General features: G+C 59.7%; 96 protein-coding genes and 1 pseudogene (1 of these 97 running past the window's edge). 47 read left to right on the plus strand and 50 right to left on the minus strand.

Annotation, left to right across the window (positions count from 1 at the left end; translation table 11 throughout):
- The 6 genes and pseudogenes from KVG87_RS19570 to KVG87_RS19595 form a co-directional block, all read left to right on the plus strand.
- Positions 1-397 (plus strand): annotated as a pseudogene (locus KVG87_RS19570) (DUF2345 domain-containing protein); the annotation flags it as partial.
- On the plus strand, positions 387-1,124 hold the full coding sequence (locus KVG87_RS19575; RefSeq protein ID WP_217852176.1) for a DUF4123 domain-containing protein: 738 nt from the start codon (positions 387-389) through the stop codon (positions 1,122-1,124). The pseudogene KVG87_RS19570 and the gene KVG87_RS19575, both read left to right, overlap by 11 nt.
- Positions 1,124-5,899: an RHS repeat-associated core domain-containing protein gene (locus KVG87_RS19580; RefSeq protein ID WP_217852178.1), complete on the plus strand. Its 4,776-nt coding sequence runs from the start codon at positions 1,124-1,126 to the stop codon at positions 5,897-5,899. The genes KVG87_RS19575 and KVG87_RS19580 overlap by 1 nt, the downstream gene beginning before the upstream one ends.
- Positions 5,896-6,327 (plus strand): HEAT repeat domain-containing protein, encoded by a 432-nt coding sequence (locus KVG87_RS19585; RefSeq protein WP_217852180.1) that lies wholly within the window; start codon positions 5,896-5,898, stop codon positions 6,325-6,327. The genes KVG87_RS19580 and KVG87_RS19585 overlap by 4 nt, the downstream gene beginning before the upstream one ends.
- Positions 6,328-6,673: 346 nt before the next feature.
- On the plus strand, positions 6,674-7,090 hold the full coding sequence (locus KVG87_RS19590; RefSeq protein WP_217852182.1) for a hypothetical protein: 417 nt from the start codon (positions 6,674-6,676) through the stop codon (positions 7,088-7,090).
- A 669-nt stretch (positions 7,091-7,759) separates the two neighbouring features.
- The gene (locus KVG87_RS19595) at positions 7,760-8,191 is read left to right on the plus strand and encodes a hypothetical protein (protein ID WP_217852184.1); all 432 of its coding nucleotides are present in this window, start codon (positions 7,760-7,762) and stop codon (positions 8,189-8,191) included.
- 294 nt (positions 8,192-8,485) lie between these two features.
- On the opposite strand, the gene KVG87_RS19600 is transcribed toward KVG87_RS19595, so the two are convergent.
- Both KVG87_RS19600 and KVG87_RS19605 read right to left on the minus strand, forming a co-directional pair.
- The gene (locus KVG87_RS19600) at positions 8,486-9,217 is read right to left on the minus strand and encodes a tellurite resistance TerB family protein (RefSeq protein WP_130899438.1); all 732 of its coding nucleotides are present in this window, start codon (positions 9,215-9,217) and stop codon (positions 8,486-8,488) included.
- A gap of 177 nt (positions 9,218-9,394) precedes the next feature.
- A complete protein-coding gene (locus tag KVG87_RS19605) occupies positions 9,395-9,580 on the minus strand; it encodes a hypothetical protein (protein ID WP_016771524.1) in 186 nt (61 codons plus the stop codon).
- 403 nt (positions 9,581-9,983) lie between these two features.
- On the opposite strand from KVG87_RS19605, the gene KVG87_RS19610 reads away from it, so the two are divergent.
- The gene (locus KVG87_RS19610) at positions 9,984-11,612 is read left to right on the plus strand and encodes a glucan biosynthesis protein D (protein WP_071174494.1); all 1,629 of its coding nucleotides are present in this window, start codon (positions 9,984-9,986) and stop codon (positions 11,610-11,612) included.
- 177 nt (positions 11,613-11,789) lie between these two features.
- On the opposite strand, the gene KVG87_RS19615 is transcribed toward KVG87_RS19610, so the two are convergent.
- The 3 genes from KVG87_RS19615 to KVG87_RS19625 form a co-directional block, all read right to left on the minus strand.
- The gene (locus KVG87_RS19615; RefSeq protein WP_076566039.1) at positions 11,790-12,896 is read right to left on the minus strand and encodes an NADH:flavin oxidoreductase/NADH oxidase; all 1,107 of its coding nucleotides are present in this window, start codon (positions 12,894-12,896) and stop codon (positions 11,790-11,792) included.
- 266 nt (positions 12,897-13,162) lie between these two features.
- Positions 13,163-14,872 (minus strand): single-stranded-DNA-specific exonuclease RecJ, encoded by a 1,710-nt coding sequence (recJ, locus tag KVG87_RS19620; protein WP_016771527.1) that lies wholly within the window; start codon positions 14,870-14,872, stop codon positions 13,163-13,165.
- A 54-nt stretch (positions 14,873-14,926) separates the two neighbouring features.
- A complete protein-coding gene (locus tag KVG87_RS19625; protein ID WP_007908961.1) occupies positions 14,927-15,469 on the minus strand; it encodes a YaeQ family protein in 543 nt (180 codons plus the stop codon).
- Between the two features lie 146 nt (positions 15,470-15,615).
- Between KVG87_RS19625 and KVG87_RS19630 the strand changes: the two genes are divergently transcribed.
- Complete coding sequence (locus KVG87_RS19630) at positions 15,616-16,815, plus strand: CaiB/BaiF CoA transferase family protein (RefSeq protein ID WP_076566037.1); 1,200 nt, start codon at positions 15,616-15,618, stop codon at positions 16,813-16,815.
- A gap of 220 nt (positions 16,816-17,035) precedes the next feature.
- Here the strand turns inward: KVG87_RS19630 and KVG87_RS19635 are convergent, their stop codons facing one another.
- The 12 genes from KVG87_RS19635 to ffh all read right to left on the minus strand — a co-directional run bounded on the left by KVG87_RS19635 (position 17,036) and on the right by ffh (position 28,203).
- On the minus strand, positions 17,036-17,317 hold the full coding sequence (locus tag KVG87_RS19635; RefSeq protein WP_016771530.1) for a DUF3509 domain-containing protein: 282 nt from the start codon (positions 17,315-17,317) through the stop codon (positions 17,036-17,038).
- 162 nt (positions 17,318-17,479) lie between these two features.
- The gene (locus KVG87_RS19640; RefSeq protein ID WP_041478191.1) at positions 17,480-17,887 is read right to left on the minus strand and encodes a response regulator; all 408 of its coding nucleotides are present in this window, start codon (positions 17,885-17,887) and stop codon (positions 17,480-17,482) included.
- A 117-nt stretch (positions 17,888-18,004) separates the two neighbouring features.
- Positions 18,005-19,378: a transporter substrate-binding domain-containing protein gene (locus KVG87_RS19645; protein ID WP_217852185.1), complete on the minus strand. Its 1,374-nt coding sequence runs from the start codon at positions 19,376-19,378 to the stop codon at positions 18,005-18,007.
- 120 nt (positions 19,379-19,498) lie between these two features.
- On the minus strand, positions 19,499-20,908 hold the full coding sequence (thrC, locus tag KVG87_RS19650; RefSeq protein WP_024011723.1) for a threonine synthase: 1,410 nt from the start codon (positions 20,906-20,908) through the stop codon (positions 19,499-19,501).
- Positions 20,909-21,014: 106 nt separating this feature from the next.
- Positions 21,015-22,319, minus strand: coding sequence for a homoserine dehydrogenase (locus KVG87_RS19655; RefSeq protein WP_024011722.1), 1,305 nt, complete (start codon positions 22,317-22,319; stop codon positions 21,015-21,017).
- A gap of 131 nt (positions 22,320-22,450) precedes the next feature.
- Positions 22,451-23,182 carry a bifunctional protein-disulfide isomerase/oxidoreductase DsbC gene (gene dsbC, locus KVG87_RS19660; protein ID WP_016771534.1) on the minus strand — a complete coding sequence of 244 codons (732 nt, stop codon included), beginning with the start codon at positions 23,180-23,182 and terminating at the stop codon, positions 22,451-22,453.
- A gap of 366 nt (positions 23,183-23,548) precedes the next feature.
- The gene (xerD, locus tag KVG87_RS19665) at positions 23,549-24,445 is read right to left on the minus strand and encodes a site-specific tyrosine recombinase XerD (RefSeq protein WP_016771535.1); all 897 of its coding nucleotides are present in this window, start codon (positions 24,443-24,445) and stop codon (positions 23,549-23,551) included.
- Between the two features lie 187 nt (positions 24,446-24,632).
- Positions 24,633-24,983: a 50S ribosomal protein L19 gene (gene rplS, locus KVG87_RS19670; protein ID WP_003175895.1), complete on the minus strand. Its 351-nt coding sequence runs from the start codon at positions 24,981-24,983 to the stop codon at positions 24,633-24,635.
- Positions 24,984-25,028: 45 nt separating this feature from the next.
- Complete coding sequence (trmD, locus tag KVG87_RS19675; RefSeq protein ID WP_038860625.1) at positions 25,029-25,781, minus strand: tRNA (guanosine(37)-N1)-methyltransferase TrmD; 753 nt, start codon at positions 25,779-25,781, stop codon at positions 25,029-25,031.
- 2 nt (positions 25,782-25,783) lie between these two features.
- On the minus strand, positions 25,784-26,320 hold the full coding sequence (gene rimM / locus KVG87_RS19680) for a ribosome maturation factor RimM (RefSeq protein WP_016771538.1): 537 nt from the start codon (positions 26,318-26,320) through the stop codon (positions 25,784-25,786).
- A gap of 5 nt (positions 26,321-26,325) precedes the next feature.
- Entirely contained in the window at positions 26,326-26,577 is a 252-nt protein-coding gene (gene rpsP / locus KVG87_RS19685; RefSeq protein WP_003185073.1) for a 30S ribosomal protein S16, read from the minus strand.
- 249 nt (positions 26,578-26,826) lie between these two features.
- Positions 26,827-28,203, minus strand: coding sequence for a signal recognition particle protein (gene ffh / locus KVG87_RS19690; RefSeq protein WP_007967791.1), 1,377 nt, complete (start codon positions 28,201-28,203; stop codon positions 26,827-26,829).
- Between the two features lie 210 nt (positions 28,204-28,413).
- On the opposite strand from ffh, the gene KVG87_RS19695 reads away from it, so the two are divergent.
- The 3 genes from KVG87_RS19695 to KVG87_RS19705 all read left to right on the plus strand — a co-directional run bounded on the left by KVG87_RS19695 (position 28,414) and on the right by KVG87_RS19705 (position 32,029).
- A complete protein-coding gene (locus KVG87_RS19695; protein ID WP_016771539.1) occupies positions 28,414-29,226 on the plus strand; it encodes a cytochrome C assembly family protein in 813 nt (270 codons plus the stop codon).
- Positions 29,227-29,238: 12 nt separating this feature from the next.
- Entirely contained in the window at positions 29,239-30,480 is a 1,242-nt protein-coding gene (locus KVG87_RS19700) for a CNNM domain-containing protein (RefSeq protein ID WP_217852187.1), read from the plus strand.
- A gap of 232 nt (positions 30,481-30,712) precedes the next feature.
- Positions 30,713-32,029, plus strand: coding sequence for an MFS transporter (locus KVG87_RS19705; protein WP_076566027.1), 1,317 nt, complete (start codon positions 30,713-30,715; stop codon positions 32,027-32,029).
- Positions 32,030-32,127: 98 nt separating this feature from the next.
- Here the strand turns inward: KVG87_RS19705 and purT are convergent, their stop codons facing one another.
- From purT to KVG87_RS19730, 5 genes are all read right to left on the minus strand, one after another.
- On the minus strand, positions 32,128-33,309 hold the full coding sequence (gene purT, locus KVG87_RS19710; protein ID WP_217852189.1) for a formate-dependent phosphoribosylglycinamide formyltransferase: 1,182 nt from the start codon (positions 33,307-33,309) through the stop codon (positions 32,128-32,130).
- 100 nt (positions 33,310-33,409) lie between these two features.
- Positions 33,410-33,877 carry a VUT family protein gene (locus KVG87_RS19715; protein ID WP_016771544.1) on the minus strand — a complete coding sequence of 156 codons (468 nt, stop codon included), beginning with the start codon at positions 33,875-33,877 and terminating at the stop codon, positions 33,410-33,412.
- 154 nt (positions 33,878-34,031) lie between these two features.
- The gene (locus KVG87_RS19720; protein WP_039759143.1) at positions 34,032-34,247 is read right to left on the minus strand and encodes a DUF1289 domain-containing protein; all 216 of its coding nucleotides are present in this window, start codon (positions 34,245-34,247) and stop codon (positions 34,032-34,034) included.
- Complete coding sequence (locus KVG87_RS19725; protein ID WP_016771546.1) at positions 34,244-34,768, minus strand: gamma carbonic anhydrase family protein; 525 nt, start codon at positions 34,766-34,768, stop codon at positions 34,244-34,246. The genes KVG87_RS19720 and KVG87_RS19725 overlap by 4 nt, the downstream gene beginning before the upstream one ends.
- 39 nt (positions 34,769-34,807) lie before the next feature.
- The gene (locus KVG87_RS19730) at positions 34,808-35,407 is read right to left on the minus strand and encodes a CoA pyrophosphatase (RefSeq protein ID WP_016771547.1); all 600 of its coding nucleotides are present in this window, start codon (positions 35,405-35,407) and stop codon (positions 34,808-34,810) included.
- A 147-nt stretch (positions 35,408-35,554) separates the two neighbouring features.
- On the opposite strand from KVG87_RS19730, the gene KVG87_RS19735 reads away from it, so the two are divergent.
- The 8 genes from KVG87_RS19735 to KVG87_RS19770 all read left to right on the plus strand — a co-directional run bounded on the left by KVG87_RS19735 (position 35,555) and on the right by KVG87_RS19770 (position 50,005).
- Complete coding sequence (locus tag KVG87_RS19735) at positions 35,555-36,109, plus strand: NUDIX hydrolase (protein WP_217852191.1); 555 nt, start codon at positions 35,555-35,557, stop codon at positions 36,107-36,109.
- A gap of 74 nt (positions 36,110-36,183) precedes the next feature.
- On the plus strand, positions 36,184-36,699 hold the full coding sequence (locus tag KVG87_RS19740; protein ID WP_217852193.1) for a L,D-transpeptidase family protein: 516 nt from the start codon (positions 36,184-36,186) through the stop codon (positions 36,697-36,699).
- 284 nt (positions 36,700-36,983) lie between these two features.
- Positions 36,984-37,715, plus strand: a complete 732-nt coding sequence (locus KVG87_RS19745; protein ID WP_056783114.1) for a GntR family transcriptional regulator — start codon at positions 36,984-36,986, stop codon at positions 37,713-37,715.
- Positions 37,716-37,755: 40 nt separating this feature from the next.
- A complete protein-coding gene (gene nagA, locus KVG87_RS19750) occupies positions 37,756-38,862 on the plus strand; it encodes an N-acetylglucosamine-6-phosphate deacetylase (protein WP_217852195.1) in 1,107 nt (368 codons plus the stop codon).
- Entirely contained in the window at positions 38,843-39,865 is a 1,023-nt protein-coding gene (locus KVG87_RS19755; protein WP_217852198.1) for an SIS domain-containing protein, read from the plus strand. Before nagA ends, KVG87_RS19755 begins: the two co-directional genes overlap by 20 nt.
- A 34-nt stretch (positions 39,866-39,899) precedes the next feature.
- Entirely contained in the window at positions 39,900-42,413 is a 2,514-nt protein-coding gene (gene ptsP / locus KVG87_RS19760; protein WP_217852200.1) for a phosphoenolpyruvate--protein phosphotransferase, read from the plus strand.
- A gap of 23 nt (positions 42,414-42,436) precedes the next feature.
- Entirely contained in the window at positions 42,437-44,152 is a 1,716-nt protein-coding gene (gene nagE / locus KVG87_RS19765) for an N-acetylglucosamine-specific PTS transporter subunit IIBC (RefSeq protein ID WP_217852202.1), read from the plus strand.
- A 129-nt stretch (positions 44,153-44,281) separates the two neighbouring features.
- Entirely contained in the window at positions 44,282-50,005 is a 5,724-nt protein-coding gene (locus KVG87_RS19770; protein ID WP_217852204.1) for a membrane-targeted effector domain-containing toxin, read from the plus strand.
- Positions 50,006-50,062: 57 nt separating this feature from the next.
- Here KVG87_RS19770 and KVG87_RS19775 read toward each other — a convergent pair whose 3' ends face one another.
- The 3 genes from KVG87_RS19775 to purL all read right to left on the minus strand — a co-directional run bounded on the left by KVG87_RS19775 (position 50,063) and on the right by purL (position 55,592).
- Positions 50,063-50,422: a DUF6124 family protein gene (locus KVG87_RS19775; RefSeq protein WP_076566012.1), complete on the minus strand. Its 360-nt coding sequence runs from the start codon at positions 50,420-50,422 to the stop codon at positions 50,063-50,065.
- Positions 50,423-51,378: 956 nt separating this feature from the next.
- Positions 51,379-51,690 (minus strand): YqfO family protein, encoded by a 312-nt coding sequence (locus tag KVG87_RS19780; RefSeq protein ID WP_016771558.1) that lies wholly within the window; start codon positions 51,688-51,690, stop codon positions 51,379-51,381.
- A 5-nt stretch (positions 51,691-51,695) separates the two neighbouring features.
- The gene (gene purL, locus KVG87_RS19785) at positions 51,696-55,592 is read right to left on the minus strand and encodes a phosphoribosylformylglycinamidine synthase (RefSeq protein ID WP_217852206.1); all 3,897 of its coding nucleotides are present in this window, start codon (positions 55,590-55,592) and stop codon (positions 51,696-51,698) included.
- A 285-nt stretch (positions 55,593-55,877) separates the two neighbouring features.
- Between purL and mltF the strand changes: the two genes are divergently transcribed.
- Positions 55,878-57,338 (plus strand): membrane-bound lytic murein transglycosylase MltF, encoded by a 1,461-nt coding sequence (mltF, locus tag KVG87_RS19790; RefSeq protein ID WP_081932530.1) that lies wholly within the window; start codon positions 55,878-55,880, stop codon positions 57,336-57,338.
- Between the two features lie 37 nt (positions 57,339-57,375).
- Here mltF and pdxJ read toward each other — a convergent pair whose 3' ends face one another.
- The 8 genes from pdxJ to lptF all read right to left on the minus strand — a co-directional run bounded on the left by pdxJ (position 57,376) and on the right by lptF (position 65,778).
- Positions 57,376-58,119 (minus strand): pyridoxine 5'-phosphate synthase, encoded by a 744-nt coding sequence (gene pdxJ, locus KVG87_RS19795; protein WP_073473628.1) that lies wholly within the window; start codon positions 58,117-58,119, stop codon positions 57,376-57,378.
- A 39-nt stretch (positions 58,120-58,158) separates the two neighbouring features.
- A complete protein-coding gene (gene recO, locus KVG87_RS19800; RefSeq protein ID WP_016771561.1) occupies positions 58,159-58,848 on the minus strand; it encodes a DNA repair protein RecO in 690 nt (229 codons plus the stop codon).
- A gap of 166 nt (positions 58,849-59,014) precedes the next feature.
- The gene (gene era / locus KVG87_RS19805) at positions 59,015-59,917 is read right to left on the minus strand and encodes a GTPase Era (protein WP_016771562.1); all 903 of its coding nucleotides are present in this window, start codon (positions 59,915-59,917) and stop codon (positions 59,015-59,017) included.
- Positions 59,910-60,599: a ribonuclease III gene (rnc, locus tag KVG87_RS19810; protein WP_024011703.1), complete on the minus strand. Its 690-nt coding sequence runs from the start codon at positions 60,597-60,599 to the stop codon at positions 59,910-59,912. The genes era and rnc overlap by 8 nt, the downstream gene beginning before the upstream one ends.
- Positions 60,600-60,768: 169 nt before the next feature.
- A complete protein-coding gene (gene lepB / locus KVG87_RS19815) occupies positions 60,769-61,623 on the minus strand; it encodes a signal peptidase I (RefSeq protein WP_217852208.1) in 855 nt (284 codons plus the stop codon).
- Positions 61,624-61,632: 9 nt separating this feature from the next.
- Positions 61,633-63,429, minus strand: coding sequence for a translation elongation factor 4 (gene lepA / locus KVG87_RS19820; protein WP_016771564.1), 1,797 nt, complete (start codon positions 63,427-63,429; stop codon positions 61,633-61,635).
- Between the two features lie 173 nt (positions 63,430-63,602).
- Positions 63,603-64,664: an LPS export ABC transporter permease LptG gene (gene lptG / locus KVG87_RS19825; RefSeq protein ID WP_122601897.1), complete on the minus strand. Its 1,062-nt coding sequence runs from the start codon at positions 64,662-64,664 to the stop codon at positions 63,603-63,605.
- A complete protein-coding gene (lptF, locus tag KVG87_RS19830) occupies positions 64,657-65,778 on the minus strand; it encodes an LPS export ABC transporter permease LptF (RefSeq protein ID WP_016771566.1) in 1,122 nt (373 codons plus the stop codon). Before lptF ends, lptG begins: the two co-directional genes overlap by 8 nt.
- 296 nt (positions 65,779-66,074) lie before the next feature.
- On the opposite strand from lptF, the gene KVG87_RS19835 reads away from it, so the two are divergent.
- From KVG87_RS19835 to rlmF, 5 genes are all read left to right on the plus strand, one after another.
- A complete protein-coding gene (locus tag KVG87_RS19835) occupies positions 66,075-67,565 on the plus strand; it encodes a leucyl aminopeptidase (protein ID WP_039759172.1) in 1,491 nt (496 codons plus the stop codon).
- A gap of 60 nt (positions 67,566-67,625) precedes the next feature.
- Complete coding sequence (locus KVG87_RS19840) at positions 67,626-68,054, plus strand: DNA polymerase III subunit chi (protein WP_056783088.1); 429 nt, start codon at positions 67,626-67,628, stop codon at positions 68,052-68,054.
- Positions 68,055-68,062: 8 nt separating this feature from the next.
- Positions 68,063-68,461 carry a DNA polymerase III subunit chi gene (locus KVG87_RS19845; RefSeq protein WP_217852211.1) on the plus strand — a complete coding sequence of 133 codons (399 nt, stop codon included), beginning with the start codon at positions 68,063-68,065 and terminating at the stop codon, positions 68,459-68,461.
- Between the two features lie 128 nt (positions 68,462-68,589).
- Positions 68,590-71,436, plus strand: coding sequence for a valine--tRNA ligase (locus tag KVG87_RS19850; protein ID WP_071174470.1), 2,847 nt, complete (start codon positions 68,590-68,592; stop codon positions 71,434-71,436).
- Positions 71,437-71,669: 233 nt separating this feature from the next.
- On the plus strand, positions 71,670-72,689 hold the full coding sequence (gene rlmF / locus KVG87_RS19855) for a 23S rRNA (adenine(1618)-N(6))-methyltransferase RlmF (protein ID WP_016771571.1): 1,020 nt from the start codon (positions 71,670-71,672) through the stop codon (positions 72,687-72,689).
- A gap of 194 nt (positions 72,690-72,883) precedes the next feature.
- Here rlmF and KVG87_RS19860 read toward each other — a convergent pair whose 3' ends face one another.
- Positions 72,884-73,165, minus strand: a complete 282-nt coding sequence (locus KVG87_RS19860) for an HU family DNA-binding protein (RefSeq protein WP_003221909.1) — start codon at positions 73,163-73,165, stop codon at positions 72,884-72,886.
- 395 nt (positions 73,166-73,560) lie between these two features.
- Here KVG87_RS19860 and yejK point away from each other — a divergent pair, with 395 nt between their 5' ends.
- A complete protein-coding gene (gene yejK / locus KVG87_RS19865) occupies positions 73,561-74,565 on the plus strand; it encodes a nucleoid-associated protein YejK (protein ID WP_016771572.1) in 1,005 nt (334 codons plus the stop codon).
- Entirely contained in the window at positions 74,565-74,915 is a 351-nt protein-coding gene (locus KVG87_RS19870; RefSeq protein WP_217852213.1) for a glutaredoxin family protein, read from the plus strand. Before yejK ends, KVG87_RS19870 begins: the two co-directional genes overlap by 1 nt.
- Positions 74,916-75,033: 118 nt before the next feature.
- Here the strand turns inward: KVG87_RS19870 and KVG87_RS19875 are convergent, their stop codons facing one another.
- From KVG87_RS19875 to KVG87_RS19895, 5 genes are all read right to left on the minus strand, one after another.
- Positions 75,034-75,969, minus strand: coding sequence for a glutathione S-transferase family protein (locus KVG87_RS19875; RefSeq protein ID WP_217852215.1), 936 nt, complete (start codon positions 75,967-75,969; stop codon positions 75,034-75,036).
- 84 nt (positions 75,970-76,053) lie between these two features.
- Positions 76,054-76,356, minus strand: coding sequence for a GIY-YIG nuclease family protein (locus KVG87_RS19880; RefSeq protein ID WP_217852217.1), 303 nt, complete (start codon positions 76,354-76,356; stop codon positions 76,054-76,056).
- Positions 76,357-76,396: 40 nt separating this feature from the next.
- Positions 76,397-76,867 (minus strand): nuclear transport factor 2 family protein, encoded by a 471-nt coding sequence (locus KVG87_RS19885; RefSeq protein ID WP_076565988.1) that lies wholly within the window; start codon positions 76,865-76,867, stop codon positions 76,397-76,399.
- A 190-nt stretch (positions 76,868-77,057) separates the two neighbouring features.
- Positions 77,058-78,362: a CynX/NimT family MFS transporter gene (locus KVG87_RS19890; RefSeq protein WP_217852219.1), complete on the minus strand. Its 1,305-nt coding sequence runs from the start codon at positions 78,360-78,362 to the stop codon at positions 77,058-77,060.
- Positions 78,352-79,011: a FadR/GntR family transcriptional regulator gene (locus tag KVG87_RS19895; protein WP_076565984.1), complete on the minus strand. Its 660-nt coding sequence runs from the start codon at positions 79,009-79,011 to the stop codon at positions 78,352-78,354. Before KVG87_RS19895 ends, KVG87_RS19890 begins: the two co-directional genes overlap by 11 nt.
- Positions 79,012-79,177: 166 nt before the next feature.
- Here KVG87_RS19895 and KVG87_RS19900 point away from each other — a divergent pair, with 166 nt between their 5' ends.
- Both KVG87_RS19900 and KVG87_RS19905 read left to right on the plus strand, forming a co-directional pair.
- A complete protein-coding gene (locus KVG87_RS19900; protein ID WP_076565982.1) occupies positions 79,178-79,489 on the plus strand; it encodes a type II toxin-antitoxin system MqsR family toxin in 312 nt (103 codons plus the stop codon).
- A complete protein-coding gene (locus tag KVG87_RS19905; RefSeq protein WP_076565980.1) occupies positions 79,486-79,971 on the plus strand; it encodes a type II TA system antitoxin MqsA family protein in 486 nt (161 codons plus the stop codon). Before KVG87_RS19900 ends, KVG87_RS19905 begins: the two co-directional genes overlap by 4 nt.
- 56 nt (positions 79,972-80,027) lie before the next feature.
- Here KVG87_RS19905 and KVG87_RS19910 read toward each other — a convergent pair whose 3' ends face one another.
- From KVG87_RS19910 to KVG87_RS19925, 4 genes are all read right to left on the minus strand, one after another.
- The gene (locus tag KVG87_RS19910) at positions 80,028-80,792 is read right to left on the minus strand and encodes an amino acid ABC transporter ATP-binding protein (protein ID WP_016771581.1); all 765 of its coding nucleotides are present in this window, start codon (positions 80,790-80,792) and stop codon (positions 80,028-80,030) included.
- Positions 80,793-80,805: 13 nt separating this feature from the next.
- Complete coding sequence (locus KVG87_RS19915) at positions 80,806-81,900, minus strand: amino acid ABC transporter permease (protein ID WP_016771582.1); 1,095 nt, start codon at positions 81,898-81,900, stop codon at positions 80,806-80,808.
- Between the two features lie 10 nt (positions 81,901-81,910).
- Entirely contained in the window at positions 81,911-83,092 is a 1,182-nt protein-coding gene (locus KVG87_RS19920; protein WP_217852221.1) for an amino acid ABC transporter permease, read from the minus strand.
- Positions 83,093-83,158: 66 nt separating this feature from the next.
- Complete coding sequence (locus KVG87_RS19925) at positions 83,159-84,190, minus strand: amino acid ABC transporter substrate-binding protein (RefSeq protein ID WP_016771583.1); 1,032 nt, start codon at positions 84,188-84,190, stop codon at positions 83,159-83,161.
- 468 nt (positions 84,191-84,658) lie between these two features.
- On the opposite strand from KVG87_RS19925, the gene KVG87_RS19930 reads away from it, so the two are divergent.
- The 5 genes from KVG87_RS19930 to KVG87_RS19950 all read left to right on the plus strand — a co-directional run bounded on the left by KVG87_RS19930 (position 84,659) and on the right by KVG87_RS19950 (position 89,940).
- Entirely contained in the window at positions 84,659-85,315 is a 657-nt protein-coding gene (locus tag KVG87_RS19930; protein WP_217852223.1) for an alpha/beta hydrolase, read from the plus strand.
- Positions 85,316-85,411: 96 nt separating this feature from the next.
- Positions 85,412-86,890 carry an ATP-dependent RNA helicase RhlB gene (gene rhlB / locus KVG87_RS19935; protein WP_217852225.1) on the plus strand — a complete coding sequence of 493 codons (1,479 nt, stop codon included), beginning with the start codon at positions 85,412-85,414 and terminating at the stop codon, positions 86,888-86,890.
- A 117-nt stretch (positions 86,891-87,007) separates the two neighbouring features.
- On the plus strand, positions 87,008-87,952 hold the full coding sequence (locus KVG87_RS19940; protein WP_217852228.1) for an ornithine cyclodeaminase family protein: 945 nt from the start codon (positions 87,008-87,010) through the stop codon (positions 87,950-87,952).
- A 149-nt stretch (positions 87,953-88,101) separates the two neighbouring features.
- Positions 88,102-89,229 carry an NAD(P)/FAD-dependent oxidoreductase gene (locus KVG87_RS19945; RefSeq protein WP_217852230.1) on the plus strand — a complete coding sequence of 376 codons (1,128 nt, stop codon included), beginning with the start codon at positions 88,102-88,104 and terminating at the stop codon, positions 89,227-89,229.
- Positions 89,230-89,313: 84 nt separating this feature from the next.
- Positions 89,314-89,940, plus strand: a complete 627-nt coding sequence (locus tag KVG87_RS19950) for a helix-turn-helix transcriptional regulator (RefSeq protein ID WP_016771588.1) — start codon at positions 89,314-89,316, stop codon at positions 89,938-89,940.
- A gap of 123 nt (positions 89,941-90,063) precedes the next feature.
- Here the strand turns inward: KVG87_RS19950 and KVG87_RS19955 are convergent, their stop codons facing one another.
- The 6 genes from KVG87_RS19955 to KVG87_RS19980 all read right to left on the minus strand — a co-directional run bounded on the left by KVG87_RS19955 (position 90,064) and on the right by KVG87_RS19980 (position 95,333).
- Complete coding sequence (locus tag KVG87_RS19955) at positions 90,064-90,840, minus strand: ABC transporter substrate-binding protein (protein ID WP_217852232.1); 777 nt, start codon at positions 90,838-90,840, stop codon at positions 90,064-90,066.
- Positions 90,841-91,103: 263 nt separating this feature from the next.
- A complete protein-coding gene (moaE, locus tag KVG87_RS19960) occupies positions 91,104-91,556 on the minus strand; it encodes a molybdopterin synthase catalytic subunit MoaE (RefSeq protein ID WP_016771590.1) in 453 nt (150 codons plus the stop codon).
- 2 nt (positions 91,557-91,558) lie between these two features.
- Positions 91,559-91,813, minus strand: a complete 255-nt coding sequence (locus KVG87_RS19965; protein WP_041479493.1) for a MoaD/ThiS family protein — start codon at positions 91,811-91,813, stop codon at positions 91,559-91,561.
- Positions 91,810-92,283, minus strand: coding sequence for a cyclic pyranopterin monophosphate synthase MoaC (gene moaC / locus KVG87_RS19970; RefSeq protein WP_217852234.1), 474 nt, complete (start codon positions 92,281-92,283; stop codon positions 91,810-91,812). The genes KVG87_RS19965 and moaC overlap by 4 nt, the downstream gene beginning before the upstream one ends.
- A gap of 240 nt (positions 92,284-92,523) precedes the next feature.
- Entirely contained in the window at positions 92,524-93,918 is a 1,395-nt protein-coding gene (locus KVG87_RS19975) for a PhoH family protein (protein WP_024011685.1), read from the minus strand.
- A 338-nt stretch (positions 93,919-94,256) separates the two neighbouring features.
- Positions 94,257-95,333, minus strand: coding sequence for a polysaccharide deacetylase family protein (locus tag KVG87_RS19980; RefSeq protein ID WP_437180904.1), 1,077 nt, complete (start codon positions 95,331-95,333; stop codon positions 94,257-94,259).
- A 287-nt stretch (positions 95,334-95,620) separates the two neighbouring features.
- Here KVG87_RS19980 and yaaA point away from each other — a divergent pair, with 287 nt between their 5' ends.
- The 13 genes from yaaA to KVG87_RS20045 all read left to right on the plus strand — a co-directional run bounded on the left by yaaA (position 95,621) and on the right by KVG87_RS20045 (position 113,706).
- Positions 95,621-96,400, plus strand: a complete 780-nt coding sequence (yaaA, locus tag KVG87_RS19985) for a peroxide stress protein YaaA (protein ID WP_217852238.1) — start codon at positions 95,621-95,623, stop codon at positions 96,398-96,400.
- Positions 96,401-97,209: 809 nt separating this feature from the next.
- Positions 97,210-98,526, plus strand: a complete 1,317-nt coding sequence (locus KVG87_RS19990; protein ID WP_217852241.1) for a nucleotide sugar dehydrogenase — start codon at positions 97,210-97,212, stop codon at positions 98,524-98,526.
- Between the two features lie 99 nt (positions 98,527-98,625).
- Positions 98,626-100,107, plus strand: coding sequence for a mannuronan synthase (alg8, locus tag KVG87_RS19995; protein WP_162098720.1), 1,482 nt, complete (start codon positions 98,626-98,628; stop codon positions 100,105-100,107).
- Positions 100,108-100,142: 35 nt separating this feature from the next.
- Positions 100,143-101,312: an alginate biosynthesis protein Alg44 gene (locus tag KVG87_RS20000; RefSeq protein ID WP_217852243.1), complete on the plus strand. Its 1,170-nt coding sequence runs from the start codon at positions 100,143-100,145 to the stop codon at positions 101,310-101,312.
- Between the two features lie 9 nt (positions 101,313-101,321).
- Positions 101,322-102,830, plus strand: a complete 1,509-nt coding sequence (algK, locus tag KVG87_RS20005) for an alginate biosynthesis TPR repeat lipoprotein AlgK (RefSeq protein ID WP_177318473.1) — start codon at positions 101,322-101,324, stop codon at positions 102,828-102,830.
- Positions 102,827-104,308, plus strand: coding sequence for an alginate export family protein (locus KVG87_RS20010; RefSeq protein ID WP_076565962.1), 1,482 nt, complete (start codon positions 102,827-102,829; stop codon positions 104,306-104,308). The genes algK and KVG87_RS20010 overlap by 4 nt, the downstream gene beginning before the upstream one ends.
- 26 nt (positions 104,309-104,334) lie before the next feature.
- Entirely contained in the window at positions 104,335-105,906 is a 1,572-nt protein-coding gene (gene algG, locus KVG87_RS20015) for a mannuronan 5-epimerase AlgG (RefSeq protein ID WP_073473915.1), read from the plus strand.
- A gap of 11 nt (positions 105,907-105,917) precedes the next feature.
- A complete protein-coding gene (locus tag KVG87_RS20020) occupies positions 105,918-107,384 on the plus strand; it encodes an alginate O-acetyltransferase (protein ID WP_217852245.1) in 1,467 nt (488 codons plus the stop codon).
- A gap of 8 nt (positions 107,385-107,392) precedes the next feature.
- The gene (locus tag KVG87_RS20025) at positions 107,393-108,517 is read left to right on the plus strand and encodes a mannuronate-specific alginate lyase (RefSeq protein ID WP_016771602.1); all 1,125 of its coding nucleotides are present in this window, start codon (positions 107,393-107,395) and stop codon (positions 108,515-108,517) included.
- A 215-nt stretch (positions 108,518-108,732) separates the two neighbouring features.
- A complete protein-coding gene (locus KVG87_RS20030; protein ID WP_024011674.1) occupies positions 108,733-110,298 on the plus strand; it encodes an MBOAT family O-acyltransferase in 1,566 nt (521 codons plus the stop codon).
- A 10-nt stretch (positions 110,299-110,308) separates the two neighbouring features.
- Positions 110,309-111,481 carry an alginate O-acetyltransferase gene (locus KVG87_RS20035; protein WP_130900382.1) on the plus strand — a complete coding sequence of 391 codons (1,173 nt, stop codon included), beginning with the start codon at positions 110,309-110,311 and terminating at the stop codon, positions 111,479-111,481.
- Positions 111,482-111,495: 14 nt separating this feature from the next.
- The gene (locus KVG87_RS20040; protein ID WP_016771605.1) at positions 111,496-112,152 is read left to right on the plus strand and encodes an alginate O-acetyltransferase AlgF; all 657 of its coding nucleotides are present in this window, start codon (positions 111,496-111,498) and stop codon (positions 112,150-112,152) included.
- 102 nt (positions 112,153-112,254) lie between these two features.
- Positions 112,255-113,706, plus strand: coding sequence for a mannose-1-phosphate guanylyltransferase/mannose-6-phosphate isomerase (locus KVG87_RS20045; protein ID WP_024011673.1), 1,452 nt, complete (start codon positions 112,255-112,257; stop codon positions 113,704-113,706).
- A gap of 78 nt (positions 113,707-113,784) precedes the next feature.
- Here KVG87_RS20045 and KVG87_RS20050 read toward each other — a convergent pair whose 3' ends face one another.
- Positions 113,785-115,343, minus strand: partial view of an RHS repeat domain-containing protein gene (locus KVG87_RS20050; protein ID WP_217852247.1) — the 3' portion only. 1,186 nt of this gene lie beyond the right edge of the window; only the last 1,559 of its 2,745 coding nucleotides appear in the window; the start codon falls outside the window, past its right edge — the gene reads right to left on this strand; the stop codon is at positions 113,785-113,787.

A 115,343-nucleotide genomic window follows, 5' to 3' on the forward strand; every position in this document is an offset into this window, starting at 1 on the left:
TGAAACCCGCGCCAACGACCACCTCACCGTCGGCGTCAACCAGCACATCAAGATCGGCACCGGCCAATTCATCGACGCCGGACAGGAAATCCACCTGAGCAGCGGCATGAAAGTGGTGATGGAAGCCGGCGCCGAACTCACGCTGATCGGCGGCGGCAGCTTCATCAAGATTGACGCTGGTGGCGTGACCATGAGCGGCCCTGTGATCAACATGAACTCTGGCGGCAGCCCCGGCGTTGGTACGGGCGCCGCGCCGTTGATGCCCGGCGTGCTGAAACAGGCGGATGCCGACAAGGCCGGCCAAGTCCTGACCCCGGCGCAAATCAACACCCTCAAACGTAACGCGCCGTTCTGTGAAGAATGCGAAAAATGCAAGGCAGGTGCCTGTGCCATCTGAACGAACCACCCCCAAGGACTGGCTGGCGCGCCAGCCGCTGCAAAGTGGCGAGCGCCTGTACCTGATCATCAGCGCCGCCAGCGATGCAGACGCCCTGAAAACCCTGTACCTCACCGAACCCACCGCCCAACTCATCCCGATCTGGGGCGGCACGCCCTACTCCACCTGGCAACCGGTGATGCCCTACCTCACCGAACTCAAAGGCAACTCCGCCTTCCTGCCATGGATCGCCGAAACCGACGCCCTCGACTGGGGTTGGCTGGCGGTATCGCGTTCAGAACCGAACGAAGTGTTCGAACACCTGCGCAGCCTGACGCAGGTGAAAATGCCGGATGGCACCGAGGTGTTTTTCCGGTTTTGGGATGGCCGGCATATTTATCCGATTCTGCGGGGGCTTGGGGAGAAGGCTGGAGAAGTGCTGCCGGTGTTTGAGCGGTATTTGATTAATGGACAGGCGCTGGAAGTCGGCACGCGGGTGGTGCCGAAGGTGCGGGACTGGCCGTGGTGGGAGGTGCCGAAGGGGTTGTTGGAAGGGTTGAGCAAGGACAATCCGGCGACGCTGGTCAGCAACCTGATGCAGTGGCTGGAAGAAGACCGCCCGGACCTCTACACCGCATGGCCCGAGAACAATCTGAAGCTGAAAATCACCCGCTTCGTGCGCCGCCCGGATGCGCCGCAAAATCTTAAAGAAGCATTGATAAACCACCTGATTCTGGAGCAAGGCTGATGGATCGCGTTGCCTTTGTTGACAACCAACTGAACACCTTCAAGGACAGTCTGAAGCTGTATCAGGAACAAACAAAAACCTGGTACGCACAGGCTCTCGACAAGGGTAGCCGTGCCGCGGACATGCCGTCCTTGTTGGGCATGGAGCGTGTCATCAAGGCGGGCAACACCAGTAAAACGGTGAGCATGACCGACGGTAACTTCACCTCGAACGTAGCTCAATGTCCGCTCAAGGGTCCGTTGCTGATCGAGAGCAAATTCGAATCGGTTTACGACATTCCCGTCGGCGATATCGAAGTCGAAATCGTGGCCGTGGACGGTGGTGCTGTCAGCAAGGTCAAACTCGACGCCCAAGGCAAAGCCGCATGGACCGGCGGTGTGCCCGGCAAGTTCTACACAATTCGCGTCCATAACGAAGTGACCCCGGCGCAGATCGACGCCCTCTTCAGTTCTTACAGCGGCGTGACTGCGGACCTTGAAGGTTTCCTGCGCAAGGAATGGGCCGGCTTCAAACCGCAATGGTCGAATCTTTCGACCTCCGGCACAGCCATGGCCATCGGCAACGGCATTCTTGAAGGTGGCTGGGAGGCCATCAAGGGTGTGTGGGACGGCATCAGCCTTGTGCTCGATATCCTCCAGGATCCGAAGAAATTCGCCAAGGATCTCGGCGCTGGCGCAGACGAGCTGATCAAAGTCGCCAAAAGCTCGCCGGACATCATGAAAAAGGCCATGTTGCTGGCCAGTGACGAAGCGGCTTTGTTTTTGCTGGTGCGCAGTGCGGTGATCTGGCTGGCGGGCTTGCCGCCGATGAAGATGGCGGGCGATGTAGCGAAGATGACCACGGCAATTGTCGTTGGCATTGCGATCGACATCGTGATCGGCGTGGTATTGACCATCGCGGCAGAAGGTACCGGCGTCATCTACCTTGCGGCCCGACTCAAGAAGTACGGAGAGCTTGTCATCAAGGCTGTGATCGGCTTCGTGAAGTCGGTGTTCAAGATCATCAACGGCTTTATGGAGTATGTCGCAAAGTACACCGCTGTGGCGGCCCGAGGGGTAACGGCGAAGGTCAGAAACGGGATTTCCGAGTTGCGTTTTGATGGGAAGCGTGTGACCACCGTCGAAACCCCGAAAACCCGGCACGATGCCCCTGCACAATCCAAGACCCCAGATGAAAAAAGCGCAACTTGCGCAAAGAACACTTGCACTAACGGCTGCCCGGTCTCCATGGTCACTGGCGAAGAGCTACTGACGCTGACCGATGGAGAGCTCGGAGGGGCTGTACCATTTAGCTGGACTCGTCTCTATAGAACCAGCGCAGCGGAAATCGATTGTGGGCTGGGTTTTGGCTGGAGCCACGCGTTAGCACAGCGGTTAGAAATCAACGTCGATGAAGTGGTATGGACCGATCATGAAAACCGGGTGATCACCTTCCCACTTCCAAGCATTCAACGCCCGGCGATAACCAATAGCCTCTCGGAAGCAGCCATCTTCATCGGGGACGATCCATCAGAACTTATTCTCACTCAGGCTGGTGAGCATGCTCAGTTCTATCACTTCCGCTACGATCGCAAAGGCGCAACACTGATAGCCATCAGTGACAAATACGACAACCGCCTTCATGTCACGCGCGATATTCACAGTCGGATCAAACGTATCGACAATGGTGCCGGTCGTGCCTTGCTGTTGCGCTACGATCGCACGCATATTGTGGCGGTCGACTATCAACAGTTCACACCAGCAGACAATCTGGAAGACGGATGGACCACTGTCCAGACGATAATCAGTTATGCCTACGACTCGCAACACCGCTTGATTGAAGCGAAAAACGCCGCTGGAGAAGCCGAGCGTTACGCCTATAACGATCAAAACGTCATTCTCGAGCGCCGTCTAGCCGGAGGTGCCAGCTTCTACTGGGAATGGGAAAGAGAGGGCAAATCTGCACGCTGTATTCATCACTGGGCGAACTTCTCGCAGATGGATACTCGCTACGTTTGGGATGATAAGGGAAGTGTCACTGTCACGAACGCAGACGGTAGCGAAGAGATATACACCCACGACGACCAAGCCCGACTGGTTGCTCAAATTGATCCGGACGGAGCCGAAAATCTCAAGGCATATGACGAAAAGGGACGCCTGATCGCAGAGCAAAATCCGCTCGGAGCTATCACCGAATACCGATACAGCGAATCAGGGCACCTGGTCGCAGTCATACCTCCAGAAGACGAACCGACCGGCTACGAGTACAGCCGTGGGTTCGTAAGTAAGGTTGTTCGCGGTAAAGCAGTCTGGAAATATCAGCGCAACAATCAAGGCGATATCACCCAACAGACAGATCCAGAAGGCAACACCACCTACTACAGCTATGACCGTCGGGGCCGCTTGCAGGAAATCGGCTTGCCCGATGGCAGCCGGCACCAGTTGGGCTGGAATAGTCTCGGCCAGCTTCTGGAAGAGCGCCTGCCCGATGGTAGTCAGCGCAAATACCGTTACGACGCACTCGGCCGGCAGATCACACGTCAGGACGAAAACGGTGCAATCACGCACTTCCAATGGGATGCCGCGAATCGCCTGGCACAAATTACTTTGCCCGGTGGAGCAACACGGGCATTTACATACAACGCATACGGTCGAGTCACCGCCGAACGCGACGAGCTCGGCCGTATCACCCGCTACGAATACGCCGACAATCTGCACCTCGTCAGCCGCCGCATCAATCCCGACGGTAGCCAACTTCGCTACCGCTACGACAACTCGCGCCTGCTGCTCACTGAAATCGAAAACGAGCGCGGCGAGCATTACCATCTCGATTACTACGCCAACGGTCTGATCCAGCAGGAAACCGGCTTCGACGGTCGTCGCACCGCGTACGAGTACGACCTGAACGGCCAACTGCTGAAGAAAACCGAGTTCGGTGACGACGGTAGTGAACTGGTTACCGAATACCAGCGCGATGCCGCAGGCCGTTTGCTGGTCAAGACGCTGCCCGATGGCGAAGAGATTCATTACAGCTACGACGCACTCGGTCGCCTGGTAAACGTCGACGACGGCCATTGGCCGCTCGCTTATGAATACGACGTGCAAGATCGCTTGATCACCGAACATCAGGGCTGGGGCACCACCCGTTACGCCTACGACAACGTCGGCCAACTCAGCCACTGCCGTCTGCCGGATGGCTGCACGCTCGATTACCGTCATTTGTCCGGTGGACGCCTGAGCAACATCGACCTGAACGGTTCACGCCTGACCAGCCACCAATTCAATGCAGGCCGCGAGCAACAGCGCCAACAAGGCTCGCTGCTTAGCCAATACCAATACGATGAACAGGGCCGACTACAGGCACACAGCGTCAGCCAACGGGACAAACACCTGTTCCAGCGTCGCTACAACTACGATGCCAACGGCAACCTCGCCGGTATTAACGACAGCCGCAAAGGCAACCGCAGCTATCACTACGATCCACTCGACCGACTGATCAGCGTACGCGGCGCCATGCCAGAGAGCTTCGCTCACGACCCGGCAGGCAACCTCCTCGGACAAAATGACCTGCCCGTTGCGAACCTCGCAAACGTCAAAGGCAACCGCCTACTGATGCAAGGCGACCGCCATTACGATTACGACGCGTACGGCAACCTGATCCGCGAGCGTCGCGGCACCGGCCAGAAGCTCGTCACCGAATACCGCTACGACTGCCAGCACCGCCTGATCGGCGTCAGCCTGCCGGGAGGCAGCACCGCATCTTACAAATACGACGCCTTCGGCCGCCGCATCGAGAAAACCGTCGACGGCCACACCACTGAATTCCTCTGGCAAGGCGAACGCCTCATCGCCGAAAGCGCAGAAAATCGTTATCGCAGCTACATCTACGAACCGGGCAGTTTCCGCCCGTTGGCAATGCTCGACGACGAAGGCCCGCTAAAAGCGGCCCCGTTCTACTATCAACTCGACCACCTCGGCACTCCGCAAGAGCTCACCGACTACAGTGGCGAAATCATGTGGTCCGCGAAGTACCGCGCCTATGGCAACCTCGCAGCGCTGGATGTCAGCGAAATCGATAATCCGCTGCGTTTTCAAGGGCAGTATTTCGACGCCGAGACAGGGTTACATTACAACCGCCACCGCTACTACAATCCGAGCACTGGGCGGTTCTTGACGCCGGACCCGATCAAGCTTGCGGGTGGGTTGAACAGCTACCAGTACGTGACCAATCCTACGGGGTGGGTGGATCCGCTAGGATTGAATACATGTCCCGGAGCCGGAGATAAAGATTCATCAGGTAACCGAACTGACCAAGAAGAAAAAAAATCGAAAGTTGATGACGGCAGCCCCGAAGCGCCCTATACCGGACCGATCCCCAAGGCAATGCAGAACAAAATACTGTATGGCACACGGAGCCCCGGCCATAACAAACCAGTAGGCGGTCATTCGGCGCAGGTTATGAACTCTCCAAAATATCAGTACGATATTGTCAGCACTAACAAGGACGGAACTACCAGCGTTAAAAATTTTAAAATGATTTTAGAGCGTAAGGATGGAACCATCGGCTGGTCTGCAGCAAAGTCTCCAAATAGACATACATTTGCGCCGAAATCTTGGAGTGACGCGAAAATCTTGAGAGTTACTGATGAGGTAGCAGCAGAGCCAGGCAGAGTGTTACGGAACGATCCAGGCGCGGTAGTGACCGAACACACCAAAATCGTGGACGGAGTTCAATGGCAGGTTATTAAAGAAAACGATGTCATCACTTCTTCATACCCTACGGGAGCAACACCATGACGACTGGCAATGAAGAAAATCTATATAAAAAGCTCTGCTCATGGATAGGTGAATCTGAAGATTCACCATGGACTGAATACAGCACCGAGCTAGTTGCTAAAACGGTACTCATAGACTTCAGTGATAAGGACTGGGAAGTCCTAAAAAAAGCAATACTCAAAATGCCGGAATTTTGGCAACAAAGATGCGCCGTTTCACTTGGAGAAAATCGTACCACCCAAGCCATAGAAATTTTAAAGACTCTACTTTCAAAATCGGAATATAAAGACGTTAAAATTATTTCTATTTACGAGCTCGACTGGGCCGAAGTACCGATTGAAAAAAAATACTCTCACCATGTAAAGCAGATAATAGATACCACACCAAAAAGTGAAATAGAACCAGAAATATATAGTTTACTTGCGAAAGCAGAATCATCAGAAATATAATAGCCAAGCCCACCAAATCTTGTATAAGCGAACTTTTAAAATATTACCGACAAACGCCCAACGCCACTTACCAAAAAGGCGCCAATAAAGAACCAACAATTAATTAAGACAGCCTATAATCAATCGGCAATCAAAAAAGCAATATGAATATCTACATTGACATTACAGATATTTTGGTGCAATCGATTACGACGATGCAGGCGGAATTATATCCTACATGAATATCCCTCCCACTGAAAACATAAAGGAAAAATTCCAAGTAGAAATCTTCAATTTTGTTCTCAACCTATTAGATTAGCCAATAACGTCTTCAATAGAAAGCCAAGACTTAAACTTTCTAGAAAACATGGACGAGGATGGCTTCCTAATAATCAAAAAAGCAGCCGTTACATTTGAAAAAATAAAAGGTCACGAAAAACTGGTAAGAGTCTTAGATCAAGGGAAAGACTACTTATTACATGAAATTTACAGACCCAAACTGGAAAATAAAGACAAAATCTATGACATTGGAGGTAGATCATTCACATCACCTCAACTACTAATCAATCTTGCGATTATTTCACCCCAAAAGATAACTCTTGACTTCTCCGCTTCCGATCATGTCTACATAGCAACATACCATAAACTTCGAAACGTGGCAGAAACTCTAAATTTACAGGCGAAACGCACGCAACCGCCAATTGAAGGAATATTCGAAGTGAATTACAGCAACATGCATACCATAAGCGTCTTTGATGCCGGCTATCGAGTTTTCAAAACATAGGAAGTGTCGACACAAGATTTTCGATGCTTGCCCTTTCTCAATGCAGCTTTTTTACAAATGAAACGCCGCGAGTCACCTGGCACATCTAATCTGCTCAGCGTACCACGCGCGCGTATACCAACAACTGACGATCGCGTAACTGCCGAATAGAACGAACTCGGCAGTACTACCCGCTACGAATACACCGACAACCTGGACGTGAACAGCAAAAATCACGACGAGCCCAACTACTGGCCTGGAACAAATAATAGACATCGGATGGCATCTATTATTTAGCAAAAATGGCACTTTTAGAATTTCATTAATTGCAAATCAAGCTTGGAGAATTTCCAATATTCACCGACACCGCCAAAACTTGGAGCGGCCTTGAAAAAACTTTAGACCACACACTACATAGAGTTAAACAAATCTGATGCAGCCTTTACAAATCTGAAGTATACGGGGAAAGCAGTGGACCTGACTTTGGCTAATACATAGGATGTGGCGGCGCTACTCTCTCAGCAAAAAATTGTTTAAGCAACACCCTAAGCTAAAGCAGTCTGCGTTCGATGCCGATGCCGATGCCGATGCGATTGTTTTGGGAAAGGCCTCAGACTTGTAGTGCAAGGGGAGTTTTCTTTCGGGTAAAAAAATCTCGACAACCAAACTTATAACAGCGAAAGCAAAACCATGATATTTAAGTGCTCGGGCAACGCAGTCAATCCAAGCACCGTATCTTATAGAAGCTTGGGATTCGGAGAGGCGGTTACGATCAAGACTCAGCCCTACATACTGCAAATCAAACCCGGCGACTTTCCAAGAGAGTTTAAAACCATTGCAGACACGTTTATTTCGGAATGCAGGATTGATGATACCGAGCAAGGCTATATGGACATCCCAGAGCTTGCGACAGTTGATTACCCAACTTTTAACGAACTTCTGAACACCCATCCAATTCTAGCAGCAAGTTTGATCGAAGATTATCTACACTTCGAACTCTTCTATCATCTTTTTCAAAACCCAACCAACCCACAATTGGTTATCAACAACATCAACAGCGTATATACAGAGAAAGATTCAATAATAATCACGGGAGACACATACCCATTCAAATACTTCTAGCAGAAGGAAACTTGCTCGACGGCAGGCCCGCCGACTCAGACCTCAATGGTCGACTGTTAAATAACACTGATCTGGCGACGACGTCAGTGCGCTAATCACCGATTGCTAGTGATCTATTTGCCAGCTCTATTACCCGGTCAGTGCCAAAAGTATGTACAGAGCCAGCGGCATGCGCAGTGTCCGCTATCGGGACAAAGATCGATTCAACGCCGTTACGGAAACTACTGAAACGCAGTAAGTCTAGCTAACGTAAAAGGGCAACCGCCTGCTGATGCCGGGCGATCGCCACTACGATTACACGCTATCCGCCCCCACCAACCGCACCTGCCTCTCCAACTCCACCTTCAACCCCGGCTCCAATTTCAACTGCCGTGCCAGTTCATCCAGATAGCTCTTCTCCATAAAATTCTCCTCATCCACCAGCATCACACTGGCGATATACATCTCCGCCGCCATTTCCGGCGTGCTCGCCGCGCGGGCGACGTCGGTGGGGTCGAGGGGTTTGTTGAGTTCGGCGTGGAGCCAGTGTTGCAGTTCCTGATCGTTGTCGAGCTTTGTGAATTCGCCTTCGATCAGTTCGCGCTCGCGCTCGTCGATGTGGCCGTCGGCTTTGGCGGCGGCGACCAGGGCTTTGAGGATTGCCTGGCTGTGCTGCTCGACTTGAGCGGGTGGCAAGCGGTCGAGGGTTTGCGGTTCGCGTTGGGGTGCGCTGCCTTTTTGGGCGTTGTAGTTGCCGTACGCCTTGTAAGCCAGTACGCCCAGCGCGGCGAGGCCGCCGTAGATCGCGACTTTGCCGCCGACCTTGCGGACCTTTTTATTGCCGAGCAGCAGGCCCATCGCGCCTGCGGCCAATGCGCCGCCACCCGCGCCTGAAAGCAGGCCGCCGAGGCCGCTGGAGCCAGACGAGCCACCGAGCAAGCCGCCAAGCCCGCTGGCAGCCGATTTGCTGGAAGCGCCGCCGGCCTTGTTCTGCAGCATTTCCTGCCCGGACTTGAGCAGTTGATCGAGCAATCCACGGGTGTTCATGTTCCGTCTCCAAACAAGGGTTATCCGGATCTAAGGCACTCAGCCTAGTTCGAAAGTGCCCCAATCCGCCCCGTGAAGGTGCTTCGAGATGTTGCTCGCCACTCAGAAGGGCCCGTTCCGAGCGTTACCCAATGAAAAGGGGCAGGCCTTTCGACCTGCCCCCTTCTCCCCTCCTCCTTAAAACCGCGAAACACTCCGCATCGCATCCACCAGATAGCGCATGGCGATCCGGTCGCTTTCCGATAGCTCTCGATAACGTTCCACTAGTTTCAATTCCTCGGAATTGAGACGGCGTCTTCTGCGCCCGCCGCCCAAGCAAGGAAAGATGCCCAACATTTCGGTGATGCCCTGTATTTTTGCCATGGACGATGTCCTTCTCTATTGAGTCAAGAAACTGCTGAACCTCACATCGCCCTGCCTCTTCGAGCAGCGTCGTGTGCCCCGCCGGCACGAAGGCTTGTATCCGGTCTTGCCCATAGAATAGGAATTAAATCGGCGTTGAAAAGTGGTTTTTAGAGTAATTAATCGAAAAAAGCAGATATGCCCTCTAAATCAGAGAGCCCTGTCAGAAAAATTACAGACATGTCTTGTTTCATTGCCAGATGACGCAACGCAAACAAGCCTTTTTGCCCGACAATCGAACCGATTAAGCTAGCGGGCATCTGTTTATAGTCCGTTGCGTTTGGCCGAAGGCATGACCGAACCGTAATTTCCGATCCGACAGGTGCCAGGAACGGCGCTGGATTGCACACGACAGGTTGTATTTATGCACCGCAGGAATTTGCTCAAAGCGTCCATGGCCATTGCGGCCTATACCGGTCTTTCCGCGTCGGGCCTGTTGGCCGCCCGCGCTTGGGCAGCCAATGGCGGCGCCGCCGATGGCGAGGCTCAGGCCTTCGATTTCGAGGCGTTGAAGCGTCAGGCCAAGCAGCTCGCCGGCAATGCCTATCAGGATACGAAACAGGTGTTGCCGCCAACCCTGGCGACCATGACTCCGCAAAATTTCAACGCGATCCGCTACGACGGCGAGCATTCCTTGTGGAAGGAAAACAAAGGTCAGCTGGACGTGCAGTTCTTCCACGTCGGCATGGGTTTCCGTCAACCGGTGCGCATGTACAGCGTTGATCCGAAGACACGCATGGCGCGCGAAGTGCACTTCCGCCCGGCGCTGTTCAATTACGAGAACACTTCGGTCGACACCCAGCAGCTCAAGGGCGACCTGGGTTTTGCCGGCTTCAAACTGTTCAAGGCGCCGGAGCTGGATCGGCATGACGTGGTGTCGTTTCTCGGCGCCAGCTATTTCCGTGCGGTCGATGCCACTGGCCAATATGGCCTTTCCGCGCGCGGCCTGGCCATCGACACTTACGCGAAGAAACGCGAAGAGTTTCCCGACTTCACCAAGTTCTGGTTCGAGACGCCTGACAAGAACGCCACGCGTTTTGTGGTCTACGCCCTGCTCGACTCGCCGAGCGCGACCGGCGCCTATCGCTTTGACATCGATTGCCAGGCCGAGCGCGTGGTCATGGAAATCGACGCGCACATCAATGCTCGTACCACCATCGAACAACTCGGCGTGGCGCCAATGACGAGCATGTTCAGCTGCGGCACCCACGAACGGCGCATGTGCGACACCATCCACCCGCAGATCCACGACTCCGATCGCCTGGCGATGTGGCGCGGCAACGGTGAATGGATCTGCCGTCCGTTGAACAACCCGGCGACGCTGCAATTCAACGCATTTGCCGACAAGGACCCGAAGGGTTTCGGCCTGGTGCAGACCGACCACGAATTCGCCAACTATCAAGACACCGTCGACTGGTACAGCAAGCGCCCGAGCCTGTGGGTAGAACCGACAACCGCATGGGGCGAAGGCTCTATTGATCTGCTGGAAATTCCCACGACCGGCGAGACGCTGGACAACATCGTCGCCTTCTGGACGCCGAAGAAACCCGTGGCTGCCGGTGATTCGCTGAACTACGGGTACAAGCTGTACTGGAGCGCCCTGCCACCGGTCGGCACGCCACTGGCGCGGGTGCACGCTACGCGTTCGGGCATGGGCGGCTTCACCGAGGGTTGGGCGCCGGGTGAACACTACCCGCCGGTCTGGGCGCGGCGCTTTGCCGTGGACTTCACCGGTGGCGGCCTCGAGCGCCTGCCACAGGGCACTGGAATCGAGCCGGTGATTACCTGTTCCAACGGCAAGGTGCAGGACTTCAGCGTGCTGGTGCTGGATGACATCAAGGGTTACCGGATTCTGTTCGATTGGTATCCGACCAATGACAGTGTCGAGCCAGTGGAACTGCGCCTGTTCATTCGCACCAATGACCGCACGTTGAGCGAGACCTGGCTGTACCAGTATTTCCCGCCGGCGCCGGACAAGCGTAAATACCCTTGAGGTTCTAAGGCGACTGTTCTGGCGTCATTCGCGAGCAGGCTCGCTCCCACAGGGGTCCGCATTCCTATTGTGGGAGCGAGCCTGCTCGCGAAGAGGCCCGCCTGACAACGCAAAATTGTGCCGAATAGAAAAGCCCCGACCCTCACCGGCTCGGGGCTTTTGCTTTCCAGCCTTCAATCAATCGCGCAAATCCGATTCATGAATCGGCTGATCCCGATGGGTCGCGCGCTGATACTGCGCCGGCCACACTGCTTTGCGCCCACCCAGATCATCGTCGGCATGCAGCGGCCAGTACGGATCGCGCAGCAGCTCTCGGGCGAGGAAAATGATATCAGCCTGACAGGTACGCAGAATGTGCTCGGCCTGGGCCGGCTCGGTAATCATTCCGACAGTACCGGTGGCGATGCCTGACTCTTTGCGTACACGCTCGGCGAAGCGCGTCTGATATCCGGGTCCGACCGGGATTTCCGCGTTTGCAGCAGTCCCTCCTGAAGACACGTCAATGAGATCGGCGCCCAGCGTGTGAAGGCGACGCGCCAGTTCCACGGTCTCATCCGGATTCCAGCCGTCTTCGACCCAATCAGTCGCCGAGACGCGGACAAACACTGGCAATTCCTCCGGCCATACCGCCCTCACCGCTTCAGTGACCTGCAGCACCAGACGGATACGATTCTCGAACGAACCACCGTACTGATCGCGGCGTTGATTGCTCAGCGGCGAAAGAAATTGATGCAGCAGATAGCCGTGCGCAGCATGCACCTCGACCACGCTGAACCCGGCCGTCAGCGCGCGTTTGGCCGCGTTGACAAAGGCCTGGATCACTTCGGCGATCTGCCCTTCATCCAGCTGCTTCGGTTGGGTGTGCTGCGGGTCGAAGGCAATCGGCGATGGCCCGACCGGGGTCCAGCCGCCGTCCTCGGGTTTGACACTGCCATGCTTGCCGATCCAAGGCCGGTGGGTGCTGGCCTTGCGCCCGGCGTGGGCCAGTTGAATACCGGCGACCGCACCCTGGGCGGTGATGAAGCGAGTGATGCGTTGCAGCGGTTCGATCTGCTCGTCGTTCCACAGTCCAAGGTCTTCGGCGGTGATGCGCCCGTCGGCGGTCACCGCCGTGGCTTCGGTGAAAACCAGACCGGCACCGCCCACCGCGCGGCTGCCCAAGTGCACCAGGTGCCAGTCGTTGGCCAAGCCGTCGACGCTGGAGTACTGGCACATCGGCGACACGGCGATGCGGTTGGGCAGGGTCAGTTGGCGCAGGGTAAAGGGTTCAAGCAGCAGACTCATGGGGCACCTCTCGAATCAGTGGGCAGGCTCCAGGGTTCTGTTTGAAAAGTCGACGAGTGACAGAAAAAGGGTGCAGCACCCGCCCCCGCGGGCAAAAATCCGACAAGACGTCACAAGGCCAATCAAGCAGTGCTTAGAGCCTAGTCGACAACCGGGAATGACGGAGGGTTCAGAGTAATTCAGTGTGTGAAAGGACACTTTCGCGAGCAAGCTCGCTCCCACAAGACTGCACCGTACCTGTGGGAGCGAGCCTGCTCGCGAATGGCTTAACGCGGTTCGATATGAGCAATCATCAGCTGCACAGTCTCGTTGCCACGAAACTCGTTAACGTCGAGCTTGTAAGCCAGTTCAACCCATTGAATCGTCGGGTTCGGCCACACATCGCGATCAATGCCAAACGCGATGCCATCGAGTTTCACCGAGCCGCATTCGCTTTTCAGCACCACTTTCAAATGCCGTTCGCCAACCACGCGCTGCTCGACCAGTTGAAACACACCGTGAAACAGCGGCTCGGGAAAATGCTGCCCCCACGGCCCGGCGTGGCGCAAGGCGCGGGCCAGTTCGAGGTGGAATTCTTCGACGGCCAGCGTGCCGTCCGACAACATGCGCCCGGTGAGGTCTTCTTCGCGAAGTTGCCTACGCACTTCAGCGTCGAAAGCCTCGGCAAACAACGGAAAATTCTCCTGGGGCAAGGTCAGACCAGCGGCCATCGCATGACCACCATATTTGGCGATCAGGTTCGGATGCTGCGCTGCGACCACGCTCAGCGCATCGCGAATATGGAAGCCCTGCACCGAGCGACCGGAGCCCTTGAGCAGACCATCACCGGCATCGGCGAAGGCAATGGTCGGGCGGAAATAGCGCTCTTTCATGCGCGAAGCGAGAATGCCGATCACGCCCTGGTGCCACTCCGGGTCGAACAGGCACAGACCAAACGGCATCGATTCGACTGGCAGATCCTTGAGCTGCGCCAGCGCTTCACGCTGCATGCCCTGCTCGATGGATTTGCGATCCTGGTTCATACCGTCCAGTTGCGCAGCCATCTCCCGCGCCAGATTGGCGTCGGCAGTGAGCAGGCATTCGATGCCCAGGCTCATGTCGTCCAGACGCCCGGCGGCGTTCAGGCGCGGGCCGACGATGAAACCCAGGTCGGTGGAAGTGATCCGCGCAGCCTCTCGCTTGGCGACTTCGAGAATCGCCTTGATCCCCGGCCGTGCCCGGCCGGCGCGAATCCGCTCCAGCCCTTGATGCACGAGAATGCGGTTGTTGGCATCCAGCGGCACCACGTCGGCGACGCTGCCCAGCGCCACCAGATCGAGCAGTTCGCCGATGTTCGGTTGTGGCTTGCTCTCGTACCAGCCGAGGCTGCGCAGACGCGCGCGCAACGCCATGAGTACGTAAAAGATCACCCCGACGCCGGCCAGCGCTTTGCTCGGAAATTCGCAGCCCGGCTGATTCGGATTGACCAGCGCATCAGCCTGCGGCAGTTCATCGCCGGGCAAGTGGTGGTCGGTGATCAACACCTTCAGTCCGGCGCGCTTGGCCGCCGCGACGCCTTCGACACTGGAAATACCATTGTCGACGGTGATCAATAACTGCGGTTCACGGGTCAGCGCTACTTCAACGATTTCCGGCGTCAGGCCATAGCCGTATTCGAAACGGTTCGGCACCAGATAATCGACATGCGCCGCGCCAAGCAGGCGCAGGCCGAGGACACCGACGGTGCTGGCGGTGGCGCCGTCCGCATCGAAGTCGCCGACGATCAAAATGCGCTGGCGTTGCTCCAATGCCGTCACCAGCAGGTCAACTGCCGCATCGATGCCTTTGAGCTGCTGGAACGGGATCAAGCGCGCCAGACTCTTGTCCAGCTCCGCCTCCGACTGCACGCCCCGCGCCGCGTACAGGCGGGTCAGCAGTGGCGGCAGATCACCAAGGAAAGGCAGCGTGGCAGGCAGTTGACGAGGTTCGATACGCATGGGGCGACGGAGGCTTCTCTTTGATTCGTGGGAAATATCAGCGGTGTCGCGACCTCAGCCGCGCTCACCTTGCAGCCATTGCAACTGGACTTCGTGCTGACCGCGATCGTCGGTGACGAAGATCGTGCCTTCGCTGATCATCACGTCCCACTTGATGACGCGCGGCATGTCCTTGGCCAGGGTCTCCAGCACTTCCTGCGGGACGGCGGCGATATTGACGTTTTTCAGGTTCTTGATCGCCGGGATCACCTTGGTTTCCCACACACGCAGGCTGCCGTAGGCCAGCAGGCTGGTGCGTTCGGTGCGGCGCGAGCACCAGGTCAGGCGATCGGCATCCGGCTGGCCGACTTCGATCCAGTGCAGGACACGGTCGTCCAGGCTCTTTTCCCACAAGGCCGGTTCATCCACGTCTGACAGACCACGGCCGAACGACAGCTGCTCGTTGTACCAGAGCGCGTAGGCCAGCAGCCGCACAGTCATGCGTTCTTCGGTCTCCGAAGGATGACGGGCGATGGTCTGCTTGACGCTCTCGTAGACGCTGCGATCGAGGTCGGTGAGGTTCAGTTCGAATTTGTAGGTTGTGGACGGCTGGGCCATGAACGGGCTTCTTGATACGAGGAAAGTCGGCAAGTCTAACCGATGCCACAGGCAATCATCGAATTGATGGCAATCAAGCTGCGGCGTCTGACAGCCGGCTATGTTAAAACCCTGTATCCGCTCAGCCTTGTCCTACAGGATTTCGCATGCCGTTCACCAGCAAACCGCTCTCGGGTCTGAAAGTCATTGAATTGGGTACGTTGATCGCCGGGCCGTTTGCCTCGCGCATTTGCGGCGAATTCGGCGCCGAAGTGATCAAGATCGAATCGCCGGACGGCGGCGATCCCCTGCGCAAATGGCGCAAGTTGTACGAAGGCACCTCGTTGTGGTGGTTTGTCCAGGCGCGCAACAAGAAGTCGCTGACCCTCAATCTGAAACACCCCGACGGCTTGGCGATCCTGAAACAGCTGCTTGGCGAAGCCGACATCCTCATCGAGAATTTTCGCCCCGGCGTACTGGAAAAACTCGGTCTGAGCTGGGAAACCCTGCACGCCCTGAACCCGAAACTGGTGATGGTGCGCCTATCCGGTTTCGGTCAGACCGGGCCGATGAAAGATCAGCCCGGCTTCGGCGCGGTCGGCGAATCCATGGGCGGCCTGCGGTACATCACCGGTTTCGAAGACCGGCCACCGGTGCGTACCGGGATTTCCATCGGTGATTCGATTGCCGCGCTGTGGGGCGTGATTGGTGCGCTGATGGCGCTGCGTCATCGCGAAGTCAATGGCGGACTGGGCCAAGTGGTCGACGTTGCGCTTTATGAAGCTATCTTCGCGATGATGGAAAGCATGGTGCCGGAGTTCGACGTCTTCGGTTTCATCCGCGAGCGCAGCGGTAACATTATGCCGGGCATCACGCCATCTTCGATCCACACCAGTGCCGACGGCAAACATGTGCAGATCGGCGCCAATGGTGATGCGATCTTCAAACGCTTCATGCTTGTGATTGGCCGCGCAGATCTTGCCAACGACCCTCTGCTGGCCAGTAACGACGGGCGTGACAGTCGCCGGGACGAGTTGTATGGCGTGATTGATCGCTGGGTCAATTCCTTACCGCTGCAGATCGTTCTCGACTTGCTCAATCAGGCCGACGTACCGGTCAGCCGGATCTTCAGCGCCGAGGACATGTTCAACGATCCGCAATACTTGGCGCGGGAGATGTTCCTGCATGCCAAGCTGCCGGACGGCAAGGATTTCAAGATGCCCGGCATCGTGCCGAAGCTGTCGGAAACGCCGGGCTCGTCCGAATGGGTCGGACCGCAGCTTGGCGAACACAATGCGCAGGTGCTTGGCGATCTGGGCTACGACGCGGCGCAAATCGCTCGGCTGCGCGAAGACGGGGCCATTTGAGCAACGCTGGAGGTTTGGTTTTCGAGCAAAAAGCTGTGCACAGGGCAAACGCCGGGCAAAAGAAACCCCGAGAAGTGGGGAGACGACTCGGGGTTAAACGGGGTCTGCTTCGAGACCCGTAGCAGCAAGCGACAAGCACCGGAGCACAATGCTTGATCCTGCTGTTATGGGGTCTGACTGACAGGGATGCAGGAAGGTTCCCACAAAAAATATTTCATCTTTACAGGGCCGGACGCTTGTCCAGAGCTGCATTGCGCAACGCCGCAATGACGCAGGGTTCCAGCCGCCCTTCGGCGATCATCACGTCACGGTGCAGGCCGTCCACCACGTCGGTCAGCAAGCGCTTGTCGCTCAACTGGGCCTGATTGAATTCGCGTTCCACCACAATGGCGCCGCTGCTGTTCTTCAGCGTCACCAGACATTCACCATGGCTGCCGCGAGGGGTCAGCGTCACCTGATACGGGCTCAGAGCCTCACCGAGCAATAGACTGATACTTTCCATCTCGATCTCCACTCAATAGTCCGAAAACACAGTGCCTGGGGCGTGTTCACATTAAATGACCACCGGCCCGAGAAGAAAGTTCTGCCTGTCACGTTCCGACCTTGCAGGACCGTGTCTGACAGAGCATGCATGGCGAAGATGACAGAAAAATATTCGCCGGTATCAGGCCTCGATGAGTGCCTGCGCAGTGATCAGATAACTGTCCAGCAGACCTCGCATCAACACCGCCGAAACCGGTGTCTGCAGACGCCCCAGCAGGCGCAGGCGTTGTTGACGAAGCACCGGCTCCAGGTCACTCAACAAACTCTGCGCGACCGAGCCCAGCAGAATCAGGGCACGCGCCTCATGGTGCGCCGCCAGGTGATGAATCAATGCCAACCCATCGCCACCTTTGAGCTGCGGATCGCAAATGGCGATATCGACCGCACCGCGATGCCCCAGTGAAGACAGGGCTGACGCCAGCGAAGGCGCGGTCAATACGTCGTAGATGCCGATGGCATTGAGCATTTGATGCAATGCCATCAGCTGGAACGGGTTGGGTTCAAGAATCAGGACTTTAAGCGAGCGCATGGGCGACCTCTGGAGCGATCATCGCGGACTCTCACCGCAGGTGTCGTTCACTCTAGGGCAGGCGTCTTAAGCCTCCCATCAGAAAAGTAGCCGCGTCTTGCAGGACATTTCCCTTCTTTACTGCAGACAGCGGCACCCGCTCTCGGTCCGACGCTGGGTGATGTCGGTCCAGCCGCCCAACAAGCCGCGCAATTTGCCGTCGCCGCTGTAAAACGGCACGGTCCACTGATAAACCTCGCGAGGCCCGCCCTTGAACAGCAGTTGACGTTTGCTGAAGCGCGACTTGCGGGTTTGCAACTGGGCGATGAATTCGTCGTGGAGCATCCGCGCGGTGGTTTCCGGAAACGCATCGACTTCGATCAGCAAGCGTCCCTGCATCTGGTCCTGGCGCACCGACAGCGCTTCCTCGTAACTGCGATTGCAGATGATCAAACGCCCGTGCAGATCACGGACAAACACCGGATCCGGCATCGAATCGATCAGGGCGTGCTGAAAGGCCAGTTGATCGCCCAACTCCTTTTCCGCCGCGCAGCGCAGCTTGATCACGGCCGCCAGGCGCCGGTTCCACACCAGCGACAGCATTCCGAAAACGCCGATTCCCCCCATCGCCCAGCATGCCCACTCGACCACGCGCTTCCACACGGAGGGCACGGGCGGCGGCGAAACGCCTGCCAGCCACTTGAGACGAATCGCCCGCAACTCCGCAGCAGGGAAAGCTTCCAGCGCCTTGTTAAGAATACTCAGTAGTTGCGGCATGCCTTTTCGTACAGCCAGATGATCGGCTTCCCACTTGCCCTCTACCAGGGCACCGACCTTGAGCATGCCCAACGGATAGAGCTGCGCGCCGATTTCGTTTTCGATGGTTGCGTAGGCTTCCCCACTCTCGACCAGCGCCCGCGCTTCGGCGTAGGTTTTCACCGAGCGTATTTCAATCGACGGATAATCGCGCCGAATCGCATCCTCCAGGGCATGCCGGGCGGGCAGCACCAGAACGCGCTTCGCCAGTTGCTCGAAAGACTCCACCCTCGGGGCATTGGCATGTCCGACAAACACCCAGCCAGCCCCTCCGAAAGCATGACTGAAATCGAGAAACGCCTTGCGTTCATCGCTCATGGCCAACGTCGTACTGATGTCCGCGACCCCGCTTTGCAGGCGATCGAGCATATGGTCGGTAGAGAACGATTCCTGGTGCTCGAATTGCAGTCCGGTCATTGCGCTGACCCGCTTGAGCACATCGTTGTTCAGACCGCTCCACTGGCCGTGTTCGTCCTGAAACAGGTACAGCGGATATTGCACCGATGCCACCGTTACTCTGGGGTTGTCGCGGATCCATTGCCGCTCGTGCGCATCCAGCTCGACAGCCGGCACATTGCCCGACGCATTGGCCTGATCGAGTGCCATCTGCGCTGCCACGCCGCTGTGCATCCATCCCAGCACCGCCAACAAAAACAACCAGCCCAGTGCCGGTTTCAAACCTCTGTAAAACAGCATTGCCATTTCCTTCGTGATCGACTCACCCGTCCTTCGTGGGTGAAAACCCGAGCAGTGTGGCAGCAGAAACAAAAAAGCCCGTCAGGAGACGGGCTTCAAAATGTGACAGCTTTTACTGGCTTAGAGTGGCTTGCCGCGGTTGCCATGCTGGCTGACAAAGGCTTGCACGGCTTTCAGGTCGTTTGGCAGAACCGTGCAACGCTCGTTTCGCTCAAACAAATCAGAAAGATGTGCAGGTAGTTCGAGCGCTTTTCCTACACCCGCTTTCTCCACTGCCTCAGGAAACTTGACCGGATGGGCAGTGCCCAGAATCACCATCGGGATATCCAGACTGCGACGGCATTCGCGCGCAGCTTTCACACCGATGGCAGTGTGCGGGTCGAGGACTTCACCGGTTTGCTCGTAGACGTCGGCGATGGTTTCGCAGGTCTGCGCATCGTCCACCGCCAGCGAATCGAACAGCTTGCGTGCTTCGGTCCAGCGCTCTTGCTCGACGCTGAAACTGCCGTCCTTTTTGAACGAGTCCATCAGGCCGGCAATCGCCGCACCGTTACGCCCGTGCAGGTCGAACAGCAGGCGCTCGAAGTTCGACGACACCATGATGTCCATCGACGGCGACAGCGTCGCGTGCAGGGTTTCCTTGACGTACTGGTTGCCGCTCATGAAGCGGTGCAGGATGTCGTTGCGGTTGGTCGCCACGATCAACTGATTGATCGGCAGGCCCATGTTGCGCGCCAGGTAGCCTGCGAAGATGTCGCCGAAGTTGCCGGTCGGCACCGAGAACGACACCGAACGCGCCGGACCGCCCAACTGCAGGGAAGCATGGAAGTAGTAAACGATCTGGGCCATGATCCGCGCCCAGTTGATCGAGTTCACCGCCACCAGACGCGTGCCTTTGAGGAAGCTCTGGTCGGCGAAGCTGTTCTTGACCATTTCCTGGCAGTCATCGAAGTTGCCTTCGATGGCGATGTTGTGGATGTTCTCGCCGAAGATCGTTGTCATCTGCCGACGCTGCACTTCCGATACACGCTGATGCGGGTGCAGGATGAAGATGTCGACGTTTTCACAGTGCTTGCAGCCTTCGATGGCCGCAGAACCGGTGTCTCCAGAGGTGGCACCGACAATCACCACGCGCTCGCCGCGCTTTTCCAGCACGTAGTCGAGCAGACGACCGAGCAGTTGCAGGGCGAAATCCTTGAACGCCAGGGTTGGGCCGTGGAACAGCTCAAGCACCCATTCATTACCGTTCAACTGACGCAGTGGCGCAACGGCGCTGTGGGCGAACACACCGTAGGTTTCTTCGAGGATCTTCTTGAAATCGGCATCCGGGATGCTGCCGGTGACAAACGGGCGCATCACCCGGAAGGCCAGTTCGTGATACGGCAGGCCAGCCCAGGAAGCGATCTCTTCCTGAGTAAAACGTGGCAGGTTTTCCGGCACGTACAGACCGCCATCGGTCGCCAGACCGGCCAGCAGGACCTCTTCGAAATTCAGGGCCGGGGCCTGGCCGCGAGTGCTGATATATCGCATTTTTTTCAAACCTTCGGTTTGAGCTGCAAGCTGCAAGCTGCAAGTCGCAAGTAAAAGCCAGACTGCTTCTCTCTTGCCGCTTGCAGCTCGAAGCTTGCCGCTGCTTTTAGTTCAAATGTTCGACGCGGATCCGTACAACCGGGCCGTCAACGCCAGCCAGTGCTTCCAGCGCGGTGATCGCATCGTTGATGCGCTGCTCGACCACACGGTGGGTCAGCAGGATCATCGGCACCAGGCCGTCATGCTCTTCGACTTCCTTCTGCATGATCGATTCGATATTGATGCCGCGCTCCGACAGGATGCTCGCCACCTGAGCCAGTACGCCCGGGTGGTCCTTGGCGTGGATTCGCAGGTAGTAAGCGCTTTCGCAGGCTTCGATCGGCAGGATCGGATGCGCCGACAGCGAGTCCGGCTGGAAGGCCAGGTGCGGCACACGGTTTTCCGGGTCGGAAGTCATCGCGCGAACCACGTCGACCAGATCGGCGATCACCGACGAAGCGGTCGGCTCCATGCCAGCGCCGGCGCCATAGAACAGCGTCGAACCGGCGGCGTCGCCGTTGACCATCACTGCGTTCATCACGCCATTGACGTTGGCGATCAGGCGATCGGCCGGAATCAGCGTCGGATGCACACGCAACTCGATGCCGGCATCAGTGCTGCGCGCCACACCCAAGTGCTTGATGCGATAGCCCAGCGCTTCGGCGTAGTTGACGTCGGCAGTGGTCAGTTTGGTGATGCCTTCGGTGTACGCCTTGTCGAATTGCAGCGGAATACCGAAGGCGATAGACGCCAGAATGGTCAGCTTGTGCGCGGCATCGATGCCTTCGACGTCGAAGGTCGGGTCGGCTTCGGCGTAACCCAGCGCCTGCGCTTCGGCGAGCACGTCTTCAAACGTACGGCCCTTCTCGCGCATTTCGGTGAGGATGAAGTTGCCGGTGCCGTTGATGATCCCGGCAACCCAGTTGATGCGGTTGGCGGACAGGCCTTCGCGGATCGCCTTGATCACCGGAATGCCACCGGCCACGGCCGCTTCGAATGCCACGATCACGCCTTTCTCGCGTGCCTTGGCGAAAATCTCATTACCGTGAACGGCTATCAGCGCCTTGTTCGCGGTGACCACATGCTTGCCATTCTCGATGGCCTTGAGTACCAGCTCGCGGGCAACGGTGTAGCCGCCCATCAGCTCTATGACGATGTCGATCTCAGGGTTCGTGGCCACTTCGAAGACATCGTTGGTAATCGCAATACCGGTCGTCTGGAACTGAGGCTTTGGCGTGCGCGTGGCAATTTGTGCCACTTCGATTCCACGCCCGGCACGACGAGCAATTTCCTCGGCGTTGCGCTGAAGTACGTTGAAGGTACCGCCACCGACGGTCCCTAACCCACAGATGCCTACTTTGACCGGATTCACTGTGAACTCCCCATGAAACGGCCGACACAGGGTCGGCCGGAAAACAGCCGCGTGCTCGCGGCTCTCTGTTGATGGCCCGGCGCTGTAGCTGCCGGACCACGATCGTCAACGGTTGCCCGTGACGATGCGAATTACTTCGCGCCCAGCGCCAGTTTGGCGACTTGTGGCGCCGGCTGGTAGCCCGGAATGACCTGGCCGTCGGCCAAAACGATGGCCGGTGTACCGTTCACGCCGATCGACTGACCGAGCGCGAACTGTTTGGAAACCGGGTTATCGCACTTGGCGGCTTTGATTTCCTTGCCATCGACCATTTTGTCCATGGCGGCTTTCTTGTCTTTCGAGCACCACACTGCTTGCAGCTGCTCGTCACCCGGCGAATTCAGGCCCTGGCGCGGGAACGCCACGTAGCGCACTTCAATGCCGCGCTTGTTCAGCTCCGGCACTTCGGCGTGCAGTTTGTGGCAGTACGGGCAAGTGGTGTCAGTGAACACGGTGATGTGCGATTTGGTCTCGCCCACGGCCGGGTAGACCACGGTTTCGGCCACCGGGATGGCATTGATCAGTTTGGAAATGCCCAGGCGTTCGGTCTTCTCGGTCAGGTTGACCGGTTTGCCATTCGCGAGCTGGTACAGATTGCCCTGCACGATGTACTGGCCATCGGCACTGGCGTACAGCACGCGGCTGCCTTTGAGTTTGACTTCGTACATGCCAGGCAACGGGCTGGCACTGATGCTTTCGACCGGAACCTCGAGTTCGAGTTTTTCCAGGCTTTGACGAATGGCTTTGTCAGCCGCGTCGTCGGCGACGGCAAAGGTGCTCACCAACGCAATGGCGGCGGCGGCGAAAATCTGGGTCAGACGCATGAGTACTCCTGAGGGCGGGCCAATGAAACGGTCAGAACGCCCGTGCGAAACACCGGGTCATAACCGTCCATCGTGCAAACCGGCAAAGCCTAACACATAAGGCCGCGAGGGCCGAATGCGCCTGTCGCCACACACTCATGTGCAACTGACACACCTTCATGCTTGTACAACTGACCCACAACCGCATGTGGCTGACACACATCATTGTGGCGAGGGGATTTATTCCCGATGGGTTGCGAAGCAGCCCTGAACCATCCACCGCGATCTTTCAGTCAAAATCGAGCCAGCCGGGTTTGCGACTGCTACGCAGCCGAACGGGGATAAATCCCCTCGCCACAGGTCAATATTTCAACATTATGGGATGTGTCAGCCGCGTGGGTGGTGCTTGGCATGCAAGTCCTGCAAGCGGGCGCGGGCGACGTGGGTATAGATCTGCGTCGTAGACAGGTCGCTGTGCCCGAGCAGCATCTGCACCACGCGCAAGTCCGCGCCGTGGTTGAGCAGGTGCGTGGCGAACGCGTGACGCAAGGTGTGCGGCGACAGCGATTTGCTGATCCCGGCGACCTTGGCCTGATGCTTGATCCGATGCCAGAACGTCTGCCGGGTCATCTGCTCGCCGCGCTGGCTGGGGAACAGCACATCGCTGGGGCGGCCACCGAGCAACTCGCCACGACCATCACGCATATAGCGCTCGACCCAGACAATCGCCTCCTCGCCCATCGGCACCAGACGCTCCTTGCTGCCCTTGCCCATCACCCGCAATACGCCCTGGCGCAGGTTGACCTGCTCCAGCGTCAGGCTGATCAGCTCGGTCACGCGCAAGCCACAGGCATACAGCACTTCCAGCATCGCGCGGTCACGCTGGCCGATGGCGTCACTCAGGTCCGGCGCCTTGAGCAGCGCTTCGACATCGGCTTCCGACAGCGATTTGGGCAACGGCCGGCCCAGTTGCGGCATGTCAACACGCAACGTCGGGTCGACGCTGATCAGCTTTTCCCGCAGCAGATAGCGATAAAAACCACGCACCCCGGAGAGAAATCTCGCGGTGGAGCGCGGCTTGTAGTTTTGCTCCAGCCGCCACGCCAAGTGATCGAGGATCAACTCGCGGCCGGCATTGATCAGTTCGAGATTTTTCTCCTGCAACCAGCCGTTGAACAGCGCGAGGTCGCTGCGATAGGCGTCGCGGGTGTTGTCGGACAGGCCTTTCTCCAGCCATAAAGCGTCGAGGAATTGATCAATCAGCGGATGGTCGATGGCAGGCATGGGTGCTCAGGGCAGGACTTTTTCAAGCTGCGTGCAAATAGAGAATAAAGGCGCGCTAGTCTTTCATAGCAGGCCAGATCAAGAAACAGGCAGCTTCATTGAATGAGGCGTGTCAGATTGATCCGGTAAATCGCAGGCAACAAAAAAGCAGCCCGTAGGCTGCTTTTTTCTGCATCGGAAGCTGGGCTTAAGCCAGTTTTTCCTTGATGCGGGCTGCTTTACCCGACAGGTCGCGCAGGTAGTACAGCTTGGCTTTACGTACGTCACCGCGACGTTTAACAGCCATGCTGTCGATCTGCGGGGAGTAGGTCTGGAAAGTACGTTCTACGCCAACACCGTTGGAGATTTTACGAACGGTGAACGCACTGTTCACGCCGCGGTTACGCTTGGCGATTACAACGCCTTCGAACGCTTGCAGACGGGAACGATCGCCTTCCTTCACTTTCACCTGAACGACAATAGTGTCGCCTGGGGCGAAGGTAGGGATTTCTTTGGTCATCTGCTCTGCTTCGAGTGCAAGGATGATTTTGTTGGTCATGCTGTGCTCCTAAGGTAAATCGTTCGATCTACCATCGATACGTTGTTAACTATCGTCCCGCTCGCGGATGTATTCCTCGAGCAGCTTCTTCTCTTCTCCAGAAAGCGAGCGGCTTTCCAGAAGATCGGCGCGTCGTTCATAGGTCCGACCAAGGGACTGCTGTAAACGCCAACGCCGGATATGCGCGTGATTGCCACTCAGCAACACGTCGGGAACACGCTGATCCGCATACACCTCCGGTCGGGTGTAGTGCGGGCAATCCAGCAGACCATCCGTAAAGGAATCTTCCTCAGCGGAATCCGCATGCCCTAAAGCTCCAGGCAGCAGTCGTGTAACCGCATCGATCAGGACCATGGCTGGCAGCTCGCCGCCAGACAGTACATAGTCGCCAATCGACCACTCTTCATCGACATGAGCCTCAATAAAGCGCTCGTCAATGCCTTCGTAGCGGCCGGCAATCAGGATCAATGCATCCGATTGTGCCAGCTCGCGTACCGCCGACTGAGTCAGTTGACGGCCTTGGGGGGACAGGTAAATCACCTTCGCCGCCTCCCCGGCTGCTGCCTTGGCCTGAGCCAGCGCATCTTCCAGGGGCTTGATCTTCATCACCATGCCCGGACCACCGCCAAACGGGCGATCGTCCACAGTGTGATGCCGATCCGTCGTGTAATCTCGCGGATTCCAACAGGTCAGCTGCAAGAGCCCCTGTTTGACCGCACGACTGGTGATGCCGTAATCGCCAATGGCGGAAAACATCTCGGGAAACAAACTGATCACTTCTACGCGCAAGTTAGCCACGTTCAGAAGTCCGCGTCCCAATCCACCTTCATCTCGCCCGCTTCCAGGTCGACGGCCAACACGCATTGCTCCGTATAGGGCAACAGGCGTTCGCGATCATCCAGGCTGCCAGCGCAAGGCTTGACGACCATTACATCATTGGCGCCGGTTTCCAGAAGATGATCGATTTTCCCGAGCAGTTGACCAAGGGTGTCGATGACCTTCAGACCTTCCAGCTGGTACCAGTAGTACTCGCCTTCGGTCAATTCAGCGAACAGGTTGCGCGGCACGCAGATCTCATAACCGGCCAGAAGACGAGCTTCTTCACGATCATCGAGACCCTTGAGCTTGGCGACCAGGAACTTGTCGCTCCCGCGTCCACTGACCAGCTCGACCTGTTTGACATTGCCTTCGCGCTTGAGCGTCCAGGTTTTGTACTGCAACAGGTTTTCAGTCGGATCAGTAAAGGAATAAACCTTCACTTCGCCGCGAACGCCATGAACAGAATAAATTTTGCCAATAACGATCAAATCATCGGCAGGGGCTGGCGTCGCGTTCATATTGCTCAGGCCGCAGCCTTGGCAGATTCCTTCAACAACTGAGCAACGCGCTCAGAAGGTTGTGCACCAACGCTCAGCCAGTAGGCAACGCGCTCTTGGTTCACGGACAGACGGATTTCCTGACCACGGGCAACAGGGTTGAAGAAACCAACCTGTTCTTTGTGGGAGCCGTCACGCGGGTTACGCGAGTCGGTTACGGTCAGGTGGTAAAACGGGCGCTTTTTGGAGCCGCCAAGGGCAAGACGGATTGTTAGCATGTGAACATCGTTCCTGTAGTCGGTGCTGCAAATCTAAATGCACAGCGGGCATGGGTGCCCGAAAGGCCGCATATTCTAAGGAATATCCGGACTTTTGCAAATGACTTTTTCCGGCGCCCATGGCATGCCGTGCAGATTTGCATAGAGAGCCGTCGATAAAAACGGCCAGTCAGCTCCCGCCGAGTGCGGGTTTGCTGTTGATCCTGCGTCCTTGCAGGGTCTGCGCCGGTGCGACGACCGGCGAAGTCTTTACATTTTCGGCATGCCGCCGCCGGGCAACATACCGCCCATGCCGCGCATCATTTTTGCCATACCGCCCTTGGCGGTGAATTTCTTCATCATCTTCTGCATCTGCTTGTGCTGCTTGATCAAGCGGCCGATGTCCTGCACCTGCGTGCCGGAACCCATGGCGATCCGGCGCTTGCGCGAACCGCTGATCAGCTCAGGGTCGCGGCGCTCGGCCGGGGTCATGGAATTGATGATGGCTTCCATCTGCTTGAATTGCTTCTCTGCGGCGTTCTGGGCATTGCCCATCTGCGACAGGTTGACGCCACCGATGCTCGGCAGTTTGTCCATGAGGCCGCCGAGGCCGCCCATGTTCTTCATCTGTTGCAGCTGATCGCGGAAGTCTTCGAGGTCGAAGCCCTTGCCCTTTTTCAGCTTCTTGGCCAGTTTGTCGGCCTTGTCCTTGTCGAGGGTCGCTTCAGCCTGTTCGATCAGGCTGAGCACGTCGCCCATGCCAAGAATCCGCGAGGCGATACGCTCAGGGTGGAACGGATCGAGCGCTTCGCTCTTCTCGCCCATACCGATGAACTTGATCGGCTTGCCGGTGATGGCGCGCACCGACAGCGCGGCACCGCCACGGGCGTCGCCGTCGACCTTGGTCAGGATCACACCGGTCAGCGGCAGCGCATCGCCGAAGGCCTTGGCCGTGTTGGCGGCGTCCTGACCGGTCATGGCGTCGACCACGAACAGGGTTTCAACCGGGTTGATCGCAGCGTGCAGCGCCTTGATCTCGCCCATCATCTCTTCGTCGATGTGCAGACGACCGGCGGTGTCGACGATGACCACGTCGATGAATTTCAGTTTGGCTTCTTTAATAGCCGCATTGGCGATGTCGACCGGCTTCTGGCTCAGGTCGGACGGGAAGAACGTCACGCCGATGTCGTTGGCCAGGGTTTCCAGCTGCTTGATCGCGGCCGGACGGTAAATGTCCGCAGACACGACCATGACCGACTTCTTCTTGCGCTCTTTAAGGAAGCGCGCCAGCTTACCGGCAGTGGTGGTTTTACCCGCGCCCTGCAAACCGGCCATCAGAATCACGGCTGGCGGAACGGCACTCAGGTTGAGGTCTTCGTTGGCCGCGCCCATCAGGCTTTCGAGTTCGGCCTGGACGATCTTCACGAACGCCTGGCCCGGCGTCAGGCTGCGCGACACCTCGGTGCCGACAGCGCGCTCCTTGACCGAATTGACGAAGTCCTTGACCACCGGCAATGCGACGTCAGCTTCGAGCAACGCCATGCGCACTTCACGCAGGGTGTCTTTGATATTGTCCTCGGTCAGCTTGGCCTTGCCGGTGACATGGCGCAGCGTCTGCGAGAGACGGTCGGTTAAGTTTTCAAACATTGCGCGATCCTTTCAGGCCCTGTACGAACCGGGATAATGGCGGCCCAGACCGGAATCAACATGTGCTCGGCGAGCCTGCGGCGTGGGCAGGTCGCGGATTATAGCGAAGACTGCGGCCGGCGGACACCTCGCCGTCAGCTTGCGGAGTCTTTCGTGCCGTGGCGGTTCTATGCCAAACTCAGCGCCTTTCGGGCTCGCCTAACAGGATTTATGCTCCCCTTGTCACCCAGTTTGCTGACCACCCTCGCCGCCGCCCTGCTCTATGCCGCTGCGACCGTCTATCAAAGTACCCGCCTGGCCACCGGCGCCAAGGCGAACAAGCGCCTGCTGGTCAGCCTCGGCGTATTCGCCGTGCTCGCCCACGGCGCCAGCCTGCTCACCCATCTGTTGACCCCGATCGGCCTCGGCCTGGACTTCTTCAGCGCGTCCAGCCTGATTGCCGCTGCGGTGATTGCCCTGACTCTGCTGGCCTGTTCGCGGATCCCGGTGGAAAACCTGCTGGTGCTGTTGTTCCCCCTGGGCGCGATCACGGTATTGCTGGCGCAGTTCGCGCCGACCGGCACAGTGCAGATCATCGATGAAGAGCCGGGCATCCTCGCGCACATTCTATTGTCGATCCTCGCCTACGGCATGTTCACCATCGCCGTGTTCCAGGCGTTGCTGCTGCTGGTTCAGGACCATCAGCTCAAGCACAAGCACCCGTCCGGGCTGATCAAGAACTTCCCGCCCCTGCAAACCATGGAAAGCCTGCTGTTCGGCTTTCTCTGGGCCGGCTGGACGCTGCTGTCGCTGTCGCTGATTTCCGGCTGGCTGTTCGTCGAGAACCTGTTTGCCCAGCATCTGGTGCACAAGACCCTGCTGGCCTGTCTGGCGTGGATCGTCTTCAGCGTGCTGTTGTGGGGTCGCAACCGACTGGGCTGGCGCGGCCACAAGGCGATTCGCTGGACCCTCGCCGGTTTCTGCCTGCTGATGCTGGCGTACTTCGGCAGCAAACTGGTTCGTGAATACATTCTGCACATCTGACGGGCGGCATAAATGGACGGTTTGCCCATAGGGCCGATGCTCGCGGTATTTGTCCTGCTGATCTTATGGTCAGGGCTGTTTACCGCCGTCGAAATCGCGCAGCAGCACCTGCTCGCGCAACGTATCGCTTCGCGCGCCAGCGATAAACCGCTGGCGAAGCTGAGCTTCCCGCTCGACAGCCTGATCCTCTGCAATACCCTGTGCCGCGCTCTCGCGGTGATCATCGCGACGCTGCTGGCGATTTTTCTCTGCGAAGAAAATGGCCCGTGGGCGGCCTGCCTTGGCGCCGGTGCCATCCTGCTGGTGTTCGCCGATTATTTCCCACGCACCGTGGCCCGGCGCTATCCCGACGCCGTGCTGGCGTTCGGCAATGCCCTGCTGACCGTGCCGATGAAAATCGTCTACCCGTTCGCGTGGCTGTTCAGCCGGGTCAGCGCTTTGTTGATGACCCCGTTCACGCGCAAGGCTCAGGTGGTGCAACAGAGCGAGGACGAGTTGCCGGCCGATCACGATGATGATCCCGAACATCCGGTCCGCGCCCACCCGGTGTCGGGCATTCATGCGCTGGACAACATCACGGTCAACGACATTCTGGTGCCGCGCAGTGACGTCGACGGCATCAACCTCGACGATTCGATCGAAGAGATCATCGAGCAACTGCGCGAGAACAAGCGCACGCGTCTGCCGGTGTTTCACAGTGACATCAATCAGGTAGAAGCGGTGCTCAACACCCGCCAGATCGGCCATTTGCTGAGCAACGGTGGATTGACCCGCGAGGCACTGCTGGCCGCCAGCTACGAGCCCTACTTCGTCCCGGAAAGCACGCCGCTGCAACTGCAACTGCTGAACTTCCACAAACAGCAACGCCGTCTCGGCATGGTCGTCGATGAATACGGCGAAGTGCTGGGCATCGTCACGCTTGAAGACATTCTCGAAGAAATCGTCGGCGAATTCGAAAGCGAGCACAGCCTCGACAACCCGCACATCCATCCCCAGGCCGACGGGCGTATGGTGATCGATGGTGCAGCATCGATCCGCGACCTGAACAAGTGCCTGGGCTGGCACCTGCCGAGCGACGGGCCGAAGACCCTGAACGGCCTGGTCACCGAAGCGCTGGAAACCATTCCGGAAAGCGCGGTGTGCCTGAAGATCGGGCGTTATCGACTGGAAATCCTCGAGACCGAGGAGAACCGGGTGAGCAAGGTGTTGATCTGGCTGACCTCATCGGTGCCTGCTCTGATGCCTGCTCGATAAAGCTGCATTGTTTGCGCTTGTTTGATCGTTAGCCCCCTTCCTATAATCGAGGCGCTTACCCAAGCGCCGTCGATCCCTGTGCCTACCCGGCACTGCCCGGATCCTGACTGTTTCCGCTGCAAACCGACGACTGTTCCTACTCGAAACAGCGCTCGCGCCCTACCCCACATCCCTGGGTGTTCGACCATAATAATTCGCTCCACTGGAGCTCATGACTGTCAGGGATCACCGCATGACGACCCATACCGCTTACAGCGAAACCGCGCCTGCCCAGCCGACCAATTCCGCCACCCGCGTGGCCACGGCAAGCTTCATCGGCACCGCCATCGAGTTCTACGACTTCTACGTTTATGCCACTGCTGCGGCGCTGGTGATCGGGCCGGTGTTCTTTCCGCAGACCTCCGGCACGGCGCAGATGCTTTCCGCTTTTCTCACTTTCGGCATTGCCTTCCTCGCCCGACCACTGGGTTCGGCACTGTTTGGCCACTTCGGCGACCGCATCGGGCGCAAGTCGACGCTGGTCGCCTCGCTGCTGTTGATGGGCGTGTGCACCACCTTGATTGGCGTGTTGCCGGGCTACGACAGCATTGGTGCCTGGGCGCCGATTCTGCTGTGCGTGCTGCGTTTCGGTCAGGGCCTGGGCCTGGGCGGCGAATGGGGCGGTGCGGCGCTGCTGGCTACGGAGAACGCGCCGAAGGGCAAGCGCGCGTGGTTCGGCATGTTCCCGCAGCTCGGCCCATCGATTGGTTTTCTTGCGGCCAACGGTCTGTTCCTGACCCTGGCGATGACGCTGGATGATGAACAGTTTCGCAGCTGGGGCTGGCGCATTCCGTTTCTGCTCAGCGCGGCGCTGGTGATGGTCGGCCTGTATGTGCGCCTCAAGCTGCATGAAACGCCAGTGTTCGCCAATGCGATCGCCCGTCACGAGCGAGTGAAAGTGCCGCTGGTGGAGTTGTTCAGCCAATACTGGGCGCCGACCCTGCTCGGTGCGGCGGCGATGGTGGTGTGCTATGCGCTGTTCTATATATCGACGGTGTTTTCCCTGAGCTACGGCGTGGCCACGCTGGGTTATAGCCGCGAAACGTTCCTCGGCCTGCTGTGCTTTGCCGTGTTGTTCATGGCTGCAGCGACGCCATTATCCGCTTGGGCCAGCGACCGTTACGGGCGCAAACCGGTGCTGATCATCGGTGGCGTGCTGGCGATTCTGTCCGGATTCCTGATGGAACCGTTGCTGACGCAGGGCTCGACCTGGGGCGTGGCGCTGTTTCTGTGCATCGAGTTGTTTTTGATGGGCGTGACATTCGCACCGATGGGCGCGCTGTTGCCTGAGCTGTTTCCGACCCACGTGCGTTATACCGGCGCTTCAGCGGCGTACAACCTGGGCGGCATCGTCGGGGCCTCGGCGGCGCCGTTCTTTGCGCAGAAACTGGTGGCGATGGGCGGGTTGAGCTATGTCGGCGGGTATGTGTCGGCGGCAGCGGTGTTGAGTCTGATTGCGGTGTTGTGCTTGAAGGAGACGCGCAATAACGATCTGAATCAGGTTGCCTGACAGAAGATCAAGAGCTTCGCGAGCAGGCTCGCTCCCACAGGAAAATGCATTCCAAATGTGGGGGCGAGCCTGCTCGCGAATAGCTGCCGCGACCCGGTTTACAGCTCGACAACAACCGCCTGCGACGCACGGGTCGCTTTGCCGCGAGCAGCCTCGATCGACTCATCCCGCGCCAGCGCCACGCCCATGCGGCGCTGGCCGTTTACTTCCGGCTTGCCGAACAGACGCAGCGCGGTGTCCGGCTCGCTCAGCGCAGCGCCCAGATTGGCGAATGCAGTCTGGGTCGACTGGCCTTCAACCAGAATCACTGCCGACGCCGACGGGCCGAACTGACGGATCAGCGGTACCGGCAGACCGAGAATGGCGCGGGCATGCAGGGCGAATTGCGACAGGTCCTGAGAAATCAGCGTGACCAGACCGGTGTCATGCGGCCGTGGCGAGACTTCGCTGAACCACACCTGATCACCTTTGATGAACAGCTCGACGCCGAACAGACCACGGCCACCCAGCGCTTCCGTCACAGCTTTGGCAACGCGCTCGGATTCAGCCAGAGCAATCGGGCTCATGGCCTGCGGCTGCCAGGATTCCTGATAGTCGCCCTTCTCCTGACGGTGACCGACCGGTGCGCAGAACGTGGTGCCGCCAATGTGGCGCACGGTCAGCAGGGTGATTTCGTAATCGAAATCGATGAAGCCTTCGATGATCACCCGACCTTTGCCGGCGCGACCGCCCTCTTGCGCGTAATCCCAGGCTTTTTGCACATCATCGGCGCTGCGCAGCAGGCTCTGACCCTTGCCCGACGAACTCATTACCGGCTTGACCACGCAGGGGAAACCCAGGTCCTGAACGGCTTTGCTGTAGTCCTCGAAGGTGTCGGCAAAGTGGTACGGCGAGGTCGGCAGGTCCAGCTCTTCGGCAGCCAGACGACGGATGCCTTCGCGGTTCATGGTCAACTGCGCCGCACGCGCGGTCGGAATCACGGTGAAGCCTTCGGCTTCCAGCTCGACCAGCGTGGCGGTGGCGATGGCTTCGATTTCCGGCACGATGAAGTGCGGCTTCTCGGCTTCGATCACTGCACGCAGGGCGGCGCCGTCGAGCATGTTGATCACGTGGCTGCGATGGGCGACTTGCATGGCCGGCGCGTTGGCGTAGCGGTCGACGGCAATCACTTCAACGCCCAGGCGCTGCAGTTCGATTACCACTTCCTTGCCCAACTCACCACAGCCACACAGCAATACGCGGGTCGCGGTTGGCGACAATGGAGTTCCGATACGGGTCATCTCAGGTCCTCAAAGGAAGCGGATCATCGAGGAAAGCCACGCAAGTGCGCTTTCCATGGGGAGAAAGCGCGGCATTTTACATGAACCCGAGGGTTTGGCTTCAGCTGGCGACAGCCTGTTTGCGATCACGCCAGGCCATGATCAGCCAGACGGCGGTGACGCCGGCGAACTTCGAGGCCAACGCGGTGATGATCACCGGCGGCGTCAATGCGTCGATCATGCCGAAAAAGATGAAGGTATCCAGCGGAATGCTCAGCGCCGAACTGATCCATAAACGGTCGCGCAATGGCCGCTTGGTGATGCTGAACACCAGCCAATCGATGCACTCGGAGACCGCGAACGCCGTGGCGCTGGCCAGCGCGATGGAAGGGTCGGACGTGATGTAGGAAAGCACCAGCGCCGCCAGCATCGCCACGATCGCGCCGTGACCGAAGCGCGTTTGCACCATGTCGCGCAGCACGAACACCAGCCCGCCCCAGGCCGACCAGATGATGTCCAGGTGCGGTGCGGTGGAAAAGGCGAAGTTGATCAGCACGACGCTGCTGATGTAGGCGATGAGGAAGATCATGGGGGCGGCCTGTAAATGTGGCGCACAGGTTACTTGAGCGCTGGTATTGCGCCAATAGGTGCGGTGACAGGACCGACGTCTTCGCGAGCAGGCTCGCTCCCACAGTGGAACGCATTTTCAAGGTGGGAGCGAGCCTGCTCGCGAAAGCGGTGGTTCAGACGCCTGACTTCGCGGGAATCATCCAGACCAATCCACTCGCCTTCGCCCGTTCATGACACAACCCCAGCACCACGCGGCGCTCGTCATTGTTCATGCGGCCCCAGCGAGTGATCTCCGCGACCGTGCGCTGGCATCCGGTACAAACGTCATCTTCATCCAGCGCGCAAATATTCACGCACGGCGAGGCGACGGGTCGTTCAACAGTCGTCATTGTTCCTGCTCGACCAGATCGCGGGCGTAACGCTGCGAGTTATGCACATAGTGCGCGGCGCTGGCTTCGAGCATCTTCTTTTGCGCCTCGGTCAGTTCACGCACGACCTTGCCCGGCGAGCCCATCACCAGCGAACCGTCGGGAATTTCCTTGCCTTCGCCGATCAGGGAATTGGCGCCGATGATGCAGTTCTTGCCGATCTTCGCGCCATTGAGAATCACCGCGTTGATACCGATCAGGCTGTAATCGCCGACCGTGCAGCCGTGGAGCATCGCGTTGTGGCCGATGGTCACGCCGGTACCGATGGTCAGTGGATAGCCCATGTCGGTGTGCATCACCGTGCCGTCCTGCACGTTGCTGTTCTTGCCGATGAGGATCAGTTCGTTGTCGCCGCGCAATACGGCGTTGAACCAGACGTTGGCGCCCTCTTCCAGGCGAACCTTGCCCACCAGCACGGCATTGGGCGCGACCCAGCTCTGTGGATGGGTTTCGACACGGGCGTCGCCCAGGCGGTATTTCATCTTGTTTTCCTCAGGGCTCACGGCCGTTCGAACGACGGCTCAGGTATCGATAAAACTTTTCGGCGGTCGGTGCAGGCTGATTTTGGCGTCATAGAGCAGGTTGATCAACTCGACGATCATGATCGCCGTCAGGCCCCAGATCTTGTACTCGCCGAAGCGATAGCTCGGCACATACCAACTGCGGCCCTGATAATCGATGCGATGGGTATGCTCGCGCGGGTCCTTGCGGAAGAATTCCAGCGGTACGCTGAAGACGGCGGCGATCTCGGCATCGTTGGGCTGGTATTCGACGAAGTCGGGAATCACGCCGACATACGGCGTTACCTTGATGCCGTGCAGGGAGATCAGCGGGCTTAGCGGGCCGATGACTTCGACCAGACCCGGTGGCAGGCCGATCTCTTCTTCGGCTTCGCGCAGCGCGGTGAATATGAGGTCCGGATCTTCCGGGTCGCGTCGCCCTCCGGGGAAGGCGACCTCGCCGCCATGGGTCGAAAGCCCGCTGGCGCGCAGGGTCAGGACCAGTTCCGGTTCGTCACTGCGGGTGATCGGCACCAGCACGGCGGCTTCGGGGAAACGTGCGTCGGTCTCCAGCGTGCGCGGTGTGTGGTTGCTTACCCTATGCAGTAGCTCGTCCAGCATGAGTGTTCTCGATCGGTGCCTTGCTCCGCATCATGCACCAATCAAAGCGAGCGCCCAAGCCCCCGAAACCCGTCGTGTCGCGAAACGACAACTTGCCGACCGGCCCCGCTGCACGCCAAGATAGGCGCAGCATTCAGGAACCCGAGCATGAAATTTTGCAGCCACTGCGGTAACCCGGTCACCCAGCGCATTCCCGAAGGCGACTCGCGGCTGCGATTTGTCTGCGACAGCTGTAAGACCATTCACTACCAGAATCCCAATATCGTCGCCGGGTGCGTACCGACCTGGGGGACGAAAGTGCTGCTCTGCCGCCGCGCCATCGAGCCGCGTCTCGGTTACTGGACGCTGCCCGCCGGTTTCATGGAAAACGGCGAGACCATCGAGCAGGCCGCCATCCGCGAAACCGCCGAAGAAGCCTGCGCCCGGGTGCGCAACCTGAGCATTTACACGCTGATCGACGTGCCGCACATCAGCCAGGTGCATGTGTTCTTCCGCGCCGAACTGGCCGATCTGCAGTATGCGGCCGGGCCGGAAAGCCTTGAAGTGCAGCTGTTCGAAGAAGCCGACATTCCCTGGGACGAGCTGGCTTTCCGCACGGTCGGGCGTACCTTAGAATGCTTCTTCGCTGATCGGCGCGTCGAGAAGTATCCGGTTCGTTCGGAATCGATTCCGCCATTGGTTCAGCCGGTGATTGTTGGCTAGAAGATCAAAAGATCGCAGCCTTCGGCAGCTCCTACCTAAAACCTGATTGCGTCACTCCCTGGGGAATCGTTTCAATGCGCTGGTTGCTTGCCCTGTTCTGCCTGTCGTTCGTCAGCGTTTCGCAAGCGTCATTCGTGACCACCGTGACGCCCTCGAACACTCCACTGATCGAAAAAGTCCTGGTACTCAAATCGGCTCACCAACTGCAGTTGATTGCCGACGGCAAGCCGCTGAAGACCTATCGCATTTCCTTGGGCAAGGGCGCGAAGAAAGGCCCGAAACTGATCGAGGGCGACAAACGCACTCCCGAAGGTTTCTATTGGATCGACTGGCGCAAGACCAGCGAGAAATTCAACCTGTCGATGCACATTTCCTACCCGAACATCAGCGATGCCGCCCGCGCGCGTCGTGAAGGCGTCGAGCCTGGCGGCATGATCATGATCCACGGCACTCCGGACTCGGCAGACAACCCGGAGCAGTTGTTCCATACCCTCGACTGGACCGATGGCTGTATCGCCATGCGCAACGTCGACATGCGTGAAGTGTGGAATCTGGTACCGGACGGCACGATGATCGAGATTCGCCCTTAATCCCTGACCACTGGTCACCCGCAAAAAAATAAATCAAAAGATCGCAGCCTGCGGCAGCTCCTACAGAGGTGATACCACTCCCAACTGTAGGAGCTGCCGCTAGCTGCGATCTTTTGCTTTTTTACAGACCCACACTAATACCACTTGCAAATACGCCCTCTGAAAACCGCCAATCTATTGGGTCAGGCACCGTTTCAGCGCGTTGACATGGTATTCAAGTGGTATTAGTTTCCGTCGCACAAGCGAGCCACAACAATCCTATACTCGCGACGGAAACGACCTAAATGAACGACCTCCAGCCCCTACGTCCCGACGATTCCCAGCCGACGCCGCTGTACTTGCAACTGGCGCGCAATCTGGAAGCGGCGATTCATGCCGGGCAGTGGAAGGCCGAACAGGCGATGCCGTCCGAGCGCAACCTCAGCGACCAGCTCGGCATCTCCCGAGTCACCGCACGCAAGGCGCTGGAAGTCTTGCTTGAGCAAGGCCTGATCCGCCGCCTGCAAGGCTCGGGCACGTTCATCACCCCACGCCTGGAACAACCGCTGTCGCGCCTGTCCGGCTTCAGCGAAATGCTGCGCCTGAAAGGTTTCGTGCCGAGTTCGAAATGGCTGGAGCGGGAGATCACCCTGCCAACCCACGAAGAACTGATCCGCCTCAGCCTGTCGCCGAACGACAAGGTCGCGCGCATGAAGCGTCTGCGCAAAGCCGATGACACGGTCATGGCGATCGAAATGAGTACCCTGCCCGCGTCGATCATGCCCAGGCCGCAAGCGGTGGGCGATTCGCTTTACGAATACCTCGACGGCATCGGCAAACCGATCGTCCGCGCCCTTCAGCACATCCAGGCAATCAACGCCTCTGACGAATTCGCCGCACTGGTCGGCATCGCCCCCGGCACCGCCATGCTGCTGATGACCCGGGTCGGCTATCTGGAAGACAACACGCCGATCGAAGTCACCGACACCTATTGCCGCAACGACTACTACGACTTTGTTGCAGAGCTTCGTAGATAAAGAGCCGCGTCGCTGAGCGCGGCCCCAAGCGAGAACCGAAATGTCCGAAGACAACATCCTCACCGCCAGCGGCTGGGTTCGCGGCCGGCTGATTCACGAACACGGCAAGATCGTGTCGATCGAAGGCGTGCCCTGCGATCCGGCGGCTAACGATCTGCCCTATCTGCTGCCGGGTTTCATCGACCTGCATGTGCATGGCGGCGGTGGCAAAGACATCATGGAAGGCGCCGAAGCCTTCGAAACCATCAGCAGAACCCACGTGCGTTTCGGCACCACTTCGCTGTTGGCCACGACAATGACTGCGCCGAGCGCGGAGATCTCCAGCGTCCTCAAAGACGTAGGAGAATTCTGTGAACAGCGTCCGAAAGGCGCCGCGCGAGTGCTTGGCGTACACCTTGAAGGCCCTTACATCAACCCGGGAAAACTCGGCGCTCAACCGAACTTCGCCCACACCGCGTTGATGGCAGAAGTCGAAGAATATCTGGCGCTGGCACCGATCCGCGTCATCACCATTGCCCCGGAAATCGCCGGTCACGATGCATTGATTCGCGAGCTGAGCAGCCGTGGCATCCGCATGCAGATCGGCCACACCCTCGGCAGCTACGAGGAAGGCGTCGCCGCGCTGGCTGCCGGTGCCAGCAGTTTCACCCACCTCTACAACGCCATGAGCCCGCTGCATCACCGCGAGCCGGGCATCGTCGGCGCAGCACTGGCGCACGCCAAATACGCCGAGCTGATTCCCGATCTGCTGCACGTACACCCCGGCGCCATTCGCGTGGCCCTGCGTTCGATCCCGTGCCTGTATTGCGTCACCGATTCGACCGCCGCCGCCGGCATGCCCGACGGTGAATACAAGCTTGGCAGCCACACCGTGACCAAATGCCTGGGCGGCGTGCGTCTGCCCGACGGCACGCTGGCCGGCAGCACCCTGACCATGGATCAGGCCCTGCGCAATCTGGTGAAGATCGGTTTGCCTATCGCCGAAGCCTCGCAGCGTCTGTCGCAATTTCCCGCCGACTATCTCGGCATCACCGAACGCGGGCGCCTTGCCCCCGGCGCCTGGGCCGACTGCGTGCGGCTTGATCGCTCACTCACACTGACCGCCGTCATGGTCGAAGGAGAAGACATTGACTTCAAAAATGCTTGAAGAGGCGCTGTCCTCGTTCGAGGCCGTGCAAGCCCAACTGCAACAGCTCGACGCGCCGATGATCGAGATCGCCGGGCGCCTGCGCCGGCAGCCACCGCAAGTGGCGATGACCGTCGCCCGTGGCAGCTCCGACCACGCGGCGAGCTACTTCGCCTACCTGACCATGCAGCAACTGGGCGTGCCGGTGGCCTCGTTGCCGATGTCGGTGGTGACCATGCAGCAGGCGCCGCTGAAAGTCAGCGGTCAGGTCGCCTTTGCGTTTTCGCAGTCGGGGCAGAGCCCGGATCTGGTCAACAGCCTGCGCCTGTTGCGCAAGCGTGGCGCGCTGAGCGTGTCGATGGTCAATGCCGCCGATTCGCCACTGGAAGCGGCGTGTGAATTCAGCCTGCCGCTGCTCGCCGGCACGGAAAGCAGCGTCGCCGCGACCAAGAGTTTTATCGCCACCCTCAGCGCCAGCGCGCGTTTGATCGCGCACTGGAAAGAGGACAGCGAATTGCTGCAAGCCCACGATGCGCTGCCAGAAGGCCTGCGCGAAGCGGCGAAACAGGACTGGAGCGTGGCCATCGAAGCCCTGCGCGATTGCGAGCGCCTGATGGTGATCGGCCGTGGCGCCGGTTTCGCGATTGCCCAGGAAGCGGCGCTGAAGTTCAAGGAAACCTCGGCGATTCAGGCCGAAGCGTTCAGCAGCGCCGAAGTCCGTCATGGCCCGATGGCACTGATCGACGAACACTATCCGCTGCTGGTGTTCGCCCCACGCGGTGCCGAGCAGGCCGGCCTGCTGAGCCTCGCGGCAGAGATGCGTCAACGCGGCGCCCGGGTCTTGCTCGCCGCGCCAGATGACGTCAACGAACGCGACCTGACCCTGAGCCGCGCCGAACACCCGGCCCTCGACCCGATTCTGGCGATCCAGAGTTTCTACGTAATGGCCGCTGGCCTGGCCGAGGCGCGGGGCATGGACCCGGATCAGCCGCGCCATTTGAGCAAAGTAACCCGCACGCATTAAGTCCGACTGACTGCACACCTGATGAGACCCAGCCATGCCCGACAACAATAAAGAGCTGACCCTCAGCGCCCCGCTCAGCGGCCCGGTGCTGACGCTCGCCAACGTCCCGGACGCGGTGTTCGCCAGTGGCGCGATGGGCGACGGCATCGCCATCGACCCGCTCAACGACACGCTGTATTCGCCCTGCGCCGGCGTGGTCATCCACGTCGCGCGCAGCAGCCATGCGGTGACCGTGCGCGCCGACAACGGTGCGGAAATCCTTTTGCATCTGGGTCTCGACACCGTTGAATTGAACGGTGAAGGTTTCGCCATGCTGGTCAAGGAAAGTGATCGCGTCAGCCTCGGTCAGCCGCTGCTGCGCTATGACCTGGACAAGGTCGGCCAGCACTGCAAAAGCCTGGTCAGCCTGTTGATCCTGACCAACAGCGCGGATTTTCAGGTGCGGCCGATCACCCTCAAAGCGGTGAAAGTCGGCGAGCCGTTATTGCACATCATCGCGCGCAATGTTGTCGCGGCGAATGCCGATACAAGCGGTGGGCCTGAGGTTCGTGGCCAGGCACGGGTCGCTCATCGCGGCGGCTTGCATGCGCGCCCGGCTGCGCTGATCCGCCAGACCGCCCAGGGTTTCAGCAGCCATTCACAGCTGCACTTCAACGGTAAATCGGCGCCGTGCAACAGCCTGATCGGTTTGATGGGTCTGGCCATTGGCGAGCAGGATGAGGTGCAGGTCAGTTGTCAGGGGCCGGACGCCGATGCCGCATTGCAAGCTCTGCTCAGCGCATTGGCCACGGCGCTGCCGGATGATCATCACGCGCAAGCGCCGACCTCCACTGCGGCGCTGAAACGCCCGGCCGAGGCTGGCGTGTTGCACGGTGTTTGCGCGGCGCCGGGGCTGGTCGCCGGGCCTTTGTTTCGCTTGAACGCGATCACCTTGCCGGTGGATGCGGGCCATCACGATCCAGTGCAACAGCAGCAGACTCTTGAAACGGCATTGAACGCGGTGCGCAGCGAAATCGCCGCCACCCTCGCCCAGGCGAAAAAGCACAAGAACGCCGACGAAGAAGCGATCTTCGCTGCACACATGGCGCTGCTCGAAGACCCGGCCCTGCTCGACGCCGCGCAGCAATTCATCGCGCAAGGCACCGCTGCGACGCACGCCTGGAGCCAGTCGATCGACACCCAGTGCGACATGCTGCAAGGCACCGGCAGTCCGCTGCTGGCCGAACGGGCCAACGATTTGCGTGATCTAAAACAACGCGTCCTGCGCGCCCTGCTTGGCGAGGCCTGGCAATACCAGGTTCCGGCCGGCGCCATCGTTGCCGCCCACGAACTGACGCCGTCGGATCTGCTGCAACTCAGCGCGCAAGGTGTCGCCGGGTTGTGCATGGCCGAGGGCGGCGCGACCTCCCACGTCGCGATTCTGGCGCGCGGCAAAGGTCTGCCGTGCCTCGTCGCTTTGGGCGCGCAATTGCTTGAGCAGCCGCAAGATCAAGCCGTGGTGCTCGACGCTGATGGCGGGCGCCTCGAATTGACCCCAAACGCCGAGCGCCTGAGCGAAGTACAGCAGGCACAAATCCAGCGCCAGCAGCGCCGCGACAGCCAACAGGCCAAGGCCCATTTGCCCGCTGAAACCCGCAATGGCGTGCACATCGAAGTGGTCGCCAACGTCGCCTCAAGCAACGAAGCGGCAGACGCTTTTGCCAACGGTGCCGATGGCGTCGGCCTGTTGCGCACCGAGTTTCTCTTCGTCGATCGCCAGACTGCTCCGGACGTCGAAGAACAGCGCCGCGCCTATCAAGCGGTCATCGATGCCATGGGCGACAAGTCAGTGATCATCCGCACCATCGACGTCGGTGGCGACAAGCAACTCGACTACCTGCCGCTGCCCGCCGAGGCCAACCCGGTGCTCGGTCTGCGCGGCATTCGGCTGGCCCAGGCGCGCCCGGAAATTCTCGATCAGCAACTGCGCGCACTGTTGCAGGTCAAGCCGTTGTCGCGTTGCCGGATTCTGTTGCCGATGGTCACCGAGGTCGACGAGCTGCTGCATATCCGCCAGCGCGTTGATGCCTTGTGCCTTGAGCAGGGGATTACCGAGCGCCCGGAGATCGGCGTGATGATCGAAGTCCCCGCCGCTGCGCTGCAAGCCGAACAACTGGCCGAACACGCCGACTTTCTCTCGATCGGCACCAACGATCTGTCGCAATACACCCTGGCCATGGACCGCGACCACGCCGGGCTGGCGGCACGGGTCGATGCCCTGCACCCCGCGTTGCTGCGTCTGATCGCCATGACCTGCCAAGGCGCGGCGGTGCACAAGCGCTGGGTCGGTGTCTGCGGCGCCCTCGCCTCCGACCCGCTGGCCACGCCGGTGCTGATCGGCCTCGGCGTCACCGAACTGTCGGTGAGCCCGGTGCAGATCGGTGAAATCAAGGACCGCGTGCGTCAGCTGCATGAAGCCGAATGTCAGCGCCTGAGCCGCGACCTGCTCAAGCTGTCCAGCGCCGCCGCCGTTCGCCACGCCTGTCATCAACATTGGCCTCTGCGCTAACAAAAACAAAAAGGACAAACGCCATGTACCAACTCTTCATCGAAGGCCTGCAACGCCTGGGCCGCGCGCTGATGCTGCCGATCGCGATCCTGCCGATTGCCGGCCTGCTGCTGCGCCTGGGCGACACGGACCTGTTGAACATCGCGATCATTCACGATGCCGGGCAAGTGATTTTCGCCAACCTGGCGATGATTTTTGCCATCGGCATCGCCGTCGGTTTCGCCAAAGACAACAACGGCACCGCCGGCCTGGCCGGGGTGATCGGTTATCTGGTGATGATCTCCACGCTCAAGGTGCTCGATTCGACCATCAACATGGGCATGCTCGCCGGGATCGTCAGCGGCCTGATGGCCGGTGCGCTGTACAACCGCTTCAAGGACATCAAGCTGCCGGAGTATCTGGCGTTCTTCGGTGGCCGGCGTTTTGTGCCGATTGTCACCGGGTTCGCGGCGGTCGGTCTGGGCGTGCTGTTCGGTTATATCTGGCCGCCGATCCAGCAGGGCATCAATGCGTTCGGCGCGCTGATGATGGAAAGCGGCAGCATCGGCGCCTTCGTCTTCGGCGTGTTCAACCGCCTGCTGATCGTCACTGGCCTGCACCACATCCTCAACAACATGGCGTGGTTCGTCTTCGGTAACTTCACCGACCCGACCACTGGGGCATTGGTGACCGGCGATCTGTCGCGTTATTTCGCCGGCGATCCGAAGGGCGGGCAGTTCATGACCGGCATGTTCCCGATGATGATCTTCGGCCTGCCCGCCGCGTGCCTGGCGATGTACCGCAACGCTTTGCCGGAGCGGCGCAAGGTGATGGGCGGGATCTTCCTGTCGATGGCGCTGACCTCGTTTCTGACCGGTGTGACCGAGCCGATCGAATTCGCCTTCATGTTTCTCGCGCCGTTGCTGTTCCTCCTGCACGCGCTGCTGACCGGGCTGTCGATGGCGATCACCAACGGCCTGAACATTCATCTGGGCTTCACCTTTTCCGGTGGTTTCATCGACATGATTCTCGGCTGGGGCAAATCGACCAATGGCTGGCTGGTGGTGCCGGTCGGGCTGGCTTATGCGGTCATCTATTACCTGGTTTTCGACTTCTGTATTCGCCGCTTCAACCTGAAGACGCCGGGGCGCGAAGACGTGGCCACGGCAGAAAAAGCCGTGCTCTCGGAAACCGAACGCGCCAGTGCGTATATCAAAGCCTTGGGCGGCGCCGAGAATCTGCTCACCGTCGGCGCGTGCACGACCCGACTGCGCCTGGAGATGGTCGATCGCAACAAGGCCTCGGATGCCGAGCTGAAAGCCTTGGGCGCGATGGCGGTGGTGCGCCCGGGCAAGGGTGGCAGTTTGCAGGTCGTGGTCGGGCCGTTGGCTGACAGCATTGCCGATGAGATTCGCTTGGCCATGCCTGCGCTGGGCCGTACAACTTTGGCAGAAACCGTAGTAGTTGCCGATGAGCCGACGACTGTTGCGCTTACCCGCAACGAGGCGCAGCAATGGCTGAATGCGCTGGGCGGTCGCGACAATGTGCTGCAGCTCGATTGCATCGCCATGACCCGTATTCGACTGCAACTGGCCGATGCCAAGGCGCTGTCCGAGGCGCAGCTCAAAGCGCTCGGCTGCCTGGGTGTCAGCCAGTTGGACGGTGGCGTCTGGCATTTGCTGGTGGGGGACAAGGCCGCGAGTTTGAGTGGCGCGATCGAGGCGTTGCTGAGTCGCGGGGAGGTCAGCGCGCAGGTTTGATCTGCGCGGGTGGCGGGAGGGCTGGAGCGGGCGCCGAAAATACGGCACGCGCACGATACATGAATACCACCCTCCTCCACGCCCTGCTCGCCATGCTGGCCCTTCATCCCCAGCATGGAAATCGTGCCCATGAGCACCCCCAACGCACCCACACCCGATGAGCTCAAAAACGATCTCAACCAGATCGGGCGTCTGCTCTTCAACACCGAAACTCCGCTGTTGCCCGAGCACAAACCGAGCACCGAGCAGGCTCATCTCAAACGCCTCGAAGAGCAGCTGAAAACCTATCGCGACGGCTACCTGCAACGCAGCCGCGCGCTCTATCAGGCGCTGGCAACCAGCGACCTGCAGAGCGAGGCAGGCAAGCAACTGATCGCCACGCTGAAGGTGCGCCTCAACACGCAACTGATCAACATGGATCTGCGTGACCAGATCGACGGCAAAGCGGCAAAAACCTTCCTCAAATACGACGCCGGTTTCACTGCGCTTGAGTACGAGGCGCAACAGGCCGTCACCGATCGCCTGCTGCACCCACAGGCCGGCGAGCTGATACAGAAACTGGCACTCGGCCCGCTGTTGCGTCCGGCCATGTATGCGTTGCAGTTCACTTATCAGCAAACCACTGTCGAGCTGGCCGGGGCTTTTCTTGTGACGCAAAAAGACACCCCGAAAGTCAGCGATCTGCTGACCGACCAGAGCGCTGGCTTCGTCGTGTTGTTCACACCGGCCAGGGGCCTGGAGTTGTTCAATTCCCTGGCTGATCTCGATGCCCATCTGCTCAAGACCATGCAGCACAGCATCAGCCGTGGCGAATTGATGCAGCTGCTGCCCAGCCGCTACCACGATGTCGGTACAGCGGGAATCTGGCCATTGCAGCTGGCGCCCATCGACAGCAAACCGCTGTTCGAACACATCTACGATGCCTTGATCGAAAAGCGCACCCTGGATATCGAACATGCATTGAGTTTCGCCGCCAATCCGCAGCAGGATGGCGCTGTACTGATCGCCGAGCTGGGGCGCGCCATCGACGCGGCGCTGCCGAATCTCACCCCGCGCCTGGCACTTCAGGCACAAACCCTGTTCGAGCGGCATTTGCGCAACAGCGCCCCGGACTGGTACCGCAGCGCCGACGCCGCCAAGCGGGCCGAACTGGCGTTGCACCTGGGCAACTACAACCATGCCCGGCAAAACCTGCTTGACCTGATGGGCCCGGCGGTCAGCCTGATCGCCGTGGCCCGCCACCAATGGCTGGAACGGCTGAGTGATGATTTGCAAATCGACGATCTGGAACCGGACCAGCTGCAGATCACTACGAATCGGCAGGTCCCCGGATTCGGCGCTTATGTGCACAAGAGCAATTTGCTCGAGCTGACCTTGCGCGGCCCGCACACCGGCGATGAGTTGCCGGGCTCGGCGTTTCTCAGCCACACCCGGCTGACTTACAACGACCTGCCGTTATCCGACGAGTACGCGGATGTAACGCCCGCCTGGGTGATCAAGCAGGCACTGGAGCTGGAACCGCGCGTCGACTTCGCACGCTTGCAAACGCAGATGCAGGCGAGATCCGCGATCAAACCTGCGATCGAGCAGATGCTCGATCAGCGCATCGTCGCGCTCGCCCATGCCGCAGCGCTGCAAGGGCATCTGCTCGACAGCGATCTGCAAATGCTCCAGCGCCTGCGTAACGGCAGCGATCCACAGCTGCGCGCCGCCACGCTGTCTTTACATGGTGCCCAACTGCAGGATCTGTGGGTGCTGCGTCAGAACGACGAATCCGGTGCGGTCCGCCGCCTGCTGCTTTGCACACCGCAGGCGCCCCGTGAACGCCAGTTCGAGGCGTTCGACAGCGAGCGCCAATTGCAGACCCATCTACTGGGTTGGGCCAAGCAGAATGACGCCGCCGAAAGCATGGCCGGCTATCTGATCAGCCGCGCACCGATGCGCTTTCGTTCGACCCTGCGCAAGGTGTTGTCGGGGCTGAGCCTGAAGCCGGAAGCAGCAGAGCACCAGAAAGTCGCCTTCGACCACCTGGGCAACCATCTCGATTGCCTCAAAGCGATGGCTGAACACATGCTCGCCACACGCATCGACGACTACGACTTCAGCACCCCGGTGTGGTATCGCTCGACCACTGCGGCCAATCGCCGAAAACTCTCGACCCTGAGCGACGACGCCGAGGGGGCTTTGCGCGCGTTCAATCAGCATCCGCTGTCGGGCGGACGTTTTCAGGCGTTTGACGATTACGTGCATGCGCAAGCGAAGATCAGCCTGAACCGCTTGCTCAAGCGCCCTGCCAATGACGTCGATCCGGACACCGTCTGGGCCTATTCGCCAAAGTCGATCGTGCCCTCATGGACGCCGAAACCGCTGACCTATACCCGGCTGTATCGCGACGGCTATGCCGACGGCGTCGGTTTTCTCGACCAGAAATTCTCACGCTCGGCGCGCTTCAAAGGTCCGCAAGGCGTCGATATCAGTAGCCTGACCGCGCAGAACGTAGCCCGCTCGGTCACGGGGGTCTGGATCGGCAAACGCTATACCGACAAAGTCAAAAACGAGCTGCAGGATTCGAAAAGCGAAGGCTACGCGTTCCGACGCAACGCGACGCTGGCCATCACTCAGCGCCAGATGCAAAGCGCCGCGCTGGAATGCCAGCTGCAAGGACATATCGCCAGCAGCGACCTGCAATGGCTGCAGCAAAGCATCAGCAGCATGGATCAAACGTCGGGGCAGACCCGGACGAAATACCCGATCCACCGGTTGATGATCGACGGCGAATGGGTGATCGATGCCTGGTTGTTCAGCCATGGCGGCGATCCGGTCCTGCTGTATACGCCGGACGCACCGGACGGCGTGCGCTTTCGCGAAGCGCGCCTGTTCAATTACCTGCTGCTGCAGTCGGGCATGATCGAGTACCTGACCCAGCGGGTGGGTGTCAGCGCCCAGACCCGGGTGCGCACGCATCTGGAAAGCATCCGCAAGAATCTGCCCAAAGACCTCAACAGAACCACACCCAGCCCCGCCCGTTATGACTCGATGCGCCCGGCCGACGCCGTCAGCGACCTGCGTACCGCGCTCTACGACATGAAGTTGCAACGGCGGATCGACAACGTCCATGCCACGACCACCAGTCGTACCGAAATGATCGCCGGCCTGATCTGGACGAGCGTCGAATGGGTCGCTGCCATCGCCACCGCGCCGTTCCCGCTGTTGAGCCTGAGCACCGGCCTGTTGCTGGCCTTCAAGGACGCGATGCTCGCCCTGCATGCCTATCGTCAGGGTAATAACAACGAAGCGTTCCGGCACTTGCTCGGTTATCTGTTCAACAGTGCTGGCGCGGTGCTGACGGATCTGCGTCCGGCGCTGCGTTCACTCAAGCCCGTCCGGCGCCCGTTGCGTCGAGCTGTCACCACCGTTGGCGACGAGCAAGAGGATCTTCTGCCATTGATCGATCAGATGGCGACCGAACCGGTCCGGGACGATATGCATGCCGTCGTCTTCAGAGGGCAGTCGTATTACGCCAGCACTACCCCGGACGCACTCGGCCGTTATTTGCTCTACCGCCCGGATCCGAACGGCTCCGGACTGCTTTCGACCGGCATTCTGACCGTGCGCAACTCCGACGGAGTGATGGTGCGCAGCGGCCTGTCCGGCGGTGCACCAAAATACGAAGCCGTGCCCGAGACACCCGGCCCGCATAAAGACTATGGAGTCGCTATCAAGTACCGGGAGCGCGTCGAAACATTGCTGGATCCGCAGTCGCGAAGACGAATGCTCCAGCTGGGCGAGCACTACATGGGCGTCTCACCACAGGTCATCCTGGTCAACGTGGTCGACAAAATGGCCAACATGCGCCAAGCCTATCTGCAACAGGTGGAAAAACTCACCACGGACGCCACGCGCCATTTTGCCCAACTCGCACCGCTGCCCGCTCGCGCCGAAGTGCCGGCGGTTGCCGCCAACACCTCATTCGCACAGTTGATTGCCAGCGATGCATTCGCCGCAAAGAATCTGGTCATCGGTGCACAGCCCGGCTCCCTCGCCAGCAAACAGGCACTGATCGAAAATCTCGACGTCCTCTTGGAGAACGGCTACAAGCACCTCTTCCTCGAATACCTGCCGGGAGACGTGTTTCATCTCAAACTGGAAAAGTTCAACAAGGGCGAGTCCTGGTACCACATCAAGAAACATCTGAAGGCGCTCGATAAAGCCATGGGCCATGAGCCTGACGCGCCTTTCTCTTACCTGGCGCTGGTGCGCAAGGCACGGGAAAAAGGCATGAGTATCCATGCGCTGGACGGCTCGACCAGTTATCAACTCGAAGGGATCATGGTGATGTCCGAGGTCTCGCCTTTGACCCCGCGAAACAATCGCATCAGAAACTTCTATTCGCACAAAGCGCTTGCCACCGATATGGCCGAGATCGGCGAAGAGCGCTGGATTGCCCTGACCGAGCAGTCGCGCATGACCACGTTCGACAACACCCCGGGCCTGGCCGACCTGCACGAGGCCGTAGCCGTGCGTATTGAAGACATCGACTTGTACCAACCCGCACGCATAAGCAGGGATGCGCCCGGTGCCATCGCGGGAGACGCGACAGCGCAAGGTGATTACCTCGTACAGATGCCGAGTGCCTACAAGGCACCTCTACCTGTCTCCAAGCCGCCCGCCGCAGCTAGCGCGGTTGACCATTTCAGCGAGTTCGATATTGCTTCGCCACTGCGCGACGATATTGCTGAAATGTTGCATCAGCCCAACTCCATGCACTCGAGTTACACCCCGACAATACCCAGTGAAAGAAAGGCCTACGAGGCTTTCATAGCCCAGCGCAACCGCCTGGAAAAAACCGCCAGGGACGCTTTTACCGACTACGTCCCACCCGATGCGCCGATCCTGCCGGTGCTCACCGCCGACTGCACATTCGAAGCTTTTTTGCGGCAATTGACCGACGGACATCTGAATCTGCTGATCGGCGAAGCCCACGTCGATGTAGCGAGCAAAGCGCTGCTGAAAAAGCACATGAAAGCCCTTAAGCAAGCAGGCTATGACACGTTGTATGTCGAGCACCTGTTCACCGACCTGCACCAGGCCGATCTCGACACTTTTCTGCGTACCCAGCGCATGCCGGACAGGCTCAAGGCTTATCTGCATCGTCAGGATCAAGGGCAGATGCCGACTTACACAGGGAGCGATACGTACACGGCGGTCTGTCAGGCGGCGGCCAAATACAACATTCGCATCAGAGCCCTCGATTGCACGGCGTCCTATCACCTCAATGGCGTGTATGACAAACACGTCTCCCGAAACGAGATGTTCAGCTATTTTGCAACCCAAGTGATCGAGGCTGATCAACTGGCCAACGGGCCGCATAAATGGGTAGCCTTCATCGGCAGTGCGCATACCAATTACAACCTCGGTGTGCCAGGTCTGGCCGATACACTGTCCGCCGTCAGCCTGCACGTGCGCGATACTGCCCCTGAACTGGCCAGGGATATTCACCGTGGGTCGTGGGAATTTGTCAGCGGCAAGCACGAGGCCAACGTCAGGGCTTTGAGCAGCGATTTTGTGATGGAGGTGGCCGTCCCCGGAACGAAAAAGTCTGCGGCGACGCCTTCTGTCAGTCGCAGCAAACTGACCGAACCCGGAAACTTCCTTATAGAAAATGCAGACACCCGCAACGCCAGCGTGGTGCATAAATCCAGGTCCGGCGAGATCGTTGAGACGCCGATTCAGATCAATGACAAGGGTCTGTTCTTCGTTGATCGCTGGGAGAAAAAAGATCAGACCTTCACCTACCTGCGCACGTTGATCGACATGCTCGTCACAGACGTGAAGCTGACACAGGTGACGTGACGCCCGGGCGATTGCACGTCGTGGAAAACCACTGGGCTTGACGGCCCAGTGGTTTTTTCATGCCTGAGGATCCACCCGATCCAGCGCACGGTTCACCGCCAGCTCAGCGAGCATGATGATCTGCTGAATCGCCAGCGCCGTATTGCGCTGCGGTCGCCCCAACTGATCGGCGAAATCACTGGCCAGGGTGTTGGCTGAAGCGAGGGATTCACAGGCGTGGGCGAGCAGGGTTTCGGTGTCGATTTCCGGCTGGATGAGGAACATGGTGCCGGGCGGGCGCGCCTTGCTCGGCTGCGGACACAGGTAAAAATCCAGAGCCCGCTTGATCGCTTCGCGGTTTTTCGCGAGGTCGTCGGCGCGGATGGTTTGTTCGAGGGGGGTGGGTTCGTATGGTGGATCGGGAACGATTTTATCCACAATGCTTCTCCTGCTGATGCTGATGGACAGCCATCGATCGCCGGATCTCACGCGGCGAATAGGTGGCAGCTATGTGCGAGGTGAGATCCACCGGAGCAGGCAACCGGCCAGACCGAAGTCTGCCCGCACACAGCCGCCATAAAGCAGGCAGCAGATTGAGCTGGCGCCAATTATCGTGGTGCTGGCGCCAGTTGCAAGCTATCCGGGGATCTCACTCCCGATCGCTGATTCGCAGCGACGGGAAAAGACTAGAGATCGCACGTCCGACGGACAACCTGAAAACCTTGTGGGAAGGTTCTGGTCATCGGGTACCGGATTTAAACAATTTCAAGTTCTCGGGCGCCTGGATGGGCCTCATCGCGAGCAGGCTCACTCCTACAATTGGATCGAGTACAACCTCAAGAAACAGGTCGGCTGTCAGGCCGCCTTCGCGAGCAGGCTCGCTCCCACAAAAGCAAAAGCAAAGCAGCGCAGCTGCCCGCGGCGAAGCCGCCCCACTCAACAATGAGCGCAGGCTCGAGTGCTCTTGATCTTGATCCACCGGCGACGTCGGAAGGCTGAGTGGAGGGATTGATCCGGGCGTGGGAGCGCAGCGACCGTCTGGCGCAGCCAGACACAGCGCAAGGAGGTGCAGCGAAGCAAACCGTAGCCGCTGCGCCCGGATCAGTCCCGGAGCGAAGGAACCCGAGCCTGCGAGGGCCGAACGCAGGAGCAAGCCTTTTGGGTTACCTTTTTGGCGTTTGAAAAAGGTGACTCGCCGTAAGGGCGAAACCGCCAGCCGCGACACCCGAAGCAACGGATATTCACCCAATCAGCCAGCATGCTCGCCTGTAAGGGCGCCTTCGCGAGCAGGCTCGCTCCCACAGTGAAAATGCGCCCGCACAAAAATCAGCGGCAACAAAAAACCCGCAGACAATCACTCATCTGCGGGTCTCCCGTTCCAGCAGCAAAGAAGATCAGAAATCCTCCAGCCGCCACACCTCATAAGCCGGCGTCTCATACGGATGACTGAGCTTCAACGCCGCCACAACAGCCACGATCAACTCATCCGCAACGACAAGCTCAACCTTCCATTCCTCAACCCGCTCGACCTGCCCCGCCTGACCGATAAACGGCTGACTGCCGTCCAACGGTCGAAACTGGCCCAGGCCAAGCACCTGCCACGCACAGTGGTCATAGTCACCGATCCGCCCACCACCGGCAGCGAACACAGCCCCTTTGACCACCTCGACATGACTGTCAGGAACAAAAAACGCCAGCTTGTACACAGGCCTTAGTTCACCCAGACGCGCGCATTACGGAACATGCGCATCCACGGCGCGTCTTCGTTCCAGTCTTCCGAACGCCACGAGTTCTGCACCGCACGGAACACACGCTCCGGGTGCGGCATCATGATCGTCACGCGACCGTCACGGCTGGTCAGACCGGTGATCCCGCGCGGCGAGCCGTTCGGGTTGGCCGGGTAGGCTTCGGTGACCTTGCCGTGGTTGTCGACAAAACGCATCGCCACGCAACCGGACAGATCGGCTTCCAGCAGTGCTTCTTCGCTGGCGAACTCGGCATGCCCTTCACCGTGGGCGATGGCGATCGGCATGCGCGAACCGGCCATGCCCTGCAGGAAGATCGAGTTCGATTCCTGGATCTGCACCATCGCCACCCGCGCTTCGAACTGCTCGGAGCGGTTGCGCACGAAGTGCGGCCAGAACTCGCTGCCCGGGATCAGCTCGTGCAGGTTGGACATCATCTGGCAACCGTTGCACACGCCCAGCGTGAAGCTGTCGTTACGCTCGAAGAAGCCCTGGAACGCATCGCGGGCGCGGCTGTTGAACAGCGCCGACTTGGCCCAGCCTTCACCGGCGCCGAGCACGTCGCCGTAGGAGAAACCGCCGCAGGCCACCAGGCCCTTGAACTCGTTGAGGTCGACACGACCGGCGAGGATATCGCTCATGTGCACGTCAATCGCGCTGAAACCGGCGCGGTCGAACGCGGCGGCCATTTCCACCTGACCGTTGACGCCCTGCTCACGCAGCACGGCAACCTGTGGGCGGATGCCTTTCTTGATGTAAGGCGCGGCGATGTCCTGATTGACGTCGTAGCTGAGCTTGACGCTCAGGCCCGGGTTGTCTTCTTCCAGCAGCGCGTCGAATTCCTGCTCGGCGCAGTCGGCATTGTCGCGCAGACGCTGGATCTGGTAGCTGGTCTCGGCCCACTGACGTTGCAGCAGACGACGCTGGCCTTCGAACACGGTGTCACCGTTGAAGGTGATGTTGATCTGGCCATTGTTGATCGGCTGACCGATCACCGACACGCAGTCGCCCAGACCGGCGGCGCTGAATTGCGCGAGGATGTCCGGGGTGGCGTCCTGGCGAACCTGGATCACTGCGCCGAGTTCTTCGTTGAACAGGATCGCGGCGATTTCCGAAGCGGATTCGGCAACGCTGTCCAGGTTCAGGCTCAGACCGCAGTGGCCGGCGAAGGCCATTTCCACCACGGAGGTCAGCAGACCACCGTCGGAACGGTCGTGGTAGGCCAGCAGGTGACCGTCGGCATTGAGGCCCTGGATCACTGCGAAGAAAGCTTTCAGGTCTTCGGCGTCATCGACGTCCGGCGCATGCTTGCCGAGTTTGCCGTGGACTTGCGCGAGGATCGATGCACCCATGCGGTTCTGGCCGCGACCGAGGTCGATCAGGATCAGGTCGGTGGTGCCCTTGTCCATGCGCAGTTCCGGGGTCAGGGTCTGACGGATGTCAGCCACTGGCGCGAAACCGGTGACGATCAGCGACATCGGCGAAGTGACGGTCTTGTCTTCGCCGTTGTCGTTCCAGCGCGTGGCCATGGACATCGAGTCCTTGCCCACCGGAATGGTGATGCCCAGCTCAGGGCACAGCTCCATGCCGACCGCTTTCACGGTGTCGTACAGACGCGCGTCTTCGCCCGGGTGGCCGGCCGCCGACATCCAGTTCGCCGACAGTTTGATGTCGGAGAGCTTGTTGATGCGCGAGGCGGCAATGTTGGTGATGGTTTCGCCGATGGCCATGCGGCCCGATGCCGGCGCGTCCAGCAGAGCCAGCGGAGTACGCTCGCCCATCGCCATGGCTTCACCGGTGTAGACGTCGAAACTGGTGGCGGTGACGGCAACGTCAGCCACCGGCACTTGCCATGGGCCGACCATCTGGTCACGGGCGACGAGGCCGGTGATGGTGCGGTCGCCGATGGTGATCAAAAAGCTTTTGCTGGCTACGGCCGGGTGATGCAGAACGCGTTCGATGGACTCGCTGATGTCGAGGTTCGACGGATCGAAGTCATCGCCCAGCTCGGCTTCGCGAACCACCGAACGGTGCATGCGCGGCGCCTTGCCCAGCAACACTTCCAGCGGCATGTCCACCGGGTTGTTGCCGAAGTGGCTATCCGTGACAGTAAGCTGCGGTTCGGCAGTGGCTTCCCCGACCACGGCAAACGGGCAGCGCTCGCGTTCGCAGATCGCCTGGAAGCGCTCGAAATCTTCCGGGCCGACCGCCAGCACGTAACGTTCCTGGGATTCGTTCGACCAGATTTCGTGCGGGGCCATGCCCGGCTCGTCATTCGGGATGTTGCGCAGTTCGAAACGGCCACCGCGGTCGCCGTCGTTGACCAGTTCCGGGAAGGCGTTGGACAGACCGCCCGCGCCGACGTCGTGGATGAAGCTGATCGGGTTCTTGTCGCCCAGCTGCCAGCAACGGTCGATAACTTCCTGGCAACGACGCTCCATTTCAGGGTTTTCACGCTGCACGGAAGCAAAATCCAGATCCGCCGAGCTGGTGCCGGTGGCCATCGACGAAGCCGCGCCGCCACCGAGACCGATCAACATCGCCGGGCCGCCGAGCACGATCAGCTTGGAGCCGACGACGATCTCGCCTTTCTTGACGTGCTCTTCACGGATGTTGCCCATGCCGCCAGCGAGCATGATCGGCTTGTGGTAACCGCGCACTTCGTCGCCGTGCGGGGTGGTGATCGACTGCTCGAAGGTACGGAAGTAGCCGGTCAGCGCCGGACGGCCGAATTCGTTGTTGAACGCAGCGCCGCCGAGCGGGCCTTCGATCATGATGTCCAGCGCGGTGACGATGCGCTCAGGCTTGCCGTACGGCACTTCCCACGGCTGTTCGAAGCCCGGGATCTGCAAGTTCGATACGGTGAAACCGGTGAGGCCGGCCTTGGGCTTGGCGCCACGACCGGTTGCACCTTCGTCACGGATCTCGCCACCGGAACCGGTGGATGCGCCCGGGAACGGCGCAATCGCGGTCGGGTGGTTATGGGTTTCAACCTTCATTAGGATGTGCACCGGCTCCTGCACCGCGCCGTACTGGCGGGTTTCAGGATTCGGGAAGAAGCGGCCGGCGACGTTGCCGACGATCACCGAAGCGTTGTCCTTGTAAGCGGACAGCACGCCTTCGCTGTGCATCTGATAGGTGTTCTTGATCATGCCGAACAGGCTTTTTTCCTGGCTCTGGCCGTCAATGTCCCAACTGGCGTTGAAGATCTTGTGGCGGCAGTGCTCGGAGTTGGCCTGGGCGAACATCATCAATTCGATGTCGTGCGGGTTGCGCTGCAGACCGTTGAAGGCGTTGACCAGATAGTCGATCTCGTCTTCGGCCAGGGCCAGACCCAGCTCGGTGTTGGCCTTTTCCAGCGCGGCGCGGCCGCCACCGAGGATGTCGATGGCGGTCAGCGGCTTCGGCTCGGCATGGCTGAACAGACCGGCGGCCTGCTCGAGGTTGGCCAGCACGATCTGGGTCATGCGGTCATGCAGCGCGTCCGAAATCAGCTGGGCTTCGGCTTCGCTGAACTGCCCTGCAACATAGAATGCGATACCGCGTTCCAGGCGCTGGATCTTGCTCAGGCCGCAGTTGCGGGCGATGTCGCTGGCCTTGCTCGACCACGGCGAAATGGTGCCGAAACGCGGCAACACCAGAAACAGACGACCGGTCGGCTCTTGAACCGGAACACTTGGGCCGTACTTCAGAAGGCGCGCTAGCACCTGCTGTTCGTCGCCGGTCAGGACGCCGGTGACTTCGGCGAAGTGAGCGAATTCAGCATACAGGCCACTGACAGCTGGAACCTTCTGGCTCAGTTGCTCAAGGAGTTTGCTGTGGCGAAAGGCAGAAAGGGCAGGAGCGCCGCGCAGGATCAACATCTTCGGGACAGCCTCGGGAAGGGGTGTGCTTTGAGGCCGTGCATTCTAGCCTAAACCGACCTCAACATCACCCGAAACGCTACGCACGGTTGCACTCGGGTAGCAATCTGTGTTTCTGCCTTCTGGGTCAGGTAAATCGAGCGTTTCAGCATGGCTTATTTTTACTGTAACAAAATGCCCTGAAGGCCCGTATTCAAGGGATTTCGTTCGATTTTGTGATCGCTAGCAGACTAGTCCTACGCTGTCGAGATATGGCGCCCGTGGCCGTTTGCGTATACTGCGCAGATGTTTTTCCCAACGGCTTTGCGTCCGCGATACGCCAAATGGCTGATCGCAACCGGACTCTTCCTGATGCTCGGTGGCTGTGTTGATAAACCCAACACACTCGAGCGCGTAAAGGAGGACGGTGTGCTGCGCGTGGTTACCCGCAACAGCCCCGCCACCTACTTTCAGGATCGCAGCGGTGAAACCGGCTTCGAATACGAGCTGGTGAAGCGCTTTGCCGACGATTTGGGCGTCGAATTGAAGATCGAGACCGCCGACAATCTCGATGACCTGTTCAACCAGGTCGGCAAGCCGAACGGCCCGGTACTCGCGGCCGCCGGTCTGGTCAGCAGCGATGAACGCAAGAAGCAGGTGCGGTTCTCCCACTCCTACCTCGAAGTCACCCCGCAGATCATCTACCGCAACGGCCAGTCGCGCCCCACCGATCCGGCGGATCTGGTCGGCAAGAAGATCACCGTGCTCAAGGGCAGCACCCACGCCGAGCAACTGGCCGCGCTGAAACAGAAATATCCCGGCATCGAATATGAAGAATCCGACGCGGTTGAAGTGGTCGATCTGCTGCGCATGGTCGATGAAGGCCAGATTGACCTGACCCTGGTCGACTCCAACGAAGTGGCGATGAATCAGGTGTACTTCACCAACATCCGCGTGGCCTTCGACCTCGGCGACGCGCGCAGCCAGAGCTGGGCAGTGGGCCCGGGCGAAGACAACAGCCTGCTCAATGAAATCAATGCGTACCTGGACAAGGTGCAGAAGAACGGCACCCTGCAACGCCTGAAGGACCGCTACTACGGCCACGTTGATGTCCTCGGCTACATGGGCGCCACCACCTTCGCCCAGCACTTGCAGCAGCGCCTGCCGAAATACGAACAGCACTTCAAGAATTACGCGAAGAAAGAGAAAGTCGACTGGCGCCTGCTGGCCGCCATCGGTTATCAGGAATCCCTGTGGCAGCCGACGGTGACCTCGAAAACCGGCGTACGAGGCTTGATGATGTTGACCCAGAACACCGCGCAGGCGATGGGCGTGTCGAACCGCCTCGATCCCAAGCAGAGCATCATGGGCGGTGCCAAGTACCTGGCTTATATGAAGGATCAGCTAGACGATTCGATCCAGGAACCGGATCGCACCTGGTTCGCCCTGGCGGCGTACAACGTCGGCAGTGGCCATCTGGATGACGCGCGCAAACTGGCGGCGAAGGAAGGCTTGAATCCGGACAAGTGGCTGGACGTGAAAAAGATCCTGCCGCGCCTCTCGCAGAAGCAGTGGTACAGCAAGACCCGCTACGGTTACGCCCGCGGTGGCGAACCGGTGCACTTCGTGGCGAACATCCGTCGCTACTACGACATCCTGACCTGGGTGACCCAGCCGCAGCTTGAGGGCGATCAGGTGGCCGAAGGCAACCTGCATGTGCCGGCGATCGACAAGTCGAAACCGGCGCAAGAACCCGCCCCGCTCTAACCCACACCTCGCTCCCACAGGAGTTTTGTGTAGCTGCTCAGGATTTGGCAGCAGCCAGAATCAGCGCTTTCATTTCCGATACGGCGGACTTGAAGCCCACGAACAACGCATGCGCCACCAGCGCATGGCCTATGTTCAGTTCGTTGATGCCTTTGATCGCCGCCACGGCCTCGACGTTGTGGTAATGCAGGCCATGCCCGGCATTGACGATCAGGCCCTGCGCCAGTCCAAACGCCACGCCATCAGCGACGCGTTTGAGCTCTTCTGCCACTTCAGTCGGGGTTTCGGCATCGGCGTAGCGCCCGGTGTGCAGCTCGATAGCCGGCGCACCGACGCGCTTGGAGGCGGCGATCTGGCGCTCGTCAGCATCGATGAACAGCGACACTTCGCTGCCGATCTTCGACAAGCGCTCGACCGCAGCCCTGATGCGCTCCTCCTGCCCCGCTACATCCAGACCGCCTTCGGTGGTCAGCTCCTGACGGGTTTCCGGGACCAGGCAGATGTGCGCCGGGCGAATGCGCTCGGCGAATACCATCATTTCTTCGGTGACGCCCATTTCGAAGTTCATGCGGGTTTGCAGCACATCCTTGAGCAGCAACACGTCGCGCTCCTGGATGTGCCGGCGGTCTTCGCGCAGGTGCACGGTGATGCCATCGGCGCCCGCCTCTTCCGCATCCAGCGCCGCTTTGACCGGATCCGGGTAGCGCGTGCCACGGGCCTGACGCAGGGTGGCGACGTGGTCGATGTTCACGCCGAGAAGAATGCGATTGCTGCTGGTCACGGATGCGCTCCTGAATTGAGAGGTTCGGCGCACAGCATATCAGGGCTTGCGAAACAGCTCGCGACTGACAAGCGGACGCCCGCCCAAATGCACCGCCAGGGCCTGGCGCATCAGACGCTTGGCCGCCGACAGCGCACCGGGCGCCGACCAGTCGGCTTCGGCCATGGCCAGCAGCTCGGTACCGTTGAACAGGCCTGGCTGCAGCAGATACACCCTTTCGAGACCGGCATCGACTTGCAGGCGATAGAGACCGTCAGGCGCGACCGGCTCGCCGTGCATATCGGTGTTCATTGAGAAGCCGTAGCCGAGATCATCCAGCAAACGCCATTCGAAGGAGCGCAACAATGGCTCCAGTGGTCGACCTTCGGCCAGCGCCAGCAAGGTCGCGGCGTAATGATCGAACACTGCCGGATGCGGATCTTCGGCCGGCAACAGGCGAATCAACAGCTCGTTGAGATAGAGGCCGCTAAACAGCGCTTCGCCATTGAGCCACGCCGAGGTGCCGGAGCTCTCCATACGCCCGACATTCTTCAGCTCGCCCTTGCCACGGAACTCGACCTCCAGCGCCACGAACGGCCGCGCCAGCGTCCCGGCCTTGCCCCGCGCACTGCGCAACACCGCCCGCAGCCGACCCTGCGGCGTAAGGAAATCGACCAATGCGCTGGTTTCGCGATAGGCACGCGAATGCAGGACGTAGGCGGGTTGGGCGGGAGGCGGGTTTTGCGACATTGAGTTCTCGATGAAGAAACGCGGTTTTACATACAACCCAAAACCACTGTGGGAGCGAGCCTGCTCGCGAAAGCGGAGTGACAGTCAACATCAATGCTGAATGTTACATCCTCTTCGCGAGCAGGCTCGCTCCCACAGTGAGTAGCGGTGTTTTCGAGATCGCTACTTACAGATCGCCATAACCCAGCGAACGCAGCGCGCGCTCGTCATCGGACCAGCCGCCCTTCACCTTGACCCACAGGTTGAGCATGATCTTGGAGTCGAACAGCAGCTCCATGTCCTTGCGCGCTTCGGTGCCGATGCGTTTGATGCGCTCGCCCTTGTCGCCAATGATGATTTTCTTCTGGCCGTCACGCTCGACGAGAATCAGCGCGTGGATGTGCAGGGTCTTGCCCTGCTGCTTGAACTCTTCGATTTCGACGGTGATCTGGTACGGCAGCTCGGCGCCCATCTGGCGCATGATTTTCTCGCGCACCAGTTCGGCGGCAAGGAAACGGCTGCTGCGGTCGGTGATCTGGTCTTCCGGGAAGAAGTGATCATTCTCCGGCAGGTGATCGGCGATGACCTTTTCCAGCGCTTCGAGGTTGTGCCCGTGCTGCGCGGAAATCGGGATGATCTGCGCGTTCGGCAGCTGTTCCTGCAACCAGCTCAGGTGCGGCATCAGCTCGGCCTTGTCCTCGATGCGATCAGTCTTGTTCAGCGCGACGATCAGCGGGCCGGTCACGTATTGCACACGCTCGAGCACCATCTGGTCTTCGTCGGTCCACTTGGTGCGGTCGACGACGAAGATCACCACGTCAACGTCTTTCAACGCCGCCGAAGCGGTTTTGTTCATGTAACGGTTCAGGGCCTTTTCGCCACCCTTGTGCATGCCCGGAGTGTCGACGTAGATCGCCTGGACGTCGCCCTCGGTCTTGATCCCGAGCATGTTGTGGCGGGTAGTCTGCGGCTTGCGCGAGGTGATCGCGAGTTTTTGCCCGAGGATGTGGTTGAGCAACGTCGACTTGCCGACGTTGGGACGGCCGACGATGGCAACGTAGCCACAGCGAGTTGCGTTTGTATCAGTCATTGCCATTCTCCACGCCTAGGGCAATCAGTGCTGCGGCGGCCGCTACCTGTTCGGCAATACGACGGCTCACACCCTGACCTCGGCTTTTTTCATTCAGTAAGACCACTTCGCATTCGACGAAGAAGGTTCGGCAGTGCGGTTCGCCCTGGATATCCACCACTTCGTAGCGTGGCAGTTCGCAACCGCGCGATTGCAGGTGTTCCTGCAAGCGGGTTTTCGGATCCTTGTTGGTGTCGACCAGCGTCAGGCCTTCGAATTCGCCGGCCAGCCACGCCAGTACGCGCTCGCGGGCGACGTCCATGCCGGCATCGAGGTAGATCGCGCCAATCAATGCTTCGAGGGCATCGGCCAGAATCGATTCACGGCGGAAACCACCGCTCTTCAGTTCACCCGAACCCAGGCGCAGATAATCACCGAGGTCGAAGCCGCGAGCCAGTACGGCCAGGGTCTCACCTTTTACCAGCCGTGCGCGCAAACGCGACAACTGGCCTTCGCGGGCCAGCGGGAAGCGATCGAACAGCGCCTCGCCAGCGACGAAGTTGAGGATGGCATCACCGAGGAATTCCAGACGCTCGTTGTTGCGCCCGGCAAAACTGCGGTGCGTGAGGGCCAGCAGCATCAGCTCCTGATCCTTGAAGGTGTAACCGAGCTGGCGCTCGAGACGGCTTAGAGAAACGCTCACGGTTTACCCACGCTGAGTTCGTGGCTGGTTTCCACTGCCATCGCCGGGGTACGGCGCAGGCCTGGGACAATTAACGCTGTGTTCAAAAAATAGATCCTGGCGATTGCGAAGCCGATTGTGCCGGCTCCAGAAATGCATTCGGCGCTGTGGTCAACAGCGCCGTGTTTGATTACTTGATCAGGCCGACCCGCGAGAAATTCGGCAGGTGGCTGAGTTTCGGCTCTGGCCAGCTCATCCAGACCGCGAAGGCCTTGCCGACAATATTCTTGTCGGGAACCATGCCCAGCAGATCCTTGGGAATGTTCGGATCATCCCAGTAGCGGCTGTCGTTCGAATTGTCGCGGTTGTCGCCCATCATGAAGTAGTGCCCGGCAGGCACTGTCCACGAACGATCCGGAGTGGCGCGGTAGCGGCTCATTTCCTTGCGGATCAGGTGCTCGGCTGTGCCGAGTTTTTCCTGATAGAGCTCCGCGCTGCCCAGCGAACCTGCTTCGGCGCCGGCCATCTTCTCGGCGATCGACTCACCGTTGACGAACAGACGCTTGTCGGCGGTGTAACGCACCGTGTCACCCGGCAGGCCCACCACACGCTTGATGTAGTTGACGTTCGGGTCGCTCGGGTAGCGGAACACCATCACATCGCCGCGCTGCGGGTCACCGACTTCGATGATCTTCTTGTCGATCACCGGCAGACGGATGCCGTAGGAAAACTTGTTCACCAGAATGAAGTCGCCGACGTCCAGGGTCGGTTTCATCGAGCCGGACGGAATCTGGAACGGCTCCACCAGGAACGAACGCAGCACCAGCACGATGAACAGCACCGGAAAGAACGACTTGCCGTATTCAACCAGCAGCGGCTCTTTGTTCAGCTTCTCGACCACCACAGGCTCGGGTTGGCTGACACTGCCTTGATAAGAGGCAATGGCAGCCCGCCGACGCGGTGCCAGGAACAGCAGATCAATCAACGCCAACAGGCCGCAGACGAACACGGCGATGACCAGCAACAGCGGGAAATTTAGCGACATAGGACCTGATTATTCCAACCTGAGCACGGCGAGGAAGGCTTCCTGTGGAATTTCCACGTTGCCGACCTGTTTCATGCGTTTCTTACCGGCCTTCTGCTTCTCGAGCAGCTTCTTCTTACGACTGACGTCACCGCCGTAGCATTTGGCCAATACGTTCTTTCTGAGCGCCTTGACGGTTGTCCGCGCCACGATCTGACCACCGATGGCGGCCTGAATCGCCACGTCGAACATCTGACGAGGAATCAGTTCTTTCATCTTCTCGGTCAACTGGCGACCTTTGAAGTGCGAATTGTCACGGTGCACGATCAATGCCAGGGCATCGACCTTGTCGCCGTTGATCAGCACGTCCAGTTTCACCAGATTAGCCGATTGGTAACGATCGAAATGGTAGTCCAGCGAAGCATAGCCGCGGCTGGTGGATTTGAGACGGTCGAAGAAGTCCAGGACCACTTCGTTCATTGGCAGGTCGTAGGTGACTTGCACCTGATTGCCGAGGAACAGCATGTCGACCTGAACGCCGCGTTTCTCGATGCACAGGGTGATGACGTTGCCCAAATGTTCCTGCGGCACGAGGATATTGGCGCGCACGATTGGCTCGCGCATGTCCTCGATCGCCGACACGTCCGGAAGCTTCGACGGGTTGTCGACGTAAATCGTTTCACCGGTTTTCAGCACCAGCTCGAAAATTACGGTCGGCGCGGTGGTGATCAGGTCCAGGTCGTATTCGCGCTCGAGGCGCTCCTGGATGATTTCCATGTGCAGCATGCCGAGGAAGCCGCAACGGAAGCCGAAGCCCAGGGCGTCGGAGCTTTCCGGGGTGTACTGCAGCGACGAGTCGTTCAGGGTCAGCTTCTGCAGCGCTTCGCGGAAATCCTCGAAGTCGTCGGAACTGACCGGGAACAGACCGGCGTAAACCTGTGGCTGAATGCGTTTGAAGCCCGGCAGCACCGGAACGTCCGGCGTGGAGCTCAGGGTCAGGGTGTCACCGACCGGCGCACCGTGAATGTCCTTGATGCTGGCGATGATGAAGCCCACTTCGCCGGCCTTCAGATCAACGGTGGCGGTGTGTTTCGGGTTGAACACGCCGACGCTGTCGACCAGGTGCACCTTGCCGGTGGACTTGACCAGAATCTTGTCGCCCTTCTTCACACGGCCGTGGCGCACACGTACCAGGGAAACAACGCCCAGGTAGTTGTCGAACCAGGAGTCGATGATCAACGCTTGCAGCGGATCTTCGATGTTGCCGGTCGGCGCAGGAATGGTGTGCACCAGACGCTCGAGCACTTCGTCGACACCCAGGCCGGTCTTGGCGCTGCAGGTGACGGCGTCGGTGGCGTCGATGCCGATGATCTTCTCGATCTCGTCCTTGACGCGATCCGGCTCGGCCTGTGGCAGGTCGATCTTGTTCAGGACCGGCATGACCTCCAGGCCCTGCTCGATGGCGGTGTAGCAGTTGGCCACGGACTGGGCTTCTACGCCCTGCCCCGCATCGACCACCAGCAAGGCGCCTTCGCACGCCGCCAGGGAACGGCTGACTTCATAGGTGAAGTCGACGTGGCCCGGGGTGTCAATGAAGTTCAGCTGATAGGTGATGCCGTCTTTGGCTTTGTAATAGAGGGTAACGCTGTGGGCCTTGATGGTGATCCCGCGTTCACGCTCAAGATCCATGGAATCCAGTACCTGGGCTTCCATTTCACGCTCGGCCAGGCCGCCGCACATCTGGATGAAACGGTCAGCCAGCGTCGACTTGCCATGGTCAATGTGGGCGATGATGGAGAAATTGCGGATATGACTCAAATCACTCACGGATCAACACTCAAAAAGGCTGCAGGCTTGGCCCGCCGAAAAATAGCCGGGAATTGTACCTGATACACGGCGCAAGCGTCACGTTCGCCTGTCACCCGGATCGCATGCAAAAACACCCCGGTCTGGCGACCGAGGCGTTTTCAGGGTTCAAGCGCTGAATGAAAGCTTGTTCATCAGCCCGCGCGTCTGAGCAGCCAGACGCCTGCCAGCGCACACACGCCGGCCGGCACCAGCACCGCAAACAGCGGCGAGAAACCGAACACCAGACTCGATGGCCCCAGCAGATCCTGGACGATGCGGAAGGTGAAGCCCACCAGCACACCGGTGAAGACCCGCTGACCAAGGGTCACCGAACGCAGCGGGCCAAAGATGAACGAGATCGCCATCAGCACCAGCGCGGCGGTCACCAGCGGCTGCAACACCTTGACCCAAAATGCCAGCCAGTAACGGCCGTTGCTCAGGCCTTGCTCGGCCAAATAGTGGATGTAGCCCCACAGACCGCTGATCGACAGCGATTCCGGCGCCATGACCACGGTGCTGAGCAGCTGCGGGCTCAACGCCACATCCCACTCCTCGCTCGGGGCATTGACGACCTCGGTGCTGCGCTCATGGAACAGCGTGGTGGCAACGTCGGTGAGCTGCCACTTGCTGCCGTCGAACTCGGCCTTTTTGGCGAAGCTGGAGCTGAGCAGATGGCGCTCCTTGTCGAAGTGATAACGCGTCACGCCGTACAACAGACCGTTCGGTTGAACCGCGTTGATGTGGATGAATTCTTCACCCTGACGGTGCCACATACCGTGCTTGGCGCTTTGCGCATCGCCGCTGCCCTGGGCCAGCGAGCGATTGGCCTGGGCCATGCTTTCGGTGGCCGGGGCGACGTATTCGCCAATCAGCACGCCGGCGAGCATCAGCACCAGCATCGGCTTCATGACGGCCCAGACGATACGGCCGATCGATACGCCAGCAGCGCGCATGACCGTCAGCTCACTGCTGCTGGCCAGACTGCCGAGACCGATCAGGCAGCCGATCAATGCCGCCATCGGCAGCATTTCATAGAGCCGGCGCGGTGCGGTCAGCAAGACAAAGCTCAGAACATCGACCAGGGTGTAGGTATCGCTGACGTCGCCCATTTCATCGATGAAGGCAAACAGCGTCGCCAGGCCGAGGATGATCGCCAGCACGGCGATGATCGCCATGAATACGCTGCTGCCGATGTAGCGGTCGAGTTTAACCACGGGCCACCTCCAGCGCGGCGCTGCGACGGCTGGCCAGCTTCAGGCGCAGCGGCTCCCAATAAAGCAGGCCGAGGCCGATCACCAGGAAGATCGCGTGCACCCACCACAGGCCGAGGGCCGGCGGGATCTTGCCTTTTTCAAGGGCGCCGCGAGCGGCAATCAGGATGGTCAGGTAAGCCATATAAAGAAGAATCGCCGGCAGCAGCTTGAGAAAACGCCCCTGACGCGGATTCACCCGCGACAGCGGCACCGCCATCAGGGTCACGATGAACACCAGCAACGGCAGCGACATACGCCATTGCAGTTCGGTTTTCGAACGGATGTCGTCGCTGCCCCACAGGGACGACGTCGGCATCGCGTCACGGTCGGTGACTTCTTCGCTGACGTCCGGCTTGGGCAGCAGCACGCCGTAGGTTTCGTAATGAATGGCGCGGTAATCGGCCTGCCCGGGGCTGCCGTCATAGCGGTAACCGTTATCGAGGATCAGGTAGCGATTGCCATCGGGGCGGATTTCCTGACGGCCCGACTCGGCCACCAGCACGGAAATCCCGCGGTCCTTTTTATCGGCGCCGAGGTTCTTCTGCGAGATGAACACACTGCCGAGATTGACGCGGTCGTCGCTCAGGGTTTCGGTGTAAGTCACCCGAGTACCGTCACGCAAGGCCTGGAAGCGTCCCGGTTCGAGGGTATCGAACTCGGTCAGCGCGTCCTGCTTGTTCAGCAGCAGCTGAAACTGGTTGGCGCCCTGCGGAGCCAGGCCGAGGCTCAGCCACGCCACCACCAGTGCCACCAGCGTTGCCGGAAACAGGGTCATGCGAAACAGCTTTTGCTGGCTCATGCCGGTGGCCGAGAGCACGGTCATTTCGCTTTCGAGGTACAGGCGACCGTAGGCCAGCAGGATCCCGAGGAACAGGCCCAGCGGCAGAATCAGTTGCAGGAAACCCGGCAGACGAAAGCCCATGATCAGGAACAGCGAGCCCGGATCGAGCTGACCGGCCGCAGCCTGCGCCAGGTATTTGATGAAGCGACCGCTCATGATGATGACCAGCAGCACGGCACTTACGGCGCTGAGGGTCAACAGGACTTCGCGGGACAGATAACGGAAGACGATCAAACCAGACACTCCAGGGTTGTCAGGCTAAGGCGGCCAAACAAGCAAACACATCGACCGGCCCGCCATGCAGAGCGGTCGAAAAAAGATGCGGCATTATCCTGTGATTGGGTGCGCCTGTCACTGCGCACACTCATCCATCGCTGTAATCCTTTGCTGAGGGTTGTCAGGCGCGGGGAGCGAGGTTCAAACTGCGGCCCTTGTCGCAGGCTTTGGCCTGCGCCTCTTCTATCTATAAGCAGGCGACTGCGGACAGCGTCGAACGCCTGCGTGTTGACCATTCATTCAGGGATCCGGACATGGAACTGGTTGTAAAAAGCGTTAGCCCAGAAACGTTAAAAACCGCCACCCTGGTGGTTGCCGTCGGCGAAGGCCGCAAACTCGGTGTCGCCGCCAGACTGGTTGACGAGTCGAGCGGTGGCGCGATCAGCGCCGTGCTCAAGCGTGGCGACCTGGCCGGCAAGGTCGGTCAGAGCCTGCTGCTGCACAGCCTGCCGAACCTGAAAGCCGAGCGCGTGTTGCTGGTCGGCGTGGGCAAGGACGAAGAACTGGGCGACCGTCCGTTCCGCAAAATCGTTGCCGGCATCCTCAACACCCTCAAAGGCCTGGGCGGCGGTGATGCCGTGCTGGCGCTGGATGAAGTCATCGTCAAAGGTCGCGACAGCTACGGCAAGACTCGCCTGCTGGCAGAAACCCTGGTCGACGGCGGCTACACCTTCGACCAGTTCAAGAGCCAGAAAGCCGAACCGCGCGCCCTGAAGAAAATCACTCTGCTGACCATCAAGGCTGCGCAAGCCGAAGTGCAGCGCGCCGTGAATCACGCCACCGCGATTGCCAATGGCATGGCCTTCACCCGCGATCTGGGCAACCTGCCACCGAACATCTGCCACCCGACCTTCATGGGCGAACAGGCCAAGAACCTGGGCAAAGAGTTCAAGGATCTGAAAGTCGAAGTACTCGACGAGAAGAAGATCAAATCCCTCGGCATGGGCTCGTTCTACGCCGTGGGCCAGGGCAGCGCCCAGCCGCCGCGCCTGATCGTCATGCAATACAACGGCGGCAAGAAATCCGAGAAGCCATACGCGCTGGTCGGCAAGGGCATCACCTTCGACACCGGCGGCATCAGCCTGAAGCCGGGCGCCGGCATGGACGAGATGAAATACGACATGGGCGGCGCTGCCTCCGTGTTCGGGACCTTGCGCGCAGTGCTTGAGCTGAAACTGCCGATCAATCTGGTGTGCATCCTCGCCTGCGCCGAAAACATGCCGAGCGGCAATGCTTCGCGGCCGGGCGATATCGTCACCACCATGAGCGGCCAGACCGTGGAAATCCTCAACACCGACGCTGAAGGCCGTCTGGTGCTGTGCGATGCACTGACCTACGCCGAGCGCTTCAAGCCACAAGCGGTGATCGACATCGCCACCCTGACCGGTGCTTGCGTAGTTGCCTTGGGCGCACACACGTCCGGCCTGCTGGGCAACAACGACGAACTGATCGACCAGTTGCTCAGCGCCGGCAAGGCTGCCGATGACCGCGCCTGGCAACTGCCGCTGTTCGATGAGTATCAAGAGCAGCTGGACAGCCCGTTCGCCGACATCGCCAACATTGGCGGGCCGAAGGCCGGCACCATCACTGCCGCCTGCTTCCTGTCGCGCTTCACCAAGAACCTCAACTGGGCGCACCTGGACATCGCCGGCACGGCATGGACCAGCGGCGGCAAGGACAAGGGCGCCACTGGCCGTCCGGTTCCGCTGCTGACCCAGTACCTGCTCGATCGCGCCAAAGCCTGACACCGCTGATGGGCGGCGGCGTCACTTTCGGGTGACGCCGCTTGCCGCTCTGGAACCGCAATGACCAAAGTCGACTTCTATATCCTGCCCAGCGCCGATCCTTCAGCGCGTCTGGATTTCGCCTGCAAGCTCACCGAGAAAGCCTGGCGCATGGGCCATCGCATCTACCTGCATTGCAGCGATGCGGCCCAACGTGACGATCTCGATGCGCGGCTGTGGGCATTCAAGGGCGAAAGTTTCGTGCCTCACGGCCCTGCCGACAGTGAGCCCGACGGTTTGATCGTGCTGGGACACGGGGCAGACTGCGGTGAGCACCAGGATCTGCTGGTCAATCTCGATCTGAAAGTCCCGGCCTTCGCCAGCAAATTCGCCCGCGTGGCGGAAGTGGTGGTGGAAGATCCGACCATCCGCGCAGCGGCGCGGGAGAGTTTCCGTTTCTACCGCGAACAGGGCTATTCTCTGCAAGACCACCGTTTACAGCGACTCTGAGCATTCCAATGGACACTCCGAAACCGCAACAGAAATCCGCACACCTGCTGGACGATCTCGAATCGATCCGCCAGTTGCTCGGCGATGACAACCTGCAACCGCCGCTGTTGACCGATACGGTCGATGAGAGCGAACAGGAACAGATTCCAATGCTGTTCGACTCCGTCGGCAACCAGCCGGCGGCCGTCGAGCCGCCACCAGAGCCGCCGGCTGCACCGGCTGCCGCACAGGTTGATAAAGGCCCGGACGCCTTGCTGCACCTGGATAGCGAGCTGCGCGCCGCCGCGCAATTGATCATGCAAGACGTGATCGACGACTTCGCCCCGCACATCGAAACCGAAATCAAACGTCGCCTCGATGCGCGGATGGAGCGGCTGCTCGCCGCAGCTGCAAGCGGCAAGCTTTAAGGTGCAAGCCAAAGCCAAAGCAAATCCGCCGCGCTCCTCTTGAAGCTTGCAGCTTGTGGCTTGTGGCTGCCCCCACGGCTATACTTCCCGGCTTTTCCTGAATAAATGCCAATAGGGTCCCGCCGCGCATGGATAAGACCTACCAGCCGCACGCCATTGAAACTTCCTGGTACAAGACCTGGGAGTCCGAGAACTACTTCGCCCCGCAAGGCGCGGGCGAGTCCTACACCATCATGATCCCGCCGCCGAACGTCACCGGCAGCCTGCACATGGGTCACGGCTTCAACAACGCGATCATGGACGCGTTGATCCGTTTCCGCCGCATGCAGGGTCGCGACACCCTGTGGCAGCCGGGTACCGACCACGCCGGTATCGCCACGCAGATGCTGGTGGAGCGCCAACTCGAAGCCCAGGGCCAGAATCGTCACGATCTGGGCCGGGAAAAATTCCTCGAAAAAGTCTGGGAATGGAAAGATCAGTCTGGCGGCAACATCAGCCGGCAGATCCGTCGCCTCGGCTCGTCCGTCGACTGGAGCCGCGAGCGCTTCACCATGGACGACGGCCTCTCGGAAGCGGTCAAGGAAGCCTTCGTGCGCCTGCATGAAGACGGCCTGATCTACCGCGGCAAGCGTCTGGTCAACTGGGACACCAAACTGCACACGGCGATTTCCGACCTCGAAGTGGAAAACCACGAAGAGAAAGGTTTCCTGTGGAACCTGAAATACCCATTGGCCGACGGTGTAAAAACCGCCGAGGGCGATGACTTCCTGATCGTCGCCACCACTCGTCCGGAAACCATGCTCGGCGACTCCGCCGTCGCGGTTAACCCGAACGACGAGCGCTACAAAGCGCTGATCGGCAAATTCGTCGAGCTGCCACTGGTTGGCCGGCGCATCCCGATCATCGCCGACGATTATTGCGACCCTGAATTCGGCACCGGCTGCGTGAAAATCACCCCGGCCCACGATTTCAACGACTACGAAGTCGGCAAGCGCCACAACCTGCCGCTGCTGAACATCTTCGACAAGAACGCCAACGTGCTGCCTGCCGCGCAGGTGTTCAACCTTGACGGCACGCTGAACGAGAGCATCGACGGCAAGATTCCGGCCGAGTTCGCCGGCCTTGAGCGTTTCGAAGCGCGCAAGCAGATCGTCGCCGCGTTCGACGCCGCCGGCCTGCTGGTGAGTGTCAACGATCACAACCTGAAAACGCCGAAAGGCGATCGCTCCGGCACGGTCATCGAGCCGTGGCTGACCGACCAGTGGTACGTATCGACCAAGCCTCTGGCCGAGCCGGCGATTGCTGCCGTTGAAGACGGTCGCATCCAGTTCGTGCCCAAGCAGTACGAAAACATGTACTTCTCGTGGATGCGCGACATCCAGGACTGGTGCATCAGCCGTCAGCTGTGGTGGGGCCACCGGATTCCGGCCTGGTACGACGAGTCAGGCAAAGTCTACGTCGGTCGCGACGAAGCCGAAGTGCGTGCCAAGCACAACCTCGGCCCGGACGTTGCGCTGCAACAGGACAACGACGTACTCGACACCTGGTTCAGTTCCGGCCTGTGGACCTTCTCGACCCTGGGCTGGCCTGAGCAGACCGAGTTCCTGAAGAAATTCCACTCCACCGACGTGCTGGTCACCGGTTTCGACATCATTTTCTTCTGGGTTGCCCGGATGATCATGATGACCATGCACCTGATGAAGAACGAAGACGGCACGCCGCAAGTTCCGTTCAAGACTGTGTACGTACACGGCCTGGTACGCGACGGCCAGGGCCAGAAGATGTCCAAGTCCAAGGGCAACGTCCTTGACCCGCTGGACATCATCGACGGCATCGATTTGGAAACCCTGGTGCAGAAGCGCACCTCGGGCCTGATGCAACCGAAACTGGCGAAGAAGATCGAGAAAGCCACCCGCGAAGAGTTCGCCAATGGCATCGAAAGCTACGGCACCGACGCCCTGCGCTTCACGTTCTGCTCGCTGGCCTCGACCGGTCGCGACATCAAGTTCGACATGGGTCGCGTCGAAGGCTATCGCAACTTCTGCAACAAGATCTGGAACGCCGCGCGTTACGTTCTGGACAAGGGCGAAGACTGCGGCCAGAACGGCGAAGCCTACGAGCTGTCGCTGGCAGATCGCTGGATCATCTCGCAGCTGCAACGCACCGAAGCCGAAGTGACCCGCCAACTGGATCAGTTCCGTTTCGACCTCGCCGCGCAAGCGCTGTACGAGTTCATCTGGAACCAATACTGCGACTGGTATCTGGAGCTGTCCAAGCCTGTGCTGTGGGACGAGAACGCGCCGGTCGAACGTCAGCGCGGCACTCGCCGTACGCTGGTGCGCGTGCTGGAAGTGGCGCTGCGTCTGGCGCATCCGTTCATGCCGTTTATCACTGAAGAAATCTGGCAGCGTATCGCGCCGCTGGCCGGTATTCAGGGCAAAACGATCATGCTGCAGCCTTGGCCGGTGGCCAACGAGGAGCGCATCGATCCGGCGGCGGAAAACGACATCGAATGGCTCAAGGAACTGATGCTCGGCACGCGCAACATTCGTGGCGAGATGAACATCGGCCCGGGCAAGCCACTGCCGATCTTCCTGAAGAACGTCAGCGCTGAAGACCAGCGCCGCCTGACCGAGAACGAAGCGCTGCTGAAGAAGCTGGCGCGTCTGGAATCGATCACCGTACTCGCCGCTGGCGAAGAAGCACCGCTGTCCGCTACCGCATTGGTGGGCGAGATGGAAGTGCTGGTGCCAATGGCCGGTCTGATCGACAAGGGCGCCGAACTGGCGCGTCTGGACAAGGAAATCCTGCGTTTGCAGGGCGAAGTCCAGCGGGTTGGCGGCAAGCTGTCCAACGCAGGTTTCGTCGACAAGGCTCCGGCCGAAGTCATCGAGAAGGAACGCGCCAAACTGGCCGAGGCCGAACAGGCCCTGGGCAAACTGGCCGAGCAACATGCGCGGATTGCCAGTCTGTAACGGCAAATCGCAGTGAAAAAGGGAGGCCCAAGTGGCCTCCTTTTTTTATTCCTGCAAAACCTTGAGTCCCCTGTGGGAGCGAGCCTGCTCGCGAAAGCGCTGAGTCAGCCGACAAATCTGCCGGATGTGAAACCGCCTTCGCGAGCAGGCTCGCTCCCACAGTTTGAACGGTGTTGCCTTCAGATGTGGGACAATGCCCGCCACTTTCAGCCATACCCGAATCGACCACGCCCATGACCGCCCCCCGCACACCCAAACCTGCGCGCAAGAAGCCTGACGCCGCGTCCCCGAGCAAAGCCGTCGAGCCGCGCGAGAAGGCCAGCCTGCATCCGCGCAATCGCCATCAGGGTCGTTACGACTTTCCGGCGCTGATCAAGACCACGCCGGAACTGGCCAAGTACGTGATCACCAACCCGTACGGCAAGGAAAGCATCGACTTCGCCAGCCCCGACGCAGTACGTGTGTTCAATCGGGCACTGCTCAAGGCGTTCTACGGCATTCAGCATTGGGATATCCCGGCGGATTACCTCTGCCCTCCGGTTCCGGGGCGTGCCGATTACGTGCACTTTCTCGCCGACCTGCTGGCGAGCATGAACGACGGTAAAGTGCCGCGCGGCGCGATCGTCAATGTGCTGGACATCGGCATGGGCGCAAACTGCGTGTATCCGCTGATTGGCAACAGCGAATACCGCTGGCACTTCCTCGGCTCGGAGATCGACCCGACAGCCGTGGCGGCGGCGCGAGCCATCGTGCAGTCCAATGATCTGAGCAAAGTGATCCAGCTGCGCCAGCAGGAAAACCGCAAGCACATCCTCATCGGCTTGCTGGAGCCTGGCGAGCGTTTTGACCTGACCATGTGCAACCCGCCGTTCCACGCTTCGATGGAAGAAGCGACCAAGGGCAGCGAGCGCAAATGGCGCGCCTTGGGCAAGGCCGACCCGAAACGCAAGCTGCCGGTGCTGAACTTCGGTGGGCAATCGGCGGAGCTGTGGTGTGAAGGCGGCGAAGCACGCTTCGTGACGCAGTTGATTGCCGAGAGCGCGAATTTCCAGCACAAGGTGTTGTGGTTCAGCACGCTGGTGTCGAAGGCCTCGAACCTGCCGGCCATCGAGACGGCACTGAAGAAGGCTGGCGTGCTGGAGAGCCAGGTCGTGGAGATGTCGCAGGGGCAGAAGCAGAGCCGCTTTGTCGCCTGGACCTTCCAGACCAAGTCCGAGCAGCAGATCTGGCGGCGTGAGCGCTGGGTTCGCTAAGACACAGCAGATCCCCTGTGGGAGCGAGCTTGCTCGCGAAGGCAGCGTGTCAGTCAGCTTCAATATCGACTGACACACCGCTTTCGCGAGCAGGCTCGCTCCCACATTTGCCCGCGACTTGACCGTCAAATCACAGACACAAAAAAACCGTGCCCCGGATCACTCCGAAGCACGGTTTTTTTTATCGCTGCGTCTTACTTGTTCACAGCGTCGGTCAGGCCTTTGGCCACAACCAGCTTGATCACTTTCTTTGCAGGGATTTCGATGGCAGCGCCAGTCGAAGGGTTACGGCCGGTGCGGGCAGGACGCTCGGTCACTTTCAGCTTGCCGATACCTGGCAAGGTGATTTCGCCGCCGTTTTCCAGCTGATCGGCAACGATTTGGCCCAGTTGGTCCAGAGCGTTACGCGCGGTGGTTTTCGGCGCGTCGATAGCTTCAGCGATGTCGGCGATCAGTTGGTCTTTAGTAAGAGCCATGTAGTGTTCCTTCCCTATCAAATTCATATGGATTGCAGAGTGCAGTGTCAGCCATCGAGCCCGATCTTCTGGATCTGGCACCCTCGGCGATAACCACGACGAGTCGGGTTATAGATGCCGAAATCAGGGTTTGGTTCGACCTGACAAATGCTGAATGCACGCTTAACGCAGTGACTTCGCGTAAGACCGGGCAAAACTAGCACAGCGACAAGGAAATATCCGCCTCTAGCTACCCATTTGGTCAGCTTTATTGCGCTAAATCGGTAAAAAACCGCTTAAGGCCGGGCGCGCGCCCCGGTTTTGCCCTGCAACCCGCGCCAAAACCAGTGGTTGCGGTACACTGAGCGCTTTTTCGGGGGAGCCTGCCCTCCTCCCTTCCAACAGCCGAGAAGCCCATGCCGATCCGTCATTGCATCGTCCACCTGATCGACAAAAAACCCGACGGCACGCCCGCAGTTCTGCACGCCCGTGACTCTGAACTGGCCGAGTCCGCAGCCATCGAAAACATGCTCGCCGACCTCAACGAAAGCTACAACGCCAAACAGGGCAAAGCCTGGGGCCTGTTCCATCCGGAATCCGGCGCGTTCCCCTTCAGCGGCTGGCTGAAGGAGTACATGGACGGCGGCCGTGACTTCACTGCATTCAGCAAAGTGGCGGTCGAGCATCTGCAGAAGCTGATGGAAGAATCCAACCTGTCGGTGGGTGGCCACGTGCTGTTCGCCCACTATCAGCAAGGCATGACCGACTATCTGGCGATCGCCCTGCTGCACCACAGCGAAGGCGTGGCGGTGACCGACGAGCTCGACGTGACGCCCTCGCGCCATCTCGACCTTGGCCAGTTGCATCTGGCCGCGCGGATCAACGTTTCCGAGTGGCAGAACAACAAGCAGTCCAAGCAGTACATCTCGTTCATCAAGGGCAAGAATGGCAAGAAGGTCTCGGAGTATTTCCGCGACTTCATCGGCTGCCAGGAAGGTGTCGACGGCCCCGGCGAGACGCGCACGCTGCTCAAGGCCTTCAGTGACTTTGTCGAGAGCGAAGACCTGCCGGAAGACTCGGCCCGCGAGAAGACCAAGACCCTGGTCGACTACGCCAGCAGCCAGGCCAAGCTCGGCGAACCGATGGGCCTTGAGGAGCTGTCGGAACTGATCGACGAAGAACGCCCGAAGGCCTTCTACGACCACATCCGCAACAAGGACTACGGCCTGTCGCCGGAGATCCCGGCAGACAAGCGCACCCTCAATCAATTTCGCCGCTTCACCGGCCGCGCCGAAGGCCTGTCGATCAGCTTCGAAGCGCACCTGCTGGGTTCGAAGATCGAGTACGACGAAGAGAACGGCACCCTGATCATCAAAGGCCTGCCGACTTCGCTGACCGACCAGCTGAAGCGGCGTAACTGATGCTTGGCAATGTGCTGAAAAAAGTCGCCCTGGTACTGCTGGTGGTCGTGGTGTATCAGAACTGGGGCAAGATCGAGCGGGTGTTCAACCCCTCGCAAATGGTCTCGGAGCAGACGCGGGCGCAGGCCAATGTCGTGCTCTATGCCACCGACTGGTGCGGCTACTGCAAACAGACCAAACGCTTTCTCGACAGCAAGGGCATACCGTTCAAGGAGTTCGACATCGAGAAGGATGCCGATGCGCGCAAGGCGTATGAGGCACTGGGTGGGCGCGGGATTCCGCTGATCGATGTGAACGGCACGTTGATTCGCGGATTTGATCCAGACGAAATCCTCGCTGCCCTGAAATAATCAACTGTGGGAGCGAGCCTGCTCGCGAAAGCGCTGCATCAGCCAACGACAATGTCGAATGATCCATCGTCTTCGCGAGCAGGCTCGCTCCCACAGGTTTTGCAGCTGACTGGATAAATCAGCGCGCTTCGATACGGAACCCAAAACGCGGAAAGTGCACATGCACCACGCCGCAACGTTCGTCTTCACGGCGAATGATCAGCTCTTCACTGCCAGCAAACAGCAGCTCGCCCACCACCGGATCAACGCCGTAATCGATAGCGGCAATTGCCACTTGCTGTCCCGTCTTGAAGCCGTTCGGATCAACGAACCGCTCATCCGGCAATGCCGCTGGCGTCGCGTTACGCGCGACCTCCAGTGCCTCGGCGGAAGACATCTCGCTCGCTGCGCCATGGCCGAACCCCAACACTCGACCCAGCCACGCCGCCACCGCCGGATATTCATCCACCAGCGGCGCCGTGACGTGGGTCGCCTTGAGGAACCACAGCGGATGCGCCAGGGCGAAGTCGGCAATCGATGGCTCGCCGAAGAGGAAGTCGCCCTGCTCGCGCTGCAACTGTTGCTCCAGCCGCGCCATGATCGTCGGCCACTGATGTTTGGCCTGCTCGGCGGACAGACGCGTGGCGCTGCCACCGCTGAACAAACCGGCGCGGTCGGCCAGAAATGCCTTGATCGCTTCCGGCGGCAATTTGCCGAAACGCACCGCCACCGATTCCGGCTGGAACACCAGGCTCACAGCGTGCTGGAACACCACCGAATCGGCCCACGCCGCAAAACTGGCGCTGGTCATTTCCTGACCTTCGGGGAAGAACGCCGGCAGGGCTTTTTCCTGTTCCAGGCGTCGAGCGATCAGTGCGGTGTCGCAATAGATGTCAGCACCGATCTGCAACACTGGAGTCTTGCGATAGCCACCGGTCAACGCCGTCAGATCCGGCTTTGGCATCACCGGGGAAATATGCACCGAACGCCAGGACAGGCCTTTGAAACCCAGCAGCAGGCGCGCCTTCTCGGCGAATGGAGAGGTCGGGTAATGGTGCAGAATCAACTCGGACATGCTCGGCTCCGCCGCTCAGATAGTGAGCCCGCAGCTTAGCGTGCATTTGATTAGCAGCCTACAGATCTGCCTGATGGGAACCAATCAGTCAGATTGATAAGACGCCACCAGGCATTCCTTGGCGCTCTTGCGCAGCTTCTTGATCAGCCGTTCCTGGCGCAAAGCATCGCTTTTGTCGCGGCACAGTTCGATGTAGACCAACGCCATCGCCGGGCTGGAGAGAAAGAACCGCGCGCCCTTGCCGCTCTGGTGCTTGGCGAAACGCCGCACCGGGTCGTCGCTGATTCCGCAGTACAAGGAGCCATTGGCGGCACGCACGAGGTAGACGAACCAGGATTTGCTCACTGGCTCGGCAGCATCGACGGATTGTTCGCTAAGACTGGTCACTTCGGGATCTGAACGTGTAGGAAAACAGGCGGCGATCTTATCAGCGCCCGGCCTGAAATGCCTTCAGTCCCTTGCGCGCCTGGGCGCGGACGGCGTTGCGCACCAGCGGCGTCCAGCCCAGCAGCAGGCCTTTGAAACCCAACGCCTGGCGCGACCAGCGCCACAGATCGAAGTGGTCGTGGTGCTCACAGATCTTGCCGTCCCGGAATACGAAACGCGCCTGGATATCGTTGATGACGATGTTGCCGGTCTGGCTGAACAGGTAGGTCGCGACCCAGTGTGCGCCGCCGGTGCGCTCGTCGGCGCGGACATTGTCAAAAGTCAGGGAAAAATCCTTGGCGCGGGTAGTCAGCATGCGCCACATGTCGCCGGCATCGCGCCCGCGCAACTCGCCGAAGGCCGGATCGCTGAAGACCACATCATCGGTGTAGCAGGCGGCCATGGCTTCGGCGTCAAGGCGCTGAAAGGCTTGGTAGAAGCGGGTGATCAGGGCGCTATGGGCTTCGCTCAAGGCAATCTCCAAAGAAATAGGTACAGATTGCCAGCACCATAATCTGCCGCGCGCAGAAACACTATCCGCAATACGCAAAACCCTTGTGGGAGCGAGCCTGCTCGCGAAGGCAATTCAACATTCAACATCTATGTTGACCGAAACACCGCTTTCGCGAGCAGGCTCGCTCCCACATTTGCACCCAGTGCATTCAGAGCTTTTCGCTTTGCACCTGCACATACAACGCGCGCCCCGCACCCAGCCCGGCGAGGATCGCACCGGCACCGATAATGCCGAAGATCCAGCCCAAAGCATTCCAGCCACCGGTCCAGTCATGCACCACGCCCACGGCAAACGGCCCCATGGACGCCAGGGTGTAGCCAAAACCCTGCGACATGCTCGACAGGTTCGCCGCGACATGGGAATCGCGCGAGCGCAGGACGATCAGGGTCAGGGCCAGACTGAACGTGCCGCCCTGCCCCAGCCCGAGCAGAATCGCCCAGCCCCACAGACCTTCGATCGGTGAGTACAGGCAGCCGAACAGGCCGGCCAGGGTCAGCGCCATGACCACGACGATCGCCAGGCGCTGATCCTTGCCCCGGGTCGCCAGCCACGGCGCGGCCAGCGAACTGGCCAGTTGAATGATCACCGAACCGGACAGCACCAACCCGGCCTGAGTCGGTGTCAGCCCGCGCCCGATGAGGATCGACGGCAACCAGCCAAACACGATGTAGGCCAGCGACGATTGCAGGCCCATGTACAAGGTCACCTGCCAGGCCAGCGGATCACGCAGCAACCCGCGCACGCGATAGGCGACGTTGTGTGCGCCATGTTTGGAGCCGACTTGTGGCAGCCAGAATACCGCGGCCACCAATGCCGGAATCACCCAGAAGCCCAGGCCCATCGCCCAGCTGTTGCCGAAGTGTTCACTTAGCGGCACGGTCGAACCCGCCGCCATCGCCGCGCCCAGGCACAGCGCCATGGTGTAGACGCCGGTCATGGTCCCGGCGTGTTTGGCGAAGTCGCGCTTGACGATGCCCGGCAACAGCACGCCGACGATGCCGATACTGGCGCCGCCAAGGACGCTGCCGGCGAACAGGCCGATCTCGCCGAAATTGCTGCGCAGGATAATCCCGCCGGCCAGCGTCAGCAGAATCCCCAGCACCACGCGCTCGGCACCGAAACGCCGCGCCAGAATCGGCGCCAGCGGTGCGAACAAGCCCAGGCACAGCACTGGCAACGTGGTCAGCAATCCCGCCTGCGCCGCAGACAGCCCGAGGCTTCTGGAGACCTCGCTGAGCAATGGCGCCATGCTCGACAACGCCGGGCGCAGGTTCAGCGCCACCAGAATCAACCCGAGCAGCAACAGCCACGGGCGTTTTACCAATGGGTGGCTTTGCTGGACCTGCTCGTCATCAGCCTCGGCATCGATCAGCAGTTCTTCAAGTTCGGCGGAGCGCTTCGACGCTGTGGATAACTCACTGCGGGACATGGATTTCTCGGTTTCAAGGTTCATTGATCAACTGCCTCGACAAGGCTTTGGCCCGTTCCGGGTCGCGTTGCTCGACCGCATCGAGCAAGTCGATGTGCAGATCGAACACTTCCTGACGGCGCGGGGAGATATTCAAGGTCTGGCGCAATTGCGCGCCGACAATGCTGGAGAAATAGCGATACAGCTCGCTGAGGGTCGGGTTGTGCGCGGCGTCGACCAGTCGGCGATGGAACACCAGATCGCAGGCGATATAGGTGTCGAGATCGCCGTGGTAGTGGCTGCCGCTGGTGCCGAGCGCTTCACGCAGCGCCGCCAGATCCTCATCGGTACGACGTAACGCCGCCAGGCCGATGGCCTCGACTTCGAGGATGTGCCGGGTCTCCCGGGCCTGCTCCAGCGAACAGCGGGATAGCGCTTTAAGTGTGTCGAGCGGGTCGACCACCGCCCGAAGATAACTGCCGTCGCCTTGGCGAATTTCGATCAATCCCGAGAACGCCAGAACACGCATCGCCTCACGCACTGTATTGCGGCTGATGCCCAGCTCGGCGCACAGCTCAGGCTCGGTCGGCAGACGCTCGCCGACCTGCCACGCGCCGCTGTTGATGCGTTGACGCAGTTGATCCAAAGCCTGATCGACTAGGGATCGCTTGATCAAAGGGGAAATGTCTGACATGTGCCTCACCCTTTCATCCAATCATAGGATGAATTTTCCGACATGTTAGTCAGACCCATGTAGGACGGCAACCACCTAGGGTCAATCGGAGACACATGAAGCGGCATTTTCGATTGGTCAAAATTACCCTTTAAGGGTAATTTCAGGGACAGGGTTTTGGCTTCTTATGGAAAAGAACACACCCCATTACGACTTGGCGGTGATCAAGGCGGATGTCAGGAGATTAGGCTGGAGAGCATTTACGCACACAGCAAGAAGAACCGGTTCCGACATGGAGCTTACGCTTGCAGAGATGCAGGAAGTCGTTTGCATGCTGCAGCGCAACATGCTCTACAAGTCGATGACGACCTATGACAACCACCGTATTTGGCAGGACGTCTATCACATCAATTCACATGGTCTGGAGATTTACATAAAGGTGTCATATCACAGCGACAGACGCCCGCCCGTGATCTCCTTCAAGGAGAACAAATCATGAATACGCAACAGTGCTTCAGTTGCGGTGCATCTGAAGGAATGGTGCATTTCGAAGGTCGAGGCGAAACGGTGAGCGTAAAGGGAATGGAGCGTCGAGTTGAGGATCTGTCGGGCTGGGAGTGCCAGAAGTGCGGAGAAGTCGAACTCGATGAAGTGTGCGGGCAGCGCTACTCGGACGCATGCGATGAGCTCGTTATCGCCAGCAGAAGAATGATCGGCAATGAAATGAAAAAAATTCGCCGGAAACTGCATCTGACACAAAAGGAAACGGTGCAATTGCTGTCCGGCGGTGGACACAATGCCTTTTCACGCTACGAACGCGGCGAGGTACTGCCGCCGAAGGCGTTAATGCTGCTCATGCGTTTGCTGGATCGCTACCCACACTTGCTGGCGGATGCCAGAGTCTTGGCAGAAGGCGCTGACTTGAGAGGAGCATTTACGTTCATCGAGCACGCAAAGCGCCAATCTCTCAGTGCTTCCTGAGCGCCCAAAAAAAACAAACCCGGCAAATCGCCGGGTTGTTTTTTACCCATCCACCATCAATGCAAAATCTGACTCAAGAACAACTTCGTCCGATCATTCTGCGGATTATCAAAGAAGTCGTTCGGCGCCGCCTGCTCAACGATTTCGCCCTTGTCCATGAAGATCACGCGGTTGGCCACGGTGCGGGCGAAGCCCATTTCGTGGGTTACGCAGAGCATGGTCATTCCGTCTTCGGCCAGACCGATCATGGTGTCCAGAACCTCTTTCACCATTTCCGGATCAAGCGCTGAAGTCGGTTCGTCGAACAGCATGATTTTCGGCTTCATGCACAAGGCGCGGGCGATCGCCACACGCTGTTGCTGACCGCCGGAAAGCTGCCCCGGATATTTGTGCGCCTGCTCCGGAATGCGTACGCGTTCCAGATAATGCATGGCGATTTCCTCGGCCTTGCGCTTGGGCATCTTGCGCACCCACATCGGCGCCAGGGTGCAGTTCTGCAGGATGGTCAGGTGCGGGAACAGGTTGAAGTGCTGGAACACCATGCCGACTTCGCGGCGGATCGCTTCGATCTGCTTGAGGTCGTTGGTCAGTTCCACGCCATCGACGACGATGCGGCCCTGCTGGTGTTCTTCCAGACGATTGAGGCAACGAATCGTGGTCGATTTACCGGAACCCGACGGGCCACACAGAACGATGCGCTCGCCCTGTTTGACGTTGAGGTTGATGTCCTTGAGTACGTGAAACTGGCCGTACCACTTGTTCACGCCCTGCATCTGGATGATGCCTTCCGGACCCACAGGCTTTTTGATTGCTTCGCTCATTTACAGAGAACTCCTAACGCTTGTGGCCAGTGTCGAGCTTGCGTTCCAGATGCATGGAATAGCGCGACATACCAAAACAGAAAATCCAGAACACCAGGGCGGCGAACACGTAGCCTTCGGTGGCCATGCCCAGCCATTTCGGGTCGGCGGCGGCTTGCTTGACGCTGTTGAGCAGGTCAAAGAGACCGATGATGATCACCAGGCTGGTGTCCTTGAACAGCGCAATGAACGTGTTGACGATGCCCGGGATCACCAGCTTCAGGGCTTGCGGCAGAATCACCAGGCCCATCGAACGCCAGTAACCGAGGCCCATCGCCGCAGCCGCTTCGTACTGCCCTTTGGGAATCGCCTGCAGACCACCGCGCACCACTTCGGCGACATAGGCTGACTGGAACAGGATCACGCCGATCAGCGCCCGCAGCAGCTTGTCGAAGTTCATGCCTTCAGGCAGGAACAACGGCAGCATTACCGAGGACATGAACAACACCGTGATCAACGGCACACCGCGCCAGAACTCGATGAAGGTCACGCAGACCACACGAATCGCCGGCATGTTCGAACGCCGCCCCAGCGCCAGCACGATGCCCAGCGGCAACGCTCCGGCGATGCCGACCGTGGCGATCACCAGGGTCAGCATCAGGCCGCCCCACTGGCTGGTCGGCACGGTGGTCATTCCGAAACCGCCATGCAGCAAAGTGAAGGCAATGATCGGGTACAGCACCAGGAAGCTCAGGCCGTACACCGCTTTACGCGGCACCCGCGAGATGAACAGCGGTGCCGCGCCAATGACCGCCAGCCACACGGTCAGGTCGACGCGCCAGCGCAGTTCGGTCGGGTAGTAGCCGTACATGAACTGGCCGAACCGCTGCTGAATGAACACCCAGCACGCGCCTTCCTTGGTGCAGTCGGCGCGGGTGGTGCCGACCCAGTTGGCATCGACGATCGCCCAACTGAGGATCGGTGGCACGACGAGGTAGATCAGGTAGAACGCAAACAGCGTCAGCAGGGTGTTGAGCCAGCTGGAGAACATGTTCGCGCGCATCCACGCCACCACGCCGATGCTGCTGTTCGGTGGAGGCATGTCGGGTTTGAAAGTATGAGTACTCATGCGCTTTTCCTTACCGCTCGATCAGCGCAATGCGCTTGTTGTACCAGTTCATCAGCAGGGAAATGCTGATACTGATCGCCAGGTACACGCTCATGGTGATGGCAATCACTTCGATGGCCTGCCCGGTCTGGTTGAGCACGGTGCCGGCGAACAGCGAAACCATTTCCGGATAACCGATGCCGGCGGCCAGCGAGGAGTTTTTCGCCAGGTTGAGGTATTGGCTGGTCAGCGGCGGAATGATCACGCGCAGGGCTTGCGGGATGATCACCTTGCGCAGGGTCGGGCCGTTGCGCAGGCCAAGCGAACGCGCCGCTTCGGTCTGGCCGTGGCTGACCGACTTGATCCCGGAACGTACGATCTCGGCGATGAACGCTGCGGTGTACACGGTGAGCGCCAGGGTCAACGCCAGCAGTTCCGGGATCAACACCCAGCCGCCGACAAAGTTGAAGCCCTTGAGCTCGGGCATTTCCCAGTGCAGCGGAGCGCCGAAGATCAGCGCGCACAGGGTCGGGATCACCAGCGCAATTGCCAGGCCGGTCCAGAACTTGTGGAACGGTACGCCGGTTTCTTCGAAACGCTTGTTGGCCCAGCGGCACATCAGCACGATGCCGATGATCGCCAGCACGATGCTGATCACGAACGCCCAGAAGCCGTCAGCGGCGAGTGCGGCCGGCATGTTCAGGCCACGGCTGCTGACGAAGAAGGTGTCGCCGAAGTTGTGGCTGTTGCGCGGCCCCGGCATGGTCAGGAACACCGCGAAGTACCAGAACAGGATCTGCAGCAGCGGCGGAATGTTGCGGAATACTTCCACATACACCGTCGCCAGTTTGGCAATGATCCAGTTCTGCGACAGCCGCGCTACACCGACGATGAAACCGAGAATCGTCGCCAGGATCACGCCGATAAAGGTCACCAACAGGGTGTTGAGCAGGCCGATGACAAACACCCGCGCATAACTGTCCGCTTCGGTGTAGTCGATCAGGGTTTGAGCGATGCCGAACCCGGCACTGCGCTCCAGAAAGCTGAAACCGGAAGTGATACCCCGGTGCTGAAGGTTGGTTTGCGTGTTGTCGAACAGGTACCAGCCAAGCGAGATCACCGCCACAACGGTGATGATCTGGAATAGCCACGCACGCACTCGTGGATCGCTGAGGCTGAGCCTCTGCTTTGGTGCGCCGATTGAATTTTGCATGAAGTGCCCCGGAAGAAATGGAACAAGAACATCACCCGGCGGTTGGCCCGCCGGGCGATAGAACCATTAGCGCACTGGTGGTGCGTACTGAATGCCGCCGTTGTTCCACAGGGCGTTCAGGCCACGGTCGATTTCCAGCGGAGTGCTCTTGCCGAGGTTTTTCTCGAATATTTCGCCGTAGTTGCCGACTTGCTTGACGATCTGCACAACCCAGTCTTTCGGCAGTTTCAGGTCTTTGCCGTATTCGCCGTCAGCACCGAGCATACGGGCCACGTCCGGGTTCTTGGTGGACTTGGCTTCAGCTTCGACGTTCTTCGAAGTGATGCCGGCTTCTTCGGCATTGAGCAGCGCGTAGCCGACCCAACGCACGATCGCCAGCCACTCGTCGTCGCCGTTACGCACGACCGGGCCCAGTGGTTCTTTGGAAATGGTTTCCGGCAGCACCACGTAGTCCTTCGGCGAGGCCAGCTTGCTGCGCTGGGCGAACAGCTGGGACTTGTCGGAGGTCAGCACGTCGCAACGGCCGGATTCCAGCGACTTGGCGCTTTCATCGGAGGTGTCGAAGGTGATCGGGGTGTATTTCAGACCGTTGCCACGGAAGTAGTCGGAAACGTTCAGTTCGGTGGTGGTACCGGCTTGGATGCAGATGGTCGCGCCGTCGAGCTCTTTGGCACTTTTCACGCCCAGCTTGTTGTTCACAAGGAAGCCGATGCCGTCGTAGTAGGTGATGAAGCCCGGGAATTTCAGGCCCATGCCCGCGTCACGGGAGCTGGTCATGGTGGTGTTGCGCGACAGGATGTCGATCTCGCCGGACTGCAGCGCGGTGAAGCGCTCCTTGGCGTTCAACTGGCTGAACTTGACCTTGTTGGCGTCGCCGAAAACGGCTGCGGCCACAGCGCGGCAGACGTCGGCGTCGATGCCGAGGATCTTGCCGGTCGCATCCGGTACCGAGAAGCCCGGCAGACCGTCGCTCACGCCACACTGCACGAAACCTTTTTTCTGTACCGCATCCAGGGTTGCACCCGCCTGAGCGAACCCGCTGACGCCTAGTACTGCTGCAGCAGTCACGACCGCCAGAGTGGATTTCAACATCTTCATTCAAACCTCCAGTTTTGCTCTTGTTGTGTCGGAGCTTGAGTCCAGTCGCACCCTTTTGAGGCGTTGTTGACCCGTGTTGGCTTTTTTTAGGGTCAACCGACGTAAGACCTTCGCTATGAGTCTAGTAGGAGAAAATCCACATCATGGATCACTCACTTCTCACCAATCGGCCGAACGGGCTGTAGCCCTTTCACGTTCGCTAAGCCCGTAGCGGCCATTGGCGAACATCCATCACCGGATTCGTTGCTATCCCATCACGCGACTGACACTGATAGTGTTACCGCCACGCGTAGGACGCTTCGTACGCAAACCTCCATAGCAAACGCCGTACCACACCGCTTGCGAAAGTGATTACGCGACACGTCAATAGCTAAACTTGTAACCTTGCGACATCTTGTTAACGGATCAACCGGGCGCGCACTTCAATCACGCACTCAATGAGAGCGCCCGCACATTTTTGGAGCAGACATGACCGAGCCCTTGATTCTTCAGCCTGTTAAGCCCGCAGACGCCTGCGTGATCTGGCTGCACGGCCTCGGCGCCGACCGTTACGACTTCCTGCCAGTGGCCGAGGCGCTGCAGGAAAGTCTGTTGAGCACACGCTTTGTGCTGCCGCAGGCGCCGACGTGTCCAGTGACGATAAATGGCGGATATGCCATGCCCAGCTGGTACGACATCAAGGCCATGAGCCCGGCCAGAGCGATCGACCGTGACCAGCTGGAAGCCTCGGCAGAGCGCATCATCGAACTGATCGAAAACGAGCGCGCCAGCGGAATAGACGCCTCGCGGATTTTTCTCGCCGGGTTTTCCCAAGGCGGCGCGGTGGTGCTGCACACCGCATTTCTGAAATGGCAGGGGCCGTTGGGTGGGGTGCTGGCGTTGTCGACTTACGCACCGACATTCAGCGACGAACTGGAGTTATCCGCCAGTCAGCAGCGCATTCCGGTGCTCTCGCTGCACGGCCAGTTCGATAACGTGGTGCAGAACTCGATGGGCCGCAGTGCTTACGAGCATCTGAAGAAGCATGGTGTCACCGTGACATGGCAGGAATACCCAATGGAGCACGAAGTGTTACCTGAAGAGATCCGCGACATTGGTGTCTGGTTGAGCGACCGACTGCGCTGATTGTCGACCAATCCCTGCCCATTGATCCCTCCTACTACGCCGCGCCCGATTCTTGCATTACACTGGCCGGCGTACATTCCTTAACCAATTGATGAGATGACCGTGCTCAAAGCACTCAAGAAAATGTTCGGTAAAAGCGAGGCTGAGCAGCTCGCGCCAGTTCCCAGTGCGCCGTCGCACGCCCTCGGTCATCGCGCCGATGCCCCGCAGGCCGACCGCCCCGCTCCCGTAGCCGCACCGAAGCCCGAAGAAAAACCCGCTGCGGCCGCGCCAATGGCAGTAGAGCCTGCATCCAGCGAAGCGCCGAAACCGGCCAGACCGCGTCGCGAACCGAAGCCCAAGGCACCGGTCATTCCATGGAAACTCGAAGACTTCGTCGTCGAGCCGCAGGAAGGCAAAACCCGCTTTCACGATTTCAAGCTTGCCCCGGAACTGATGCACGCCATTCAGGATCTGGGCTTTCCTTACTGCACGCCGATCCAGGCGCAGGTGCTGGGCTTCACCCTCGCCGGCAAAGACGCCATTGGCCGCGCGCAGACCGGCACCGGCAAGACCGCCGCGTTCCTGATCTCGATCATCACCCAGTTGCTGCAGACGCCGCCGCCGAAAGAGCGCTATATGGGCGAGCCGCGTGCGCTGATCATTGCGCCGACCCGCGAACTGGTGGTGCAGATCGCCAAGGACGCCGCTGACCTGACCAAGTACACCGGCCTCAACGTCATGACGTTCGTCGGCGGTATGGATTTCGACAAACAGCTCAAGCACCTCGAAGCGCGGCATTGCGACATCCTCGTCGCTACGCCGGGCCGCTTGCTCGACTTCAACCAGCGCGGCGACGTGCACCTGGACATGGTCGAAGTGATGGTCCTGGACGAAGCCGACCGCATGCTCGACATGGGTTTCATCCCGCAGGTACGGCAGATCATTCGCCAGACCCCGCCGAAGTCCGAACGCCAGACATTGCTGTTCTCCGCGACCTTCACCGAAGACGTGATGAACCTCGCCAAGCAGTGGACTACCGATCCGGCGATTGTCGAAATCGAAATCACCAACGTCGCCAACGAGAACGTCGAGCAGCACATCTACGCCGTGGCCGCTGCCGACAAATACAAGCTGCTCTACAACCTGGTCAACGATAACGGTTGGGAGCGAGTCATCGTGTTTGCCAACCGCAAGGACGAAGTACGCCGCATCGAAGAACGCCTGGTGCGTGACGGCATCAACGCCGCGCAGCTGTCCGGCGACGTGCCGCAGCACAAGCGCATCAAGACTCTGGAAGGCTTTCGCGAAGGCAAGATTCGCGTGCTGGTGGCCACCGATGTCGCCGGTCGCGGCATCCACATCGACGGCATCAGCCACGTGATCAACTTCACCCTGCCGGAAGTGCCGGACGACTACGTACACCGCATCGGCCGTACCGGTCGCGCCGGCGCTGACGGTGTGTCGATCAGCTTTGCCGGCGAGGACGACTCCTACCAGTTGCCGTCGATCGAAGAAAAGCTTGGTCGCAAGATCAGCTGCGAAACCCCGCCGACGCATCTGCTGCGAGCGGTTGAGCGCAAGCGACCGCAGTAAGCGCCAGGAAATGAAAAAGCGCAGCCGGCAACGGACTGCGCTTTTTTTATGCCCGATGGTTGCTCGCCAGAACTAAAAGTCCATAATGGAAAAATAAGTTTAGTTTCGGAGCGCGAAATGTCCAGTACGCCTTATGTGATCGATCAAGCCCAGGCCCATGAGGTATTGGCGCGTATCGATGTTCCGCAAATCCTGCGCAAGCTGTTCCGCGACCTCGCAGCAGGCAATGCCGTGCAACCTGCGCAGCAACTGGTGGAATTCCCCAAGGGCGCTGGCGACTTCATCAATTATCTGGGCGTGCTGGCCGAAGACGGCGTGTACGGAGTGAAGACTTCGCCGTACATCGTTCGTGAGCAGGGTGCGCTGGTGACGGCGTGGACATTGTTGATGTCGATGAAAACCGGCCAGCCGCTGCTGCTTTGCGATGCGGGCGAGCTGACCACGGCGCGCACCGCCGCGACCACGGCAGTGGCGGTTGACGCTCTCGCGCCGCTGAATGCCAAGCGACTGGCGATCATCGGCAGCGGCAAGATCGCTCAGGCGCATCTGCACTATGTGAAAGCGTTGCGCGACTGGCAAAGCATCAGCCTGTATTCGCCGTCGCTGCTGGAAGATGCGCAAACACAGGCTGTGTTGAAGTCCATCGCGCCGTCACTGAAGATTGCCGACAGCCGCGAGACCGCCATCGCCGATGCTGACGTGATCATGCTCTGCACCTCGTCGGCCGGGCCGGTGATCGATCCTGCAACGTTAAGCAAACCGGCGCTGATCACCTCGATCAGCACCAACGCCCCCCGCGCCCATGAAGTACCGCCGCAAAGCCTTAACGACATGCAGGTGTTCTGCGACTATCGTCTGACCACGCCCGGGTCGGCGGGTGAGATGTTGATTGCCGCGGAACAGCATGGCTGGAGCAAGGATTCGATTGTCGGCGACCTCGCCGACTTGCTCAGCGAAAAAGTGCAGCGCCCGGGTTACGACCGTCACGTGTTCTTCCGTTCAATCGGCTTGGGCCTGGAAGACATTGCCCTCGCCAATGCGGTTTATCACTTAACCCACTAACGCCAACAATCCCCTATGGGAGCGAGCCTGCTCGCGAATGCGGTCTGACATTCAGCGAAGATGTCGACTGATACACCGCTTCGCGAGCAGGCTCGCTCCCACAAGGGACTAGCGAACGCCTTGATATTGCGTACCCACTGGAGACCTACATGAGCCACGCAGATTTCATCATCATCGGCGGCGGGATTGCCGGCGCTTCCACCGGGTTCTGGCTGGCGCCGCACGGCAAAGTGATCATGCTCGAGCGTGAAACCCATCCCGGCTATCACTCCACCGGTCGCTCCGCCGCGCTGTACACCGCCGCCTACGGCACCGCACAGGTCCGCGCACTGACTCAGGCCAGCCGCGCGTTTTTCGACAGTCCTCCAAGCGGCTTTTGCGAGCACCCGCTGCTGACCCCACGCGGCGAGATGACCGTCGACTTCATCGGTGATCCCGCCGAACTGAACAATCAATACCTCAGCGCCAAAGCCACCGTGCCGCAGATGCAACTGCTCAGCGCCGACGAAGCCTGCGCGCGTCTGCCGATCCTGCGCCGGGAAAAAGTCCACGGCGCGATCTACGACCCATCGGCCTGCGACATCGACACCGACGCGCTGCATCAAGGCTACCTGCGCGGCGTCCGGCGCAACCACGGCGAAGTGCGCACAGATTGCGAAGTGCTCGGCTTGAGCCGCGATGCCGATGGCCTGTGGATCGTGCAGACCAACGGCGAGACATTCACCGCACCAGTGCTCATCAACGCCGCCGGTGCCTGGGCCGACAAGGTCGCTGCCTTGGCCGGTGCGCAGCCGCTGGGGCTGCAAGCGAAACGCCGCGCCGCATTTATCTTTGCCGGCCCGGAAGGCGTGGACACTCATCATTGGCCAATGCTGGTCAGCCTCGACGAATCCTTCTACATGAAGCCCGACGCCGGCATGTTCCTCGGCTCGCCGGCTAACGCCGATCCGGTCGAACCACACGATGTGCAGCCGGAAGAACTCGACATCGCCATGGGCATCTATCAGATCGAAGAAGCCACCACGCTGACCATCCGCCGTCCGACCCGCACCTGGGCCGGTCTGCGCAGTTTCGTTGCCGACGGTGATTTGCTCAGCGGCTTTGATCCGCAGGTGCCAGGGCTGTTCTGGGTCGCCGCGCAGGGCGGTTACGGCATTCAGACGTCGCCGGCGATGGGCCAGGCCAGTGCGGCGCTGGTGCGCGGCGAGCCATTCCCCGAGCACCTGCATCAATTCGGCCTGGACAGCGCCATGCTCTCCCCGGCCCGACTGGCTTGATCGCATCGACTCGTCGAAAAGATTGCGGCACACTCGCAGCGCCCCGGCACAAGGGGCGCTGACGCTGCCTGGAGCTCCACTGTCATGACTGCCCCCGAATTCGACCCGGCGCTGGATAACTTCCGCGCCATCGCCGACGCCATCGCCACGCTGTTCTTTCCCCATGCCGAGGTGGTGCTGCACGACCTGCGCACGCAGAAGGTCGACTACATCGCCAACAACCTGTCCAAGCGCGAGATCGGCGACGACTCGTCACTGGAAGACATGCTCAGCGAGGATGTCAGCGACAGGAACATCGGCCCGTACGAAAAGCTCAACTGGGACGGTCAGAAAATTCGCAGCCTGAGCACCGTGCTGCGTGACAGCGAAAGTCGGCCGCTGGCGGTGCTATGCATAAATCTGAATATTTCCCTTTTCGAGAACGCCAAAGCGGCGCTGGACCTGTTTCTCTCGCCGAGCAAGCTGATTCCGCAGCCGGACTCGCTGTTCCGTGATGACTGGCAGGAACGCATCAACACCTTCCTCCACGCCTGGTTGCGCGAGCGGCAGTTGAGCCTGAACCTGCTGACCCGCGATCACAAACGCGAACTGGTGCTGGCGCTGCACGCCGAGGGCGCGTTCAAGGGCAAGAGCGCCTCGAACTACGTGGCCAATGTGCTGAACATGGGACGGGCGACGGTGTACAAGCATTTGAAGGAATTGAAGGGCTGAATTCTGCGGTGACTCGTCCGGCCCCATCGCTGGCAAGCCAGCTCCCACAGTAATTGCGTCACACACAAAATTTATGGCGACCGCTGAACCTGTGGGAGCTGGCTTGCCAGCGATAACGGACTGTCAGTCGCCGTAGATATCGGTCTTGAAATACTTCTCGGAAATCTTCTGATATTCGCCATTCGCGCGAATCCCGTCGATGGCGCTGTTCAACTGGCTGACCAGCTCAGCATTGCCCTTGCGCACGGCAATACCCGCACCTTCGCCGACGTACTTCGGATCCTTCAGCTCCGGCCCGACAAACGCGTAACCCTTGCCACGCGGCATCGACAGAAAGTCATTGAGCGGGATGGTGTCGGCGAAAATCGCATCGAGGCGCCCCGCCGCCAGGTCCATGTAGATTTCTTCGTTGTTGCTGTAGCGCTTGACGTTGATGCCCTTGGGTTCGAACACCTCGGTGGCATAACGATCGGTGGTGGTCGCGCGCTGCACGCCGACGTTCTTGCCTTTGAGGCTGGCGTACTGATCATCGACCGTAGCGCCTTCCTTCATCACCAGACGCGAAGAAGTGAAGTAATACTTGTGGCTGAAATCCACCGACTTCTTGCGATCTTCGTTGATGGTCATCGACGACAGCGCCATGTCGATCTTCTTCACTTTCAGCGAAGGAATCAGCCCGTCGAACTCACCTTCAACCCACACGCACTTGACCTTCATCTGCGCACACAGGGCGTTGCCGATGTCGTAGTCGAAACCGACGATTTCACCTTTGTCGGTTTTCGACGCGAATGGCGGGTAGGCCGCTTCGATGCCGATGCGCAAGGTTTTCTCGGCGGCAAAGGTGCTGGCACAGGCCAGCAGACTGAGCGCCAGACCGGTGATGAGGGGAAGTTTCTTCATGTTCGTTCTCTCGCGGGTTGTTGTTGGTTTGGCGAAGAAGAGCAGCTACAAGCGGCAAGCTGATAGCTGCAAGACAGAAGCTTTTTTTGTACTTGGAAATCCATACTGGACTCTCAGGTACAAATCGTCAATCGGGTAGAGAGGGAAGGATTTTCGGTGTCACAGATGACGCCTTCGCGAGCAGGCTCGCTCCCACAGGGGAACGCTTTCCAATTGTGGGAGCGAGCCTGCTCGCGAAGACTGACCGGAGGGCGCTACAGAAACTACTTCTTCCAGCGATCCGCAGCCGCATGATCACTGTCGCGCCCTTCGACCCAACGCGGGCCGTCACTGGTGTTCTCTTTTTTCCAGAACGGCGCGCGGGTTTTCAGGTAGTCCATGACGAAGGCGCAGGCATCGAACGCGGCCTGGCGGTGGGCGCTGGCGGCGCCGACGAAGACGATCGGTTCGCCCGGCTCCAGCGCGCCGATGCGGTGCAGCACTTCCAGTTTCAACAGCGGCCAGCGCTGCTCGGCTTCGACAGCGATCTTGCCGAGAGCCTTTTCGGTCATGCCCGGATAGTGTTCGAGGAACATCCCGGCCACGTCGAGCCCGTCGTTGAAGTCGCGCACATAACCGACAAAGCTCACCACCGCGCCCACACCGACATTGGCCGCGTGCATCGCATTGACTTCAGCGCCCGGATCGAACGGCGTGGCCTGCACGCGAATCGCCATGTTCAGCCTCCGGTCACGGTGGGGAAAAACGCCACTTCATCACCATCGACAACTGGCTCGTCGAGCTGGCAGAGGTCTTCGTTGCGTGCGCACATCAGGTTCTGCTCGCTCAGCACTTCGGCGCCATCACGTTGCGCCTGCATTTCAAGCACATGCGCCCGAACGTCATCGACGGTGGCGAAATCGCCTTCAACCGCAACCGAATCCACGCCCAGCGCTTCACGGTAGCGGGCAAAAAATTTCACCGTCAGTTTCATGGCTGCTCCGCCTGGAAGTGGCCGCTCTTGCCGCCGACTTTCTCCAGCAGACGCACGCTTTCGATGGTCATGCCCCGGTCGACGGCTTTGCACATGTCGTAAATGGTCAGGGCAGCGACACTGGCGGCGGTCAGCGCTTCCATCTCGACACCGGTCTGCCCGGACAACTTGCAGCGCGCGACGATACGCACGCTGTCCCCACCCTCGGCGCTGAGTTCGACTTTGACGCCAGTCAGCATCAGCGGGTGGCACAGGGGAATCAGATCGCTGGTCTTCTTCGCCGCCTGAATTCCGGCAATGCGCGCCACGGCGAACACATCGCCCTTGGGGTGGCCGCCGCTGACGATCATCTGCAGGGTTTCAGGGAGCATGCGCACTAGCGCTTGAGCCGTCGCTTCACGGAACGTCACGGCTTTTTCAGTGACGTCGACCATGTTGGCGCGACCTTGGGAATCGAGATGAGTCAGCACGGGATTACTCCTGATCAGGAGCGTGGATTGTAAACCTGTGGGTCAGATATCCGCATCACTGATTATGAAATCACCGTTGCCCCCTGTGGGAGCGAGCCTGCTCGCGAAAGCGGATTCAGATTCACTATAGATGTCGACTGATACACCGCATTCGCGAGCAGGCTCGCTCCCACAGGAGATATGCATTTATACATAAAAAAACCGGGCGGCTTTAAGGGCCGCCCGGTTCTGGGTGAAAGGTTACAAATGCGATTCGGCGTATTCGGCCAGGATCGAGCGAGGCACCCCTTGCAGGGTGATGTGCACACCGTTGGGGAAATCCTTGAAGCGTTCGGTCAGGTAGGTCAGCCCGGAGCTGGTCGCGGACAGGTAAGGGGTGTCGATCTGCGCCAGGTTGCCCAGGCACACCACTTTGGAACCGGCGCCGGCACGGGTGATGATGGTTTTCATCTGGTGCGGCGTGAGGTTCTGGCACTCGTCGATCAGGATCAGGCTCTGCTGGAAGCTGCGACCACGAATATAGTTGAGCGATTTGAACTGCAACGGCACTTTGCTGAGGATGTAGTCGACGCTGCCATGGGTGTTTTCGTCATCCATGTGCAAGGCTTCGAGGTTGTCGGTGATGGCGCCCAGCCAAGGCTCCATTTTCTCCGCTTCGGTGCCGGGCAGGAAGCCGATTTCCTGGTCCAGACCCTGCACGCTGCGGGTGGCGATGATGCGGCGATAACGTTTGCTGACCATGGTCTGCTCGATCGCAGCGGCCAGCGCCAGAATGGTTTTACCGGAACCGGCGGCGCCGGACAGGTTGACCAGATGAATGTCCGGGTCAAGCAGCGCATACAGGGCCAGACTCTGATAGATGTCGCGCGGCTTCAGGCCCCACGCCTCCTGATGAAGCAGCGGTTCCTGGTGCAGGTCGAGGATCAGCAGGCGGTCTTCCTGGATTTCCTTGATCCAGCCGACAAAGCCCTGCTCGTCAATGATGAATTCGTTGATGTGCACGGCCGGCAGGTTGTCGATCAGTTGCACCTGATGCCAGGTGCGGCCGTGGTCCTGACGGGTTTCGACCTTGCTCACGCGGTCCCAGAAGGAGCCGGTCATGTTGTGGTAGCCGTTGGGCAGCAGGGACACGTCATCGACCAACTGGTCGGTGCTGTAGTCCTCGGCGTCGATGCCACAGGCGCGCGCCTTGAGGCGCATGTTGATGTCTTTGGTGACCAGCACCACCGGTTTCTGCGGATCGCGGGTGTGCAGATCAATCAGTTGGTTGATGATTTTGTTGTCGTTCAGGTGCTCGGGCAGAATCAGGTTCGACTCGGCCTGCTTGCTCATCAGAATTGACAGCAAGCCTTTCGGCCCGCCCTTGCCGCGCTGGATCGGCACACCCAGTTCGACGTCCTCAGGGGACGCATCGCCCAGGGTCTTGTCGATCAGGCGGATCGCCTGACGGCATTCGGCGGCCACGCTGTGATGGCCGCTCTTGAGCTTGTCCAGCTCTTCCAGCACGGTCATCGGGATGGCGACGTGGTGTTCTTCGAAATTGAGCAGGGCATTTGGATCGTGAATCAATACGTTGGTATCGAGTACATACAGGATTGGCTGGTTGGAGGAAGGGCTGCGTCCGTGATCATCCATACTCGGTCACCTTTGTGGGAGCCATTCGACGCAATACCGTGACAGTGCTGCGCCTCGAGGTGACTGCCGAATTCATCCACGAGGGCCTGGATGAACTGCACACAATAGGAGTCTGGGAAGACGCCACCTGTGTTGCAGGTTTCGGCGGTCTGTCTTCGTAATACTCCAAAACCGATGACATAAAAAAGCACTTTGACGGTTTTTTTAAGTTTATTTTGCAGAGTGACGAAAAGCCCTTGGCGGACTCCCCGTACCCCGCTAAAGTCGGAAGTCCGCCTGCATCGAATCCCTTCTGAAAATCACCCCAAGCCCAATGTTTCCGGGCTTTTTGTCGTTTCTCAACGAAACGCGTCCTGACAGTCTTCCCAACCGATGCCGCTCTGCGCAGTCTGGGTGATCAGCCACGGCAGGGACGTCTTCACCGCATCCTGTTTCATGTTGAAATTGATCACCCCGTGCCGCCACAGCAGCATCAGGGTCAGCACTCGCTGCGCGCTCGCCGGCCCCTTGAGCTTGCCGGCACCGTCTTGGGCATCGATGTCCCATAGCGCTACTTGCAGGCCCTGGCTGTTGAAGAAACCTTGTGCGTCACTGCGGCGCTGGCCATCCGGCGGACGGAACAGCGGCACGTAGTTTTCCGGCAGCTTGTTCTTCACCAGATCGGCGCTGCGCCGCACCGAATCCTGCCAGTCCTGCCAATGGCTGTGGGAGCGGAACTCCCAGCCCTGCACGCCAACGCACTGCCGGGAGAAACTCGCCTGCAGGCTGCTGACCGAACGGCCGGTGAGTCGCGCCTGAATATCCTTGCCCAGAACAAAGAACGTTCCGTTCAGATTGGACTTGCGCAGGTATTCGGTCAGCCAGTCGGTGTTGTCCGGTTGCACGTTCGCGGCGCTGTCGAACGTCAGCATAAAAAGCCGATCATGCATGTCGTCGCCGTTGCGCTCGTAGTCGCCAAAACGATCGAATTCGTTACTGGTTTGCGGCGACAGCGCGGCCTTGCGCATCAGCTCGTCGAGGTACTGCAAATGGAAGATCCGGCTCGGCTCGGCCCACTTGGTGTAATAGCTGTCGTCGCTGACCACGAACTTGGCCGCCTGCTCGCGCAGGGTCGGCAGGTCTTCGACGAGGAAGCAGAACGAGGCGTCCTGATCGCAGCTTTGCTGGGCGTGGTTGTAGTTGGCGAGCAAGCGCTGCCAGAGACGCTGGCGCAGCTGATTGACCGCATCGATATTGACCGTGCGCAGGCCCAGGCGCTGGGCCAGTGCCGCCTCGTCGATGGACTCGGTGCCGAGCAGGCCGCGAGCGAACATGAGGATTTCCGCCCGCGACGCGACGTCGAACAGGGTCGGATTGCTGAGCTGCTCCGGCCAGGTCGTGCGATCCAGCGTCGCCGCATCGCCGGGCGCCGCCATGGCGCCGAAGCTCAGCAGCCACGCGGTGAATAAAAGAACAATGCGCAAAGGGATGTCTCCATAACAAAACCCGCGCGGCACTATAGCTGATCCTGTCCTGTTCCCCCTCAGCCACGGATGATCGTTCCCACGCTCTGCGTGGTAACGATCATGTGAATCCACTTTCGCGAGCAGGCTCGCTCCCACAAGGGGTCTGAGTTAAGCCGTCGATCACCTATGGGCTTGATAGCTGGAGTCAACCCGGACAACCCCCTAGAATCGCCCCCACGATTAAAGGAGACGACTTCATGCTGATGGTGATTTCCCCCGCCAAGACCCTCGACTACGAAACACCGCCGGCGACCCAGCGCTTCACCCAGCCGCAGTACCTCGACCATTCCCAGGAATTGATCCAGCAGTTGCGCGAGCTGAGTCCGGCGCAGATCAGCGAGTTGATGCACGTGTCCGACAAGATCGGTGGCCTCAACGCCGCGCGTTTCGGCAGTTGGACACCCGCCTTCACCCCGGAAAACGCCAAGCAGGCGCTGCTCGCCTTCAAGGGCGATGTGTACACCGGTCTGGATGCGCAGTCCTTCAGCGAAGCGCAATTCGATTACGCGCAAAAGCACTTGCGCATGCTCTCCGGCCTTTATGGCCTGCTGCGACCGCTGGACCTGATGCAACCCTATCGCTTGGAAATGGGCACCAAACTGGCCAACGGCCGTGGCAAGGATCTGTATGCGTTCTGGGGTACGCGCATCAGCGAGTGGCTGAACGAAGCGCTGGCCGAGCAAGGCGATGACGTACTGCTCAATCTTGCATCCAACGAATACTTTTCTGCGGTCAGGCGCAGCGCGTTGAAGGCGCGGATCATCAACACCGAGTTCAAGGATCAGAAGAACGGCCAGTACAAGATCATCAGTTTCTACGCGAAAAAAGCGCGCGGCCTGATGAGCCGTTTTGTGATCCAGGAACGCATCAACGACCCGGCTCAGCTCAAGCAATTCGATGTACAGGGTTATCGCTACAGCGCCGAACAATCGAAACCTGACAATCTGGTGTTTTTGCGCGACCACGCCCCGGAATAAAGCATGCCCTTTGCACGACTCTTTTTCTCAAGAGTCGTGCAGTCCGCCCGAAGTCAAAATTCCCCCGCCGCATATCGCCAAATTCATGGCGCCAATAAAACCACACTCTATTTTCTAATTTTAGTTTCACTCGACACTGAAGTTTTTTTTCAGTAGTGGCACCTAAATTTTTTACCCGTAGTGGCACAAAACTATCGGCCCCGGTTTCGCCCCGATAACTAAAGGGCGAAATCGTTAGTGCTATCAATTTGCACCCAGTGCCATCTTCATCAATATTTCAAAAAATTTCGACTGGCACGATGAGCGGGCTGGAACTATGTCCAAATGCGTTGCTCATACCACCGGTAACGATTCTCGCCGAGTTTGTACGAGATAACTTACGCAGAGCTGATAGCCATGTAACCAAGTTGTCACAGCAACTTGCCTGAGTGACTAACTAGTCTCAAAACAATCGAAGGACAGGAGATACGCACCATTAATATCCCCTACAAAGGCCAAGGCCGCGCCCCTATAAACGTGCTCGCCTGAGCACCTAACTGCTTGATTTACCGGCTCCCTACCGGACGTCGAGCAGGCTACACGACTGCACTAGAGTCTTCCCGCACGGAAGATCGGCTGCATAACAGGGCAAGTCATAACAACAAGGCCTAGTTGCGCACATCTTGAGTGCACTTATTAGACACTCGGAACTTTGTATGCCTGCACACGGCATTGTGGCGCCTGTAAGCCGCACTTCCGAGTGCACTAGTGACCGCTGAACACCATTAACTCCGGCCTTCTAAGGCCTGATATATACAGAGGTAATTGCGATGCGCATCAGCATATTTGGTTTGGGTTACGTTGGCGCAGTATGTGCCGGTTGCCTGTCTGCACGGGGCCATGACGTAGTTGGCGTCGATGTTGCCAAAGACAAGATCGACATGATTAACGCCGGCAAATCGCCGATTGTAGAACCAGGCCTGGGCGAACTGCTGCAGCAGGGTATCCAGACCGGTCGTCTGCGCGGCACGACCAACTTCGCCGAGGCGATTCGTGATACCGACCTGTCGATGATCTGCGTCGGCACGCCGAGCAAAAAGAACGGCGACCTGGAACTGAACTACATCGAGGCCGTGTGCCGCGAGATCGGTTTTGTCCTGCGTGAAAAAACCACCCGTCACACCATCGTCGTGCGCAGCACCGTGTTGCCAGGCACCGTGGCCAACGTGGTCATCCCGATTCTGGAAGACTGCTCGGGCAAGAAGGCTGGCGTCGATTTTGGCGTAGCGGTCAACCCGGAATTCCTCCGCGAATCCACCGCCATTGCCGACTACGATCACCCACCGATGACCGTCATCGGCGAGTTCGATACCGCGTCGGGCGACGTTCTGCAATCGCTGTACGAAGAACTCGACGCACCGATCATCCGCAAGGACATCGCCGTTGCCGAGATGATCAAGTACACCTGCAACGTCTGGCACGCGACCAAAGTGACCTTCGCCAACGAGATCGGCAACATCGCCAAAGCCGTCGGCGTCGATGGCCGTGAAGTGATGGACGTAGTCTGCCAGGACAAGACCCTGAACCTGTCCCAGTACTACATGCGCCCGGGCTTCGCCTTCGGCGGTTCGTGCCTGCCCAAAGACGTGCGTGCCCTGACCTACCGCGCCGGTTCCCTGGACGTCGAAGCGCCGCTGCTCAACTCGCTGATGCGCAGTAACGAATCGCAAGTGCAGAACGCTTTCGACATCGTTGAAAGCCATGAAAAACGCAAAGTCGCCCTGCTCGGTCTGAGCTTCAAGGCCGGCACCGACGACCTGCGCGAAAGCCCGCTGGTCGAACTGGCGGAAATGCTGATCGGCAAGGGTTACGACCTGAGCATCTACGACAGCAACGTCGAATACGCCCGTGTCCACGGTGCGAACAAGGACTACATCGAATCGAAGATTCCGCACGTATCGTCCCTGCTCAACTCCGACTTCGACTCGGTGATCGATAACTCCGACGTGATCATCCTCGGCAACCGCGACGAGAAATTCCGTTCGCTGGCCCAGGAAGCGCCGCAGGGCAAGCAAGTCATCGACCTGGTGGGCTTCATGTCCAAGGCCACCAGCGCCGGTAGCCGCACCGAAGGCATTTGCTGGTAACGCAGCCCCAAGCGACAAGCGTCGAGCTGCAAGTCAACGCGATTGGCTTGCAGCTTGAAGCTTGCAACTTGCAGCTTCCCTTACCTTCGGATGACGGTTATGACCAAGCTCAAACATTTTTTTCTGCAATCAGCCGGCTGGCTTTTTTATCTCAGTCTGCTGATGGGCCTGGCCTTGATGCTGCCCACGTCCACATTCGACTCCGAGTCGAAGGACTTCATTTTCCTGATTGGCGCCGTGGGTATCTGGCGCTACTCGATGGGTGCAACGCACTTTGTGCGCGGCATGATTTTTCTCTACATCGTTTACCCGCACCTGCGTCGCAAAGTACGCAAGCTGGGTAAAGCGGCCGATCCGTCGCATGTGTTTCTGATGGTCACCAGCTTTCGTATTGACGCGCTGACAACCGCGCAGGTCTACAGCTCGGTGATCCGCGAAGCCATCGACTGCGAACTGCCGACCACCATTGTCTGCTCGATCGTGGAAATGTCCGACGAACTGCTGGTCAAGGCGCTGTGGGCGCGGATGAATCCGCCGGAGCGGGTCAAGCTCGACTTCGTGCGCATCCCCGGCACCGGCAAGCGCGATGGTCTGGCCTTCGGTTTCCGCGCGATCTCCCGTCACCTGCCGGACGACCGTGCCGTGGTGGCCGTGATCGACGGCGACACCGTGCTCGGCGAAGGCGTCGTGCGCAAGACCGTGCCGTGGTTCCAGCTGTTCGGCAATGTCGGCGGCCTGACCACCAACGAGTTCTGCGAAGTGCGCGGTGGCTACATCATGAGCGAATGGCACAAGCTGCGTTTCGCCCAGCGCCACATCAACATGTGCTCGATGGCCCTGTCCAAGCGCGTACTGACCATGACCGGTCGGATGTCGGTTTTCAAAGCCTCCGTGGTGACCAATCCGGAATTCATCGCCGACGTTGAAAGCGACTCGCTGCAACACTGGCGTCTGGGCCGCTTCAAGTTCCTGACCGGCGACGACAAGTCGAGCTGGTTCAGCCTGATGCGCCTGGGTTACGACACCTTCTACGTGCCGGATGCCGCGATCAACACCGTTGAACATCCGCCGGAAAAGAGCTTCATCAAGGCCAGCCGCAAGCTGATGTTCCGCTGGTACGGCAACAACCTGCGCCAGAACTCGCGTGCACTGGGTCTGGGTATCCGCCGCCTCGGCGCGTTCACCTCGGTGGTGCTGTTCGACCAGCGCGTGTCGATGTGGACTTCGCTGCTCGGCCTGACCGTCGCACTGATTGCCAGCTTCAAGTACGGCACCGCGTTCATCCTCGTGTACCTGCTGTGGATCGGTATCACCCGCCTGATCCTGACGCTGTTGCTGTCGTGTTCCGGTCACCGCATCGGCCCTGCTTACCCGGCGATTCTGTATTACAACCAGATCGTTGGCGCCCTGGTGAAGATCTACGTGTTCTTCCGCCTCGACCAACAATCCTGGACTCGCCAGCCCACATCCCTGACCCGTGATCTCGCCAGCTTTCAACGTTGGTTCAACACCTGGTCGTCTCGGACCATGACCTTCTCCGCCGGCAGCATTTTTGTCGCCGTGCTGCTGATGATGGTCTGACCCGCTCCTATTGAATTAACAAGGAAATCGCCCCTATGAATACCGCCGTCAACGTCAACGTAGTGCATGAATCCGAAGCCCAGCGCCAGCACGCTCGCGTGAAAATCCCGGCCAAACTGCGTTTCTTCGGCCCTGACCGGACTCCGCTCGAAGCGCGGGTCCTCGATCTGTCGGCTGGCGGTCTGGCGTTCAACGCCGGGCAGATGCCGCTGACCATCGGCGAGGTGTACAAGGCGCGTCTGCAATTTGTCATCGACAACCTCGGCCTGGCCATGGACGTTGAACTGCAGGTGCGTTCCATTGACCGCGCCACCGGCCGCGCCGGCTGCCAGTTCCAGAACCTCGAGCCGCAGGACATTTCCACCCTGCGCCATCTGATCACTTCGCACCTGGCCGGCGACATCGTCAGCATCGGCGAAGTGCTGGCGACCCTGCAGCGCGACAACTTCACCAAGGCGCGCAAGAACAAGACCAACGACACCGGCATGACCCCGTTCGGCCGCCTGAAAGCCGTGACCTTCAGCGCCGGTATTTTCGCCGTTGGCCTGGTCGCTGCCGGTTTCATCTTCAAGTCGGTGTACGGCATGTACTTCGTCAGCCACGCGCAGGCCGGTCTGGTCAGCGTGCCGGGGATGAACATCACTATGCCGCGCGACGGCACCGTACAAAGCCTGGTCAAGTCCGACGGCGTTGCCGCCAAAGGCGCACCACTGGCGACCTTCAGCACCAGCATGCTCGACGTACTCAAGGGCCATCTGGCCGAAGACCAACTGGCCCCGGCCAAGGTTGAAGAACTGTTCGGCAAGCAAATGACCGGCACCCTGACCTCGCCGTGCGATTGCACCGTGGCCCAGCAACTGGTGGCTGACGGTCAGTACGCGAGCAAGGGCGACGTGATCTTCCAACTGGTGCCGCGCAACACCCAGGCCAACGTTGAAGCACGCTTCTCCTATCGCCAGTTCGGCGACGTGCGTCCGGGCACTCCGGTGAGCTTCCAGATCGCCGGCGAAGACAAGACCCGCACCGGCAAGATCGTCAGCAGCACGAGCCTGAAGAGCGCCGACCTGTCCTCCGACATCCGCGTACAGATCCAGCCTGACGAGCCGCTCGACAGCAGCCTGGCCGGCCGCCCGGTTGAAGTGAACAGCGACCGTGGCCCGAACCTGAACTGGCTGATCGACAAAGCCATGGCTGCCGGTCTTTAAGTCGAGGACATGCCTGTGACTACGCATAACTTGAACACACCGCCGACCCTGTGGGAGCGAGCCTGCTCGCGAAAGGGCCAGCGCGGTTTGTCTGAAGTACCGAGTCGACTGCTTCGCGAGCAGGCTCGCTCCCACATGGGATTGATGGTGTGCTCGCTGGCACTGGCAGTTTCTCTGGCCGGTTGCGCCGGGCTGCCCGATCAGCGTCTGGCCAACGAAGCGCTCAAGCGTGGCGACACCGCCACCGCTGCGCAGAATTACCAGCAACTGGCCGATCTGGGTTACAGCGAGGCGCAAGTCGGCCTGGCCGATATCCAGGTCGACAGCCGCGACCCGGCGCAGATGAAACAGGCCGAGGCGACTTACCGCGCAGCGGCCAGCGTGTCGCCGCGTGCCCAGGCACGTCTCGGTCGTCTGCTGGTGGCCAAGCCGGGTTCGACCGAAGCCGAGCACCACGAAGCCGAAACCCTGCTGAAAAAAGCCGCCGCCAATGGCGAAGGCAACACGTTGATCCCGCTGGCGATGCTGTATCTGCAATACCCGCACAGCTTCCCGAACATCAACGCCCAGCAGCAGATCGATCAGTGGCGCAAATCCGGTTACCCGGAAGCCGGTCTGGCGCAGGTGCTGCTGTATCGCACCCAAGGCACCTACGACCAGCACCTGGATGACGTGGAAAAAATCTGCAAGGCCGCGCTCAACACCACCGACATCTGCTACGTCGAACTCGCCACCGTTTACCAGAAACGTGGCCAGCCGGAGCAACAGGCCGAGCTGATCAAGCAGATGCAGGCCGGTTACAGCCGTGGCACCGTCACCGCGCAGCGTGTCGATTCCGTGGCCCGCGTGCTGGCCGATTCGACCCTGGGCAAGACCGACGAAAAAACCGCGCAGGCGCTACTCGAGCCGATCGCTCCGGGCTACCCGGCGTCGTGGGTCACCCTCGCGCAATTGCTTTACGACTTCCCCGAACTGGGCGACGTCGACCAGATGATGAAGTACCTGGACAACGGTCGCGCCGCCGACCAGCCGCGCGCCGAACTGTTGCTGGGCAAGGTCTACTACGAAGGCAAAATGGTCCCGGCCGACGCGAAAGTCGCCGAAGAACACTTCCAGAAAGCCGTCGGCCGCGAAGTGGCCGCCGACTACTACCTCGGCCAGATCTACCGTCGTGGCTACCTGGGCAAGGTCTATCCGCAGAAGGCTCTGGACCACCTGCTGACCGCTGCGCGCAACGGCCAGAACAGTGCCGACTTCGCCATCGCCCAGTTGTTCTCGCAAGGCAAGGGCACCAAGCCCGACCCGCTGAACGCTTACGTGTTCAGCCAACTGGCCAAGGCCCAGAACACCCCGCAAGCCGATGAACTGGCAGCGACCCTCGAGGCGCAATTGCCGCCCGAGCGCCTGCCCGAAGCCCGCCGCCTGTTGCAACAGGAACAGGCCAGCCGTGGCGCCCTGAACTCGAACACGCTGCAACTGCACGCCCTGCAAGAAGAAGACGGCGAGGAAAAACTATGAAGCTGAACCCATTCGTGAAGGCCGGTATTGGCCTCACCTTCGCGCTGCTCTGGTCTTGCCCGACACTGGCTGCGATGACTGAAACCAAGAACTTCGGTCTGGAAGTGAAACTCACCGGCCAGTCCGAAGACGACCGTGACCTCGGCACTGCCGGCGGCGGCGACGTCAATGGCGTGGGCCTCGACCTGCGTCCGTGGATCTACGGCGAAAGCGGCGCGTGGAGCGCCTATGCGATGGGTCAGGCGGTGACCTCGACCGATATCATCGAGACCGACACCCTGCAGCAATCGGACGGCGAACAGGCCACCGACAGCGGCGATCGCGAAACCAAGAAAAACTACCTGGCGATGCGCGAGTTCTGGGTCGGCTACAGCGGCTTCACGCCCTACCCTGGCGAGATTCTGAAGTTCGGTCGTCAGCGCCTGCGCAATGACGACGGCCAATGGCGCGACACCAACATCGAAGCGCTGAACTGGACCTTCGATACCACACTGCTGCGCGCCAATGCCGGTGTTGCCGAGCGTTTCAGCGAATACCGCACCGACTTGAAAGAGTTGGCGCCGAAAGACAAGGATCGCCTGCACGCCTACGCCGACGCTGCTTATCAGTGGACGCCGGGGCAGTGGGTCGGCATTCGCGGCCACCACACTCACGATGACGGCAAACTCGATTACGCCGAGCCGGGCGTCCCGCGCGATTCGCTGGACAAGACCGAGAACGGCGACATCAGCTGGATCGGCCTGACTGCCGACAGCGACGCCTACAACTGGCGCAACACCAACACCGTCAACTACTGGGGCAGCATCACCGGCATGAGCGGCGACCGCGACACGGTCAACGCGCTGAACGCCGATGGCACACGCCCGACACAAGCCAAGCGCAGCGATGACATCAGCGGCTGGGCAGCCGACGTCGGCGTACGTCTGCGCCTCGATCCGCAGTGGCAAGTCGGCGGTGCATACGCCCGCGCGAGCGCTGATTACGAACAGAACGGTCTGGAGAGCAACCGCTCCAACTACACCGGTACCCGCTCGCGCGTGCACCGTTTCGGCGAAGCGTTCCGTGGCGAAATGAACAACATGCAGACCGCCACCCTGTTCGGTTCGTGGATGGTCAACGACGAGTACGACGCCAGCCTGATCTACCACAAGTTCTGGCGTGTCGACGGCAACAAGCCGGTCGGCAGCAACGGCATCAACGCGGTGGAAAACAACACCGACGACGTCACCGGCGCAATCCTCTCCAGCACATCCTTGCCGCTTGAAGATGGCAACAAGGACCTGGGTCAGGAAATGGACCTGGTCGTCACCAAGTACTTCAAGCAGGGCCTGTTGCCGGCGGCGTTGAGCCAGTCGATCGACGAGCCTTCGGCACTGGTGCGTTTCCGTGGCGGTGTGTTCAAACCGGGCGATGCCTACGGCAGCCAGGTTGATTCCTACATGCACCGCGCATTCATTGACGTGATCTGGCGCTTCTGATGCAAACCGCCAAGGGAGTGCCCGACATGATCAGCACCAGAACAGGCTCACTCAGCCTGCTGGCCGGCGCGATGCTGCTGGCCAGCGCCGGCGCCTTCGCCAATGTTGAACCGGCGAAACCTGCGACCGTGGCCAAAGAACTGCAACAGGCCAAGACCTACACCGTCAGCAGCGCGCCGACCGACGCACTGAAACTGGCCAAGCCGACACTGCCCGACCTGTCCGGCTTCACCGCCGAAGCCGCTGCGGCGAAGATCGTGCGCAGCAAGCCGGGCAAGATCAGCGTGCGCCGGATGATGCAGGAAAACGCCCTGAAGGACTTCATCGGCGGCGATAACAAGATGGCCGAATGGGTGGTGCGTCAGCACGGCATCCCGCAGGCGATCTTCATCGACGACGGCTACATGAACCTCAAGGATCTGGCGAAAAAACTGCCCAAGCAGTATTTCAGCGAGACGTCCCCGGGCGTGTACCTGGCCAAATTGCCGATCGTGGTCGGCGAGAAAGGCATCCTCGAAATCGACGGTCAGACCCAGGAACTGCGCCTGTCCCAAGAGGCCGGTTCGTTCCTGGTCAATGACGGCAAACTGTTCGTGCGTGACACCAAAGTCACCGGCTGGCGCGAGAAGGACAACGGCCCGGCAACCTTCCGTTCGCCGAAGGAATTCCGTCCGTTCCTGCTCTCCTGGGGCGGCACCGAGACCTACATCGTCAACAGCAAGATGGCCAGTTTCGGTTACGCCAACAGTAAGTCGTACGGGGTGAGTATTTCCCAGTACACGCCGAACATGGCCAAAGTCCTCAAGCGCCCGGAACCGACCGGCTGGATCGTCGGCTCCGAGTTCTCGGACATGTGGTACGGCTTCTACTGCTACGAAACCAGCGACTTTGTGGTCAAGGGCAACACCTACAAAGACAACATCGTCTACGGCATCGACCCGCATGACCGCTCGCACCGTCTGATCATTGCCGAGAACACCGTTCACGGCACGAAGAAGAAGCACGGGATCATTATTTCCCGTGAGGTCAACGACAGCTTCATCTTCAACAACAAGAGTTTCGACAACAAGTTGTCGGGCCTGGTGATCGACCGTAACAGCGTCAACAACATCATTGCCTACAACGAGATCTACAAGAACCACACCGACGGCATCACGCTCTACGAGTCCGCCGACAACCTGCTGTGGGGCAACAAGGTCATCAGCAATACCCGTCACGGCATTCGTATTCGTAACAGCGTGAACATCCGCCTCTACGAAAACGTTGCCATGACCAACGGCCTGACCGGTATCTACGGCCACATCAAGGACCTGACCGACACCGACCGTGACATCAAGCTCGACCCGTTCGACGCGCAGGTCTCGCTGATCGTCGTCGGCGGCGAGCTGGCGGCCAATGGCAGCGGCCCGCTGTCGATCGACTCGCCGCTGAGTGTCGAGCTGTATCGCGTGTCGATGCTGGCGCCGACCAAGTCCAGCGGGATCAGCTTCAACGGCATCCTCGGCGAGCGCCAGGATGAAATTCTCGATCTGTTGGTGCGCCAGCAGAAAGCCGTGCTGATCGACCCTGTCGAACGCCAGACCGAATTGCAGGACTGAGGATAATTTTTATGCACCCACACATGATCAAACTGCTCAGCCTCTCGGCCCTGACCCTCGGCATTCTCGCTGCCGGCAACGCTCGCGCCGACGCTGACGGCGCAAGCGTCACGCCACCGAAGTTCACCGCCGAGCCGTGCTGCAACCTGTGCCCGGCTGCCCATGACGCGAAGAACTACACCACGCGTTATCAGCAGAACTTCACCACCTTGGTACAGGCCCAGGGCGACTGGCTGTTCCGTACCCAGGAAGACCTGCGCACCGAGTTCAACACCACGCCGGCCGGCTACAAGCGCCTGCAACAGTTGCACGATGCGTTCAAGAGTAAAGGCGTCGAGTTGGTGATCGTTTACCAGCCGACCCGTGGCCTGGTGAACCGCAACAAGCTCAACCCGCAGGAAAAAGCCGCGTTCGATTACGAGAAAGCGCTGGGCAACTACAAGACCATGCTCGGCCGTTTCGCCAAGATGGGCTACGTGGTGCCTGACCTGTCGCCACTGACCAACGAATCGCTGCCGGACACCCTGCCCGCCCACGATTTCTACTTCCGTGGCGACCAGCACTGGACACCTTACGGTGCCCAGCGCACGGCAAAAATCGTCGCCGAAAAGGTCAAGCAGATCCCGGCCTTCGCCGACATTCCCAAGCGTGAATTCGAGACCAAGCGCTCCGGGCGCATGGGCAAGACCGGCACTCTGCACAACATGGCCGGGCAACTGTGCGGCACCAGCTATGCGATCCAGTACATGGACCAGTTCACCACCGAGCCGAAAGGCGAGGCCGGTGACGGCGATCTGTTCGGCGATTCCGGCAATCCGCAGATCACTCTGGTCGGTACATCGCACAGCGGCAAGAACTACAACTTCGCCGGTTTCCTCGAAGAAGCCATCGGCGCCGACATCCTCAACGTGGCCTTCCCCGGCGGCGGTTTCGAAGGTTCGATGCTGCAATACCTGGGCAGCGAAGAATTCCAGAAGACCCCGCCGAAGATTCTCATCTGGGAATTCTCGCCGCTGTATCGCCTCGATCAGGAAACCATCTATCGCCAGATGATGGCGCTGCTCGACAACGGTTGCGAAGGCAAAGACACGCAGATGTCCGCCAGTGCCACGCTGAAGCCGGGCAGCAAGCAAGAACTGCTGGTCAACAGCAAGAACCTGAACCTGCAAAACGCCAACCATCAGGTCGACATCCGCTTCGCCGACACCTCGGTGAAAACCCTGCAAGCCACCCTCTGGTACATGAACGGTCGCCACGAGGACATCAAGATCGAGAAACCGGAAACCTCCGACACCGACGGTCGTTTCGCCTTTGAGCTGCGCACGGACGAAGACTGGGCCTCGCAAAACCTGCTGGCCGTTGAAGTCCAGGGTCCTGAAGCCGGACCTGGCGCCACGCCACAAAAAGTCGAAGCGAAAATCTGCAAACGCAACGTATTCCCGGGCGTCGGTCAACAGACCGCGCAGCTCGGGCAATGAGGTCTGCTATGCGAAATCCGAAACTGAAAAACCTGTTGGCACCGACACTCCTGAGCCTGGCGATGTTCGCCGGGGCAACTCAGGCCGCCGCGCCATTGCGTCCGCCGCAGGGCTACTTCGCCCCGGTGGATAAATTCAAGACCGGCGACAAGAGCGACGGCTGCGACGCGATGCCGGCGCCATACACCGGTCCGCTGCAATTTCGCAGCAAATACGAAGGTTCGGACAAGGCCCGCGCGACGCTGAACGTGCAGTCGGAAAAAGCCTTTCGCGACACCACCAAAGACATCACCACGCTGGAGCGCGGCACCGCCAAACGCGTCATGCAGTTCATGCGCGACGGTCGCCCGGAGCAGCTCGAATGCACGCTCGACTGGCTGACCGCGTGGGCCAAGGCTGACGCGTTGATGTCCAAAGACTTCAACCACACCGGCAAGTCGATGCGCAAATGGGCGCTGGGCAGCATGGCCTCGTCGTACATTCGCCTGAAGTTCTCCGATTCGCACCCACTGGCTCAGCACCAGCAGGAAGCGCAGTTGATCGAAGCCTGGTTCAGCAAAATGGCTGATCAGGTGGTCAGCGACTGGGACAACCTGCCGCTGGAAAAAACCAACAACCACTCGTACTGGGCCGCCTGGTCGGTGATGGCCACCGCCGTCGCCACCAACCGCCGCGACCTGTTCGACTGGGCCGTCAAGGAATACAAGGTCGGCGTCAATCAAGTCGATGCCGATGGCTTCCTGCCCAACGAACTCAAGCGCCAGCAACGCGCCCTCGCCTATCACAACTACGCCCTGCCGCCGCTGGCGATGATCGCCAGTTTCGCCCAGGTCAATGGTGTCGATCTGCGTCAGGAAAACAATGGCGCACTGAAGCGTCTGGGTGACCGCGTGTTGGCCGGCGTCAAGGACCCTGACGAGTTCGAAGAAAAGAACGGCAAAAAGCAGGACATGACCGACCTGAAAGAGGACATGAAATTCGCCTGGCTCGAACCGTTCTGCACGCTCTACACCTGTGCGCCGGATGTGATCGAGAAGAAGCGCGACATGCAACCGTTCAAGACTTTCCGTCTTGGCGGCGACCTGACCAAGGTCTACGACCCGTCGCATGAAAAGGGCAACAAGGGTTCGTAAGGCCAGACGCAAAACCTGTGGGAGCGAGCCTGCTCGCGAATGCGGTCTGACATTCAGAATGTGATGTCGACTGACACGACGCTTTCGCGAGCAGGCTCGCTCCCACGGGTGCCGGTGTCAGGTTTGAGATTTTTGAGTTGACCCTCCGGTTTTACGTGGGGGGGTTTGGGGGGGCTTTGGCCCTTGACTGTTGGTTCAAACATGGAGAGATCGGGATGGTATTTTCATCCAACGTGTTCCTGTTTCTGTTCTTGCCGATCTTTCTCGGCTTGTACTACCTGAGCGGGCAACGCTATCGCAACCTGCTGCTGCTGATCGCCAGCTACGTGTTCTACGCCTGGTGGCGGGTGGACTTCCTCGCGCTGTTCGCAGCGGTCACGCTGTGGAACTACTGGATCGGCCTGAAGGTCGGTGCCGCCGGCGTACGAACCAAACCGGCGCAGCGCTGGCTGCTGCTCGGCGTGGCCGTCGACCTGTGCATCCTGGGCTACTTCAAGTACGCCAACTTCGGTGTCGACAGCATCAACGAGATCATGACTTCGTTCGGTCTCGAGCCGTTCATCCTCACCCACGTGCTGCTGCCGATCGGTATTTCGTTCTACATCTTCGAATCGATCAGCTACATCATCGACGTGTACCGTGGCGACACTCCGGCCACGCGCAACCTGATCGACTTCGCAGCATTCGTGGCGATCTTCCCGCACCTGATTGCCGGCCCGGTCCTGCGTTTTCGCGACCTCGCCGATCAGTTCAACAACCGCACGCACACCCTCGACAAATTCTCCGAGGGCTGCACGCGGTTCATGCAGGGTTTCATCAAGAAAGTCTTTATTGCCGACACCCTCGCCGTGGTCGCCGACCATTGCTTCGCCCTGCAGAACCCGACCACGGGTGACGCCTGGCTCGGCGCACTGGCGTACACCGCACAGCTGTATTTCGATTTCTCCGGTTACAGCGACATGGCCATCGGTCTGGGCTTGATGATGGGTTTCCGCTTCATGGAAAACTTCAAGCAGCCGTACATCAGCCAGTCGATCACCGAGTTCTGGCGCCGCTGGCACATCAGCCTGTCGACCTGGCTGCGTGACTACCTGTACATCACCCTCGGCGGTAACCGTAAAGGCACGCTGATGACCTATCGCAACCTGTTCCTGACCATGCTGCTCGGTGGTCTGTGGCACGGCGCGAACATCACTTACATCATCTGGGGCGCCTGGCACGGCATGTGGCTGGCGATCGAAAAAATGCTCGGCCTGAACACTTCGCCGCGCAGCCTCAACCCGATCCGCTGGGCACTGACTTTCCTGCTGGTAGTAATGGGCTGGGTGATCTTCCGTGCCGAGAACCTGCACGTTGCCGGGCGCATGTACGGAGCAATGTTCAGCTTCGGCGACTGGTCGCTGTCGGAACTCAATCAGGCCAGCCTCACCGGTCTGCAAGTGGCAACCCTGGTGGTGGCTTACGTGACCCTGGCGTTCTTCGGCCTGCGTGATCTGTACACCAATCAGCCGCCAGCCAAGACCAAACCTGAAGTCAACGTCGAGGCCGATGGCCCTGCCACGGCGACGCCGGGAATGATCAAGGCAGCGCCTGGGGAAAATCCGGCGAGCATCCACGAACCTGGCTACACCGTTGGCGTCGAAGCCCAGGTGCAACCGGCCTACTGGACCGCCGACTGGTCGCGCTATGTGATGCGCGGACTGATCCTGCTGCTGTTCATCGCCTCGATTCTCAAACTCTCGGCGCAAAGCTTCTCGCCGTTCCTTTACTTCCAGTTCTGAGGGATCTGACATGACCCGCTCATTACGCATCTTCTACATCGCCCTGTTCCTGGTGACGCTGTTGGTCCTCGGTCTGTGGTCGATTCGCAGCTTCTTCGGCTTCAGTACCAACGCCGACGCGACGGTGCTCAATGGCCGCTGGACCAAGGCGGTGGAAACCCACTACGACGATGAATTCCCGATCAAGCGTCTGGGCACCAACCTCTGGGCCGCGCTGGATTTCAAACTGTTCAACGAAGGTCGTCCGGGCGTCGTGCTCGGCCGCGACCAGTGGTTGTACAGCGATGAAGAATTCAACCCGATCGTCAACGAACAGCAGAACCTGCAAGGCAACTACGCGCTGGTCGAAGGCGTGCGCCAGACCCTGAAAGAGAAAGGCGTGAAACTGGTGATGGCGATCGTGCCGGCCAAGGTGCGTCTGTATCCAGAGCATCTGGATGAAGTGAAGCCTTCGAGCATTCACCAGAACCTGTATCAGGATTTCCACGCCCGTGTCGCGGCCGACAAGATCCTCGCCCCTGACCTGCTCGGCCCGCTGCAACAGGCCAAGCAGAACGGTGAGCAAGTGTTCCTGCGCACCGACACCCACTGGACGCCGGAGGGCGCCGAGATCGCCGCCAACACGCTGGCGAAAACCATTGCCGAGAAATTCCCGCTGAGCGGCGAGCCACAGCGCTTCGTTACCACGCCAGCAGAGAAGGTCACGCACAAGGGCGATCTGCGTCTGTTCCTGCCGCTCGATCCGCTGTTCGAAAACATGATGCCGGCGCCTGAGCCACTGCTCAAACGCAACACCGTGGCCGCCGAACAACCTGCCGGTGACGACGCCCTGTTCGCCAACAGCGAAGTACCGGTCGCGCTGATCGGCACCAGCTACAGCGCCAACCCCAACTGGAACTTCGTCGGTGCGCTCAAGCAAGCGCTGCACAGCGACGTCGTCAATTACGCCGAAGACGGCCATGGCCCGATTCTGCCGATGCTCAGCTACCTGAAAAGCGATGACTTCAAGAACAGCCCGCCACAAGTGCTGATCTGGGAGTTTCCTGAACGATATCTGCCTGTGAACAACGAAATCGGCGACGCCGACCCGCAGTGGGTCGCAGAGCTCAAACAAGCCGGCGCCCGCCAACAAAACGTAGCCATCAACACTAAATCCGAGACGCCCGATCGGGCGCAAAACTGAAAGAGAGGTACACCATGACTTTCACTACTACTCCTCGTCGTCTCGCTAAAAGCTTCGCACTGGTTGCTGGCCTCAGCGTACTTTCCGTCCCAGCCTTCGCCGGCGGCGACGCCGCGCTGTACGGCCCGACCGCTCCGAAAGGCTCGACCTTCGTGCGTGTCTACAACGCCAGCAACGCTGAAGTCAGCGCGACTGTCGGCAGCACCAACCTGAGCGATATCGCGCCACTGGCCAGCAGCGACTTCAGCTTCATGCCGGGCGGCGATTACAGCGCCAAGGTCGGTAGCCAGACCCTGCCGGTCAAACTCGCTGGTGACCACTACTACACCCTGGTCAACAACGCTTCCGGCGCGCCACAACTGATCGAAGAGCCGCCGTTCAAGAACAAGCAGAAATCCCTGGTTCGTGTACAGAACCTCAGCGACAAACCACTGACCCTGAAGACCGCCGACGGCAAGACCGAAGTGGTGCCGAACGTGGCAGCCAAGGGCCGTGGCGAACGTGAAATCAACCCGGTGAAAGTCAGCCTGGCACTGTACGAAGGCGACAAGAAAGTCGGCGACGTGAAACCGGTCGCTCTGGAGCGTGGTGAGGCAGCCGTGCTGTACGTCACCGGCAACGGCAGCAACCTGTCGCCAGTCTGGGTGAAACGCCCGGTGTCGACTCGCTAATCGCTCGAGCTATCAGCTACTAGCTTCAAGCTGCAAGTGAAGTGCTTCTAACTCACCACTTGCAGCTTGCAGCTCTCAACTGCATTTTATGGAGTAAACATTATGATTCCGGTGATCTTGTCAGGTGGTAGCGGTTCGCGTCTGTGGCCTCTTTCGCGTAAGCAGTTCCCTAAACAATTCCTCGCTCTGACCGGCGAACACACACTGTTCCAGCAAACCCTCGAGCGCCTGGTGTTCGAAGGCATGGACACGCCAATCGTGGTCTGCAACAAGGAACACCGTTTCATCGTCAACGAGCAACTGGCCGCACGCAATCTGGAATGCCAGCGCATCCTGATGGAACCGTTCGGCCGCAACACGTCGCCGGCCGTAGCATTGACCGCGATGATGCTGGTCAATGAAGGTCGTGACGAACTGATGCTGGTGCTGCCGGCCGACCACGTGCTGGAAGACCAGAAAGCGCTGCAACGCGCCCTCGCTCTGGCCACCGTCGCGGCGGAAAACGGCGAAATGGTGCTGTTCGGCGTGCCGGCAACCAAACCGGAAACCGGCTACGGCTACATCAAATCCACTGCTGATTCGCTGCTGCCCGAAGGCGTCAGCCGCGTCTCGCACTTCGTCGAAAAACCGGATGTGAAGCGAGCCACCGAGTACGTCGAATCCGGCGGTTACTACTGGAACAGCGGCATGTTCCTGTTCCGTGCCAGCCGCTTCCTCGAAGAACTGAAAAAGCACGATCCGGACATCTACGACACCTGCCTGCTGACCCTTGAGCGCAGCCAGCAGGACGCTGACACCATCACCTTCGACGAAGCCACCTTCGCCTGCTGCCCGGACAACTCCATCGACTACTCGGTGATGGAAAAAACCCAGCGCGCCTGCGTGGTGCCGCTGACCGCCGGCTGGAGCGATGTCGGCTGCTGGTCGTCGCTGTGGGAAGTCAACGAGAAAGACGCCAACGGCAACGTCAGCAAAGGCGATGTGGTCATCCAGGACAGCAAGAACTGCATGATCCACGGCAACGGCAAACTGGTCTCGGTGATCGGTCTGGAAAACATCGTCGTGGTCGAAACCAAGGACGCGATGATGATTGCCCACAAGGACAAGGTCCAGGGCGTCAAGCAGATGGTCAACACCCTCAACGCCCAGGGCCGCAGCGAAACCCAGAACCACTGCGAAGTCTATCGTCCGTGGGGCTCGTACGACTCGGTGGACATGGGCGGGCGCTTCCAGGTCAAGCACATCTCGGTCAAGCCGGGCGCGTGCCTGTCGCTGCAGATGCACCACCACCGCGCCGAACACTGGATCGTGGTCAGCGGCACCGCCGAAGTGACCTGCGACGAAAACGTGTTCCTGCTCACCGAAAACCAGTCGACTTACATCCCGATCGCCTCGGTGCACCGCCTGCGCAACCCGGGCAAGATCCCGCTGGAAATCATCGAAGTGCAGTCGGGTTCGTACCTGGGTGAAGACGATATCGAGCGTTTCGAAGATATCTACGGCCGCTCCACCCCGATCGAACGCGGCGTGTCGGTGAAAACCATCGCGCAGTAATCGCCTGCTGAAACAAGAAGCCCTCGTCCAGCCCGTTGCGTTCCCTATCCGCAGCGGGCTGGGCGGGGGCTTTTTTGTCTAGCCGAAGACTGAATTGCGGCGTCTCGCCAGTGGTGAATCTTCATCGACCGACTCGCCTTCCGTCGCCTGCGCCAGCCCCGCGGGACCTTGTGTAAACGCGGCTGCAAACAGTTGCTGCGCCAACGGTGTGGGCGTTGATTCCGGTTCTGCGAACAACGGCTGCCGCCGGGTCGATCGATTGAAGGACTGCAAGTCGACCGCCGGACTGTTCGATGAGATGGCAAGAGGCACGGCAACGGGTGTGCTGAGCAGTTTGTACTGGATCCGCGTCTGAGCCTCGGAAACCTGCATGGCATTGCCCATTGCCACACTCAGTGAGCCCACCAACTGAGCTGCGGGGTTAGCGGCGTGCATCAGCAGATTTCCGCCGATCTGGAAGCCTTTGGCCACGGCACCGCGCCTGGCTGCAAGCACTTGCGGTTCTTCGACAGGGCTGTTGAACGCAACGGACATGGGTCCCATGATCCGGCTGGTGGTCTCCTCCCCCAACACCCGATTCATTGTCGAAGAAACGAATTCACCGGAGTGGTACAGCACGGCCCCCGAAGGTGGCGCGGTGTGCGTCCGGACGGCGGCAATGACATGTGCCTGATGTGTGTTGAGCACGGAGTTGTCCCGGGCTCCCAGCTCTGCCAGCGCTACCGGTATTTCGCGGCGGTAGGCCTGGACGTCGGGATTTGGGTCATTCTCGAAGTAACGGCGCACGGGCTGCATGCCGGCGGCTTGCGTGGGATGGACCAGTTTTTTGTCGGCAAGATCGTGATACACCCGATCGCCAGCAGGCTTGTCGGGCTTGTCGGGCTTGCGCCCGTCGCTGTCCCTGTAGGTCATTGGGTTATTGCGCAGCGCGCGATAGCGATTATGGCCGTCGATCGCTCCGCCAGGATCGCTGTTCAGCCAGCGTTGCAGCCACGGCACGTAATAGCGAAACCCGTAATAGTAAAGTCCCGTGGCGTCACGTTCCTTTGCCGAATACCGCGCGGTCTTGTAGCTGACGTCGGGTTCTTCGGCCCACGCCGTTGCACCGAATGGATAAAAATGCTCGCGGCTGATCAGTTGCGCATCCGCGTCCAGCTCAAGACTGATTGAGCCCAGATGATCATTGAAACTGTATCGGTAGAGATTATTGAGGCCGGTCGGCGGTGCGCTTTGCCAATGCAGGACGCGTACGATACTGAGTCCGGTCCGCACGATGATCACCTGCAGGCTCTCACCGGTGCCGGTATCGGTGCGTAATTCCAGCGCTGGCAGATAACGCACCTGGGCAAGAAGACTGCGTGCAGAGGCCCGTGACGAACGCGTCTTGCATACCCGCTGACCGGCGCCGTCGTAGAGATAGCTTTCACGATCATCGGCATCTGATCGGCGTGAGACGACCACGACCGAGTCCAGCTGGCAACGCAGATTCCACTGCAACCGGCGCCCCTGATCCAGCAACAACAAATTACCCCGCGAATCGAAAGCTTCCGCGATCTCTGCTTCAGAGGGCGGCTTACCGTCGTGCCACGGCAAACACCGATTGCTATAGCGTGCGGCCTGCAGTTGATGACCTGGAC

The organism is Pseudomonas siliginis, assembly GCF_019145195.1.
In the GTDB taxonomy this organism is placed as follows: Bacteria; Pseudomonadota; Gammaproteobacteria; order Pseudomonadales; family Pseudomonadaceae; genus Aquipseudomonas; species Aquipseudomonas siliginis.

Bases quoted from the DNA above. Each gene is read 5' to 3' on its own strand.
- KVG87_RS19585 (WP_217852180.1), top strand. From the start codon at position 5,896: ATGACGACTGGCAATGAAGAAAATCTATATAAAAAGCTCTGCTCATGG.
- KVG87_RS19915 (WP_016771582.1), bottom strand. From the start codon at position 81,900: ATGAGTACTCATACTTTCAAACCCGACATGCCTCCACCGAACAGCAGC.
- KVG87_RS20035 (WP_130900382.1), top strand. From the start codon at position 110,309: ATGACCCGCTCATTACGCATCTTCTACATCGCCCTGTTCCTGGTGACG.
- KVG87_RS19735 (WP_217852191.1), top strand. From the start codon at position 35,555: ATGAAATTTTGCAGCCACTGCGGTAACCCGGTCACCCAGCGCATTCCC.
- KVG87_RS19870 (WP_217852213.1), top strand. From the start codon at position 74,565: ATGCTTGGCAATGTGCTGAAAAAAGTCGCCCTGGTACTGCTGGTGGTC.
- rimM (WP_016771538.1), bottom strand. From the start codon at position 26,320: ATGAACGCGACGCCAGCCCCTGCCGATGATTTGATCGTTATTGGCAAA.
- KVG87_RS19625 (WP_007908961.1), bottom strand. From the start codon at position 15,469: ATGGCCCAGCCGTCCACAACCTACAAATTCGAACTGAACCTCACCGAC.
- KVG87_RS19610 (WP_071174494.1), top strand. From the start codon at position 9,984: ATGCACCGCAGGAATTTGCTCAAAGCGTCCATGGCCATTGCGGCCTAT.
- KVG87_RS19745 (WP_056783114.1), top strand. From the start codon at position 36,984: ATGAACGACCTCCAGCCCCTACGTCCCGACGATTCCCAGCCGACGCCG.
- KVG87_RS19875 (WP_217852215.1), bottom strand. From the start codon at position 75,969: ATGTCCGAGTTGATTCTGCACCATTACCCGACCTCTCCATTCGCCGAG.
- KVG87_RS19930 (WP_217852223.1), top strand. From the start codon at position 84,659: ATGACCGAGCCCTTGATTCTTCAGCCTGTTAAGCCCGCAGACGCCTGC.
- KVG87_RS19605 (WP_016771524.1), bottom strand. From the start codon at position 9,580: ATGGCAAAAATACAGGGCATCACCGAAATGTTGGGCATCTTTCCTTGC.
- ptsP (WP_217852200.1), top strand. From the start codon at position 39,900: ATGCCCGACAACAATAAAGAGCTGACCCTCAGCGCCCCGCTCAGCGGC.
- KVG87_RS19715 (WP_016771544.1), bottom strand. From the start codon at position 33,877: ATGATCTTCCTCATCGCCTACATCAGCAGCGTCGTGCTGATCAACTTC.
- era (WP_016771562.1), bottom strand. From the start codon at position 59,917: ATGACTGATACAAACGCAACTCGCTGTGGCTACGTTGCCATCGTCGGC.
- rpsP (WP_003185073.1), bottom strand. From the start codon at position 26,577: ATGCTAACAATCCGTCTTGCCCTTGGCGGCTCCAAAAAGCGCCCGTTT.
- KVG87_RS19965 (WP_041479493.1), bottom strand. From the start codon at position 91,813: ATGAAACTGACGGTGAAATTTTTTGCCCGCTACCGTGAAGCGCTGGGC.
- KVG87_RS19910 (WP_016771581.1), bottom strand. From the start codon at position 80,792: ATGAGCGAAGCAATCAAAAAGCCTGTGGGTCCGGAAGGCATCATCCAG.
- KVG87_RS20025 (WP_016771602.1), top strand. From the start codon at position 107,393: ATGCGAAATCCGAAACTGAAAAACCTGTTGGCACCGACACTCCTGAGC.
- KVG87_RS19845 (WP_217852211.1), top strand. From the start codon at position 68,063: ATGGACACTCCGAAACCGCAACAGAAATCCGCACACCTGCTGGACGAT.
- nagE (WP_217852202.1), top strand. From the start codon at position 42,437: ATGTACCAACTCTTCATCGAAGGCCTGCAACGCCTGGGCCGCGCGCTG.
- KVG87_RS20045 (WP_024011673.1), top strand. From the start codon at position 112,255: ATGATTCCGGTGATCTTGTCAGGTGGTAGCGGTTCGCGTCTGTGGCCT.
- recJ (WP_016771527.1), bottom strand. From the start codon at position 14,872: ATGCGTATCGAACCTCGTCAACTGCCTGCCACGCTGCCTTTCCTTGGT.
- KVG87_RS19860 (WP_003221909.1), bottom strand. From the start codon at position 73,165: ATGGCTCTTACTAAAGACCAACTGATCGCCGACATCGCTGAAGCTATC.
- purL (WP_217852206.1), bottom strand. From the start codon at position 55,592: ATGTTGATCCTGCGCGGCGCTCCTGCCCTTTCTGCCTTTCGCCACAGC.
- KVG87_RS19835 (WP_039759172.1), top strand. From the start codon at position 66,075: ATGGAACTGGTTGTAAAAAGCGTTAGCCCAGAAACGTTAAAAACCGCC.
- KVG87_RS19940 (WP_217852228.1), top strand. From the start codon at position 87,008: ATGTCCAGTACGCCTTATGTGATCGATCAAGCCCAGGCCCATGAGGTA.
- rlmF (WP_016771571.1), top strand. From the start codon at position 71,670: ATGACCGCCCCCCGCACACCCAAACCTGCGCGCAAGAAGCCTGACGCC.
- mltF (WP_081932530.1), top strand. From the start codon at position 55,878: ATGTTTTTCCCAACGGCTTTGCGTCCGCGATACGCCAAATGGCTGATC.
- KVG87_RS19955 (WP_217852232.1), bottom strand. From the start codon at position 90,840: ATGAAGAAACTTCCCCTCATCACCGGTCTGGCGCTCAGTCTGCTGGCC.
- KVG87_RS19600 (WP_130899438.1), bottom strand. From the start codon at position 9,217: ATGAACACCCGTGGATTGCTCGATCAACTGCTCAAGTCCGGGCAGGAA.
- dsbC (WP_016771534.1), bottom strand. From the start codon at position 23,182: ATGCGTCTGACCCAGATTTTCGCCGCCGCCGCCATTGCGTTGGTGAGC.
- xerD (WP_016771535.1), bottom strand. From the start codon at position 24,445: ATGCCTGCCATCGACCATCCGCTGATTGATCAATTCCTCGACGCTTTA.
- KVG87_RS19895 (WP_076565984.1), bottom strand. From the start codon at position 79,011: ATGTCAGACATTTCCCCTTTGATCAAGCGATCCCTAGTCGATCAGGCT.
- KVG87_RS19900 (WP_076565982.1), top strand. From the start codon at position 79,178: ATGGAAAAGAACACACCCCATTACGACTTGGCGGTGATCAAGGCGGAT.
- KVG87_RS19705 (WP_076566027.1), top strand. From the start codon at position 30,713: ATGACGACCCATACCGCTTACAGCGAAACCGCGCCTGCCCAGCCGACC.
- KVG87_RS19700 (WP_217852187.1), top strand. From the start codon at position 29,239: ATGGACGGTTTGCCCATAGGGCCGATGCTCGCGGTATTTGTCCTGCTG.
- lepB (WP_217852208.1), bottom strand. From the start codon at position 61,623: ATGTCGCTAAATTTCCCGCTGTTGCTGGTCATCGCCGTGTTCGTCTGC.
- KVG87_RS19630 (WP_076566037.1), top strand. From the start codon at position 15,616: ATGCCGTTCACCAGCAAACCGCTCTCGGGTCTGAAAGTCATTGAATTG.
- KVG87_RS19890 (WP_217852219.1), bottom strand. From the start codon at position 78,362: ATGAACCTTGAAACCGAGAAATCCATGTCCCGCAGTGAGTTATCCACA.
- KVG87_RS19695 (WP_016771539.1), top strand. From the start codon at position 28,414: ATGCTCCCCTTGTCACCCAGTTTGCTGACCACCCTCGCCGCCGCCCTG.
- KVG87_RS19925 (WP_016771583.1), bottom strand. From the start codon at position 84,190: ATGAAGATGTTGAAATCCACTCTGGCGGTCGTGACTGCTGCAGCAGTA.
- KVG87_RS19975 (WP_024011685.1), bottom strand. From the start codon at position 93,918: ATGGATGATCACGGACGCAGCCCTTCCTCCAACCAGCCAATCCTGTAT.
- yejK (WP_016771572.1), top strand. From the start codon at position 73,561: ATGCCGATCCGTCATTGCATCGTCCACCTGATCGACAAAAAACCCGAC.
- nagA (WP_217852195.1), top strand. From the start codon at position 37,756: ATGTCCGAAGACAACATCCTCACCGCCAGCGGCTGGGTTCGCGGCCGG.
- KVG87_RS19990 (WP_217852241.1), top strand. From the start codon at position 97,210: ATGCGCATCAGCATATTTGGTTTGGGTTACGTTGGCGCAGTATGTGCC.
- rhlB (WP_217852225.1), top strand. From the start codon at position 85,412: ATGACCGTGCTCAAAGCACTCAAGAAAATGTTCGGTAAAAGCGAGGCT.
- thrC (WP_024011723.1), bottom strand. From the start codon at position 20,908: ATGCGATATATCAGCACTCGCGGCCAGGCCCCGGCCCTGAATTTCGAA.
- KVG87_RS19595 (WP_217852184.1), top strand. From the start codon at position 7,760: ATGATATTTAAGTGCTCGGGCAACGCAGTCAATCCAAGCACCGTATCT.
- moaE (WP_016771590.1), bottom strand. From the start codon at position 91,556: ATGGCGATTCGCGTGCAGGCCACGCCGTTCGATCCGGGCGCTGAAGTC.
- KVG87_RS19950 (WP_016771588.1), top strand. From the start codon at position 89,314: ATGACTGCCCCCGAATTCGACCCGGCGCTGGATAACTTCCGCGCCATC.
- yaaA (WP_217852238.1), top strand. From the start codon at position 95,621: ATGCTGATGGTGATTTCCCCCGCCAAGACCCTCGACTACGAAACACCG.
- KVG87_RS19905 (WP_076565980.1), top strand. From the start codon at position 79,486: ATGAATACGCAACAGTGCTTCAGTTGCGGTGCATCTGAAGGAATGGTG.
- rplS (WP_003175895.1), bottom strand. From the start codon at position 24,983: ATGACCAACAAAATCATCCTTGCACTCGAAGCAGAGCAGATGACCAAA.
- ffh (WP_007967791.1), bottom strand. From the start codon at position 28,203: ATGTTTGAAAACTTAACCGACCGTCTCTCGCAGACGCTGCGCCATGTC.
- KVG87_RS19590 (WP_217852182.1), top strand. From the start codon at position 6,674: ATGGACGAGGATGGCTTCCTAATAATCAAAAAAGCAGCCGTTACATTT.
- KVG87_RS19945 (WP_217852230.1), top strand. From the start codon at position 88,102: ATGAGCCACGCAGATTTCATCATCATCGGCGGCGGGATTGCCGGCGCT.
- KVG87_RS19740 (WP_217852193.1), top strand. From the start codon at position 36,184: ATGCGCTGGTTGCTTGCCCTGTTCTGCCTGTCGTTCGTCAGCGTTTCG.
- KVG87_RS19980 (WP_437180904.1), bottom strand. From the start codon at position 95,333: ATGGCGGCGCCCGGCGATGCGGCGACGCTGGATCGCACGACCTGGCCG.
- KVG87_RS19770 (WP_217852204.1), top strand. From the start codon at position 44,282: ATGAGCACCCCCAACGCACCCACACCCGATGAGCTCAAAAACGATCTC.
- KVG87_RS20040 (WP_016771605.1), top strand. From the start codon at position 111,496: ATGACTTTCACTACTACTCCTCGTCGTCTCGCTAAAAGCTTCGCACTG.
- alg8 (WP_162098720.1), top strand. From the start codon at position 98,626: ATGACCAAGCTCAAACATTTTTTTCTGCAATCAGCCGGCTGGCTTTTT.
- KVG87_RS19640 (WP_041478191.1), bottom strand. From the start codon at position 17,887: ATGCGCTCGCTTAAAGTCCTGATTCTTGAACCCAACCCGTTCCAGCTG.
- KVG87_RS19850 (WP_071174470.1), top strand. From the start codon at position 68,590: ATGGATAAGACCTACCAGCCGCACGCCATTGAAACTTCCTGGTACAAG.
- KVG87_RS20020 (WP_217852245.1), top strand. From the start codon at position 105,918: ATGCACCCACACATGATCAAACTGCTCAGCCTCTCGGCCCTGACCCTC.
- KVG87_RS20030 (WP_024011674.1), top strand. From the start codon at position 108,733: ATGGTATTTTCATCCAACGTGTTCCTGTTTCTGTTCTTGCCGATCTTT.
- KVG87_RS19730 (WP_016771547.1), bottom strand. From the start codon at position 35,407: ATGCTGGACGAGCTACTGCATAGGGTAAGCAACCACACACCGCGCACG.
- KVG87_RS20010 (WP_076565962.1), top strand. From the start codon at position 102,827: ATGAAGCTGAACCCATTCGTGAAGGCCGGTATTGGCCTCACCTTCGCG.
- KVG87_RS19720 (WP_039759143.1), bottom strand. From the start codon at position 34,247: ATGACGACTGTTGAACGACCCGTCGCCTCGCCGTGCGTGAATATTTGC.
- KVG87_RS19580 (WP_217852178.1), top strand. From the start codon at position 1,124: ATGGATCGCGTTGCCTTTGTTGACAACCAACTGAACACCTTCAAGGAC.
- KVG87_RS19920 (WP_217852221.1), bottom strand. From the start codon at position 83,092: ATGCAAAATTCAATCGGCGCACCAAAGCAGAGGCTCAGCCTCAGCGAT.
- KVG87_RS19725 (WP_016771546.1), bottom strand. From the start codon at position 34,768: ATGAAATACCGCCTGGGCGACGCCCGTGTCGAAACCCATCCACAGAGC.
- KVG87_RS20000 (WP_217852243.1), top strand. From the start codon at position 100,143: ATGAATACCGCCGTCAACGTCAACGTAGTGCATGAATCCGAAGCCCAG.
- algG (WP_073473915.1), top strand. From the start codon at position 104,335: ATGATCAGCACCAGAACAGGCTCACTCAGCCTGCTGGCCGGCGCGATG.
- KVG87_RS19840 (WP_056783088.1), top strand. From the start codon at position 67,626: ATGACCAAAGTCGACTTCTATATCCTGCCCAGCGCCGATCCTTCAGCG.
- KVG87_RS19635 (WP_016771530.1), bottom strand. From the start codon at position 17,317: ATGGAAAGTATCAGTCTATTGCTCGGTGAGGCTCTGAGCCCGTATCAG.
- recO (WP_016771561.1), bottom strand. From the start codon at position 58,848: ATGTCGCAAAACCCGCCTCCCGCCCAACCCGCCTACGTCCTGCATTCG.
- KVG87_RS19615 (WP_076566039.1), bottom strand. From the start codon at position 12,896: ATGAGTCTGCTGCTTGAACCCTTTACCCTGCGCCAACTGACCCTGCCC.
- algK (WP_177318473.1), top strand. From the start codon at position 101,322: ATGCCTGTGACTACGCATAACTTGAACACACCGCCGACCCTGTGGGAG.
- purT (WP_217852189.1), bottom strand. From the start codon at position 33,309: ATGACCCGTATCGGAACTCCATTGTCGCCAACCGCGACCCGCGTATTG.
- KVG87_RS19645 (WP_217852185.1), bottom strand. From the start codon at position 19,378: ATGCTGTTTTACAGAGGTTTGAAACCGGCACTGGGCTGGTTGTTTTTG.